Source organism: Streptomyces axinellae (genome assembly GCF_039532135.1).
Lineage (GTDB): Bacteria > Actinomycetota > Actinomycetes > Streptomycetales > Streptomycetaceae > Streptomyces > Streptomyces axinellae.
The window spans coordinates 1-115,343 of record NZ_BAAARJ010000004.1 but is presented as its reverse complement, the minus strand read 5'-3'; the positions used below and the strand labels follow the sequence as shown (position 1 = coordinate 115,343).

Annotated in this window: 92 protein-coding genes; 36 read left to right on the top strand and 56 right to left on the bottom strand. The window is 71.3% G+C overall.

The annotated features are described in order from the left end of the window. Positions 1-120: 120 nt before the first annotated feature. Positions 121-2,325: an ATP-dependent DNA helicase UvrD2 gene (locus ABD339_RS06975; protein ID WP_344563286.1), complete on the bottom strand. Its 2,205-nt coding sequence runs from the start codon at positions 2,323-2,325 to the stop codon at positions 121-123. Positions 2,326-2,530: 205 nt separating this feature from the next. Here ABD339_RS06975 and ABD339_RS06970 point away from each other — a divergent pair, with 205 nt between their 5' ends. Continuing rightward, positions 2,531-2,773, top strand: a complete 243-nt coding sequence (locus ABD339_RS06970; protein WP_344563284.1) for a mycoredoxin — start codon at positions 2,531-2,533, stop codon at positions 2,771-2,773. 190 nt (positions 2,774-2,963) lie between these two features. Here the strand turns inward: ABD339_RS06970 and nudC are convergent, their stop codons facing one another. The 5 genes from nudC to ABD339_RS06945 form a co-directional block, all read right to left on the bottom strand. Then, positions 2,964-3,926, bottom strand: coding sequence for an NAD(+) diphosphatase (gene nudC / locus ABD339_RS06965; RefSeq protein ID WP_344563282.1), 963 nt, complete (start codon positions 3,924-3,926; stop codon positions 2,964-2,966). A 185-nt stretch (positions 3,927-4,111) separates the two neighbouring features. Beyond that, a complete protein-coding gene (locus tag ABD339_RS06960) occupies positions 4,112-5,521 on the bottom strand; it encodes a dipeptidase (RefSeq protein ID WP_344563280.1) in 1,410 nt (469 codons plus the stop codon). A 52-nt stretch (positions 5,522-5,573) separates the two neighbouring features. Beyond that, positions 5,574-8,972, bottom strand: coding sequence for an ATP-dependent helicase (locus ABD339_RS06955; RefSeq protein WP_344563278.1), 3,399 nt, complete (start codon positions 8,970-8,972; stop codon positions 5,574-5,576). A gap of 162 nt (positions 8,973-9,134) precedes the next feature. Next, complete coding sequence (locus ABD339_RS06950; protein WP_425575929.1) at positions 9,135-12,797, bottom strand: ATP-dependent helicase; 3,663 nt, start codon at positions 12,795-12,797, stop codon at positions 9,135-9,137. Positions 12,798-12,952: 155 nt separating this feature from the next. Beyond that, the gene (locus tag ABD339_RS06945) at positions 12,953-13,360 is read right to left on the bottom strand and encodes an MGMT family protein (RefSeq protein ID WP_425575928.1); all 408 of its coding nucleotides are present in this window, start codon (positions 13,358-13,360) and stop codon (positions 12,953-12,955) included. A gap of 182 nt (positions 13,361-13,542) precedes the next feature. Here ABD339_RS06945 and ABD339_RS06940 point away from each other — a divergent pair, with 182 nt between their 5' ends. After that, on the top strand, positions 13,543-16,482 hold the full coding sequence (locus ABD339_RS06940; protein WP_344563274.1) for a flippase-like domain-containing protein: 2,940 nt from the start codon (positions 13,543-13,545) through the stop codon (positions 16,480-16,482). A gap of 215 nt (positions 16,483-16,697) precedes the next feature. After that, positions 16,698-18,443: an alpha/beta hydrolase gene (locus ABD339_RS06935; protein WP_344563272.1), complete on the top strand. Its 1,746-nt coding sequence runs from the start codon at positions 16,698-16,700 to the stop codon at positions 18,441-18,443. 93 nt (positions 18,444-18,536) lie between these two features. On the opposite strand, the gene moeZ is transcribed toward ABD339_RS06935, so the two are convergent. From moeZ to ABD339_RS06905, 6 genes are all read right to left on the bottom strand, one after another. Then, positions 18,537-19,715 (bottom strand): adenylyltransferase/sulfurtransferase MoeZ, encoded by a 1,179-nt coding sequence (gene moeZ / locus ABD339_RS06930; protein ID WP_344563270.1) that lies wholly within the window; start codon positions 19,713-19,715, stop codon positions 18,537-18,539. A 644-nt stretch (positions 19,716-20,359) separates the two neighbouring features. Beyond that, the gene (locus tag ABD339_RS06925) at positions 20,360-21,472 is read right to left on the bottom strand and encodes an SDR family oxidoreductase (RefSeq protein ID WP_344563269.1); all 1,113 of its coding nucleotides are present in this window, start codon (positions 21,470-21,472) and stop codon (positions 20,360-20,362) included. A gap of 175 nt (positions 21,473-21,647) precedes the next feature. Beyond that, positions 21,648-23,075, bottom strand: coding sequence for a hypothetical protein (locus ABD339_RS06920; RefSeq protein WP_344563775.1), 1,428 nt, complete (start codon positions 23,073-23,075; stop codon positions 21,648-21,650). Between the two features lie 38 nt (positions 23,076-23,113). Next, entirely contained in the window at positions 23,114-25,312 is a 2,199-nt protein-coding gene (locus tag ABD339_RS06915) for a DUF3492 domain-containing protein (protein ID WP_344563268.1), read from the bottom strand. A 297-nt stretch (positions 25,313-25,609) separates the two neighbouring features. Then, the gene (locus ABD339_RS06910; RefSeq protein ID WP_344563267.1) at positions 25,610-26,578 is read right to left on the bottom strand and encodes a DUF3152 domain-containing protein; all 969 of its coding nucleotides are present in this window, start codon (positions 26,576-26,578) and stop codon (positions 25,610-25,612) included. 698 nt (positions 26,579-27,276) lie between these two features. Continuing rightward, the gene (locus ABD339_RS06905) at positions 27,277-28,350 is read right to left on the bottom strand and encodes an alpha/beta fold hydrolase (protein WP_344563265.1); all 1,074 of its coding nucleotides are present in this window, start codon (positions 28,348-28,350) and stop codon (positions 27,277-27,279) included. A gap of 206 nt (positions 28,351-28,556) precedes the next feature. On the opposite strand from ABD339_RS06905, the gene ABD339_RS06900 reads away from it, so the two are divergent. The 4 genes from ABD339_RS06900 (at position 28,557) to ABD339_RS06885 (ending at position 30,436) form a co-directional block, all read left to right on the top strand. Further along, positions 28,557-28,805 (top strand): hypothetical protein, encoded by a 249-nt coding sequence (locus ABD339_RS06900; protein WP_344563264.1) that lies wholly within the window; start codon positions 28,557-28,559, stop codon positions 28,803-28,805. 118 nt (positions 28,806-28,923) lie between these two features. Continuing rightward, positions 28,924-29,547: a TetR/AcrR family transcriptional regulator gene (locus ABD339_RS06895; protein WP_344563262.1), complete on the top strand. Its 624-nt coding sequence runs from the start codon at positions 28,924-28,926 to the stop codon at positions 29,545-29,547. A gap of 169 nt (positions 29,548-29,716) precedes the next feature. Continuing rightward, positions 29,717-29,944, top strand: coding sequence for a DUF3107 domain-containing protein (locus ABD339_RS06890; RefSeq protein WP_344563260.1), 228 nt, complete (start codon positions 29,717-29,719; stop codon positions 29,942-29,944). 135 nt (positions 29,945-30,079) lie between these two features. Continuing rightward, positions 30,080-30,436 (top strand): hypothetical protein, encoded by a 357-nt coding sequence (locus tag ABD339_RS06885; RefSeq protein WP_344563259.1) that lies wholly within the window; start codon positions 30,080-30,082, stop codon positions 30,434-30,436. On the opposite strand, the gene ABD339_RS06880 is transcribed toward ABD339_RS06885, so the two are convergent. After that, a complete protein-coding gene (locus ABD339_RS06880; RefSeq protein WP_344563258.1) occupies positions 30,387-31,157 on the bottom strand; it encodes a ferritin-like fold-containing protein in 771 nt (256 codons plus the stop codon). The two genes, ABD339_RS06885 and ABD339_RS06880, sit on opposite strands and share 50 nt — an antisense overlap. A 525-nt stretch (positions 31,158-31,682) precedes the next feature. Between ABD339_RS06880 and ABD339_RS06875 the strand changes: the two genes are divergently transcribed. Then, positions 31,683-33,404, top strand: a complete 1,722-nt coding sequence (locus ABD339_RS06875; protein ID WP_344563256.1) for a DEAD/DEAH box helicase — start codon at positions 31,683-31,685, stop codon at positions 33,402-33,404. Positions 33,405-33,557: 153 nt separating this feature from the next. Then, a complete protein-coding gene (locus ABD339_RS06870) occupies positions 33,558-34,607 on the top strand; it encodes an alpha/beta fold hydrolase (RefSeq protein ID WP_344563254.1) in 1,050 nt (349 codons plus the stop codon). Between the two features lie 26 nt (positions 34,608-34,633). On the opposite strand, the gene ABD339_RS06865 is transcribed toward ABD339_RS06870, so the two are convergent. Further along, positions 34,634-35,479 carry a PHP domain-containing protein gene (locus tag ABD339_RS06865; RefSeq protein ID WP_344563252.1) on the bottom strand — a complete coding sequence of 282 codons (846 nt, stop codon included), beginning with the start codon at positions 35,477-35,479 and terminating at the stop codon, positions 34,634-34,636. Between the two features lie 384 nt (positions 35,480-35,863). Next, complete coding sequence (locus tag ABD339_RS06860) at positions 35,864-36,502, bottom strand: DUF6758 family protein (protein ID WP_344563251.1); 639 nt, start codon at positions 36,500-36,502, stop codon at positions 35,864-35,866. Positions 36,503-36,697: 195 nt separating this feature from the next. Here ABD339_RS06860 and ABD339_RS06855 point away from each other — a divergent pair, with 195 nt between their 5' ends. Continuing rightward, positions 36,698-37,984: an MFS transporter gene (locus tag ABD339_RS06855; protein ID WP_344563250.1), complete on the top strand. Its 1,287-nt coding sequence runs from the start codon at positions 36,698-36,700 to the stop codon at positions 37,982-37,984. A 149-nt stretch (positions 37,985-38,133) separates the two neighbouring features. Here the strand turns inward: ABD339_RS06855 and ABD339_RS06850 are convergent, their stop codons facing one another. Continuing rightward, positions 38,134-38,751, bottom strand: coding sequence for a suppressor of fused domain protein (locus ABD339_RS06850; protein ID WP_344563247.1), 618 nt, complete (start codon positions 38,749-38,751; stop codon positions 38,134-38,136). Between the two features lie 464 nt (positions 38,752-39,215). On the opposite strand from ABD339_RS06850, the gene ABD339_RS06845 reads away from it, so the two are divergent. Together ABD339_RS06845 and ABD339_RS06840 are read left to right on the top strand one after the other, a co-directional pair. Next, the gene (locus ABD339_RS06845) at positions 39,216-40,346 is read left to right on the top strand and encodes a magnesium and cobalt transport protein CorA (RefSeq protein WP_344563245.1); all 1,131 of its coding nucleotides are present in this window, start codon (positions 39,216-39,218) and stop codon (positions 40,344-40,346) included. Between the two features lie 9 nt (positions 40,347-40,355). Further along, positions 40,356-40,901, top strand: coding sequence for a hypothetical protein (locus ABD339_RS06840; RefSeq protein WP_344563243.1), 546 nt, complete (start codon positions 40,356-40,358; stop codon positions 40,899-40,901). Between the two features lie 86 nt (positions 40,902-40,987). On the opposite strand, the gene ABD339_RS06835 is transcribed toward ABD339_RS06840, so the two are convergent. Next, positions 40,988-41,752 carry a hypothetical protein gene (locus ABD339_RS06835; RefSeq protein ID WP_344563242.1) on the bottom strand — a complete coding sequence of 255 codons (765 nt, stop codon included), beginning with the start codon at positions 41,750-41,752 and terminating at the stop codon, positions 40,988-40,990. A gap of 214 nt (positions 41,753-41,966) precedes the next feature. Between ABD339_RS06835 and ABD339_RS06830 the strand changes: the two genes are divergently transcribed. From ABD339_RS06830 to ABD339_RS06820, 3 genes are all read left to right on the top strand, one after another. Further along, positions 41,967-43,328 carry a magnesium transporter MgtE N-terminal domain-containing protein gene (locus tag ABD339_RS06830; RefSeq protein ID WP_344563241.1) on the top strand — a complete coding sequence of 454 codons (1,362 nt, stop codon included), beginning with the start codon at positions 41,967-41,969 and terminating at the stop codon, positions 43,326-43,328. Continuing rightward, on the top strand, positions 43,321-43,857 hold the full coding sequence (locus ABD339_RS06825) for a DUF1003 domain-containing protein (RefSeq protein WP_344563239.1): 537 nt from the start codon (positions 43,321-43,323) through the stop codon (positions 43,855-43,857). Before ABD339_RS06830 ends, ABD339_RS06825 begins: the two co-directional genes overlap by 8 nt. Before the next feature lie 283 nt (positions 43,858-44,140). Further along, positions 44,141-45,298 (top strand): Mrp/NBP35 family ATP-binding protein, encoded by a 1,158-nt coding sequence (locus ABD339_RS06820; protein ID WP_344563237.1) that lies wholly within the window; start codon positions 44,141-44,143, stop codon positions 45,296-45,298. A gap of 192 nt (positions 45,299-45,490) precedes the next feature. Here the strand turns inward: ABD339_RS06820 and ABD339_RS06815 are convergent, their stop codons facing one another. The 5 genes from ABD339_RS06815 to sigE form a co-directional block, all read right to left on the bottom strand. Then, positions 45,491-46,168: a hypothetical protein gene (locus tag ABD339_RS06815; RefSeq protein ID WP_344563235.1), complete on the bottom strand. Its 678-nt coding sequence runs from the start codon at positions 46,166-46,168 to the stop codon at positions 45,491-45,493. A 210-nt stretch (positions 46,169-46,378) separates the two neighbouring features. After that, positions 46,379-46,978, bottom strand: a complete 600-nt coding sequence (locus ABD339_RS06810) for a sec-independent translocase (RefSeq protein WP_344563233.1) — start codon at positions 46,976-46,978, stop codon at positions 46,379-46,381. A gap of 229 nt (positions 46,979-47,207) precedes the next feature. Continuing rightward, complete coding sequence (locus tag ABD339_RS06805; protein WP_344563231.1) at positions 47,208-49,019, bottom strand: trypsin-like peptidase domain-containing protein; 1,812 nt, start codon at positions 49,017-49,019, stop codon at positions 47,208-47,210. 380 nt (positions 49,020-49,399) lie between these two features. Then, positions 49,400-50,488, bottom strand: coding sequence for an anti-sigma factor family protein (locus ABD339_RS06800; RefSeq protein WP_344563230.1), 1,089 nt, complete (start codon positions 50,486-50,488; stop codon positions 49,400-49,402). Continuing rightward, on the bottom strand, positions 50,485-51,258 hold the full coding sequence (gene sigE, locus ABD339_RS06795) for an RNA polymerase sigma factor SigE (protein WP_344563773.1): 774 nt from the start codon (positions 51,256-51,258) through the stop codon (positions 50,485-50,487). The genes ABD339_RS06800 and sigE overlap by 4 nt, the downstream gene beginning before the upstream one ends. Positions 51,259-51,442: 184 nt before the next feature. Here sigE and ABD339_RS06790 point away from each other — a divergent pair, with 184 nt between their 5' ends. Continuing rightward, positions 51,443-52,129, top strand: a complete 687-nt coding sequence (locus ABD339_RS06790) for an O-methyltransferase (RefSeq protein WP_344563228.1) — start codon at positions 51,443-51,445, stop codon at positions 52,127-52,129. A 180-nt stretch (positions 52,130-52,309) separates the two neighbouring features. Here the strand turns inward: ABD339_RS06790 and ABD339_RS06785 are convergent, their stop codons facing one another. Next, positions 52,310-52,477 (bottom strand): DUF3117 domain-containing protein, encoded by a 168-nt coding sequence (locus tag ABD339_RS06785; RefSeq protein ID WP_016469583.1) that lies wholly within the window; start codon positions 52,475-52,477, stop codon positions 52,310-52,312. Positions 52,478-52,788: 311 nt separating this feature from the next. On the opposite strand from ABD339_RS06785, the gene ABD339_RS06780 reads away from it, so the two are divergent. Then, the gene (locus tag ABD339_RS06780; RefSeq protein WP_344563226.1) at positions 52,789-53,577 is read left to right on the top strand and encodes an enoyl-CoA hydratase/isomerase family protein; all 789 of its coding nucleotides are present in this window, start codon (positions 52,789-52,791) and stop codon (positions 53,575-53,577) included. Positions 53,578-53,645: 68 nt separating this feature from the next. Here the strand turns inward: ABD339_RS06780 and ABD339_RS06775 are convergent, their stop codons facing one another. Both ABD339_RS06775 and ABD339_RS06770 read right to left on the bottom strand, forming a co-directional pair. After that, positions 53,646-54,302, bottom strand: coding sequence for a DNA-3-methyladenine glycosylase I (locus ABD339_RS06775; protein ID WP_344563224.1), 657 nt, complete (start codon positions 54,300-54,302; stop codon positions 53,646-53,648). After that, complete coding sequence (locus tag ABD339_RS06770) at positions 54,299-54,730, bottom strand: DivIVA domain-containing protein (RefSeq protein ID WP_344563222.1); 432 nt, start codon at positions 54,728-54,730, stop codon at positions 54,299-54,301. Before ABD339_RS06770 ends, ABD339_RS06775 begins: the two co-directional genes overlap by 4 nt. A gap of 141 nt (positions 54,731-54,871) precedes the next feature. Here ABD339_RS06770 and folP point away from each other — a divergent pair, with 141 nt between their 5' ends. Then, on the top strand, positions 54,872-55,789 hold the full coding sequence (gene folP, locus ABD339_RS06765) for a dihydropteroate synthase (RefSeq protein ID WP_344563221.1): 918 nt from the start codon (positions 54,872-54,874) through the stop codon (positions 55,787-55,789). A 159-nt stretch (positions 55,790-55,948) separates the two neighbouring features. On the opposite strand, the gene ABD339_RS06760 is transcribed toward folP, so the two are convergent. Together ABD339_RS06760 and dapE are read right to left on the bottom strand one after the other, a co-directional pair. Then, positions 55,949-56,713, bottom strand: a complete 765-nt coding sequence (locus ABD339_RS06760; protein ID WP_344563219.1) for an LOG family protein — start codon at positions 56,711-56,713, stop codon at positions 55,949-55,951. An 89-nt stretch (positions 56,714-56,802) separates the two neighbouring features. Next, positions 56,803-57,882, bottom strand: coding sequence for a succinyl-diaminopimelate desuccinylase (gene dapE, locus ABD339_RS06755; RefSeq protein WP_344563217.1), 1,080 nt, complete (start codon positions 57,880-57,882; stop codon positions 56,803-56,805). Positions 57,883-58,070: 188 nt separating this feature from the next. Between dapE and ABD339_RS06750 the strand changes: the two genes are divergently transcribed. Together ABD339_RS06750 and ABD339_RS06745 are read left to right on the top strand one after the other, a co-directional pair. After that, positions 58,071-58,862: a hypothetical protein gene (locus tag ABD339_RS06750; RefSeq protein ID WP_344563771.1), complete on the top strand. Its 792-nt coding sequence runs from the start codon at positions 58,071-58,073 to the stop codon at positions 58,860-58,862. Between the two features lie 349 nt (positions 58,863-59,211). Next, entirely contained in the window at positions 59,212-59,607 is a 396-nt protein-coding gene (locus ABD339_RS06745) for an ATP-binding protein (RefSeq protein ID WP_344563215.1), read from the top strand. Positions 59,608-59,770: 163 nt separating this feature from the next. Here ABD339_RS06745 and dapC read toward each other — a convergent pair whose 3' ends face one another. Both dapC and fdxA read right to left on the bottom strand, forming a co-directional pair. Further along, complete coding sequence (dapC, locus tag ABD339_RS06740; RefSeq protein ID WP_425575927.1) at positions 59,771-60,868, bottom strand: succinyldiaminopimelate transaminase; 1,098 nt, start codon at positions 60,866-60,868, stop codon at positions 59,771-59,773. A 454-nt stretch (positions 60,869-61,322) separates the two neighbouring features. Beyond that, the gene (fdxA, locus tag ABD339_RS06735) at positions 61,323-61,649 is read right to left on the bottom strand and encodes a ferredoxin (RefSeq protein ID WP_209265805.1); all 327 of its coding nucleotides are present in this window, start codon (positions 61,647-61,649) and stop codon (positions 61,323-61,325) included. Positions 61,650-61,801: 152 nt separating this feature from the next. On the opposite strand from fdxA, the gene ABD339_RS06730 reads away from it, so the two are divergent. Further along, on the top strand, positions 61,802-62,818 hold the full coding sequence (locus tag ABD339_RS06730; protein ID WP_344563210.1) for a GNAT family N-acetyltransferase: 1,017 nt from the start codon (positions 61,802-61,804) through the stop codon (positions 62,816-62,818). A 1-nt stretch (position 62,819) separates the two neighbouring features. Continuing rightward, complete coding sequence (locus ABD339_RS06725) at positions 62,820-63,899, top strand: transglutaminase-like and tetratricopeptide repeat-containing protein (RefSeq protein WP_425575911.1); 1,080 nt, start codon at positions 62,820-62,822, stop codon at positions 63,897-63,899. 150 nt (positions 63,900-64,049) lie between these two features. On the opposite strand, the gene ABD339_RS06720 is transcribed toward ABD339_RS06725, so the two are convergent. The 8 genes from ABD339_RS06720 to ABD339_RS06685 form a co-directional block, all read right to left on the bottom strand. After that, positions 64,050-64,655, bottom strand: a complete 606-nt coding sequence (locus ABD339_RS06720) for a response regulator transcription factor (protein WP_344563208.1) — start codon at positions 64,653-64,655, stop codon at positions 64,050-64,052. A gap of 4 nt (positions 64,656-64,659) precedes the next feature. Further along, positions 64,660-66,054 (bottom strand): sensor histidine kinase, encoded by a 1,395-nt coding sequence (locus ABD339_RS06715; protein ID WP_344563206.1) that lies wholly within the window; start codon positions 66,052-66,054, stop codon positions 64,660-64,662. Positions 66,055-66,089: 35 nt separating this feature from the next. Beyond that, positions 66,090-66,827 (bottom strand): ABC transporter permease, encoded by a 738-nt coding sequence (locus ABD339_RS06710; protein ID WP_344563204.1) that lies wholly within the window; start codon positions 66,825-66,827, stop codon positions 66,090-66,092. Next, positions 66,824-67,840, bottom strand: a complete 1,017-nt coding sequence (locus ABD339_RS06705; protein ID WP_344563203.1) for an ABC transporter ATP-binding protein — start codon at positions 67,838-67,840, stop codon at positions 66,824-66,826. The genes ABD339_RS06710 and ABD339_RS06705 overlap by 4 nt, the downstream gene beginning before the upstream one ends. Before the next feature lie 236 nt (positions 67,841-68,076). Further along, the gene (locus ABD339_RS06700; RefSeq protein ID WP_344563201.1) at positions 68,077-70,530 is read right to left on the bottom strand and encodes a hypothetical protein; all 2,454 of its coding nucleotides are present in this window, start codon (positions 70,528-70,530) and stop codon (positions 68,077-68,079) included. 127 nt (positions 70,531-70,657) lie between these two features. Further along, positions 70,658-71,053, bottom strand: a complete 396-nt coding sequence (locus tag ABD339_RS06695; protein ID WP_344563769.1) for a DUF6113 family protein — start codon at positions 71,051-71,053, stop codon at positions 70,658-70,660. A gap of 101 nt (positions 71,054-71,154) precedes the next feature. Then, positions 71,155-72,141: an N-acetyl-1-D-myo-inositol-2-amino-2-deoxy-alpha-D-glucopyranoside deacetylase gene (gene mshB / locus ABD339_RS06690; protein ID WP_344563199.1), complete on the bottom strand. Its 987-nt coding sequence runs from the start codon at positions 72,139-72,141 to the stop codon at positions 71,155-71,157. 42 nt (positions 72,142-72,183) lie between these two features. Further along, complete coding sequence (locus tag ABD339_RS06685; RefSeq protein WP_344563197.1) at positions 72,184-72,378, bottom strand: hypothetical protein; 195 nt, start codon at positions 72,376-72,378, stop codon at positions 72,184-72,186. 276 nt (positions 72,379-72,654) lie between these two features. On the opposite strand from ABD339_RS06685, the gene ABD339_RS06680 reads away from it, so the two are divergent. Beyond that, entirely contained in the window at positions 72,655-74,898 is a 2,244-nt protein-coding gene (locus ABD339_RS06680; protein WP_344563195.1) for a S9 family peptidase, read from the top strand. 89 nt (positions 74,899-74,987) lie between these two features. Here the strand turns inward: ABD339_RS06680 and ABD339_RS06675 are convergent, their stop codons facing one another. The 5 genes from ABD339_RS06675 to ABD339_RS06655 all read right to left on the bottom strand — a co-directional run bounded on the left by ABD339_RS06675 (position 74,988) and on the right by ABD339_RS06655 (position 81,476). Then, positions 74,988-76,235, bottom strand: a complete 1,248-nt coding sequence (locus ABD339_RS06675) for an ABC transporter ATP-binding protein (RefSeq protein WP_344563193.1) — start codon at positions 76,233-76,235, stop codon at positions 74,988-74,990. Between the two features lie 45 nt (positions 76,236-76,280). Beyond that, a complete protein-coding gene (locus ABD339_RS06670; RefSeq protein WP_344563191.1) occupies positions 76,281-77,354 on the bottom strand; it encodes an ABC transporter ATP-binding protein in 1,074 nt (357 codons plus the stop codon). Between the two features lie 13 nt (positions 77,355-77,367). Then, the gene (locus ABD339_RS06665; RefSeq protein ID WP_344563189.1) at positions 77,368-78,345 is read right to left on the bottom strand and encodes an ABC transporter permease; all 978 of its coding nucleotides are present in this window, start codon (positions 78,343-78,345) and stop codon (positions 77,368-77,370) included. Positions 78,346-78,552: 207 nt separating this feature from the next. Beyond that, entirely contained in the window at positions 78,553-80,346 is a 1,794-nt protein-coding gene (locus ABD339_RS06660) for an ABC transporter substrate-binding protein (RefSeq protein ID WP_344563187.1), read from the bottom strand. A gap of 95 nt (positions 80,347-80,441) precedes the next feature. Beyond that, entirely contained in the window at positions 80,442-81,476 is a 1,035-nt protein-coding gene (locus tag ABD339_RS06655; protein ID WP_344563186.1) for an ABC transporter permease, read from the bottom strand. 528 nt (positions 81,477-82,004) lie between these two features. Here ABD339_RS06655 and ABD339_RS06650 point away from each other — a divergent pair. Continuing rightward, positions 82,005-83,018, top strand: a complete 1,014-nt coding sequence (locus tag ABD339_RS06650; RefSeq protein WP_344563184.1) for a hypothetical protein — start codon at positions 82,005-82,007, stop codon at positions 83,016-83,018. Positions 83,019-83,142: 124 nt separating this feature from the next. Here the strand turns inward: ABD339_RS06650 and ABD339_RS06645 are convergent, their stop codons facing one another. The 12 genes from ABD339_RS06645 to ABD339_RS06590 all read right to left on the bottom strand — a co-directional run bounded on the left by ABD339_RS06645 (position 83,143) and on the right by ABD339_RS06590 (position 100,624). Beyond that, on the bottom strand, positions 83,143-84,282 hold the full coding sequence (locus ABD339_RS06645; RefSeq protein ID WP_344563182.1) for an ABC transporter ATP-binding protein: 1,140 nt from the start codon (positions 84,280-84,282) through the stop codon (positions 83,143-83,145). Then, on the bottom strand, positions 84,272-85,252 hold the full coding sequence (locus tag ABD339_RS06640; protein WP_344563180.1) for an ABC transporter ATP-binding protein: 981 nt from the start codon (positions 85,250-85,252) through the stop codon (positions 84,272-84,274). The genes ABD339_RS06645 and ABD339_RS06640 overlap by 11 nt, the downstream gene beginning before the upstream one ends. Before the next feature lie 4 nt (positions 85,253-85,256). Further along, positions 85,257-86,171 carry an ABC transporter permease gene (locus ABD339_RS06635; protein ID WP_344563767.1) on the bottom strand — a complete coding sequence of 305 codons (915 nt, stop codon included), beginning with the start codon at positions 86,169-86,171 and terminating at the stop codon, positions 85,257-85,259. A gap of 159 nt (positions 86,172-86,330) precedes the next feature. After that, positions 86,331-87,254, bottom strand: coding sequence for an ABC transporter permease (locus tag ABD339_RS06630; RefSeq protein ID WP_344563179.1), 924 nt, complete (start codon positions 87,252-87,254; stop codon positions 86,331-86,333). 6 nt (positions 87,255-87,260) lie between these two features. Next, positions 87,261-88,907, bottom strand: a complete 1,647-nt coding sequence (locus ABD339_RS06625; RefSeq protein ID WP_344563178.1) for a peptide ABC transporter substrate-binding protein — start codon at positions 88,905-88,907, stop codon at positions 87,261-87,263. Between the two features lie 609 nt (positions 88,908-89,516). After that, positions 89,517-90,554, bottom strand: a complete 1,038-nt coding sequence (locus tag ABD339_RS06620; protein WP_344563176.1) for an ABC transporter ATP-binding protein — start codon at positions 90,552-90,554, stop codon at positions 89,517-89,519. Next, positions 90,538-91,524 (bottom strand): ABC transporter ATP-binding protein, encoded by a 987-nt coding sequence (locus ABD339_RS06615; RefSeq protein ID WP_344563175.1) that lies wholly within the window; start codon positions 91,522-91,524, stop codon positions 90,538-90,540. Before ABD339_RS06615 ends, ABD339_RS06620 begins: the two co-directional genes overlap by 17 nt. A 14-nt stretch (positions 91,525-91,538) precedes the next feature. Then, on the bottom strand, positions 91,539-92,477 hold the full coding sequence (locus ABD339_RS06610) for an ABC transporter permease (RefSeq protein WP_344563173.1): 939 nt from the start codon (positions 92,475-92,477) through the stop codon (positions 91,539-91,541). After that, the gene (locus ABD339_RS06605; RefSeq protein WP_344563171.1) at positions 92,470-93,399 is read right to left on the bottom strand and encodes an ABC transporter permease; all 930 of its coding nucleotides are present in this window, start codon (positions 93,397-93,399) and stop codon (positions 92,470-92,472) included. Before ABD339_RS06605 ends, ABD339_RS06610 begins: the two co-directional genes overlap by 8 nt. Before the next feature lie 91 nt (positions 93,400-93,490). Further along, on the bottom strand, positions 93,491-95,101 hold the full coding sequence (locus ABD339_RS06600; RefSeq protein WP_344563169.1) for a peptide ABC transporter substrate-binding protein: 1,611 nt from the start codon (positions 95,099-95,101) through the stop codon (positions 93,491-93,493). A gap of 977 nt (positions 95,102-96,078) precedes the next feature. Further along, positions 96,079-97,950, bottom strand: coding sequence for a translational GTPase TypA (gene typA / locus ABD339_RS06595; protein ID WP_344563167.1), 1,872 nt, complete (start codon positions 97,948-97,950; stop codon positions 96,079-96,081). 250 nt (positions 97,951-98,200) lie between these two features. Further along, positions 98,201-100,624, bottom strand: coding sequence for an ABC transporter family substrate-binding protein (locus tag ABD339_RS06590; protein WP_344563165.1), 2,424 nt, complete (start codon positions 100,622-100,624; stop codon positions 98,201-98,203). An 824-nt stretch (positions 100,625-101,448) separates the two neighbouring features. On the opposite strand from ABD339_RS06590, the gene ABD339_RS06585 reads away from it, so the two are divergent. The 9 genes from ABD339_RS06585 to ABD339_RS06545 all read left to right on the top strand — a co-directional run bounded on the left by ABD339_RS06585 (position 101,449) and on the right by ABD339_RS06545 (position 110,392). Continuing rightward, complete coding sequence (locus ABD339_RS06585; RefSeq protein WP_344563163.1) at positions 101,449-102,747, top strand: urea ABC transporter substrate-binding protein; 1,299 nt, start codon at positions 101,449-101,451, stop codon at positions 102,745-102,747. After that, complete coding sequence (locus ABD339_RS06580) at positions 102,744-103,589, top strand: bestrophin-like domain (RefSeq protein WP_344563161.1); 846 nt, start codon at positions 102,744-102,746, stop codon at positions 103,587-103,589. Before ABD339_RS06585 ends, ABD339_RS06580 begins: the two co-directional genes overlap by 4 nt. A gap of 162 nt (positions 103,590-103,751) precedes the next feature. Then, entirely contained in the window at positions 103,752-104,489 is a 738-nt protein-coding gene (locus ABD339_RS06575) for an EF-hand domain-containing protein (RefSeq protein WP_344563160.1), read from the top strand. 158 nt (positions 104,490-104,647) lie between these two features. After that, entirely contained in the window at positions 104,648-104,935 is a 288-nt protein-coding gene (locus ABD339_RS06570; protein WP_344563159.1) for a hypothetical protein, read from the top strand. Positions 104,936-104,987: 52 nt separating this feature from the next. Beyond that, on the top strand, positions 104,988-105,821 hold the full coding sequence (locus tag ABD339_RS06565) for a hypothetical protein (protein ID WP_344563157.1): 834 nt from the start codon (positions 104,988-104,990) through the stop codon (positions 105,819-105,821). Positions 105,822-105,890: 69 nt separating this feature from the next. Beyond that, the gene (locus ABD339_RS06560) at positions 105,891-107,903 is read left to right on the top strand and encodes a fumarate reductase/succinate dehydrogenase flavoprotein subunit (protein ID WP_344563155.1); all 2,013 of its coding nucleotides are present in this window, start codon (positions 105,891-105,893) and stop codon (positions 107,901-107,903) included. Continuing rightward, positions 107,900-108,688, top strand: coding sequence for a succinate dehydrogenase/fumarate reductase iron-sulfur subunit (locus ABD339_RS06555; protein WP_344563151.1), 789 nt, complete (start codon positions 107,900-107,902; stop codon positions 108,686-108,688). The genes ABD339_RS06560 and ABD339_RS06555 overlap by 4 nt, the downstream gene beginning before the upstream one ends. 719 nt (positions 108,689-109,407) lie before the next feature. After that, on the top strand, positions 109,408-110,013 hold the full coding sequence (locus tag ABD339_RS06550) for a hypothetical protein (RefSeq protein ID WP_344563149.1): 606 nt from the start codon (positions 109,408-109,410) through the stop codon (positions 110,011-110,013). Between the two features lie 82 nt (positions 110,014-110,095). Beyond that, positions 110,096-110,392, top strand: a complete 297-nt coding sequence (locus tag ABD339_RS06545; RefSeq protein WP_344563147.1) for a hypothetical protein — start codon at positions 110,096-110,098, stop codon at positions 110,390-110,392. Positions 110,393-112,187: 1,795 nt separating this feature from the next. Here ABD339_RS06545 and ABD339_RS06540 read toward each other — a convergent pair. Beyond that, positions 112,188-112,640 carry an ATP-binding protein gene (locus tag ABD339_RS06540; protein ID WP_344563145.1) on the bottom strand — a complete coding sequence of 151 codons (453 nt, stop codon included), beginning with the start codon at positions 112,638-112,640 and terminating at the stop codon, positions 112,188-112,190. A gap of 157 nt (positions 112,641-112,797) precedes the next feature. On the opposite strand from ABD339_RS06540, the gene ABD339_RS06535 reads away from it, so the two are divergent. From ABD339_RS06535 to ABD339_RS06525, 3 genes are read left to right on the top strand one after another with little or no spacing between them, the layout of a single operon-like run. Further along, a complete protein-coding gene (locus ABD339_RS06535; RefSeq protein ID WP_344563143.1) occupies positions 112,798-113,640 on the top strand; it encodes a helix-turn-helix domain-containing protein in 843 nt (280 codons plus the stop codon). After that, a complete protein-coding gene (locus ABD339_RS06530; protein ID WP_344563141.1) occupies positions 113,637-113,840 on the top strand; it encodes a DUF397 domain-containing protein in 204 nt (67 codons plus the stop codon). Before ABD339_RS06535 ends, ABD339_RS06530 begins: the two co-directional genes overlap by 4 nt. An 11-nt stretch (positions 113,841-113,851) precedes the next feature. After that, on the top strand, positions 113,852-114,031 hold the full coding sequence (locus ABD339_RS06525) for a DUF397 domain-containing protein (RefSeq protein WP_344563139.1): 180 nt from the start codon (positions 113,852-113,854) through the stop codon (positions 114,029-114,031). 99 nt (positions 114,032-114,130) lie between these two features. Here ABD339_RS06525 and ABD339_RS06520 read toward each other — a convergent pair whose 3' ends face one another. After that, positions 114,131-115,222, bottom strand: coding sequence for a hypothetical protein (locus ABD339_RS06520; RefSeq protein WP_344563137.1), 1,092 nt, complete (start codon positions 115,220-115,222; stop codon positions 114,131-114,133). Positions 115,223-115,343 lie beyond the last annotated feature (121 nt).

The following is a 115,343-nucleotide window of genomic DNA, read 5'->3' as shown; positions in this document are numbered from 1 at the left end:
TCCATGCCCGGAAGGCTATGAGGCCCTGGACGGCCCGCGCAAACTATTTTCCGGGGCTTTCTGTCACAGCTTCTGTGACAGAGGCGAATGAGCCCCGTGGTACTGACAGACCCGAGGGGTCTAGGCGTCACCTTGGGGTGGTTCGTCCAGTTTCTCCCCGGCGCACAGGGCGAGGACGTCCGCACCGAACTGCTGGAGCTTGCGGCTTCTGACGCCCGAGATCCGGGAGAGTGCGGCCTCGTTGTCGGGGACGGCCTCGGCGATGGCGAGGAGCGTCTTGTCGGTGAAGACGCAGTAGTCCGGCTGGCCGATCAACTTGGCCTGTTCCGAGCGCCACTGATGAAGGCGCTCGTACAGCACCTCGTCCAGCTCCGAGGGGCAGTCCTCGCACCGCATGAGCTTCACCTCGCCGGGGGCGGTGAGTGAGCGTCCGCAGACCCTGCACCGGGCCGGGGCTCGCGGTACGCGTGTGCGGCCGGGCCCGCTGCCGCGCTCGACGCCGCCTCCGACGGTCACACTGCCGCTGCCGCCGGCTCTTCCATACGGGGCCGGGCCCGAAGAGCCGGGGCGCAGGCCCTTCAGGAAGCGGCTCGGCTGCCGGTTCGCACGGCCGCCCGGGGAGCGGGCCAGCGCCCAGGAGAGGGTCAGGGAGCGGCGGGCCCGGGTGATGCCGACATACAGCAGTCTGCGCTCCTCCTCTATCTGCTCGTCGGTCTTCGCGTAGGTGATGGGCAGCATTCCGTCGGTGAGGCCCACCAGGAAGACCGCGTCCCACTCCAGGCCCTTGGCGGCGTGCAGGGAGGCGAGGGTGACGCCCTCGACCGTGGGGGCGTGCTGGGCCTTGGCCCGTTCGTCCAGCTCCCCCACCAGGTCCGAGAGCGTCGCCTCGGGGTGGGCCGCGGAGAAGTCCACCGCCAGCCGCACAAGCGCGGCCAGCGACTCCCAGCGGTCGCGGGCGGCGCCGGAGCCGGCCGGGGCCTCGGGGTTCCAGCCCTTGGTGCCCAGCACGGCGCGTACCTGGGAGGGGAGGTCCACGGCGTCGTCGAGCATGGCGTCGTTGCCGCCGGCGCGGGCGGCGCCACGCAGGGCGACTCCGGCCTCGCGCACCTCGGGGCGCTCGAAGAAGCGCTCGGCCCCGCGGAGTTGGTAGGGCACTCCCGCGTCGGCGAGCGCCTGTTCGTAGATCTCCGACTGGGCGTTGATGCGGAACAGGACAGCGATCTCGCTGGCCGGGACGCCGGCACCGATGAGGTCACGGACCCGCCTGGCCGTGCCTTCCGCTTCGGCGGGCTCGTCGCCGAACTCGGCGTAGACCGGCTCGGGGCCGGCCGGACGCTGGGAGATCAGCTCCAGCCGGTGCTCGGCGGCACGGCCGCTGGCCTGGGCGAGCAATCCATTGGCGAGGTGGACCACCTGGGGGGTCGAGCGGTAGTCGCGGACCAGCTTGACGACGGTCGCGGTGGGGTGGCGGGAGCGGAAGTCGAGGAGGTGGTCGGGGGTGGCGCCGGTGAAGGAGTAGATCGTCTGGCTGGCGTCACCGACCACGCACAGGCTCTCTCGTTCGCCGACCCACAACTCCAGGAGGCGCTGCTGGAGGGGGCTCACGTCCTGGTATTCGTCCACCACGAAGTGCTGGTACTGGCCGCGCACGGTCTCGGCGATGTCGGGGCGGTCCTGGAGGACTCCTACGGTCAGCAGCAGGACATCCTCGAAGTCGATCACCGAGCGCTCGCGCTTGAGCTGCTCGTACAGGGCGTAGATGCGGCTGATCTCGGCGGGATCGCGGGGGGATTGCCGGGCGTACTTGGCGGCGGCTGCCGGATAGTCCTCGGGTACGGTCTGGGTGACCTTGGACCATTCGATCTCGCTCGTCACATCCCGCAGCTCGTTCCGGTCCAGCCTCAGACGGCAGCGAGTGGCGGCCTCGGCGACGAGCTGGGCCTTGCGCTCCACCAGGTGCGGCAGCTCTCCGCCGACGGCGCGCGGCCAGAAGAACTGGAGCTGGCGCAGCGCGGCGGAGTGGAAGGTGCGGGCCTGTACTCCGGTGACGCCCAGCTGGCGGAGCCGGCCGCGCATCTCTCCGGCGGCGCGGTTGGTGAAGGTGACGGCGAGCACGCCGGCCGGAGGCAGGATCCCGGCGCGGACTCCGTAGGCGATCCGGTGGGTGATCGCTCTCGTCTTGCCGGTGCCGGCGCCCGCCAGGACGCACACCGGACCGTGCAGGGCCGTCGCCACCTCGCGCTGCTCGGGGTCGAGCCCTTCGAGCACGGCGTCCGGGGAGTCGGGGGCCTGCGGGAAGAGAGTGGAGTCCGTTGCTGCTGTCACCCCGCTATGCTGCCAGGTCGCTCAAGGGCCCCGAGTGGCTTGTCCACAGCCGGATCGGTTTGTCGTACGAGTGGCCCCGGGGCAGGGCCTGGCCCGCCTGGGCCTGGGACCGGAGCGGGGCCCGGGGCCGGTCCCAGGCCGGGAATGGCTGGGCACCCTCGCGCGTTGTCCCATCGCACTGCCGAGACGAAGGAGCACTGGATTGATGGCGGGCACTGTGACGATGTACAGCACCACCTGGTGCGGCTACTGCCGTCGGCTGAAGGGCCAGATGGACCGCGCGGGGATCGCGTACACCGAGATCAACATCGAGCACGACCCCGAGTCGGCGGACTTCGTGGAGAAGGCGAACGGCGGCAACCAGACCGTGCCGACCGTGCTGTTCCCCGATGGTTCGACGCTGACCAACCCCTCGTTGGCGCAGGTCAAGGAGAAGGTCGGAGCCTGACCGCCGGGCCACTGTCCGGCTGTCGGTTCTCCGCGTGCTCAGCGCGGCGCCCGGCCCACCCTGAAGGGGCCCCGAGGGTCCCTGCGAAGGGCGGCCGGGCGCCGCGCTCGTTCGTTGTGAGGGGCAGTCGCGCCCTCGCGCACGTGGTGCCGCCTCGCCGTTGAGGTGGTGCTCCGGCGGGCCGGGGCCGTCAGGCCGCTCCGCGGCCGGGCTGCGGGAGCGGCCGGCCGTACCAGCGCTCCACCAGGCGTGCCGCGATGGAGATCCCCGCCGGGGGGAGCACCTCTCCGGTTTCGATCGCGGTCCGCAGGTCGTCGCGGGAGAACCAGCGGGCGTCTTCGATCTCGTCGCCGTCGACCTGGATCTCGGGCGAGGTGGCGCGTGCCATGAAGCCCAGCATCAGGCTGGAGGGGAAGGGCCAGGGCTGGCTGGCCACGTACTCGACGGTGCCGACCGCGACGCCCGCCTCCTCGGCGACCTCGCGGCGAACGGCGGCCTCGATGGACTCTCCCGGCTCGACGAAGCCCGCCAGCGTCGAGAAGCGGCCCTCGGGCCAGTGCACCTGGCGGCCCAGCAGGGCCCGGTCCTGCTCGTCGGTGACCAGCATGATCACTGCCGGGTCGGTGCGCGGATAGTGCTCGGCACCGCAGGCGGAGCAGCGGCGGATGTGCCCGGCCGCCGCGATGGCGGTGCGCTCACCGCAGCGGGAGCAGAACCGGTGGGTGCGCTGCCAGTTCTCCAGGCCGATGGCGTGCACCATCAGCTCGCTGTCGCGGTCGGACAGCAGGACGCCCGCCTCGCGCAGCCCGGCCGGGCGGGCGATCTCGTCCATCCTCCCGGGCAGGGAGTCCTTCTGGAGCGCGAAATAGCGCACGCCGTCCTTGTCGATGCCCAGGAAGTAGCGGTGGGCCTCGGTGAAGGGGGCGTCGAAGGACGGCATCATGACCAGCTCGGTCGTGCCGTCCTCCTTGTCCTCGATCAGTGCCTGGCCGCCCGAGACCACGAAGACACGCGTGGTCGGGTGGCTCCACGCCGCCGCCAGCCAAGCCTCGTCCATCCGGTGGTGCGACGCACGGTCGATGCCTCCCGTGCTGGTCAGGCTGACGGGGCGGTCTGCGGCGGTGAGGGCGGTTCGGTCGGTCGAGGTGGTCACTTCGGCTTCTACTCCCCCTGATGTAGGGCTTCCCTGCCCGGTGTCGGCCGGCCCGTGGGGCGGGTGACGGTGGCAGGTGACGGAATCTGTTTCGCGGTAGCGGGTGCGGGTCGGCGGTGGGCGACGGGGATCGCGGGCGGATGCGGGGCGCGAGGTGCGGGGGCGTACGGGGAGGGCGTGCGGGTTCAGTCCGCGCTCCAGTGTGCCGCGAGGTCGCCCCACAGGTAGGCGGTCGTCTCGACCCCCTTGAACAGGAGGTCGAGTTCGACTTTCTCGTTGGGCGCATGCCATCCGTCCGAGGGGATGGAGATGCCGAGGAAGAGCACCGGGACGTCGAGCAGGTCCTGGAGGTCGGCCGCCGGACCCGAGCCGCCCTCTCTCGTGAAGCGCACAGAGGTGCCGAAGGCACGCCCCATGGCCCGGGTGACCGACTGGAGTGCCGGGTGGCCGAGCGGGGCGAGGCAGGGGCGGGTGGCGCCCCAGAAGATGATCTCGTGCCGGATGCCCGCGGGAAGCCGTTCGGCGACCCAGGTGCGAACGGTCTGCTGGATCTTGTCAGCGTCCTGGCCGGCGACGGTGCGGAAGGACAGCTTCAGCTGGGCCTGGGCGGGGACGATGGTCTTGCCGCCGGGGCCCTGATAGCCGCCGCCGATGCCGTTCACCTCGGCCGTCGGGCGGGCCCATACGCGCTCCAGCGTGGTGTAGCCCTCCTCGCCGAGCGGAGCGTGCGAGTGGGCCGTGCGCAGCCAGGCGTCCTCGTCGAAGGGCAGCTCGGCGAAGAGTGCCCGCTCCTCGTCCGTCAGCTCGATGACGCCGTCGTAGAAGCCGGGGAGCGTGACCTTGTGGTCCTCGTCGTGCAGCGCGGCGGCGAGCCGGGCGGCCTCGGTGGCCGGATTGGGCACGGCGCCTCCGAAGGAGCCGGAATGCACATCCTGGTCGGGGCCGTACAGGTCGATCTGGCAGTCGGTGAGCCCTCGCATGCCGGTGCACACCGTCGGCGTCTCGCGGTCCCACATGCCGGTGTCGGAGACGAGGGCGACGTCGCAGGCGAGGCGCTCGGCATGCGCACCCACCAGCGCGGGGAAGTGCGGCGAACCGGATTCCTCCTCGCCCTCGATCAGCAGCTTGAGGTTGACGGCGGGGGCGGTGCGGCCGGTGGCGGCCAGGTGTGCGCGCACGCCCAGGGTGTGGAAGAAGACCTGCCCCTTGTCGTCCGCGGCGCCGCGCGCGTAGAGGCGGCCATCCCGCTCGACGGGCTCGAAGGGCTCGCTGTGCCAGCCGTCGCCGAGTGCGGCGGGCTGGACGTCGTGGTGACCGTAGACCAGCACGGTCGGGGCCCCGGGGTCGCCCGAGGGCCACTCGGCGAAGACGGCGGGCGCCCCTGGGGTCTCCCAGATCTCGACGGCGGGAAAGCCGGTCTCGCGCAGCTTGCCTGCGAGCCATTCGGCGCTGCGCCGCACCTCGCCCGCGCGCCCCGGGTCTGCGGAGACGGAGGGGATGCGCAGCCATGCGGCCAAGTCGGCGAGGAAGGCGGAACGGTGGTTCTGGATGAAGGTCCGGACTGCGCTGTCCGGGGGAGCCGGGGTGGTGCTCATATCTGCGAGCCTATCGGGCCGGACACTTTCGGCCTTCATCCGGATGGCCGCCTCACGGGCTGTCCGGATGGCCGTCCGCAAGCAGCCGCTCCAGTGCGGCGCGGTCCGGGAGGCTGTCGGGCCGCACCACATCGCCGCTGCGTACGTACAAGAAGGCCGCGCTGACGCGGGAGAGCGGCACTCCGGCCTGCTCGGCCCAGGCGAGCCGGTAGACGGCGAGCTGGAGGGGGTCGGCGTCCTGGTCCCGGCCGGTCTTCCAGTCGACGATGTCGAACGTCACACCACCATCCGGTGCGCTGTCGCGGTAGACGGCGTCGATACGGCCCCTGATGACGCGGCCGGCGAGCGCGAGCTGGAAGGGCGCCTCGACGCGGTGCGGGGTCCGGTGCGCGTACGGGGTGCGCTCGAACGCCTCCTTGAGGGCTGCCAGGTCGCGCTCGTCGGAGATACGCGGCGGTTCGCTGCCGTCGGGGCCCTCGCCGTCGGAGCCGGGCAGCTCGTCGGGGCCGAGCATGGGCAAGGTCAGCTCTTCGAAGCGGGATTCCACCCAGGCGTGGAACCGGGTGCCTCTGCGGGCCGCGGGCTGGGGCGGGCGCGGCATGGGGCGGGCCAGCTCACGGGCGAAGCCCTCGGGGTCGGCGGCGACGCGCAGCAGCTGGGAGGCGCTCAGTGTCCTGGGGAGCGGGACTTCGCGCACTGTCGCGCGAGAGCGCCGCAGCTCGCCGGTGAGGGCTTCCAGATCGCGGTCCCAGGTATCGGCGAGCCGGGCCTCTTCGGGGGTCAGCTCGCCGGGCTCGTGGGCGGCCGTCCCGTCCGGAGGTCCCGGCGAGGACCCCTCCGAGGGCCCTGCCGGGGGGTCGTCCGGGTGCCCGTCCAGTGGCTCCTCCCGGTGTCCGGCCTCGTCGTGCCCGCTCTGGTGGCCGTCCATACGGCCATTCCTGTGGCCGTCCGCGGGTGACGTCCCGTCGAGGTGGGCCAGTACGCGGTCGGCGGCGGCGCGGCGCATCGCGAAAGCGCCTTCATCCAGGGGGAGGGGCCAGACGCTGTCTTGTGACGCGGCATCCAGTGCGGGGTTTTCCGCGCCCTCCTCCGGCGCCGGCTCCCAGTGCTCGACCTCGCCGTGCGCCGGGTCGTCCTCGCAGTGGGCGCGCAGCGCCTCCAGGAAGGCGGAGGGTCCGCGCGGACGCTTCTGGGAGGGCCCCCACCAGTGGCCCGAGCCGAGCAGCAGGCCGCGTGGGCGGGTGAAGGTCACATAGCCCAGGCGCAGTTCCTCGGTGGCCTGGTGGGCGCGCAGCGCGCTCTCGTGGTCCTTGATGCCCTTGGCGCTCCATTCGGGCTCCCCGGGGAGGGTTTCCGCGTCACCGCGCAGCGCGTACGGGAGCACCTTGGGCTGGGTCAGCCAGGAGTCGCGGGCCTGCTCGCTGGGGAACTGCTTGGCGACCAGGCCGGGCACCGCGACCACGTCCCACTCCAGACCCTTGGACTTGTGCGCGGTCAGCACCTTGACCGTGTTCTCGCCGCCCGGCAGCGAGCTGTCCAGGCCCTTCTCGTACTGCACAGCGGTGCGCAGGAAGCCGAGGAAGGCCAGCAGCGTGGCCTCGCCGTCCAGAGAGGCGAAGCCCGCGGCGATGTCCAGGAACTGGCCGAGGGTCTCGCGCCGCCGGGCTGCCACCGCGTGCGGGGAGGCGGCCAGTTCGATTTCGAGGCCGGTCACGGCCAGTACGCGGTGCAGTACGTCCATGAGCGGGTCGGACAGCGAGCGGCGCAGGTCGCGGATCTCGGCGGCGAGCCGCGCGAAGCGCACCCTGGCCTCGGCCGAGAAGGGCAGCTCGTCCTCGTACCCCTGGGCCTCCAGGAAGGTGTCCAGCGCGTCGGCGAGCGACCGCAGCTCGGCCGGGTCGGCGCCCTCGACGGCCGCGGCGAGCCGCTGGTCGGGGTCGTCGTCGGGCCGGCCGCGCTGGTGCTGTACGAGCAGCGCGGCGCGCCGCCCGAGCAGGGCAAGGTCGCGGTGGCCGATGCGCCAGCGCGGCCCGGTCAGCAATCGGATGAGGGACGCGTTGGCGGTCGGGTCCTGGAGGACTTCGCAGACGGCGACCAGGTCGGCGACCTCCGGCAGGTGCAGCAGCCCGGACAGCCCGACGACCTCCACGGGCACGTCCCGCTCCACCAGTGCGCCCTGGATCTCGGCGAAGTCTCCGGCGCCACGGCACAGGACGGCGATCTCACCGGGCGGGGTGCCGGTCCGTACGAGGTGGGCGAGGGAGTCGGCCAGCCAGGCGAGCTCCTCGCGCTGGGTCTCCACCAGCGCGACCCTGACGCGTCCCTCGTGCTCGGCGCCGGGTGCGGGGCGCAGCGCCTCGACGCCCTCGTGACGCTCGCGCAGCGGGGCGGCGAGGCCGTTGGCCAGGTCGAGCAGCCTGCCGCCGCTGCGCCGGTTCTCGCTGAGGGACTGGCGGGCGGCCGGGGTGCCGTCCGCGTGCGGGAAGTGGCGCGGGAAGTCGTCGAGGTTGGCGACGGAGGCCCCGCGCCAGCCGTAGATGGCCTGGCAGGGGTCGCCGACGGCGGTGACGGCGTGGCCCGTGCCCCCGCCGAAGAGCGCGGCGAGCATCACCCGCTGGGCCACGGAGGTGTCCTGGTACTCGTCCAGCAGCACGACCGGGAACTGTTCGCGCAGGGCGCGGCCGACCTCGGGTATCCGGCCGAGCTGTGCGGCGAGCGCGATCTGGTCGCCGAAGTCGATGCGCTCGTGCGCACGCTTGCGCGAGCGGTACTCCTCGACCAGGCCGAGCAGCTCGTCGCGGGCGAGCGCGGCCCTGGGGACCTTGCGCAGCTTGTCGTTGGTGAGACGCACGCCCTCCAGCCGGTCCAGCAGCCCGGCGTTGTGCGCGCGGAGGCCGGCGGGGGTGACCAGGTGCTCCGACAGCTCGGCGTCCAGGGCCAGAAGGTCCTCGACCAGCGCGGTCACGGACTTGGTGAGGGCGTCGAAGGGGCCGGTGGCGGCCCGCAGCACGTTCGCCGCGAGCTGGAACCGGGTGGCGTCGGCCAGCAGCCGCACTGTGGGCTCGATGCCGAGCCGCAGCCCGTGATCGCTCAGCAGCCGCCCGGCGAAGGCGTGGTACGTGGAGATCTGGGGCTCGCCGGGCGCCTCGTCGGGGTCGGCCGGGTCGGGGTCGGTGACCCCGGCGCGGATGAGCGCTTTGCGGACGCGTTCGGCCAGCTCTCCCGCCGCCTTGTTGGTGAAGGTCAGCCCGAGGACCCGCTCGGGCGCGACCTGCCCGGTGCCGACCAGCCAGACCACCCGCGCGGCCATGACGGTGGTCTTGCCGGACCCCGCACCGGCCACGATCGCCTGCGGCGCGGGCGGCGCGGTGATGCAGGCCGTCTGCTCCGGGGTGAACGGGATACCGAGCAGCTCTTTGAGCTGTCCGGGGTCGCTGAGCTGTGCTGGCACTCCAGAGACGCTAGCGGTCGTGGCTGACAGCGCGTCCCGGGGTCGGACAAAGCGGCTGCTGAGGAGGCGGACGGCGGGCGGACGCGGTGCGGTGAGGTGCCGTGCGGTGGGGCGGGCGGGCCCCGGCGGGGCGGCTGGAGCCGGGGGCGGGGGCCCGTGGGCCTACTCGACTATCTGGCGGCCCTCCGGGCGCGCGGAGCAGGCGGAGCGGAAGGCGCAGTGCTGGCAGTGCTGGCCGGGGCTGGGGGTGAAGCGCTCGTCCAGGACCCGGCCGGCGGCGGTGGCCAGCAGCTCGCCCACCCAGTCCCCGCCTGGCTCCGGGGCGGCTCCCCCGCCGCCGGGTTCCGCCGTACCGGATGCCGGGTCATCCGGGCTCTCCCGGCCCGTACCGGATGCCGGGTCGTCCGCCGCGGCCGTCAGCGGCTCCTGCCGCTGCACCACGGGCAACGAGTCGCCGCCGTCCCGCTGGGCGGCGCCGAGCCGCAGGTGCACCAGCTCCGCGCCCCCCGGCTCGGGACGCTCGCCGTCGAACAGGGAGTCGGCCGCGCCTTCCCGCACGGCGAGCTGGTAGACGGCGAGCTGCGGGTGGCGTTCCACTTCGGGGCCCGTGGGGCGGGCCCGGCCGGTCTTGAAATCGACCACGTAGGCCCGACCCTGGCCGTCGCGCTCCACGCGGTCCATGCTTCCCCTGACCCGGACGGTGTGCTCGCCCGCCTGGAGGGTCACCTCGAAACCGTGTTCACTGCCCGCCGGCTCGCGCCCCTCACCGCGCTCCATGACGTGCCAGCGCAAGAAGCGCTCCAGCGCCGCCCGCGCGCTCTCCTTCTCCTGACGGGACTTCCACGGGGCGTCGAAGGCCAGCCCGTCCCAGACCGCGTCCAGGCGTTCCATGAGCACCGAGAGGTCGGCCGGGGTGCTGCCGGATGCCACCTCGTCGGCCAGTACGTGCACCACGTTGCCGAAGCCCTGGGCGGCCGTCGCCGGTTCCTCTGCCTTGACCTCCCGGCCGAGGAACCACTGCAACGAGCAGGTACGCGCGAGCTGTTCCAGCGCGCTCCCGGAGAGGGCGACCGGCTCGTCCCGGTCGCGGAGCGGCACCTGGGAACGGGTGGGCTCGGCCAGTCCCCACCAGCGCTGCGGGTGCGCTGCGGGCACCAGGGGATAGCCTTCCTCGTCCCGCTCGGCGGCGAGCCTGGCCAGCCTGCGGGCCGCCGCCTCCCGGAGCGCGGGCGAGGCGTGCGGATCGACTGTGGTGGCGCGCAGCTCGGCGACCAGCGCGGGCACGGACAGCGGGCGGCGCGGACGGCTGCCGACCGGCTTGGGTTCGACCCCCAGCTCCGTCAGGAAGCGGGAGGGCTGGTCCCCGTCCTCGGCCTGGGCCCGGACGGCCGTCACCACCAGGCGCTCTCCGGCGCGGGTGACGGCGACGTAGAAGAGCCGTCGCTCCTCGGCCAGCAGCGCGCCGGCGGAGAGCGGTTCGGCGATGCCGTCGCGGCCGATGCGGTCGGCCTCCAGGAGCGAGCCGCGCCGTCGCAGGTCCGGCCACAGCCCTTCCTGGACCCCGGCGACGACCACCACCCGCCACTCCAGGCCCTTGGAGCGGTGCGCGGTCATCAGCCGGACGGCATCCGGTCGCACGGCGCGCGGCGCGAGGGTGTCGGCGGCGATGTCCTGAGCCTCCAGCTCCTCCAGGAAGTTGAGCGCGCCCCGGCCGCCGGTGCGTTCCTCCGCGCGGGCCGCGGCGGCGAACAGGGAGCAGACGGCATCCAGATCGCGGTCCGCGTTGCGCCCGCCGGGGCCGCCTCTGCGCGCGGCATTCTCCAGCCGCGCGGGCCAGGAGGTGCCCTCCCAGAGGGCCCACAGCGCCTCCTCCGCCGTGCCGCCGCCGGCGAGCAGCTCACGGGTCTTGCGCAGGAGCAGCCCGAGCCACTGTGCGCCCTGCCCCTGGGAACTCGCACCGGATGGTGCGAACGAGCCGGACGGGCCCGGGGCCGGGGTATGGGCGACCAGCCGTTCCGGTTCGGCCAGCGCCTCGGCGAGCAGCACGTCCGAGGGGCGCGGCACCCGGGCGCCCGCGGACCGCTCCTCCTCGCGCAGGGCCCGCCCCAGACGGCGCAGGTCGGCCGCGTCCATACCGCCGAGGGGGGAGGTGAGCAAGGTGAGCGCGGTCTCGGTGTCGAGTACCGCCCGCGGCCCGCCCCCCGGGCCGCTCCGGGCCCCCTCGGCGCCCTCCGGATACTCCTGCGCCGCCTCCCCGCCGTCCCGGTGACCGGCCGCCTCGGCACTCTCCGGACGGTCCTGCGCCGCCCCGGCGCCGTCCGGATGCTCCCCGGTCGCCCCGGCACATTCCGGCTGACCCTCCGGACGGTCTTCCCTCGCCGTCGCGGCATCCGGACGGTCCTCCGGCGCGGCCCCGCTCTCGGCGAGCGCTCCGCGCGCGGCCACCCGGAGCGCGGTCAGCAGCGGGGCGACGGCGGGCTCGTGGCGCAGGGGCACGTCGTCGCCGTCCACGTCCACGGGGACCCCAGCCGCTGTGAGGACGCGCCGTACGACGGGCAGGGAGCGCCCTCCCGCCCGCACCAGGACGGCCATCTCGCTCCAGGGGACGCCGTCTTCGAGGTGGGCCCGGCGCAGGATGTCGGCGATGTTGTCCAGCTCGGCGCCGGCCGTCGGATAGGTGAAGGCTTCCACCCGGCCGCCGGGCCGCACGGGGGTGAGCGCGCGGTGGGCGCGTACGGCGGCGGCGGGGAGCCGGGTGAGCGGCATCCGGGCCGTGAGTTCCCTGGAGGCGGCCAGCAGCCGTTCGCGAGAACGGCGGTGGACGCGCAGCACGCGGACGGGCGCGGGGGCGCCGCTCGACTGCCGGAAGCTGTCGGGAAAGCCGAGGATGCCGTTCACATCCGCACCACGGAAGGCGTAGATGGACTGGTCGGGGTCGCCGAAGGCCACCAGGGTCTTGGCGCCGCCGCCGGCGAGGGCGCGCAGCAGCCGCACCTGGGAGGGGTCGGTGTCCTGGTATTCGTCCACGTAGACGGCGTCGTAGGCGTCGGCCAGGCCGGCGGCGGCCTCTTCGCGTTCGGCGAGCAGTACGGCCCGGTGGACGAGTTCGGCGTAGTCGAGCACGCCTTGGCCGTCCAGCACGTCCAGGTACTCGGCGAGGAAGCCCGCCGCCGCGCTCCAGTCGGGCCGTTCCGCACGGCGGGCGAAGGCGTCCAGGGACTCGGGGCCCAGCCCCAGCTCCCTGCTCCGGGCGAGCACCGCGCGGACCTCGTCGGCGAAGCCCCTGGTCGTCAGGCAGGCGCGCAGTTCGTCGGGCCAGCGCACCGAGGCGCGCCCCCGCCGCTCCAGTGCGAGCTGGCCCGCCAGCAGTTCGCGGATGCGGAGGTCTTGTTCCGGCCCGGTCAGCAGCCGGACCGGCTCGGCGAACAGGTCGGCGTCCTGGTGCGCGCGCACCAGTGCGTAGCAGTACGAGTGGAAGGTCGTCGCCTGCGGGGCGCCTGTCGGTGTCTCCGGGGAGAGCCGGGCGGCCATCCGGTCGCGCAGGTCCACGGCGGCTTTGCGGCTGAAGGTCAGTACCAGGATGCGTTCGGGGTCGGTACCTTCCCGTACCCGTGCGGCGACGGACTCGACGAGGGTGCTCGTCTTGCCCGTGCCAGGGCCCGCGAGGACCAGGAGGGGCCCTCCCGTGTGGTCAACCACGGCGCGCTGGGCCGCGTCAGAGGCAGGGAATCCGACCGGGTCCCCGAGGGCGCGCACCAGCCGGTACGCGCCGGGCTCGCGGGACCGGGGCCGCGTGTCGGCAGAGGGGGAGGGACTCACGTGGATCGCCTAGGTGAGGGGCTGTGCGGGGTGATGCAGACGCTACGCCTGTGGGCACGCGAGTCGCAGCGCATCGCTCCTGTACTCCGTACGGACTGTTCAGTGCATGGGGCCGTTGCGCATGACGGAGGCTGGGGACTGTGAGCTGCCGCCGCGCGGGGTCATCCGCCGCTTCCGTCCCACCGTGCCCGGCGTATGTCGATGCGGGGGACGCGGGAGATGTGGCTGCGGGCCCGGGAGGACGGGGCGGCCTCGCGCAGTGGGGTGCCCTCCGCGTGGTAGTGGTCGAGGGCCTGCCGCTCCTTGCCCGGCAGCGGCACCCCGTCGGAGCGCACCACGCGCCACCACGGCACCGCTCCCCCGTAGAGCGACATGACTCTGCCGACCTGCCGCGGCCCGCCCTCCTCAAGCCACTCGGCGATATCGCCGTAGGTCATGACCCGGCCCGGAGGGATCAGGTCGGCGACGTCCAGTACGCGCTCCGCGTAATCGGGCAACCCGGGCAGGGCGTCCTCGCCGGACGCGTCGTGGGCGGAGGCCGGCTTCTCTTCTCCAGGCATGTCCGCCATCGTGCCCCACAGCACCGACAGCGGTGGGAAGTTGTCCACAGGCTGCGCCTGCCGCACGCCACTCGCCTTCCCCCGCGCGCCCCGGCGTCCGCTCTGGAACACATGTCCCGCACGTCCCGTGAACGCCCCCTCGTGCCACGGGCGCCCGTCCCCTCGTGCCACCATCTTCCGGGCGGTGACGAGTGATACGGGACCAGGACGAGACGGCATCCGGACAGCGGCAGGGTGACGAGCACCTCAATGGGGGCTCACCTGCCGCCGCTGGTGATGCCCGCCCCGACCGCCCCGAGGGCCCGTCCGCCGGCGGCGCCTCACCCGAGGACTCGTCCCCCGGGGGCACATCCCCGGACAGCGGCGATCCGGACAGTGCCGATCCGGACAGCACCCCTCCAGGAGACACAAAGGACACCGAGGCACTGAAGGACGCGAACGCCACGAAAGGCACGAAGGCCACCGAAAGCCGGAGGTCCGAAGAGGACGCGTCTCACAGCCTCGCGCCCGGCGAGCGGCTGGAGACGGTGGCGAGTGCCGACCGCATCGAGATCGAGAGCGACGAGCCGCTCCTGTCCGCCCGGGTGCACCGCCCCTCGGACCTCCTCCGGATGGTGCTGGGCCTGCTGGGCATCGGCCTGGTGCTGGTCATCGCCAACTTCGCGCACGGCACCACCGCCGGACTCGAACAGGACATCGACAAGGGCACCAGCGAAGCGCCCGACCTGCTGATCAGCCTTACGGGGCTGGCATCGAGCATCGCCGTACTGCTCGTTCCGGTGGCGTTCGCCATCGAACGGCTGATCAAACGGGACGGGCTGCGGATCGCGGACGGCGTGCTGGCGGCCGTCCTGGCACACGGCGCCTCGCTCGCCGTGGACCTGTGGGTCGCGCAGGCGGCACCCGACTCCATCCGGGACGCGCTCACCAAGGCCATCACGCCCAGTGACGCCACCACTCCGGTGCACAGCTATCTGGCCCCCGTCATCGCCTATATGACGGCCGTGGGCATGGCCCGCCGCCCGCGCTGGCGGGTGGTGCTGTGGGCGGTGCTGCTGCTGAACGCGTTCGCGGTGCTGGTGCCCGGATACACCACGGCGTTCTCGATCGTGATCACCGTCCTCATCGGCTGGACGATCGCCTACGGGACGCTCTACGCGGTCGGCACGCCCAATGTCAGGCCGACGGGGCAGACGCTGCTCGCGGGCCTGCGCAGAGTCGGCTTCAAGCCCGTGAGCGCGCTGCGCGTGGAAGACCCCAGCGAGGCCGACCGGCGCGACCACAACGACAGGGGCCGCCGCTACCGCGTCACCCTGGAGGACGGGCCGCCGCTGGACGTCACCGTGGTGGACCGCGAGCAGCAGGCGCAGGGCTTCTTCTACCGCGTATGGCGCAGGCTGGCGCTGCGCGGGATCACCCAGCGCCGCAGCCTCCAGTCGCTGCGCCAGGCGCTGGAGCAAGAAGCGCTGCTCGCCTACGCGGCCATCTCGGCCGGCGCCAACGCACCGCGCCTGATCGCCACCTCCGAGCTGGGGCCGGACGCGGTGATGCTCGTCTATGAGCACATCGGCGGACGGAGCCTGGACGCGCTGCCGGATGAAGCGATCACCGACGCTCTGATGCGCACCGCCTGGCGCCAGGTCAAGGCCCTTCAGTCGCGGCGGATCGCGCACCGGAGGCTGGTGGGGGACGCGCTCTTGGTGGACCGTTCCGGCGCGGTCTACCTGACGGACCTGCGAGGCGGCGAGATCGCGGCCGGGGACCTGATCCTCCGGATGGACGTCGCGCAGCTGCTGACGACCCTCGGGCTGCGCGTAGGCGCCGAGCGGTCGGTCGCCGCCGCCGTGGAGGTGCTGGGCCCCGACGCGGTCGCCGACAGCCTGCCCCTGCTCCAGCCGATCGCGCTCAGCCGCAGCACCCGCACCACCTTGCGGCGACTCGCCAAGGAGCGTGCCCAGCGCGAGCGCGAGGCCGTCATCGAGGCGTCCCGGGCGGGCAAGGAGACGAAGGCCAAGGAGGCAAGGGCACAGGAGGCGGCCGAAGGCGGCGGAAAGCGGGCGCACCGCAAGTCGCTGCGCGCCGAGAAGCACGCGGAGAAGAAGGCCATAGACGAAGCCCTGGAAGGAGCGCGCGAGGAGGACCTGCTCGCCCAGATCCGGCACCAGGTGCTGCTGGTCAGGCCGCAGGCCCCCATAGAGCCCGCGCGGCTGGAGCGGATCAGGCCGCGCACCCTGGTCAGCTTCATCGCGGGCGCCCTCGGCGCGTACTTCCTGCTCACGCAGCTCAGCCAGGTGCCGCTCGACCGGGTGCTCGACGCCAACTGGGCCTGGGTCGGCGGGGCGCTCCTCTTCTCCTGTACGACCTACCTCTTCGCCGCGATGTCGCTGCTCGGCTTCGTACCGGAGAAGGTCTCGTTCCTGCGGACCGTGCAGGCGCAGGTGGCGGGCTCCTTCGTGAAGCTGGTCGCCCCGGCGGCCGTCGGCGGTGTGGCCCTGAACGCGCGCTTCCTCCAGCGCTCGGGCGTGCGCCCCGGCCACGCGGTGGCCAGCGTGGGCGCCTCCCAGCTGTTCGGGCTCGGCAGCCACGTCACCTTGCTGCTGCTGTTCGGATACATCACCGGAACGGAGCACACCCCCACGCTCTCGCCCTCGCGCGCGGTCATCGCCGGCCTGCTGACGGCCGCCGTGCTGGTGCTGATCGTCACGGCGGTACCGGCGCTGCGCCGCTTCGTCTCCAACCGGGTGCGCTCGCTGTTCGCCGGAGTGGTGCCCCGGATGCTGGATGTGGTGCAGCGCCCGCAGAAGCTGCTCACCGGAGTCCTGGGCATGCTGCTGCTGACCCTGGCGTTCGTGATGTGCCTGGACGCGTGCGTGCGCGCCTTCGGGCACGAGACGAGCTACGCGAATCTCGCGGTCGTCTTCCTGACGGCGAACGCGCTCGGCTCGGCCGCGCCCACCCCCGGCGGCCTCGGCGCGGTGGAGGCCGCCTTGATCGCGGCGCTGATCGCGTTCGGGGTGCCCAAGGAGGTGGCGACCCCGGCCGTACTGCTGTTCCGTCTGCTGACGCTCTGGCTGCCGGTGCTGCCCGGCTGGCTGACCTTCACCCAGCTGACCCGCAAGGGAGGGCTCTGACCCGTCGGACCGCTGGACCGCTCTGGTCTCTCGGACCTCTCTGCCCAAGAGGCTCCGGCCCGGAGCGGCGCACGCGGGCGCGGCGGTATCCGGACCGGCTCCCCCGCAGCCCCGCCACCCGCCGCCGGCCACCACCCGTACGGATCACACAGCGCGCCCCGGAACGTGCCCCGTACCCACGATGAACGTCCCACCACCTGTCGGGAGGACGTTCCATGCGCAGTCCCCGTTCCGCACGGCAGCCCCGGCACGGGCGCGCACCGCGCCCTCTGGGGCTCCCGCGCTCCGTACCTCCCGGGGCCGCGCTCGCGGCGGTGCTCGTGCTGGCCGCCGTTTCGGTGAGCGGCTGTGGTGACGACAGCTCGGGCGACAGCGGACAGCCGGGCAACCGGGAGGGCACGCAGAAGTCGTCGGAGCCGGCCTCCCGCAGCGCGTCGAGGTCCTCGTCCCCGTCCCGCACCCAGCACTCCTCCAAGGGCTCCACACGGCGCTCTCCCGCCCTCCCGGCCTCGCTGACCAAGCAGCACCCCCGCTGGTCCCGCTGCCCCGCTCCGAACGCCGCACAGGGTGAGGACGCGGGCTCGCCTCAGCCGCTGCCGGGCGGGGCACGCTGGGAGTGCGCCACGCTCAAGGCCCCCGTGGACTACGGCAAGCCCAAGGGCAAGACCATCGGCATCGAGATGATCCGCGCGAAGAAGCGCAAGGGGGGCGGCAAGCGCATCGGCTCGCTCGTGTTCAACTTCGGCGGCCCCGGCGGCTCCGGAGTGGCCACCTTGCCGTCCTTCGCCAAGGACTACGAGAAGCTGCGCGGCCGGTACGACCTGGTCAGCTTCGATCCGCGCGGAGTGGGCCGCAGCGCCGGTGTCAACTGCATGAGCGCGAAGAAGCTCGACGCGTACTTCGCCGCCGACTGGACGCCCGACAACAACGCCGAGGAAAAGCAGCTCTTCTCCCGCCAGAACTCCTTCGCCAACGGCTGCGAGAAGAGGGCCGGCTCGCTCCTGCCGCACCTGACCACCAAGAACACCGCACGCGACATGGACCTCATGCGCCACGTCCTCGGCGACCGCAAGCTGCACTACTTCGGCATCTCCTACGGCACCGAACTCGGCGGCGTCTACGCCCACCTGTATCCGAAGAAGGTCGGCCGCGCCGTACTGGACTCCGTCGTGGACCCCTCCGCCACCCCGGAAAAGGGGGCGCTCAGCCAGACCAGCGGCTTCCGACTCGCCCTGGACAACTACCTGCGGGCCTGCGTGGCCAAGGGCGAGGACTGTCCTGTCGGCAAGGATCCGGAGGAAGGCAAGCAGAAGATCACCGATCTGCTCGCCGACCTGGACGCCGAACCGATGCCGACCGACAGCGGGCGCAAGCTGACCGAGTCGCTGGCCGAGGGCGGCATCGCCCAGGCGCTGTACTCCCAGGAGATGTGGGACATGCTCTCCCAGGGGCTGGAGGAAGCGTTCGTGGACAGCAACGGGACGACGCTGCTGCTGCTCGCCGACGCGCTGAACGGACGCAACCAGGACGGCTCCTACAGCACCCTCCAGTCCTCGCTGGCCGCCATCAGCTGCGCGGACGCCGAGCAGCGCTACACGGCCGGTGACATCGAGTCCAAGCTGCCCGACTTCACCCACGCCTCCCCCGTCTTCGGCCCGATGTCCGCCTGGGGCCTGGCGCAGTGCCACGGCTGGCCGGTCAAGGGCCAGTGGAGGTCACCGGAGGTCAGCGCACGGGGTTCGGCCCCCATCCTCCTGATCGGCACCACCGGCGACCCGGCGACCCCGTACGGGGGCACGCGCCGGATGAAGCAGAAATTGGGCGACCACGTCGCGGTGGAGGTGACCTACCGGGGCGAGGGACACGGCGCCTACGACAGCAGGAACAAGTGCGTACGCGCGAAGGTCAACGACTATCTGGTGCACGGAAAGGTCCCGCCGGACGGCACCACCTGCCGCTGACATGCCGGAAGGCGGCACGGTCTGCCCACGGGGGCCGTGCCGCCCTCCGGAAAGAGCCTCGCTGTCGCCCGTCGGCGGGGGCGACGGCAGACGTCAGTAGACGGGCTTGTCGGGCTCGATCTGGTTGATCCAGCCGATGACGCCGCCGCCGACGTGGACGGCGTCGGCGAACCCGGCGTTCTTCAGCACCGCCAGGACCTCCGCCGAGCGGACGCCCGTCTTGCAGTGCAGAACGATCTTCTTGTCCTGCGGGAGATCCTGGAGCGCGGTGCCCATAAGGAACTCGTTCTTCGGGACGAGCCGGGCGCCCGGGATCGAGACGATCTCGTACTCGTTCTGCTCGCGGACGTCGATGACGTCGATGCTCTCGCCCTCGTCCATCCACTCCTTGAGCTGCCTGGGAGTGATGGTGGACCCGGCGGCGGCCTCCTGGGCCTCGTCGGAGACGACACCGCAGAACGCCTCGTAGTCGATCAGCTCGGTAACCGTCGCGTTGGGGCCGCACACCGCGCAGTCGGGGTCCTTGCGCACCTTGACCTGGCGGTAGGTCATCTCCAGCGCGTCATAGATCATCAGACGGCCCACGAGTGGCTCACCGATGCCGGCCAGCAGCTTGATGGCCTCGTTGACCTGGATGGAGCCGATGGAGGCGCACAGCACGCCCAGGACGCCGCCCTCGGCGCAGCTGGGCACCATGCCGGGCGGCGGGGGCTCGGGGTACAGGCACCGGTAGCAGGGGCCGTGCTCGCTCCAGAAGACGCTGGCCTGGCCGTCGAAACGGTAGATGGAACCCCACACGTACGGCTTGTTGAGCAGCACACACGCGTCGTTGACCAGGTAGCGGGTGGCGAAGTTGTCCGTGCCGTCCACGATCAGGTCGTACTGCTCGAAGATCTCCATCACGTTCGAGGAGTCGAGGCGCTCCTCGTGGATGTTGACCTGCGTGTACGGGTTGATGCCCAGCACGGTGTCCTTGGCCGACTCGGCCTTGGGGCGGCCGATGTCCGACTGGCTGTGGATGATCTGCCGTTGCAGGTTCGACTCGTCCACCTCGTCGAACTCCACGATGCCGAGCGTCCCGACACCGGCCGCCGCGAGGTACATCAAAGCGGGCGAGCCCAGACCGCCCGCTCCCACGCAGAGCACCTTCGCGTTCTTCAGCCGCTTCTGCCCGTCCATCCCGACGTCCGGGATGATCAGGTGACGTGAGTACCTGCGGACTTCGTCGACAGTGAGCTCGTCAGCTGGCTCGACCAGGGGTGGCAGTGACACGGGGACTCCGTTGGTCGGTGGGGCGTACGGGAAGTCACCTGCGCGAACGCGGGTTTTCCTTCGGTAACACTGCCACGCCCTATCTCATTCCGAGACACCAGGTCCAACGCGCGAGACAAGCCCGTCCCAGTAGCCGGGCATCCCTCCCAGGAACCCTTTCTCCCGGTCACGCGAGGCACCTACGAGTTCGAGCAGGCGCGCCGTCACCACGGGACGCGCAGGTGGCTGCCGCCCCGCCGGGACATGAGTACGGCCGAGCACTGTGTCCGCACACCGAACGCCCGCGTCCGCCCGCCGTCTCGCATCGCGAGACAGCGATGTGCGGCGCCCCTGCGGCCCCTGCACCCGGTGCGACTGCCCGCGCCTCCCCATAGTCCGGCGAGACCCACCCCGACGAAAGGGGGTGGGCCCCGGCCGCCCCGGCTGCCGGGGCTCTCCAGCCGCAGGTCCGGCTGTTTTCCCCCAGCATCCGGAGCGCGCCGCGAAACGGCATCATCCGCAGCGCCGACCGGAACCGTGCGGGATGCCGCACGAGGCACACTCGTCGCGAAGGCCCGGATACCGGCCCGGAAGCCGGCTCCAGAGCCGGTCCGAATGCCGGTCCGTGCCGCGGCCGGCCGTGGGACGGACGTCCTCGGGCGCGGTCAGATGCGGCACGCCGCCTCCATCCAGATGTCGGCCAGCGACTCCTCAAGGCCGATGCGTGGGCGCCAGCCGAGCCGGTCGCGCGCTGTCCGCACATCCGCCTGCTGCCACACCCCACAGCCGTCCGGATACGGCGAAGCGGCTGGGCCGGGCTGCTGGAGGCCGTGTACCGGCGAGCTGTGCGCCTGCGACGGGATCACCGTAGCGTTCCCGCCGAGGCCGCCGCCCGGGCCGCCTCCGGGCCCGCCCTGGACGCTGCCGTGGAGACCGGCTCCCGGCCCGCTGAGCCCGCCGTGTACGCCGCCCATCGCCACGGCGCCCACCGGGCCGCCCGCGAGGGTGTCGGCGGGGGTCTGGCCGGGGCCGTGGTCGTGTACGGCTCCCGTGTACCCGGCGACGCGCGCCAGCAGCGAGGCGGCGTCGCGCAGGCGGACGGCGCGGCCGGTACCGATGTTGACGACGCCCTGCGCCGCCGAGAGCGAGGCGGCGTGCACGGCGCGGGCGATGTCGCGTACGTCCACGAAGTCGCGCTGTACACCCAGCCCGCCCAGCTTCAGTTCGCTGTCGCCCTGCTGCATCGTGCGGCGCATCGCCTCGGCCAGCCGTCCGAGGGGCGAACCGGCGGGCGTGCCGGGGCCGATGGGCGAGAAGACCCGCAGGACGACGGCATCCAGCCCGGAGGCGAGGACCAGTTCGGTGCCCGCCAGCTTGCTGACACCGTACGGGCCCCCGGGCCGGGGCACGGCGTCCTCGCCCGTGGAGGAGCCGGACTGCGAGGGTCCGTACTCGGCGGCACAGCCCACATGCACCAGGCGCGCGCCGCAGCCGCTGCGGCGCAGGGACTCGCACACGGTCGCCGTCGCCACGACGTTGTGCCGGATCAGCTCGCGCCCGCCGCCTCTGGTGGCACCGGCGCAGTTGATGACGACGCCCGGATGCACGGCGTCCAGGAAACGGGTGAGCGCGCCGGGACTGCCGGTCGACAGGTCGAAGCGCACATCCGATTCGTCGTTCCTGCCGAGCGCGGTGAGCTGTACAGCGGGGTCGGCCAGCAGCCGGTCGGCGACGAATCGACCCAGGTATCCGGTGGCTCCGAGCAGCAGCACCCTCATCGTGCGCCTCCCTGGTTCACGGCCGGGTTCTGATGCCGTGCCGCCCGGCCGGCCCGCGGTCGGGCGGATCGGTGTGCCAACTGCGCCTTCGTCATGCGGTCTTGCTCCTTGTCGTGTCGCACGGGATGTGTACGTAAGCCCGTGCCGGGACGGTGGACGGGGTGCGGACCCGCTCTCATGCGGGAGCCGCTCCCCGGTGGTGTGCGGAGGCTCCGGTCAGTGCCCTGGCGGCATATCCGAGGAGGGCGAGCGCCGCTGCCCCGCAGGCCGCGAGCTGCACCGCGGGGGTGCCCTGGAGCGCTACTGCGGTCTCCAGCGGGCGGGCCGCCGCCGCGAGCCCGGGCAGCCGGGCGGCCAGAACGGTGAGGAGCGTCAGCGCCTCGGTCGCACATGCCGCCGCGAGGCCCCCGCAGGCCGCCGCGCGGAATCCGTGCGCGGCCAGCAGCAGCGCGGTGAAGAGCAGCACCCCCAACGAGGTGGCGCCGAGGAGCGCCGTCAGTCCAGGGCCCGGGAGCGCGCCCGGCTCTTCCGGGGCACCGGATGGCGGAAGATATCCGTCGGCGGCGGCGTGCGCGGCCCACTGGAGTGCGAGGAAGCATCCGGTGAACAGGACGAGCGCGGTGGCGAACAGCGGACGTACTCCGGCGGCGAACTCCTCCAGGCTGCGGCTGCCGTCGAGCCTGCGCCGGGCCCCCCGCGCGAAGCCCCGCGCACACCACACGGCGGGTGCGAGCCCCAGCGCCAGTCCGCACGCCGCCCCCGGCGCGGGGGCGCCGGGGAAGGCCGAGGGGAATTCGGGCCCCCCGCCGAGCAGTTCGGCCACCAGCCAGTCGCCGTAGAGCGCGAACACGGTGAGCCAGCAGACCCAGAGGGCGAGTTGCCCGGGGACACCGAAGCCCGTCCGCGGCTCCCCTCGGCGGACGTCCGCGCGTGCGCTCGCGGCGGCACCGGCACCCGGAGCGCGCTGGGCGGCGCCCGGGCCGGACCGTGCGTTCCAGGGCCCGCCCCCGGCGCCCCGACCGGGCCGCGCGGCTTCCGCCGGGGGTACGCGGGCCGCTGGGACGCGCTGCCCGAGGAGTGCGGTACGCACCGCGGGGACGGCGCCCGCCACGACGGCCACCGCGCCGAGCACCGATACTCCGGTACGCACGGAAAACGGCTGCCCTTGGAGCGGGGCGCGGCACACATAGGTGGCGGCACACAGCAGGCCGGGCAGCAGCGGGAGCGCCATCGACACGGGCCGCGCGGCCGGATACCGCTCCCCCGCGCTCTTCGCCTCCTTCGGACCCCTCGGATCAGCCGGGCCCGTGGCACCCCGCGCGCCCCGCGCACCGGAGGGTGCGTGAAAACCGCCCGCACCGGAGGGTGCGTGAAAACCGCCCGGGCCCGCCGGCCCACCCGCTGTCCGACCGAGTGGGTCGGCGTCCCCGTGGGCACCCGTCCCGGGCCGGGGGATACGCGCGTACAGCTCCTCCGCCAGCGAGAAGACATCACGATGCCGGAAGCGGGCCGCCGTACGGTCGGTGACCCCCCGGGCCTCAAGCCCTGCGGCGATCTCCAGGGGATCGATGGCGCGCTCGCACAGCTCGCGGTACTGGTACATCAACTCGCGCACCGGATCGCCGGATCCCGGGGACGTGTTCACGGGGCCTTTGCCTCCCCCGCGTCCGCACCCACCGCGACAGGCGCGCCGGCCCCACCACCCGCACCGGTCCCTCCCGCACCGCCCGGCGTACGCCCACCGCGCTCATCCCGCCCGGCAACGGCGCCCTGCGGCCTCGCCCAGCTCGGAACGTGTGGCTCGTCCTCGTCCGGGGAGCGGCCCTCGACGGGGCGATCGGGGCGGCGGCCGGGGGCGGCTGTCCGGCGACCGCCCGCCGAGGCTGCCCGCCGGGCAGCGCTCGCCCACCGTCCCGGCACATGGGACTCCGCGGGCCGCGCGAACAGCCGTGCGCCGTCCGCCGGTTCGGTGCGCCGCTTGCCGCCGTCGGCGCCGTCCTGCCTGTTGGCGGGGCAGCGGGACATCAGCTCCAGGTAGATGCCGCGGAACGCCTCGACGTTCTGCCGCACCGTGAACAGCTCCAGCGCCCGCGCGCGTGCCGCGGCGCCCAGCCGGGCAGCGCGCGCCGGGTCGCGCAACAGCGCGGCGCAGGCATCACCGAGCGCGCGCGGATTGCGGGGCGGAACGATCAGTCCGGTGCCGCCGATCACCTCGCACACCGCCCCCACATCGGTGGAAACCGTGGCCCGGCCGCAGAACATCGCCTCCACCAGCGAGACGGGGAAGCCCTCGACCACGCTCGACAGCGCCACGACGTCACCCGCGGCGTAGGCGTCGGCGAGTGTCGGTACCGCCGGGCTGCCCAGTTCCTCGAAGGAGACCGGACTCGTGCCCTCGGACTCGTCGTCCGGCGCCTCATCGGGGAAGAGCCGCGCGGCCAGGGCTCGGCAGTGCGCCGAATAGCCGTCTCCCGCGCCCCCTTCGCCCCGGCCCGCGCGGGCGGGACGCGGGCCTGCCGCCCCGGTATCGACGAGCCGCAGCCGCGCGCCGGGGACGAGTTCTCGGACGCGTGCGAAGGCGTGCAGGAGAGCGATCAGGTCCTTGGCGGGGTCGCTCCTGCCGACCCACACCACTGTCGGCGCGACCGCACGCCCCGGCCCGCCAGAAGGCGGCAGGTCGGGCGGCGGCAGTCGGGTGGCCTGTTCGCCGACCGTCTCGAAAGGGGTGGCGTCCATTCCGGGGTAGACGGTGCGCAGCCGCTCCGGGCGCGCGCCGCACCGCTCCTGCCAGCGCCGCGCGTGTGCGTTCCCGGGGGTGATCAACTCGGCCTGTGTGTACGCCTCCTTGACCAGCCGGCCCTGGAAGGAGGCGAGCAGCGCGCGCACCGGGGCGCCCGCCACCGCAGGTGCGACGGCGCCCGCCGCGCTCGCCAGGTAGTGCTCGCGCAGCCGTACGCCGTACTCGGTGATCAGTAGCGGAACGCCGTAGAAGCGCTTGGCCAGCAGCCCGGGAAGCGCGGCGGGACCGCCACCGACGGCATGGCACAGGTCGGCAGCCGAGAGCCCCGGCTCACCGCCGTCCCGCGCGTCGTACCAGTCCAGGGAGAGGGGCCGCAGCGCGCGCTCCAGGCGTTCGGTGACGGCGAGCAGGTCGGAGACCTGCGCGGACTGCGCGGCGCGCAGCGCGCCCGGCGCACGGCAGGCGGACTCCAGGATCCGTACGGCGTGTTCGGAGCGGAGCGCCGAGGCCAGTCCGCCGCGCTCACCGCCCAGTTCGGCCAGCCCGTACAGACCTGCGGCGAAACGGTCCGCCTGCTCGGCTGCGGACCGACCAGGGGAGGTGCGAGCGCTGGGGGCTGAGGCGCGACCGCCCTCGACCCCGGCGGGAACGCCCGAACCGGAGCCGGTGGCACCGGAATCGGACTCGGCATCCGTGACGCCGGAAGCGGCATCGCCAGCGCGGGCGGCGGAGATGGCGGAGGGGCGCGCGGTCCCGGCCCGCACCCCCATGTCGTCTGTTTCGGCCATGCAGATGGCCTCGGCAAGGGCGGAGAAGTGTTCGCGGAAGCGCCGGCGTTCGCGCCGCCCGTAGGAGCTCTCGCGTACTACCCCGCGCGCCCCCGCCCGGGCCTGGCCGGTTCCCCACAGGGGCGCCGTGCGCACACGGGTGACGTTGCCGGGCAGCTCGCGCCAGCCCGCGTCCTCCTGACGGGCGCTGCGGCTGAGGGCGTAGACCTCGAACTCGTGGTTTTCCAGGCCGCGCAGCAGGCGGTCGCACCACAGCGCGGACTCACCCCGCGCGTAAGGGTAACCACCCTCCGTAAGCAGTGCGATGCGCACGTGCGCACCCCCGATCGCTCTCGTGGCGTGCCACCGGCCGACTCTCGGCTCAGCGGCGGGATGCGGAAGACGCTATGTGCGCGCCACGGTGGCGTGCTGGACGGTTGTCCATCACGCCACCAGAAGGGGTGAACCCCCGTGACTTTCCCCGCGTTCGCGCGTTGGCGCACGCCCCCGGTCCGTCACCTCGGAATCCGGGGGCCGCCCCGAAGGGCCGGAAGTTCCGGCACGGCGCGAACCCACCGAGCCCTGTGGCCTCGGAACGCGACACCTCAGAGCCGCGCGGCCGAGGCGCCGTCAGCCGCGCGGGTGCGGCCAGGCGTTGGGCTTGCAGGTCGCACCGTCCGTCGAAAGGAACTTCGTCTGCTGCATCATCACCGGAGCGAGCGCGCCGTCCTTGGGGCAGCCGACATGGCCGTGGCCGAGCCGGTGGCCCACCTCGTGGTTGATGAGCATCTGCCGGTAGACATGCATCTGTCCGGGGCCGAACGTCGATGCTCCGCGTGCCCAGCGGTAGGCGTTGATCATGACGCGCTCGGTCGTCGCCGAGTCGCAGGAGACCTTCTCCTGGCTGGTGTCCAGGCCCGACTTGGCGCACCACACATCCGTCGTGTGTGGGCTCGCCAGGGTGATGACGAAATCGGCCCTGCCGCTGGAGACCCGCTCGAAGCTGCGGTCACCGCCGTGCGCCCAACTGCGCTTGTCATTGAGCGTCTTGTGGACAGCCTGCGCGAACAACTCGCTCTCCAGCGGGAGTCCCTGCTCGATATCGACACGGTAGCGGACCACGCGGCCCTTGCCCGGACCCTTCTCGTGGCCGGCGACGGTCGAGAAGTGCCCCGAGCCCTTGAAGTCGTCGGACAGCGGATAGCGCTTGGCCATCTTGGCGTTGTAGGAGAGGGGTTGGGGCCGCGCCTTGTCCGAGGTGGTGCGGTCCGCGCGATCGGCCCGCTTCTCGTCGGCGGCATGGTCGGCGTCGGCGGAGCGCTCGCCGGTGTTCACGCCCTGTCCGGAGCCGTCCTGCCCGTGGTGGCCGCCGGTGACCTGCGCGGCGACGGTGAAGGCCAGGACCGTGGTGACAGCCGCGGCGGCGATACCGGTGAACGTACGGCCCTTTCCGCCCCTCTCCTCCGGAGGCGAGGCGGGCGCGAGCGGTGCCGAGGGGTCCTCGTCCGGCGGCTCGCCGGAACCGCGCCGCGCTGGAGGAATTCCCGCTCCGGAGGGAATTCCCGCTTCATCCGGTGCGCCGTGACGAGGGCCGGGCACTCCGGTGCGCGGATACGCCGCGCCACCATCCGCCCGGGGTTCCTCTCGGTATCCGGCAGGCGGCGCCCCTGCAGGGGCCTGACGCTGGCCGGGCACGTGACCGGGCGCTCCGGAGGGCGCGGACACCGGGTTCCGCGCCGCCGCAGCCCGTGCACCCGGGCCCCTGCCCTGACCGGCGCCGGGCACGTCCGCAGTGAATGCGTCGCTCTCGAAGGCGTCCAGGTACTCCTGGCGCGGCCCCCGGCCCCGCCGGCGGCCGGAAGCGGGGCGCTGCCCGCCGCTCGGAGCCCGGGCGCCGCTGTCGGCGCCGTATCCGCCGTACCCCGGGCGCGACGCTGGATGGCCGCCGCCCTCGGGCTGTTGCGGGTGTCCGCCGCGCGCTTGGTCTCCGGGCTCCATGAGGCCATGCGGAGGCGGGCCGTCCGCAGGCGTGCCGTGCTCGGGCGCACCCGAGTGCCAGGCGTGCGCGCCTGGCACGGGAGCCCCGGCGGACCCGACGGGCGCCGCGTGCGGCGCGGCCTTCGGCGCAGCGCCGTACGCGCTCTCGGCACCCCGGGGCGCGCTGCCCCGGCTGCGGGAAGCCGCCGCCGGGCCGCTGCCCCCGGGCGCTGACGGGTTTCCTGTGGACACGGCCGGTATCCCGGAGGTGTCTTCGGCGGTCGGGGTGTCGGCCTTGCCTCTTCGGCTATGGCGTCCCACTAGTCACCTTTCGGGGTTGCCGGGGCCTGTGCGGGGACGGCTCCTCGGCCGTCGAATCGCCGCACGGACCTGGCCGTCTCATCGATCAGTCCACGGAACGCGTCCGCGACGATCTCGGGGTATTCCATCATCGCTACATGACCGGCCTCGGGCAGTACCAGCAGCCGGGAGTCGCGGAAGGCGGCGGAGGCGCGGCGCGCCACCCGGAAGGCCACCAACTGGTCGCGCCCGCCGTAGATCAGGAGCGTGGGGGCCAGGACTCGTTCGGCCTGCCGCCACAGCGCGTGCTGGCCGCCCAGCGTGTACGCGTTCACGATGCCGCGCGTCGAGCGCACCATCGCGTCCCAGAAGTAGGGCAGCCCGAGCCTGCGTTCGTACTCTTCGGCCGCCGCGGCGAGGTCCTCGGGCGAGACCCGCCCGGGGTCGCCGTAGCACAGGCCGAGCACGCCACCGGCGCGGCGCTCGGCCGGCCAGTCGCGGGTGAGCCTGCCGAACAGCCCGGCGATGCCCGGCACCGCGAGCATCGCCGTGGGCCAGGCCGTGCGCTGCGGGGGGATCTCCGGCAGCGCGGGCGAGACGAGCGTCAGTGTCCGCACGAGGTCGGGCCGCACGGCGGCGACCCGGGTGACCACGGCGCCGCCCAGGGAGTTGCCCAGCAGATGCACGGGACCGTGCCCGCTGGAGTCGAGGTACCGGATGACGGCACGTGCGTGCCCGGTGACGGAGTAGTCACCATTGTCCGGCGGCGGGGAGTCCCCGAAGCCGGGCAGATCGAGTGCCTCGCCCTCCACATCTGTGGCGAGCTGGAGCATCAGCGTGGACCAGTTGAGCGAGGAGCCGCCCAGCCCGTGCACGTACAGCGCACGCGGACGCGCACCCGGCTCCGTACCGCTCCCTCCCGCGTCGCCCCCTTCCGGGGCGTCCTCGCGCAGTCCTCGCACGGCGAGTGTGAGACCGGGCAGGGAGACCATCCGGAGCGACTCCCGCTCACCGACCCGGGATCCGGGCGGCGCGGGGGAGGTGGCAGATCGGGGTGTGGAGGTATGAGTTCCCGGCCACTCGGTGGACGACATGGAGGCAATGTTACGAGACGATCACATGTGGCCTCACGTGTTCACCATCACAGGCGGAAGCACACTGTCTCACGCGCATCGCACAGGGAACTCGCAAGGTGTTCAACACCAGCGGGTGCACCGGGCGTGCGCCCCTGGTGACGCACTCCTAGTCTTGAAAGAAGGGCCCCGCACAAGGGGTTCTCGCATGGAAAGGGGGAGCCGGCATGACGGTCGACCCGACCCGTCCGGAATCCACTGACGACGCCTACGACGCCTACGAGTCCCACGAGGAAGAGCCCGAAAGGGCCGAAAGCGACCCCGAGGCCCCGGAAGCGGACGCGGCCGAGCAACAAACGGAATTGCTACGGCAGCGCGATGAACCGCTCACCGACCGTGAACTCGACGAGGTCGATCCGGCCGATGCCATGGAACAGGCGCGCGTGGTGGAGATAAACGAGGACGAGTACCGATAAAGCCCCCGCGCCCACGGGCCGCCAGGGAAATTCTCCGCCCGCGAACCCCACACTCCTGTTACCGAAAAGTACGATGGCGGCCCAGCGCACTTCGCGCGCGAATATTCAGGGAGGCGGCGTGACAGCCATCGAGCAGACCGAGGCGCGCCCGCGTGGCACGCGTCTGCCCCGCCGGGCCCGACGCAACCAACTGCTGGGCGCAGCTCAGGAAGTCTTCGTCGCCCAGGGTTACCACGCGGCGGCGATGGACGACATCGCCGACCGCGCGGGGGTCAGCAAGCCCGTGCTCTACCAGCACTTCCCGGGCAAGCTCGACCTGTATCTCGCCCTTCTCGACCAGCACTGCGACGCGCTGCTCCAGGCCGTGCGCGCGGCGTTGGCGTCCACCTCGGACAACAAGCAGCGGGTGGCGGCCACCATGGACGCCTATTTCGGGTTCGTCGAGGACGAAGGCGGCGCCTTCCGGCTGGTGTTCGAGTCGGACCTGACGAACGAGCCCGCGGTGCGCGAGCGGGTCGACAAGGTGAGCCTGGATTGCGCCGAGGCCGTCAGCGAGGTCATCTCGGACGACACCAAGCTGCCCAGGGAGCAGGCGATGCTGCTGGCCGTCGGCCTGTGCGGCATGGCCCAGATCACGGCGCGCTACTGGCTGGGCGCCGGTCAGAAGATCCCCCGGGACGCGGCGGCGAAGCTGATCTCCTCCCTGTCCTGGCGCGGCATCGCGGGATTCCCGATCCAGTGACCCGGGCGTCCGCCCGGATCGAGGGGGCGTGGTTGTTCGCTGCGGGCGTGCGACCGCGCCCCCTCGCCGTCCGCGCTCCGGGCTAGTGTTGCTCCGTACGGCGCGGCTGACCGCGCACCACACCCCGGGCTCTGCCAGGGGAAACCCAGATCGTCGGAGGGACATAGCCGTGGAGGTCAAGATCGGCGTGCAGCAGGCGCCTCGCGAGATCGTCATCGAGAGCAAGCAGTCTCCTGACGAGGTCGAGAGCGCGGTTTCGGCGGCACTTGAGGACGGCTCCAAGCTGCTCAGCCTCGCGGACGAGCACGGCCGCAAGATCCTGGTCCCGTCGGAGCGCATCGCCTACGTCGAGATCGGCGAGGCATCAGGGCGCAAGGTCGGCTTCGGCACGATCTGAACCGTCACACGCCATACGGCAGCGGCCCCGGGATTTCCCCCGGGGCCGCTGTTTCATCTCCGCCCTCCACGGGGAGTACCGGAACGACCGTTTCGCACCACGGTTCCGCACCGGACAGACCCCGAGGAGGTCCTCATGATCTGGGAGGCACTCGGCTCCACCGCCATCGGCCTCGTTCTCGCCCACGGCGCGACCAGGCGGTATCCCGGGCGGCTCCCCGACCGCCGGCTCGTGCTCTCCACCGGCCCGGTCGCCGCCCTGCTCGGCGGGCTGATCAGCGGCATCGTCCTGGGCCCCGGCCACACCCTGGTGGCGCTGGCCTGCGCATTGGGCGTCAGCGCCGCGTTGCTGTCGCTGCTGCTGCGGGACGAGGCCCCGGCGCGCAGGCAGTGGCGCCGGGATCCGCTGCGCACCACCCCGGCGCCCCGTGGCCCCGCCGGTCTTACGCGGCAAGGCCGAGCGCGGCCATCCGCTTCGTATGGGCCTCGGTGATCCGCGAGAACATCTTGCCGACCTCGGCGAGGTCGAAGCCGTCGGCCACCCCGCCCACGAGCATGGTGGAGAGCGCGTCGCGGTCGGCGACCACCCGCTGCGCCTGCGAGAGCGCCTCTCCCATCAGCCGCCGGGCCCACAGCGCCAGCCGTCCGCCCACACGCGGCTCGGCCTCGATGGCGGCGCGCACCTTCTCCACGGCGAAGCTGGAGTGGCCTGTGTCATCCAGCACACTCAGCACCAGAGCGCGGGTGTCCGAGTCGAGACGGGCAGCGACCTCGCGGTAGAAGTCGGAAGCGATCGAGTCTCCGACGTACGCCTTGATCAGGCCCTCCAGCCAGTCGGACGGCGCGGTCTGCCGGTGGAACTCGTCCAGGGGCCTGGCGAAGGGCTCCATGGCGGCGGTGGGATCCGCGTCGATCCGCGCCAGCCGCTCGCGCAGCTTCTCGAAGTGGTGGAACTCGGCCGACGCCATGGAGGCCAGCTCCGCCTTGTCCGCGAGGGAGGGCGCCAGCTTGGCGTCCTCGGCCAGCCGCTCGAAGGCCGCCAGTTCGCCGTAGGCCAGCGCGCCCAGCAGGTCGATGACCGCGGCGCGGTAGGTGGGCTCGGCGGCTGCCTGCTCCCAGTCCTGGGTGGCGATCCCGGTGGGTCCTTCTTCCGTGGCGGCCGGTGCCCCGTTCCGGGCGGCTTCTGCGGGGGCGGTCTTGTCAGGCGTCTGCATACCTCGCACGATAGCCCTCGGCATCAAGCCCGGAAGCCCCCTGTCAGGTGCACGGGCGCAGCACAGGGCCACCGAAGACTCGTACACAACAATCGTCCCGGTACACATGCACGGATCCGGGGTACAGTGATATTGGGTCCACTGGATGCGGTGGGCTCGTCGCACGAAGTTGCATGAATGCGGATGCCCGGTCGGTGGCACGATCGGCTCCGACCAGACAGCCCTCCGTCCGCCTCGCGCTCCCCGGCGCGGGTCGCACTGAGAGGGACCGCTCGCGCGAGTAGGGCGCTTGAGCGAGAGCCAGTGGTCCCGCACCGCCAGGCTGGCCGACACTTCGGCCGCCAAGAGTGCGGTACGACCCTCTCCTCGCTCTCCGCCGGGCTGCAGGCGCCGTCGCCCGCACTCGCGCGTCACACAGAAGAGGCAAACATCCTGTCCACCACGTTCCGAGATCTCGGGATTCTCTCCGAGACAGCCGAGGCCCTTGAGGCCGTCGGCATCACGTCCCCCTTTCCGATCCAGGAGATGACGCTTCCGGTCGCCCTCGCGGGCGCCGATGTCATCGGCCAGGCGAAGACCGGCACCGGCAAGACGCTGGGCTTCGGGCTGCCCCTCCTGGAGTCGGTCACCGTCCCCGCCGACGTCGAGCTGGGGCGCGCGAAGCCGGAAGAGCTGACCGACGCTCCCCAGGCCCTCGTCGTCGTGCCCACTCGGGAGCTGTGCCAGCAGGTCACCAACGATCTGCTCACCGCGGGCAAGGTCCGCAATGTGCGGGTTCTGCCGATCTATGGCGGCCGTGCCTACGAGCCGCAGGTCGAAGCCCTGAGGAAGGGCGTCGATGTGATCGTCGGCACCCCCGGCCGACTGCTCGACCTGGCGGGGCAGAAGAAGCTGCGGCTGTCCGAGATCCGCACACTCGTGCTGGACGAGGCCGACGAAATGCTCGACCTGGGCTTCCTGCCCGATGTCGAGAAGATCATCGAGATGCTGCCCACGCGTCGGCAGACGATGCTCTTCTCGGCGACGATGCCGGGCCAGGTCATCTCGCTCGCCCGCCGCTACATGAGCCAGCCCACGCACATCCGGGCCACCGCGCCGGATGACGAGGGCCAGACCGTGGCCAACACCAAGCAGCACGTCTTCCGTGCGCACAACATGGACAAGCCGGAGATGGTCTCCCGGATCCTGCAGGCCGAGGGCCGCGGGCTGGTGATGGTCTTCTGCCGTACGAAGCGCACGGCGGCCGACGTCGCCGAGCAGCTCTCGCGGCGCGGCTTCGCCTCGGGCGCCGTCCACGGCGACCTCGGTCAGGGGGCGCGCGAGCAGGCGCTGCGTGCCTTCCGCAACGGCAAGGTCGATGTGCTGGTCTGCACCGATGTGGCGGCACGCGGCATCGACGTGGACAACGTCACACACGTGATCAACTACCAGACGCCCGAGGACGAGAAGACCTACCTGCACCGCATCGGCCGCACCGGCCGCGCGGGCGCGTCCGGTATCGCGGTCACGCTGGTCGACTGGGACGACATCCCCCGTTGGCAGCTGATCAACAAGGCGCTGGGCCTGGATCTCAGCGATCCGGAGGAGACCTACTCCACCTCGCCGCACTTCTACGAGGCACTGGGCATCCCCGAGGGCGCCAAGGGCATCCTGCCCCGGGCCGAGCGCACCCGCGCCGGGCTCGCGGCCGAGGAGATCGAGGACCTGGGCGAGACCGGCGCCAAGCCCCGCGGCAAGTCCGCTCCGTCCGCCGAGCGTGAGCGCCCGGCGCGCCCCCGACGTCCGCGTCAGCGCACCCGTGGTGCGCTGCGCTCCGAGGGCGGCGGCGAGGACGCGAACGGCGCACCGGCCAAGGACACCCGCGCCAAGGCTTCCGCTTCCGGTTCTGCCGCTGCTTCCTCCACCGCCGCCAAGGCAGAGGGTGCCGTCGCGACGGCCGAGGGCGGCCAGGGCGAGGGTGACGCCACCAGCGCGCGCAAGCCGCGTCGGCGCCGTCGCACGCGCTCGGGCGCCGCGTCGTCCGCCGGTGCGTCATCCGCCGCTGCGTCCGCCGGCACCGACAGCGTCGCGGCACAGAGCGGGCAGGCGAACGGTGCCGCACCCGCCGAGGCCGGGGCGTCCGCGTCCGAGCCGGCCGCCCCGGGTGAGGCGCGCAAGCCGCGCCGCCGTAGCAGGACCCGGTCCGGTGGCGCGAGCCGTACGGGCGCCGCGAGCGAGGCTCCGGCCGCGCAGGCGGCCGAGGGCTGAATGGCTTTACGGATGAGGGCCGAAAGGTGTCATCCGACGGCCGAAGGGCGACCGTTGATGACGGGCGGCTGATCGTTCACGGCCGAGAACGGCCCGGTACCCCGAGCGAGGGGTGCCGGGCCGTTCGCCGTGTGCTGCCGGTAGCGTCCTGGCATGAGCAAGCCCCCCTTCCTGGCGCTGCCTTCCGGTGTGCACGCGTACCGTCTGGCCACCGAGCGCGGCGAGTTCGCGGTCCACGACACCGCCCCCGCCGGGGGCCGGGGCGTCGCCACCGTGCTCCTGCTGCCGGGATTCACCGGCAGCAAAGAGGACTTCATCGGGCTGCTGGAACCCTTGGCCCGGGACGGGCTGCGCGCGGTGGCCGTGGACGGACGCGGGCAGTTCGAGACGGGCGGTCCGCACGAGGAGAGCGCCTACGCCCAGCCCGAACTGGCCCGGGATGTGCTCGCCGTCGCCCGCGCCCTGCGGCGGGACGGGGTGGGAGGGGATCGGCCCGTCCATCTGATGGGCCACTCGCTGGGCGGGCTGGTCGCGCGTGCGGCGGTACTGCTGGAGCCTGCCGCCTTCGCCTCGCTGACGCTGATGAGCAGCGGGCCGGCCGCGGTCGCGCCCTCGCAGCGGCAGCGCATCGACCTGCTGCTGGACGCCCTGCCCACGCACGGTCTGGAGGCCATCTGGCAGGTCATGCGGCAGCTGGATCAGTCGGTGGGCTCGGTGGGAGAGGCACCGTACTCGCCCGCCGAGGCCGAGGAGACCACGGCCGCGATGGACGCGTTCTTGCGCCGCCGCTGGCTGAGCAACATTCCCGCACAACTGATGGCCACCGGACGGCAGTTGCAGACTGAGCCGGACCGGGTCGGCGAACTGGCCGCAATGGCCGCACCGGCCGAGCGGGCCGAGCGGGCCGAGCGGGCCGAGCGGGCCGAGCGGGCCGAGCCGACGGAAAAATCTGCACCGGTTGAACCAGCTGAACCGGCCGAACCAGCAACGGGCGGCCCGTCCTTCCACGTCGTCTCCGGCGCGGTGGACGATGCCTGGCCCGTGCCGCTGCTGGACGAGATGGCCCTGCGGCTGGGCGCACGGCGCACGGTCGTCCCCGGCACCGGCCACTCTCCGAACGCGGAGCGACCGGAGGAAACGGCCCGCGCCCTGGCCGGCTTCTGGCTGGCCCGCACCGAACGCGGCCCGCTGCCGCACGGCTGACGGGGGCCGAACCGCCCCGGCCGGGGTCAGCCCGTGACGGGGGGCGTGCCCGAGGCGCGGGCGACGATCTCGGCGTAGACGTCGGGGTCCGTCGTCAGCTCCCCGAGCCGGATGTTCTTGCGGCTGCCGTGGTAGTCGCTGGATCCGGTGGCCAGGATCCCCAGGTCGTCGGCGAGGGCGTGCAGCCGGTCGCGGGTGGCGGGTTCGTGGTCGGCGTGGTCGGCTTCGACGCCGTCGAGTCCGGCTTCGGCGAGTTCGGCTATCGCGCTCTCGGGAACGATGTGTCCCCGCTTGGCCGCCAGCGGGTGAGCGAAGACGGCGACCCCGCCCGCGCCCTTGATCAGCCGCAGTGCGTCGAAGGGGTCCAGCTCGTGCTTGCCCACGTGGGCGCGGCCGTCGTTGGCGATCCACTGCTCGGTGAAGGCGTCGGAGACGGTCTCGATGGCGCCCGCCTCGACCATCGCGGCGGCGATGTGCGGGCGGCCCACGGTGCCGTCACCCGCGATCCGGGCGACCTGTTCCCAGGTGACGGGCACCCCCAGCTCCGCCAGCTTGGCGACGATCGCCTGGGCGCGCGGCACCCGGTCGTCGCGCACCAGCTCACGCTCGCGCGCCAGTTCGGGCTCGGCGGGGTCGAAGAGATAGGCGAGCATGTGCAGGCTGACCCCGTCCAGACGGCAGGACAGCTCGGCGCCCCGGACGAGAGTCAGACCGGCGGGCAGGGCCGCCACGGCCTCGGGGTGCCCCGCGACGGTGTCGTGGTCGGTCAGCGCGACCACGTCGAGGCCCTCGGCGGCGGCGTTGCGTACCAGCTGGGCCGGGGTGTCGGTGCCGTCCGAGGCGGTCGAGTGGGTGTGCAGGTCGATACGCACGAACGGGCTCCCCCTCCACGGGATCCGCGGGGCCCGCCCGGGCCCGGCAGATCTCCGGTCTGCGTTGGTGTGTGGCGTGCGGTGCGTGACATGGGCGTGTGACGTGCGGTGTGCGACGTGCGGTGTGCGGTGTGCGGCTGGACTCCGCGCGACCTCCGCGTACGGACCGGTCCGCGGTGACCGGCTGCGCAGCGGACGACGGCGGACGGTGCGCCGTCGTCCGGCGCGGCCGTGAGCCGGCGCGTACCGGCCGCCGTGCCGGGTTCAGGGTAGCGGCCCCGTCGGACGACCTGCCCGCCAGGAGAGCGACCCCGCCCGCCGGAGAGACAGCCGGACAGCGCGGCCCGCCAGGACCCGGCCCAGCAGGAAGAAGCCCACCCGCCGTCAGGAGATCAGGCGTGGGGAGAGTGCGCCGCAGGGCAGCAGATCGACTTCGGCGCCCGCGTCGCGCAAGTCGGTGAGCACGAGTTCGTCGTAGAGCATCAGCCCGGTTTGTTCGGGCCACACGATGGCCCACAGCCACAGCCCGCGCGCCTCACCGGCGAAGACGGCGCGGTCGGGGGGAGAGTCGTGTACGAGCCAGAGTGGCGTGGGCCGCCCGGCGGCCAGCACCTTGGCGTGCGGGGGTTTGCCGGTGCAGATGGCGGGGCCGGGGTCGGGGCCCTCGATTCCGGCGTAGCGCGCGCCGAGGCCGACGCCCAGTTCCTCGGCCACCAGGAGGAGTTCGCCGGGGCCGCCGAGCGGGCCAGGTCCCGAGCAGGCGACGGCGGTCGCGCGCCCGCCGCTGCGGTCGTCGCCCGCGCCCGCGACTCCGGTGAACAGCCAGCCCACGGGCAGCGGCCAGGGCATCCAGACGGGAACCTGGGTACGTCCCACGACGACGGCGAGGGCCTCGACGCTGGGCGGGACGACCGGCTGGAGCGGGTGCACGGCGCCGTGGATCGCGCACTGCCAGGTATCGGCGAAGAGGCCGGGTGCCCTGACCCGGCTACCGCATTTCGGGCAACTGGGTTCGCCCCTCATGGGCCTTAACGGTCCTACCGGGTCGCGCTCGCGTCAAGGACGATCACTCACCTGGTCCCGGCACGCGGCGCCGTCGCAGGTGGGGCGAGGGGCACCCTGAAGACATAGATGTAATTTGCACTAGTTAGCTTGCCTAACTTATTGTGTGCATACGTCAACTGACTTTCCCAAGCTCGCAGCTAAGGAGCGGCAGGCATGAGTGGTGATCCGTTCGACGAAGGCGGGGGAAGCCTCCTCCGCCAGCCGAAGGCCGTGTGGGCCACGGCAGGCGCTTCCGTCGTCGCCTTCATGGGCATCGGCCTGGTCGACCCGATCCTCCCTTCGATCGCCAAGGGGCTGGAGGCCACCCCGAGCCAGGTCTCGCTCCTGTTCACCTCGTACTTCCTCATCACCGCGGTCGCGATGCTGGTCACCGGCTTCGTCTCCAGCCGGATCGGGGGCCGCAAGACGCTACTGCTCGGCCTGGCGCTCGTGGTGGTCTTCGCAGCGCTCTCCGGCACCTCGGACACGGTCGGCCAGCTGGTCGGATTCCGCGCGGGCTGGGGCCTGGGCAACGCCTTGTTCGTCTCGACCTCGCTGGCCGTGATCGTCGGGGCAGCGGCCGGGGGCAGCGCGGCGGCGATCTTGCTCTACGAGTCGGCACTCGGACTCGGCATGGCCTGCGGCCCGCTGCTGGGCGCGGTACTCGGCGACGCGAGCTGGCGCTTCCCCTTCTTCGGCACGGCCGTCTTGATGGCCATCGGCTTCCTCGCCATCACCGCGTTCTTGAAGGAGCAGCCCAGGCCCGCGCGCAAGACCTCGCTGCTCGACCCCCTCAAGGCACTCGGCCACGGCGGGCTGGCCTCGGCGGCGGTCTCGGCGTTCTTCTACAACTACGCGTTCTTCACGGTGCTGGCCTTCACACCGTTCGTGCTGAACATGTCGCCCTACCGCTCCGGCGCCGTCTTCTTCGCCTGGGGCGTGCTGCTGGCCGTCTTCTCGGTGCTGGTCGCACCCCGGCTCCAGGAGCGCTTCGGCTCGCTCAAGGTGCTGGGCACCTCCCTCGTACTGATGGCCCTCGACCTGGTGGTGCTCGGATACGGCAACCACACCGCGGCCATCGTCGGCACGATCGTCTCCGGCGCGTTCATCGGCCTCAACAACACCGTCTACACGGAGTTGGCCCTCGGCGTCTCCGACGCCCCCCGCCCGGTGGCGAGCGCGGGCTACAACTTCGTGCGCTGGTTCGCCGCGGCTGCGGCGCCCTTCCTGGCGCCGAAGATCGAGGAGTGGGCGAACATCCACATCCCGTTCGTGGTCGCGGCCCTGGCCGCCGCCGTCGGCGCGGTGATCGTCGGCGTGCGACGCAAGTCCCTGACGATGGAGGCCGAGGAACTGCTGCCCGAGCACGAGGCCGAGGACGCGGAGGCCGCCCGGGGCGGAGCCGGGGCTGAGAGCCCGGATCAGGGCCCGGGAGCGGTCCAGCCCGCCCGCGCGAGCTGAGCGGGCTCTCGCCGGAGACCTCGGAAGGCGCCCGGGGGACGGGGGCGCATCGTGATCGCCGCGGCTGCGTCCGGGCCGCTCGTGCGGTTCCCCGCGCCCCTTCGGGGCATCCCTCGGGCAAGAGGGGCCAAGAGGGACCGGGACCGGGCTCAGTCTCCCAGGGGGACCGGGCCGCGTGCCGGGTCGCGCAGGTCCGTGCCGTGCCGCAGCCAGCGCTCCTGAAGCGCGTCCGCACCGTGGACGCGCTTCCAGGCGCCCTCGGTCGGGGTCATCGGCAGCAGCGGCAGGAAGCGGACCGGCTCGGGCCGCGCTCCCCCAGCGCCACCGGGGGGCGCCTCCAGGTCCAGGTCGGCCACCACTCCCCCGGGCTCGGCGACCAGGACGGAGGTGAACGGCGCCCCCGGCCACAGTGGTTCACCCGTGTCCAGGGAGGCACCCGGGGCGACCACCACGCCCTCGACCTGGGGTGAGGCCGCCAGCACGGCCAGCGGGCGCAGCACCTTGTCGGTGTCGGCGACGCCGGCTCGTACGGTCAGCAGCAGTTCGGCACGCGGCCCCCGGTCGGGGTCGGCGAGCATCTCGGCGGGGTCGGCCATGGGCGCCGCGGACATTCCGAGGGTGGCGTACCGCACAGTTCCGGCGTCGGCGTCCACGAACCGGAGCACCTCGATGCGCTCGGTCCCCAGGAAGGTCACAGAGGCCCGAGCAGCGGGTTCGCCCAGAGTTTCGCGCAGCCGGGAGTCCACGAGAGTCCGTACGTCAGCCATCCGGCGAGCATAGAGCGCGTAAGGACGCGGCAAAGGGGCACCCGCTCCCCGGAGACGGGGCACGGGGGAGGTGGTTGCAGTGCTACCGTTGACCGCCGGTCAAGGCGTGTACACATCGTCCCCCACGGGGGCCCGGCCGGAGGAGGTGGGACTGACATGGATCCGAGTCGACCGTGCAGTACCGGCCGTTCTTCCCACCCGGCAGCGTCCCCGCTCCTGATGAGGTCCTGACTCTCCCCAGTGGCACCCCGGCGAAACCTCCTGTGAGGGCTTTCCCCGGTTCAGGGTTCGCACGGCGGAAGAGCGCCCGCGTTTCGCAAAGTTCCGTCTGTCAGCGAATGCCGTCGCCAGAGTCGGCGCGTGGTGCCCGCTTTGCGGACCTCCGGTTCCCGTAGGTCCTCGTTCCGGGCAGTAGAGCGCCTTCATCCGTACCGGCGGCATGGAACGGCACCGTGGAGGGCCCCATGTCGATGATCCGAGAGCTGCGCGCCGCCGTGCGCCCGGCACTGCGCAAGGACACCCGTTCCGGATACGGGTACGAAGGCTTCGAAGGCGTCGGCTGCGCGTCGAGCAGCGCCGTCGTGGACTGCGCCGTCTACCGCGAGGGGCGGCGCGACACCGAACACCTGGGCCCCGCCCAGGCGCTGCGCAAGGTGCGCTCAGCGGACGGGAACAATCGCCAGGGTTTCGTCTGGATCGGCCTGCACGAGCCGACCGAGGAGGAGTTCGCGGGCATCGCCCAGGAGTACGGGCTCCACCCGCTGGCCGTCGAGGACGCGGTGCACGCACACCAGCGCCCCAAGCTGGAGCGCTACGACGAGAGCCTGTTCACCGTCTTCAAGACGATCCACTACGTCGAGCACGCCGAACTGACCGCCACCAGCGAGGTGGTGGAGACCGGCGAGGTCATGTGCTTCACCGGCAGGGACTACATCATCACCGTCCGGCACGGCGGCCAGGGCTCGCTGCGTGCCCTGCGGCACCGGCTGGAGGAGGACCCCGAGCTACTGGGCAAGGGCCCCTCGGCGGTGCTGCACGCGATCGCCGACCAGACCGTGGACGGGTACCTCGCGGTGGCCGACGCCGTGCAGGACGACATCGACGAGGTGGAGATCGAGGTCTTCTCCGACCGCTCGGCCAACGGTCGGCGCGGCGGTGACGCGAGCCGGATCTACCAGCTCAAGCGCGAGGTCCTGGAGTTCAAGCGGGCCGTCTCCCCGCTGATGCGCCCGCTCCAGATGCTCAGCGAGCGGCCCGTACGGCTGATCGACCCGGACATCCAGAAGTACTTCCGCGACGTGGCCGACCACCTGACCCGCGTCAACGAGCAGGTGCTGGGCTTCGACGACCTGCTCAACTCCATCCTCCAGGCCAACCTCGCGCAGGCCACGGTCGCGCAGAACGAGGACATGCGGAAGATCACCGCATGGGCCGCCATCTTCGCCGTGCCCACGATGATCGCGGGGATCTACGGCATGAACTTCGACTACATGCCCGAGACCGAGTGGACGTACGGATATCCGGCGGTGCTGCTGCTCATCCTCACGATCTGCTACGGCATGCACCGGGGTTTCAAGCGCAACGGGTGGCTGTAGCCTGCCGCCATGACGGTGACGCCCCAGCTGCCCGCGAGCCCTCTCGACCGCGCGCTGATCGAGGAGACCGCCAAGAAGTCCGGCCTCGTATGGGTGCGCGGGCCCGAGGGACGGTCCCGCGGGCTGTGGCACGTGTGGCACGAGGGCGCCGTTTGCCTGGTGGGCGGCCCGGAGGAGCAGCCGCTGGACGGGCTCGGTCTGCGGGACGGCGGCAGCGCGACGGTGTCCGTACGCGGCAAGGACAAGGGTGCCCGGCTGATCGCGTGGCCGGCGCGAGTGAGCGAACTGGCACCGGACAGCGAGGCGTGGCAGGCGGCCGTCGCCGAGCTGAAGGCCAAGCGGCTGAACGCGCCCGACGCCGACACGATCGCCCAGCGCTGGGCACGCGAGTGCCGGGTCCTGCGGCTGGAGCCCGCGGGCGAACCCCTGGAGCGGCCCGGCGCCATGCCGGACGGCTCGCACGCCGCCACCCCGCAGCCGACCTCCGCCACCACCCGCCGGCCGGCCCCGGCGGGCCTGCCCCGGCTGCTCTTCAGGCGCCGGCGCAAGGGGTGACGCAGCGCGCCTTCACTGCCGGTGGAGGGGCGTCGGGCGCGTGACGTCGAGCGCGAGCCTGCCGCGCCCGGGGGGCCGGGCCGTGTTCAGTGCCGGCCGGGTGAGATGTTCTTCCCGTAGTCGACGGTCTCGCTCTTGTCCGGCGCCTTGAGGGAGAACTCGCTGTTCCAGTTGGCGAGTTGGACCGTGCCCGCGCCGCCGCCGCGCTGGAGGCGCAGCGGATAGGGAGAGCCTTCCAAGGAGACGTCAACGGTGCCGCCGTGTCCCTTGCCCGCTGTGACGCGGACCGTCCTGACGCCGCCCACCTCGCCCCGCTCGCCGGTCTCCCGCTTGCCGTCCATCGCCAGCAGCCCGTCCAGCAGCGTGCTCATGTCGGTGAAGACGCTCAACTGCTCGTACGCGGGGTCGCCTTGGGGGACCTTGACGTACTTGCCGCTCAGCTTCCCGGCCGCCGCCACATCGGACTTGGCCGGTTCCTTGCCACCCTTCTCCTGCTTGGCCCAGAACTCGGCGCCCGCCTTGAGATAGAGGTCCTTGCGCACCCGCAGCAGTTCGAAGGCCGACCCGCCCTTGGCGGAGACCTCGCCGGCGCCCCCGCCGTGCTTGAGGCGCATCTTGAGGCGGTAGGTCTGGCCCTTGCTGACCACATTGCCCGAGACCCGTACGGCCTTGGCGCTCTCGGCGGCCTTTCTGGCCTTCGCCTCGATCTTCGCGGGCGACAGCTTGCCCACCCCGTTGGTGCCCTTGTCCGGGTCGTCCTCGCCGCCGCACGCGCTGAGCGCGGCGACCGCTCCGGCGCAGACGACCGCGAGAAGCGCTGCACTCCGGTGTGCGCGGGCACGTCCAGTCACGGGGGAATCCTCCTGGGGTCGGCGGGCAGGACCGCACCCTACCCGGGCCCGGCACCCCCGCCGGAAGGCAGCCGTCCGGACCACGCCACTGCGCAGGTGTGGCGCCGGTCACGCTAGCCTGAACCCGGCATATGCAGAGAAGAGCCCCGATAAGGGGCCAAAGCTCCACGGAGTCGTACGGTCGGGCGGCACGGCCGAGGAGGGCAGGCAGCCGATGGCAGCGAGCGCGCCCCGGGTCTTCGTCTCCCACCTGGCGGGCACCGCCGTCTTCGACCCCAACGGGGACCAGGTCGGCCGCGTCCGCGACGTGGTCGCCCTGCTGGGCCGCCGGCGGCTGCCCAGCGTGCTGGGGCTCGTGGTCGAGGTCGTCAGCAGGCGCCGCGTCTTCTTGCCCATGACCCGGGTGACCGGTATGGAGTCGGGCCAGATCATCACCACCGGCGTGCTCAACATCCGCCGCTTCGAACAGCGCCCCAACGAACACCTCGTCCTGGGCGAACTCCTCGACCGCCGCGTCACCCTCCAGGAGACCGACGAGCAGGTGACGGTGCTCGACGTCGGCATGCACCGGCTGCCGGCCCGCCGCGAATGGGAGATCGACCGGCTGTTCGTCCGCAAGCCCCGCCGGGGCGGCGGCCTGCGCGGGCGGCGCGGCGAGACGCTGACCGTCGAATGGGACGCGGTCACCGGCTTCGCCCTGGTAGAGCCCGAACAGGGCACCGCCAACCTGCTGGCCACCTTCGAACAGCTGCGCCCCGCCGACCTGGCCAACGTGCTGCACCACCTCTCCGAGAAGCGCCGGGCCGAGGTCGCCGCCGCGCTGCACGACGACCGGCTGGCCGACGTGCTGGAGGAGCTGCCCGAGGACGACCAGGTGGAGATCATCGGCAAGCTCAAGGACGAGCGCGCCGCCGTCGTACTGGAGGCCATGGACCCCGACGACGCCGCCGACCTGCTCGGCGAACTGCCCGAGGACGAGCGGGACCACCTCCTGGGCCTGATGCAGCCCCAGGAGGCGGCCCCGGTGCGGCGGCTGCTGGCCTACGAGGAGGGCACCGCGGGCAGCCTGATGACGACCGACCCCATCGTGCTGCGCCCCGACGCGACCGTCGCCGAGGCGCTGGCCCGGGTACGGGATGAGGACCTGCCCGCGCCGCTGGCCTCCCAGGTCTACGTATGCCGCCCGCCCGACGAGACCCCCACCGGCCGCTACCTGGGCGTCGTCCACTTCCAACGGCTGCTGCGCGAGGCGCCGTTCGTCCTGGTCGGCGGCATCGTGGACACCGGCTTGAACCCGCTGCCCCCCAGCACCTCACTGCCGGCCCTGACCAGCTACCTGGCCGCCTACAACATCGTCTCGGCCCCCGTGGTGGACGAGGGCCGGCACCTGCTGGGCGCCGTGACCGTCGATGACGTCCTCGACCACCTGCTGCCCGACGACTGGCGCGAGGCAGTGGCCATGGGGACACCACTCGACGGAGCCGGGGCTGCTGGAGGAGGGCGTGCGGGGGCTGCCGGTAGCGGCGGGGGCGTGCTGCCGGGGCCGGCGCCGGAGGGCGGGCGACAGGATGGCTGAGCGCGAGGGACCACGGCTGGACGTACCGCGCGCCCCGCGCCGGAACCTGCTGCCCGAGTACGACCCCGACGCCTTCGGGCGGACCTCCGAGCGGATCGCGCGCTTCCTGGGAACCGGGCGGTTCCTCGTCTGGATGACGGTCGTGATCATCGCCTGGGTGGGCTGGAACGTCCTCGCACCGGATGCCTGGCGATTCGACCGCTACCCCTTCATCTTCCTGACCCTGGTCCTCTCCCTCCAGGCCTCCTACGCGGCCCCGCTCATCCTGCTCGCGCAAAACCGGCAGGACGACCGCGACCGGGTCAACCTGGAGCAGGACCGCAAGCGCAACGAGCGCAGCATCGCCGACACCGAGTTCCTGACCCGCGAGATCGCCTCCCTGCGCATGGGCCTGGGCGAGGTCGCCACCCGCGACTGGATCCGCTCGGAACTGGCCGAACTGGTCAAGGACCTGGAATCCTCCGCTTCCTGGGCGGAGCGACCGGACGAGGAGCGGGCCGGACGGCACCCCTCCCCCGAAAGCGAGTAACGCGAACGGGGCCCGGCCCTTGTCCGGCGCGCTGCATGCGGCCTTATCCCCCACCCGTCGCCCTACCCCCGCCCCTCATCCGACGCGCTCCGCGCGGCCGTACTCCCCACACCGTCACCCCACCACCGCCCCTCATCCGACGCGCTCCGCGCGGCCGTACTCCCCACACCGTCACCCCACCACCGCCCCTTATCCGACGCGCTCCGCGCGGCCGTACTCCCCACACCGTCACCCCACCACCGCCCCTTATCCGACGCGCTCCGCGCGGCCGTACTATCTATGTATGCCTACCGAGAGCCCCGCCTCACTGCCCACCGAAGACGCGGTGCGTGCCGCGCTCGCGACGGTGAACGACCCGGAGATCCACCGGCCGATCACCGATCTGGGGATGGTCAAATCCATCGGCATCGCGCCCGACGGGGCGGTGGACGTCGGCGTTTATCTGACGGTCTCGGGCTGTCCGCTGCGCGAGACCATCACCACGAACGTGACCGAGGCCGTGCGGGGCGTGCCCGGGGTGACCGGAGTCAGCGTCGAGCTGGACGTCATGAGCGATGAGCAGCGGCGCGAGCTGGCCGCCTCGCTGCGCGGGGGCAAGGCCGAGCGGGAGATTCCGTTCGCCCAGCCCGGCTCCCTGACGCGGGTCTACTGCGTGGCCTCCGGCAAGGGCGGCGTCGGCAAGTCCTCGGTGACCGTCAACCTCGCCGCCTCCATGGCGGCCGAGGGGCTGAAGGTCGGGGTCGTGGACGCGGACATCTACGGCCACTCCGTGCCCCGGATGCTGGGCACCGAGGGCCGGCCCACCCAGGTCGAGGACATGATCATGCCGCCCTCGGCGCACGGTGTGAAGGTCATCTCGATCGGGATGTTCACCCCCGGCAACGCCCCCGTGGTCTGGCGGGGCCCCATGCTGCACCGGGCGCTCCAGCAGTTCCTGGCCGATGTCTACTGGGGCGACCTGGACGTCCTGCTGCTCGATCTGCCGCCCGGCACGGGTGACATCGCCATCTCCGTGGCCCAGCTGGTGCCCAACGCGGAGATCCTGGTGGTGACGACCCCGCAGCAGGCGGCTGCCGAGGTCGCCGAGCGTGCGGGCTCCATCGCCGTACAGACCCACCAGAAGATCGTGGGCGTGGTCGAGAACATGTCGGGCATGCCCTGCCCGCACTGCGACGAGCTGATCGACGTGTTCGGCACCGGCGGCGGCAAGCAGGTCGCCGAGGGGCTGACCAGGACGACCGGCGCCGAGGTGCCGGTCCTGGGCGGCATCCCGATCGACCTGCGGATGCGCGAGGGCGGCGACGAGGGCAAGCCCGTGGTGCTCAGCGACCCCGACTCCCCCGCCGGCTCCGCGCTGCGCGAGGTCGCGGGCAAGCTGAGCGGGCGCCAGCGGGGCCTGTCGGGGATGTCGCTGGGGCTGACCCCGAGCAACAAGTTCTGAGGCGGCGGCCCAGCCGCCGGGAACCCGCCGGGAAACCGCAGCGCCCCGTACGGATGTTCTCCGTACGGGGCCCGACGTCCATGCGTGCGGCGCATTCAGCGCTCGCCCGCCCGGGAGATCCGTGGGGCGCCGACGGCGCGCGGGCGCCGTGCCGTCGACGAACGTGCGCCGTGCGGCGCTCCGCGTGCGCCCTCAGCGGCTCTCGTGCGCCGTCGCCTCCTTCTCGTAGAGGGCGACGTCCTTGACGACGGCGAAGCCCAGTCCGTACGCGCTCATGCCGCGCCCGTAGGCGCCCAGGTGCACCCCCTCCTGGGCCGATCCGGCCAGGACCCAGCCGTACTCGGACTCGCGGTAGTGGAAGTCGGCCGGCACCCCGTCCACCGGCAGGGACAGGGTGCTCCAGCCCGGTCCGTCCAGGTCGTCGGCCAGTTCCCAGGCCACGCCGGTCTGCTGGTCGAGCCAGTCCTGGCGCAGTGAGTGCTCCATCTCGATGGGGAAGGTCCGCGAGAGCAGGCCGGAGCCCGCCAGCCAGGCGGCGGTGGAGACGGACGTGGCCTCCAGCACCCCCGTCCCGTCCGCGCTGTGCCGCACCGGGCGGCTGGCGACCGTCACCACGACGGCGAAGCTCTGGTCCTCCGGGTTGGTCTCCACCCGGAGCGACGGCTCTTCCCCGTGCCCCGTCGAGCAGTGCTCGACCGTGCCGTCGGCCGCCGCGCCGACCTGCATCAGCCAGCGCGGGCCGGCGAAGGCCGCATCGAGGCCGTACCACGGAAAGGCGGCCATCAGAAAGCCGTCCACCGCCCGCCGCGCGCCGGGGACCCCCTGCGCGGCGGGCCCGGTTTCACCGGCTAGCCGACTCGTCGTCTCCATCTGTGCGACGCCTCCTCATTGCCCTGTGCCATGGGCAGCCAGCTCCCTCGGTCGGCGACCCCGGACACTTGGAGGATAGCCACATGGATCCGCCGTGTCGGGCATGCCTGGGGGTTCGCGGTCCGGTAGGGGGGCGAGATGGATGGCAAACGCCGTAGATGTCCCAGGTGGCAGGGGGGCGCGGAACCGCACCCCGGACCTGACACGCCGTCAGGTCGCGTCTGCGTCGAATGGCGGGGGGTCGCTCTTGCGGAGCGCGGCGGATGAGGACCCGGCGGCGGACGCCGCTCCCCGGGTGCCGGACCCCTCTCGCGGGGCTCCGGGGCCGGACTTCTTGACCATGTCGGCCTTCTCGGCCGGGTCGGCCCTCTTGGCGGTATCGACCTTCTTGGTCATGTCCGCCGCCTTGCCGGAGGAGCCGCCGGAGCCGTTCTTGCTGAGGCTCGGCCTGGCCTCGGCCGCCTCCCCCGAGCCGCTGTCGCTCTCCTTGCCGTTGACCGCGTCGGTGATCTCCGCCAGATCCTTACGCAGGTCGAAGCTGCTGCTCAGCTCCTTGATGCCCAGGTCGTCGTTGTCCATCAGGTGCTTGCGGGCGAAGTTCTTGGGATTCAGGTCCTCGAACTCGAAGTCCTTGAACTCCGGGCCCAGTTCGGACCTGATGTCCTCCTTGGCGCTGTCGGAGAACTGCCGCACCTTCCGGATGAACGAGGCGACGTCCTGGATCACCTTGGGCAGCTTGTCCGGGCCGAAGACGAGTACGGCGAGGACGATGAGCGCGACCAGCTCCAGTGGTCCTATATCGAAGAACACCGTGCAGCTCCCTCACTCCGTCCACGGCCCATACGGCCAGATGTCACGGTACCCGCCTTCCTCCCGTGTGGGGGACCCCGCCCATCCTCTCCGCTTCGCACCCTCCCCGTCTTCCCTTCGACCGCGCCGGGCGAACGGGCCCGCCGGGCGGACAGGCCCGGCAGCCGGACGGGCGGCCCGGGTGAGAACGCGGCGGGCCCCAGCGGCCGGACGGGCCCGGCGGCCGGGCTCAGCCGGTGGCCGAGCCGAGTGTGACGCTCACCGGGCGCTCCTCCCCGTCGTGCCGCACGGTCAGGCCGAGCTTGTCGCCGGGGCGGTGGCTGCGGATGCGGACGATCAGCTCCTCGCCACTGTGCACCGCCTTGCCGCCCGCGCGGGTGATGACGTCGCCCTCCTGGAGACCCGCCTTGTCCGCCGGGCCCCTGGGAGTGACCGCCCGGCCCGCGCCGCCCGGGTTGCCGATGCGGGCGCCTTCGCCGCCGTACTCCATGTCCAGGGTGATGCCGATCACGGGGTGGGTGGCCCGGCCCTCGTTGATCAGCTCCTCCGCGACCCGCCTGGCCTGGTTGACCGGGATGGCGAAGCCCAGTCCGATGCTGCCGCCGCTCTCGCCCTCGGGCAGCCCCGAGCCGTTGCCCGCGCCCTTGATGGCGCTGTTGATGCCGATGACCCGGCCCCGCGTATCGACCAGCGGGCCACCGGAGTTGCCGGGGTTGATGGGGGCATCGGTCTGGAGCGCGTCCACGTAGCTCATCTCACTGCCCGCCTCCTCACCGCCCGCCGTGATGGGCCGCTGCTTGGCGCTGATGATGCCGGTGGTGACCGTGCCGTCCAGGTCGAAGGGGGCACCGATCGCGACGACCGGATCGCCCACGCGCACCGAGTCGGAGTTGCCCAGCGGCAGCGGCTTGAGGCCCGAGACACCGGACACCTTGACGACGGCCAGGTCGTAGCCGCTGTCCTTGCCGACGACCTCGCCCTCGGCCGTCTCGCCGCTGTTGAAGGTGACCTGGAGGGAGTCGCTGCCGCGCGCCGATTCGACCACATGGTTGTTGGTCAGGATGTGGCCCCGACTGTCCAGCACGAAGCCGGTGCCCGTCGCCTCGGCGCCACCGCCTCGGGCATGCAAGGTGACGACGCCGGGCAGCGTCCGGCCGGCGATACCCGCGATGCTGTCCTTCGGCCTGTTCCCGCCGTCCCCCGCACGCTCGGCCGGCGCCTGCGGCAGCTCCACGTCGCCGACGCTGCCGTTCCGCTCGACGTAGGCCCCGATCAGCCCGCCCACGCCCCCCGCGACCAGCGCCAGCACGACCCCGCCGACCACCGCCCGCGACCTGCCCGCCCGCTTCCGCCCGGCGGCGGCCGGCCCGGGAGCCGTGAGGGGGTGGGGGTGAGGGGCGGCCGGTGCGGGGGCCGGGGACGGTGCGGGTACGGGAGGAGCGGCGGGCGCCGCCGCCGACGCGGGTACGGGCGCGACGGGGGTGGTCGGTGTGGGCACCAGCGGGGTGGTGGGCCCGGTGTGCTGTGCGCTCTGTTGCCCCGGTGAGCCCTGCTGTCCCGGTACGGCGGGCTGTGGGGGCGCGGCCTGCTGCCCCGCGTCGCGCGCCCACGGGTCGGCACCGGGCCCCGTTTCCACCCCGTACGGAGGCGTGGAGCCGACCGGCGGCATGTGCACACCCTGCGGCGGCGTCGAACCGGGCAACTGCACGGGCGGCGCCGGCGCCCACGGACCGGGCCCGCCGTAGGGAGGAGTCCGGTACGGGTCCTCCGCGTGCAGCGGCTGGGGCGGAGCGCCCGGCGACCGCCCGGCGACGGCCTTCGCCTCCTTCGGCTCTCCGACGAGATCCGGAGCTTCGACGGGGCCCGGACTTTCGACAGGGCCCGGCCCGGAGTGGGGGGCGGCATCGGAGGGGGGACCGGCGGCCGGGCCGGGATCGGCGGCCGGGTCGGCGGCGGGCGACGGGACCTCGGCGGAGCGCTCGGCCGGACTGTGGGACGCCGTCACGGTGGCGGCCCGGCCCGCGTCTTCAACGTCACTCATCCGTGCGGCCCGCACGTCACCCCTACCCGCAGCCTCCCCGTCCCCCTGCCCACTGACGGCTGCCCCGGTGTCGGGGACGGCCACGTCGGCCGCTTCGGAAAGGGGTGGTCCAGGACGCCGCGCGGGGGCCGGCTCCGACTGGTCCGGGAGCCGTGCGGGCGCTGTCGGCTCAGCGTCCGCCTGCTCCCGCGTGGTCTGGCGGCCCAGCGCTCTGCGTGGGCGGCTCCACCACTTCGGCGCCGAGCCGGTGGCCTTCCCCTCGTCCATGCTCTCCCCAACTGTTCACCCGCGCCTGCTCACCCGCGCCGGGCGGCAGGTCGCAGGGAAGGATTCAACCAGGTGCGGGGAGCCTCGCACACCGGCTTGCGATCCGCCGGGCCCTACCGGCCGGGCGTCGGGGACGGCGTCAGCGGGGCCCTCCCGGGAAAGGCGCGCAGCGAGGACGGGTCGTAGGACGGTGCGGCCGGCCGCACCCCGGCCATCAGAGGCGCGGCCCCCCGCGAGGTGAGGGAGGGGGGCGAGGTCAGAGAGGTGAAGGTCCCGCTGCCGCTGCCCTGGCCGTCGGAGCTGTACGAGCCGCTCGGACCGTACGAGCCGGAGACGCCGGTGGCGGGCGAGAGCCGGGGGGATGGGCCCAGCGGGGCGGCGAGCGCGGCGATCAGCGAGGGGGCCGCAGCCGCTGTGCCGCCGCGGGCGCTGGAGGCCACCCCTGAGCCGCGGGCGGCACCCGCGGCGAAGGTGGCGGCCGTCTGGGCCGCTGCGGCGCTGGCGCTGAGCACACCACCACGGAGTTCGCCGGGCGTCCGTCGCCTGCTGTCGCGGGAAGTGGTTCCGGAGCCCGCGGGCGCGGTGCGCACCGGACTGGCCGAGGCACCGCCCCCGTCGCCCTTGGCCACGGGGGCACCGCCGGTGGAGCCGGAGGCCAGCGAGCCGCCGAGGGCGAGCGCCGCCAGCGAGAAGGCCCCGGCCGCCGCGAAGGCGAAGCGGCGTCCGCGCGAGGCGGAGCGCTCGGCGCGCTCGACCCGGACTTCATGTATGCGAAAGCCGCGCTGAGGGGTCAGGGGGCCGCGTCCGGCGCCCGTTCCCCGGCCGACCGGCAGATAGTCGAATGCCCACGGGGAGCGCTGGGGTCCGCCGGGCAGGCCGGCCATCGGCGGGGCGCCCTCCTCATTCGCGGAGGGCGCCCCGGGGCCGGGGCCGTCGGCGCCACGGTCGCTGCCGCCGGTTCTTCCCGCGCACGCGTCACCTCCGGCGGGCAGCCCTTGGAGGCGGGCCAGCAGCCCGTCCGAGGGCGGGGGCGGCGCGGTGTCGGCGAAGACGTTCTTGAGGCGGCGCTGGGCGTCGGCCTCGGCCTTGCAGCTGCGGCAGGTCGCCAGGTGCGAGAGGACGCGCTCGCGCGCGTCATGCCCCAGCTCCCCATCGACGAGCGCGGCCAGACGGTCTCCGAGGTGGTGCTCGGCGGGCGTCACTCAGCCCCCACCTCCCCGACCCGGGCCGCAGGCACCACCGCGCTCAGCGCGCGCTGCTGCTCTGCCCGGGCGGCGGGCGAGCGGTGCTGGAGCGCCTTGCGCAGGTGCGAGCGGCCACGGTGGATCCGGCTGCGGACCGTCCCCAGCTTGACGCCGAGGGTCGCGGCGATCTCCTCGTAGGACAGGCCCTCGATGTCGCAGAGCACGACGGCGGCGCGGAATTCGGGGGCGAGCGTGTCCAGAGCCTGCTGCACGTCGGCGTCGAAGTGCGTGTCGTTGAAGTGCTGCTGCGGGGTGGGCTCGCGGCTGGGCAGCCGTTCGGCGGCGTCGTCGGCGAGCGCGTCGAAACGGATGCGCTGCTTGCGCCGGACCGTGTCCAGGAACAGGTTCGTCGTGATCCTGTGCAGCCAGCCCTCGAAGGTGCCGGGCGTGTAGGTGGACAGCGACCTGAAGACGCGGACGAAGACTTCCTGAGTGAGGTCCTCGGCGTCGTGCTGGTTACCCGTGAGGCGGTAGGCGAGGCGGTAGACCCTCGCGCTGTGCGTGCTGACGATCTCCTCCCAGGAAGGAGGGGTCCACGCCTGTGCGTCCGCATCGGTGTCGAAAGTCGCCGTAGTCGCGGAATCGGCGGTGCGGGCCTGGTCAGCGGTGTTGGTCACGGATTTCGGCTGTACCGTCGGCCGCCGGAATCTTGTGAAGACTCCGCGGGCCCGGGGCGCAGCCGCACCTCCCCTGTCGGCTCTGGTGGTGTCCAGTGGAGCCCCTACCATAGCCACATCTCCCGTTAGCTCCGGATAAGCATCTTTGCCCAGCTTTCGCGGACGCCCCATGCCCTTTCACGAGGCACTTCCGGCGACCGCCGCCACTCGGCTTCCGCTCGTTCCCTCTTCGCGGTCCCTCCTCTCAACGCCCGGTCCCATCAGCAGGTTCCCGGGCCAACGGATACAGTCACGATTGCGTGAAGGACGGGGACAGGAGAGGGTCATTACCGGCAACCGGCAGACGAGCTGGGCGTTCGCCGACGCTTACGGCGCCGAGTTGGTCGAGAACGCCGAGAGCGAAGCACTCCGCTGGGCCCGCGACCGGGCCCAGGACGCGGGGCTGCGCTCGGTGTCTCCCGGCACCGGCTCCGCGCTGCGGCTGCTGGCGGCGACCGCGGAGGCCAAGGCGGTCGCCGAGATCGGCACCGGAACCGGCGTCTCGGGCATCCACCTCCTGCACGGCATGCGTTCCGACGGCGTGCTGACGACCGTCGATATCGAGCCGGAGCGCCAGCAGTTCGCACGCGAGGCGTTCCGCGCCGCCGGATTCGCGGGCAACAGGGCGCGGTTCATCCCCGGCCGGGCCCTGGATGTGCTGCCGCGCCTGGCGGACGGCGGGTACGACCTGGTCTTCTGCGACGGCGACCGGATGGAGTGCCTGGACTATCTCGGCGAATCGTTGCGCCTGCTGCGCACTGGCGGATTGATCTGCTTCGCGGGTGTCTTCGCGGAGGGCCGCACCGTCGATTCGGCGGCGCAGCCCGCCGAAGTCCTCAAGCTGCGCGAGCTGTTGCGCACCGTACGCGAGAGCACAGTGCTGGTGCCCTCACTGCTGCCGGTCGGCGACGGGCTGCTGTGCGCGGTCAAACGCGGTGAGTGACCGGGTATTTCCGCAGCGCCTGCCCGGACCAAGCCACCCGTGGGCGATACATCCGAAGAGCGGCGATACGTCCGGAGACCGGGCAATACGCTTGGAGACGAAGCCGCCCCGGGGTGTACGCACTGATGCGTACACCCCGGGGCAGCGCAAGTCGGTGGAGCCGCTTGCCCGGCTCTCTGCTCAGCCGCAGACCTTCTTCAGTTCCTCACCGAGTGCCGTCGCCTCGTCCGGTGTCAGCTCGACGACGAGTCGCCCACCGCCTTCGAGCGGAACGCGCATGACGATGCCCCGCCCCTCCTTGGTCACCTCGAGCGGGCCATCACCCGTCCGCGGCTTCATGGCCGCCATGCTCGTTCCCCTTCCTGAAACCAGCCGATCGCAGCCGGCGGTCCCATAAGCGGGCACAGTCTCACCGGCATCGAACACATTGCTTCCCGGTCATTATCCCGCATGGCAGGACCCAATGACCAACATCAGTCCGCATCTCTTCTCCTCCACCCCTCCACAAAACGCCCCAATGCGGCGATCGGGCTGCGATACTCCCCAGGTTCTTCTGTCGAACAGGGCCGCGGGCGGTTTGACGCAGCTCACACCGCGAAGCGGAGCGAAGGCCGCCGCGCGCTCTGTGCGGGTCCGGTGATCTGGGCCATGCTGAGCCCATGTCCGACACCGTGCGCTACGAAGTGAACGAGGGCCTCGCGACGGTCACCCTCAACCGCCCCGACGCGATGAACGCCCTCGACGAAGAGACCAAGGTCGCCCTGCGTGACACTCTCCGGCGGGCCGCCGCCGACGAAGAGGTGCGAGCCGTGCTGCTGACCGGCAGTGGGCGGGCCTTTTGCGTGGGCCAGGACCTCAAGGAGCACACGGACGCGCTCCAGCGGGCCGGGGGCGCCGCGCTGAACACCGTCGAGGAGCACTACAACCCGATCACACTGGCCCTGGCGGGCATGCCCAAGCCGGTGGTGGCGGGGGTGAACGGCGTCGCGGCGGGCGCGGGTGCGGGCTTCGCGTTCGCGTGCGACTACCGCGTGATGGCCGATACGGCGGCCTTCAACACCTCCTTCGCCGGCGTCGCGCTGACGGCCGACTCCGGTGTCTCCTGGACGCTGCCGCGCCTGGTCGGCCCCGGCAAGGCCGCCGACCTCCTGCTCTTCCCGCGCAGCGTGAAGGCCCCCGAGGCGCTGGAGCTGGGACTGGCCACCCGTGTGGTCCCGGCGGACGAACTGGCGACGGTGGCGGCCTCCGTCGCCCGGCAGCTCGCCGAGGGCCCCACGGCCGCCTATGCGGCGCTCAAGGAATCACTCGCCTACGGGGCCTCGCACTCGCTGGCCGAGACCCTCGCGAAGGAGTCCGAACTCCAGCTGCGGGCCGGTGCCTCAACGGATCACCGGATCGCGGTGGACGCCTTCGTCAAGAAGGAGCACCCCCGCTTCACCGGCCGCTGACGCTCCGGGCATCCGGCGCCGCCTCTCGCCTCCGGGCATCCGGCGCCGCCTCTCCCCTGCCCGTCTGATCAGTCCTCCGCCGCGCGGCGCCAGCAGTCGGCCAGGTGGTCGTTGACCAGGCCGCACGCCTGTATGAGGGCGTAGGCCGTAGTGGGACCCACGAAGCGGAAGCCGCGCTTCTTGAGGTCCTTGGACAGCGCGGTGGACTCAGGTGTGGTCGCGGGCAGCTCGTGCACCGTGCGGGGCACGGGTCGCTCGGTGTGGTCGGGGGCGTAGGACCACACCAGGCGGTCCAGCTCGCCCGGCTCCCATTCGGCGGCCACCCGGGCGTTGTTGAGCACCGCGCCGATCTTGAGACGGTTGCGGACGATACCGCTGTCGGCGAGCAGGCGGCGCTCGTCGGCCTCGGTGAACTTCGCGACGTCGGGGATGTGGAATCCGGCGAAGGCGGCGCGGAACGCCTCGCGCTTGCGCAGGATGGTCAGCCAGGACAGACCCGACTGAAAGCCCTCCAGGCACAGCCGCTCGAAGAGCGCGTCGTCGCCGTGCACCGCCCGGCCCCACTCGGTGTCGTGGTAGGCGGCGTAGTCCTCGGCCGTGGTGCCCCAGGGGCAGCGCAGGCGCCCGTCGGGGCCCGGCCGGGCGCCGCCCTCGGGCAGCGGCTTGTCCGGCGCCGTGGCCGGGCTCCGGCCCGGCTCGCGCTGCCCGGTCTCCCCCGGGCTCATCGCGCGCCCTCCGACGGCTGGCCGCCGCCTTCCGGACCCCGGTCCCGGGGCTCGGGGCGGGGGGAGTCCTGACGAGGGGAATCACCGCGAGGGGAGTCGTGATGGCCCATGGCGAGCGCCTGGGCGCCGGCGAGCGCCGATTCCAGCTCGGCGATCCGCGCGTCCCGTTCGGCCAGCTCGGCGCCGAGCCGGTCGAGGACGTCGTCCACCTGCCGCATGCGGTATCCGCGCACCCCGACCGCCAGGCGCAGGCCGGCCACATCCGCGTGGCTGACGGGCCGGTCCGGCGGCAGCGGCTCTTCGAGCAGGTCGGGAGGCACGTCGGTGAGCCCTCCGGTGGCCCCGCGCCCCGACTGGCCGCTCCCGACGACGGCGAGCGTGACCGCCGCGACGACCACGACGAGCGAGATCAGCAGGAACACGAACACGGACCACTCCCGAGTTGCTGGATGTGCGCGGACCCCGATCGTGCCATGGCCCACTGACAGTTATGGTCAGCGGCAGGAGCGTGCAGGGGCCACACGGTACGCGCGGCGTCCGGTGCCCCGCCGAGAGGGAGAGGATTGCTGATGCTGCGCCTGGGCACGCGTGAGTTCGGCGAGAACGAGCCGGTGGTCATGGCGATCGTGAACCGCACGCCGGATTCCTTCTACGACCAGGGCGCCACCTTCCGGGACGAGCCGGCGCTCGACCGGGTCGAGCAGGCGGTCTCGGAGGGGGCCGCGATCATCGACATCGGCGGCGTGAAGGCGGGCCCCGGGGACGAGGTGACCGCCGAGGAGGAGGTGCGGCGCACCGTCGGGTTCGTCGCGGCGGTACGGCGCCGCTGGCCGGATGTGGTGATCAGCGTGGACACCTGGCGCCATGAGGTCGGCGAGGCCGTGTGCGCGGCGGGCGCGGATCTGCTCAACGACGCCTGGGGCGGGGTGGATCCGCTGCTGGCCGAGGTCGCGGCCCGGCACGGCGCCGGGCTGGTGTGCACCCATGCGGGCGGCGCCGAGCCTCGCACCCGCCCCCACCGGGTCACCTACGGCGGCCACGACGCCCACGCCCCCGGCAAGGGCAGCGGCACCGCCCCCGGCAACCGCAGCGGCGTCGTCGAGGACATCTTGCGGGTGACGCTGGAGCTGGCGGAGCGGGCGGTGGCGCTGGGCGTACGCCGGGACGGCATCATGATCGACCCGGGGCACGACTTCGGGAAGTCCACCCGTCACTCCCTGGAGGCCACCCGGGAGCTGGGCCGGATGACGGAGACGGGCTGGCCGGTGCTGGTATCGCTGTCCAACAAGGACTTCGTGGGCGAGACCCTCGACAAGCCCGTCAAGGAGCGGCTCACCGGCACCCTGGCCACCACGGCCGTGTCGGCCTGGCTGGGCGCCCAGGTCTACCGCGTGCACGAGGTGGCCGAGACGAAGCAGGTGCTCGACATGGTGGCCTCGATCGCGGGCCACCGTCCTCCCGCGGTGGCCCGCCGGGGACTGGCGTAGCCCGCCGGATGCGGGGCGCCCCTCCGGACGCGGCGCGCGCCCTCCGGGAGCGGGGCCCGGACCGGGCCTGGCGCCGTGACCGGCGATGTTCGCCCGTCGAAGAGCGTCGTCCGGTGCGTGCCGGACGGCGCGACAGGGCAGAGCCTGCCGGGAGGGGCACTAGACCCCGGTCTCCTGGGTGACCAGCTTGATCGCTTCGTCGATGTCGTCGGTGACGTGGAACAGCTCCATGTCCCGCTCGGATGCCTTGCCTTCGGCGACGACGGAGCCGCGCACCCAGTCGATGAGCCCCTTCCAGTAGTCCGTGCCGTACAGCACGATCGGGAAGCGGGTGACCTTCTGGGTCTGGACGAGGGTCAGCGCCTCGAACAGCTCGTCCAGGGTGCCCAGCCCACCGGGCAGGACCACGAAGCCCCTCGCGTACTTCACGAACATCGTCTTGCGCACGAAGAAATAGCGGAAGTTCACGCCGATGTCCACGTACCGGTTCATGCCCTGTTCGAAGGGCAGCTCGATGCCGAGTCCGACCGAGGTGCCGCCCGCTTCCAGCGCGCCCTTGTTGGCGGCTTCCATCGCGCCGGGACCGCCGCCGGTGATCACCGCGAAGCCCGCCTCGGCCAGCGCCCGGCCGATGCGGACGCCCTTCTCGTACTCGGGTGCGTCCACGGAGGTGCGCGCTGAGCCGAAGACGCTGACGGCCGGGCCGAGTTCGGCCAGCGCGCCGAAGCCCTCCACGAACTCCGACTGGATGCGCATGACGCGCCAGGGGTCCTGGTGAATGAAGTCGGACGGCCCCGCGGTGTCCAGCAGCCGCTGGTCCGTGGTGCCCGGTTGCACCTTGTCCCGGCGGCGCAGCACCGGTCCCAGCCGCTGCTCCTGGGGCTCCTCGGATTCCCTCGGCTCCTCGCCGGACTTGTCGGTCATATACAGCACTCCCTCCACCTGCGATCTTTCCGCTTCAGGGTACGCAGACGCCCTGGGGCGAGGTGGGGGAATTCATCCTGCGTAGACCCTCAGGACGTCAGCCAGCGGCGCAGTCGTTCCTCACAGTGCAGAATCAGTTCGGTTTCGACCCTTTCGTCCCGCTTGTGGGCGAGATTGGGATCACCCGGACCGTAGTTGACAGCCGGTACGCCGAGGGCGCTGAACCGGGACACATCGGTCCAGCCGAACTTGGGCCGCGGCTCCCCGCCGACCGCTTCCAGGAAGGCGCGGGCCGCCGGGTGCGCCAGGCCGGGCAGCGCGCCCGGCGAGCTGTCGTCCACCACCAGCTCCGCCACCCCGCACCCCTCGAAGACCTCGCGCACATGGGCGAGCGCCTCCTCCTCGCTGCGGTCGGGCGCGTAGCGGAAGTTGACGGTCACGGTGCACGCGTCGGGGATGACGTTGCCCGCGACGCCGCCCTCGATCCGTACGGCGTTGAGCCCCTCGCGGTACTCCAGCCCGTCGATCACCGGGCGCCGGGGCTCATAGGCGGCCAGCCGCGCCAGGAGGGGCCCGGCCGCGTGGATGGCGTTGGCGCCCATCCAGCCGCGCGCCGAGTGCGCGCGCACGCCCTCGGTGCGCAGGTGCACCCGCAGCGTGCCCTGGCAGCCGCCCTCGACCTGGCCCTGTGAGGGCTCCAGGAGGACGGCGAAGTCGCCGGCCAGCCAGTCGGGGTGGGCCTCGGCGAGGTGGCCGAGGCCGTTGAGGTGGGCGGCGACCTCCTCGTTGTCGTAGAAGACGAACGTGAGGTCCCGGTTGGGCTCGGGCACGGTGGCCGCGATGCGCAACTGCACGGCGACGCCCGACTTCATGTCGCTGGTGCCGCAGCCCCACAGCACGCCGTGCTCGTCCAGCCGGGAGGGCACGTTGCCGGCGATCGGCACGGTGTCGATGTGCCCCGCGAGGATGACGCGTTCGGAACGGCCCAGGCCGGTGCGGGCCACCACGTTGTTGCCGTACCGCGTGACGCTGAGGTGGGGCAGCTCGCGCAGGGCCTCCTCCACGGCGTCGGCGAGCGCCTTCTCGGTTCCGCTCTCGGAGGGGAAGTCCACCAGCCGGGCGGTGAGCCGCGCGGCATCCTGTCGCAGGTCGAGTGCGCTGTCGGGCATACCGACACCCTACGGCCCGGTGCCGGGCGCCCACGGACCGGTGCCGCGGCGCCTGCGGACCGGGGCAGTAGCGCCCACGGGCCGGTGTCGTGGCATCGCGCGCTCCGAGTGGCCCTGGCCGGCCGCGCGCAGCCACTACCTTGGGGCGCGTGCTCCGCTCCGGACCCGCCCGCGCTCCCCGTACCGGCATCCGGCCGAAACGCCGCGGCATCCTGTTCAGGGGCGCCGTGGCGTGCCTCGCGCTGCTCGCCGTCACCGGCTATGCCGCCGTACGGATACTGACGGGCCAGGGGGGCGCGGGCTGTACCGTGCGCGCCACCGGCCCGTCGGCGGGCGCCGGAGGCGCGGCGAACGCGCTGGGCGGCGCGCCGGACGGCGCCCGCGCGGCGGGGGACGGGCGAGGCTACGAGCTGAAACCGGCCCAGGCGGCCAACGCCGCGACGATCGCCGCCGTCGCCGCCCGGCGCGGCCTGCCCGAGCGGGCCGTGACCATAGCCCTGGCCACCGCGATGCAGGAGTCCAAGCTGAGCAACATCGGCCACGGCGACCGGGATTCGGCCGGGCTCTTCCAGCAGCGCCCCTCGCAGGGCTGGGGCACGGTGCGGCAGATCCAGGACCCGGCGTACTCGGCGGCGCGGTTCTACGACCACCTGGTGAAGATCCCCGGCTATTCCCGGCTGCCGCTGACCGTCGCGGCGCAGCGCGTGCAGCACAGCGGCTTCCCGCAGGCGTACGCCAAGCACGAGGCCGACGCCGTGCTGCTCACCTCGGCCCTCACCGGCCGCCGGACCGCGGCGCTCACCTGTACGACGGCGGACGGCCGGAAGAGCCAGGTACCGGGCGACCCGGCGCGGGTGCGCGGGCAGCTCGTGCGGGAGTTCGGCAGGGACGTACTCGCCGGCGGCCCCCGGGACCGGGCTCAGGGCAGTCCCGGCGCGGGGCACCGAGGGGGCCTGGGCGGGGAAGGGCGCGCAGGGTAGCGCGGGGCGGGGCGCCCGCGGCGGGGCCGCGCCGCGGAGCACCCCCGGACGTCAGTGCGGGCACTCACGCGCGGGGGGCCGCTGTACACCGGAGTGGACGCCCGTCGCCCGCCCGGCGGTCACCCATGCGGGGTGGAGGAGTTGCCTGGAAACGGCCCCGAAGGCTTCTCCGGTACAGGTCAACTCGCCGCGAAGAATGCCCAGTTTGAGCACCGCGACCCAAACCCGCATTGCGAATCCTTTACCTGGATTCCCCGCAACCTGACAGCGGTCCGGGGCGATAGGCACTGCGTCCGACCGGGCGACCCGGGCAGGACACTCCACACCCCTTCTCCGTCAAAGGAGCACCATGTCCCTCCCCCTCCCCCGCCGGATCGCTCGGACCGCCCTGCTGGCCGCAGCGGGTGCCGCCTCCGTCGTCGGCGCCGCGGGTTCCGCGAGCGCCGTTGACCTGTCCGCGAGCCCCGTGGGCGGTGTGAGCAACCTGGACGGCAAGGCCGTCGGCAACACGCTGGACAAGGCATCGACGGAAACCTCCGCGCTGGCCGGCAAGACCGGCGGCCACGCCGTCGAGACGGCCGTGCCGGCCGCGGGCAAGGCCGTCGGCAAGACCGGCAAGACCGCGACCCCCGCGGCCCAGAAGCTGGCCGGCAGCGCGGCGAGCGACGCGGGCGGCCTGGTCGGCGAGGCCGCCTCCGCCACCGGCAACGGCCTGCCCACCCTCGGCGGCCTGCCGATCGGCTGAACCCCAGCGGCGCGGCCACCCGCCCCGGCCGGCCGCGCGACAGCGGCGAGGGCCGCCCCGACCACTACGGCCGGGGCGGCCCTCTCGCGCGTACAGGCCCGTACGCACGGTCCCGCGTGTACGGACCCGCGCGTACGGGCCTCCGGCTTCTCTACTCCCGGCCCTACTCCCCCAACCGCCGTACGGCGGCGCTGATGCGCTCGTCGGTGGCCGTGAGGGCGACGCGGACGAACCGCTCGCCCGCCGGGCCGTAGAAGTCGCCCGGCGCGACCAGGATGCCGCGCTTGGACAGGTCGGAGACGGTCTCCCAGCACGACTCGTCCCGCGTCGCCCACAGGTAGAGCGACGCCTCGCTGTGCTCGATACGGAATCCCGCGCTCTCCAGCGCGCCGCGCAGTGCCGTGCGCCGCGCGGTGTAGCGCGCGCGCTGCTCGGCCACGTGCGCGTCGTCGCCCAGCGCGGCGACGGTGGCCGCCTGGACGGGCGCCGGGGACATCATGCCGCCGTGCTTGCGGATGTGGAGCAGCTCGCCCAGGATCCCGGCGTCCCCCGCGATGAAGGCGGCGCGGTATCCGGCGAGGTTGGAGCGCTTGGAGAGCGAGTGGACGGCCACCACACCCGCGCAGGAGTCGCCGCACACCCGCGGGTCCAGCACGGAGACGGGCTCGGTCTCCCAGCCCAGCTCCAGGTAGCACTCGTCGCTGAAGACCAGAACGTCGTGCTCGCGCGCCCAGGCGACCACGCGCCGCAGTTCCTCCGCGCCCAGCACCTTGCCCGTCGGGTTGGACGGCGAGTTGAGCCACAGCAGCTTCAGGCCCTCGGGGTCCAGCTCCGTGGGGTCGTCGTAGGCCACAGGCTCGGCGCCGGCGAGCCGGGCCCCCACCTCGTAGGTCGGGTAGGCGAGCCGGGGGAAGGCCACCCGGTCGCCCGCGCCCAGGCCGAGCTGGGTCGGCAGCCAGGCCACCAGTTCCTTGGAGCCGACGACCGGCAACACGTTGCGGTGCCCGATGCCGCGCGCCCCCAGGCGGCGCTCGCACCATCCGGTGATCGCGTCCCGCAGCTCCCCGGTGCCCCACACCGTGGGGTAACCGGGGCTGTCGGCCGCGTCGGTGAGGGCGCGCCGGACGAGGGCGGGAACGGGGTCCACGGGGGTGCCGACGGACAGGTCCACGATGCCGTCGGGGTGTGCGGCGGCGGCGGTCTTGTACGGCTCTAGCCGGTCCCAGGGGAAGGCGGGGAGCCGGTCGGAGACGGAGGGCACGATGGGGCTCACTTTCTTGTGCTGCGCACACTCTTGTGCTGCGCGCACCCTTTCGCTGCGCGGCCGACGGCGGACGTGCCGCCGCGCCGGATGACTCGGAATGCGCCGGATGACTCGGAAAGCGGCGGCCCGCCGCCCGGCGAGCGGCAGGCCGCCCGGGACCCTCCCGGAAAAGACAGCAGTCCCGTGCGGCGGACACATCGACCGCCGCACGGGACTGCGTACTGGCTCCGCCGGTCCGGTGCGGGTGAACTGCCGCCCGGCCCGGACGCTGCCACCCGCCTATGGCATGTCCGGCGGATCTGCGCTGCCCTCTTTTCTGGCGCCGGGCACGCACATCCCGGACAGGCACTAGTGCCGTGACCGGCAATGTTTGCCCGTCGAGGAGCGTCGTCCGGTGCGTGGGCGGCGCGACGGGGCAAAGCTTGCCGGGAGGGGCACTAGTGGCGCGGAATCACTCGTCGTGTTCCTGCGGCGGGAGGGCGGCGATGATCGGGTGGTCCTTCTCGATCAGGCCCAGTTTGCTGGCACCACCGGGCGAACCGAGGTCGTCGAAGAACTCGACGTTCGCCTTGTAGTAATCCTTCCACTCCTCGGGAGTGTCATCCTCGTAGAAGATGGCCTCGACCGGGCAGACCGGCTCGCAGGCCCCGCAGTCGACGCATTCATCCGGGTGGATGTACAAGGACCGCTGGCCCTCGTAGATGCAGTCGACGGGGCACTCCTCGATGCAGGCCTTGTCCTTCAGGTCGACACAAGGCTCCGCGATGACGTAAGTCACGCTGTCGTTCCTCCTCGGTAGGGCTGGCGGGCCGGTGTCCGACACCACCACTGGGCGCGCGGGAGCGCTGCTTCGCTTCGGACGGCGGCCGATGCCCGCATCTAGTATCTCCGTTCCCGGCCACAAGACGAACAGGAGGGGCGGATACAGCTGTGGAATTCACCACGGGCGGACGCCTGGAGGTCCGCATCACCGCTTCCGACGTGGGAGAACGCGTCTCGGTGCGCTCATTGACGGCCGCTGGAGAGCGGCTGGGACAGTTCACGGACACGGTCGGCATTCTCACATCGTGGACCGGTGGCGTGCTCGGAATCACCCGGCGCGATGGTGAGCACGTCCAGATCGAGGAGGCATCGATGGTCGCTGGAAAAGTCGTGCCCCGTACCCCGGCACGCAGGCGGGGAATCCCCTCCGCGAGCGTGCGGGAGCTGAGGACGGCAGGGGCCCGGGGGTGGCCCGCGGTGGAGACGGAACGGCTGGGCGAATGGACGCTGCGCGCCTCCGGAGGCTTCACCGCGCGGGCGAACTCCGTGCTTCCGCTGGGCGATCCCGGCAGACCGCTCGGCGAGGCGGCGGCCGAGGCGGTGCGCTGGTACGGCGAGCGCGGGCTGACGCCGCGAATACAGCTCGTACCGGAGGAGCACGCGCTGCTCGAACGGGAGTTGGCCGATCTCGGCTGGACGGCGGAGCGCCACGCGGTGGTACGGGTCGGCGGGCTCGCGCCGCTGGCGGACCGCGCACCGGATGGACGGGTCGCACTCGGCCGCGCACCGGATGAGGCGTGGCTGGCGCGGTACCACCGTGCCGGGGGCGGCGGTTCGCTGCCGGATGCCGCCTGGCGGGTGCTCTCGGGCGGACCCTCGGTGTGGTTCGCGACCGTGGCGGGCGAACCGGACGGTACCGGTCCCGCCCGGCCCGCGGCGATCGGCCGGTGTGTGGTGGACGGCCGGTGGGCCGGGTTCGCCGCCATAGAGGTCGCACCGGAGCGGCGTGGGGAGGGCCTCGCGTCGGCGGTGATGGCCGAACTCTCCCGCCGGGCACTGGAGGAAGGGGCCTCGGCGGCCTACCTCCAGGTCGAGCGCGACAACGCCCCGGCACGCGCGCTCTACGACAAGCTCGGCTTCGCCGACCACCACGCGTACCACTACCTCCGCGCCCCGCAGGACTGACGTGGGCGGCGCTGACGAGAACGACGGGACGGACGAGAACCGGAATCCCCAGGACCGCGACCCCGCGGCCCAGGACCGAGGCCCCGCGCGTGAGGGCCAAGGCTCCGCGGAGCCGACGGACTCCGCCAGGCGGCGCTTCGCCGAGGCGGCCCGCGAGGAGCACCCCGACCTCGCGCTGCTGTGCCTGCTCATCGGCGCGGAGGCCGAGGCGGCGGCAGCGCGCGAACGGCGCGGGCACAGCGGACGCCGTGGACACAGCGGCCGGGAGACGGCGGAGGCGGGGTCGGAGGCGAAGGCCCAGGACACGACGGACACTCACGGCACGGCGGGCGCCCAGGACGCGGCGGACGCTACGGACGCCCTCGTGGACGGCGCGCAGGCCGAACTGGACCGGCTGGCCGGGCAGTTGCCGTACCAGCGGGGCCGCTCCCCCGAGCAGTGGGTGCGGGCGCTGGAGCGGCTGCTGGGTGAGGAGCACGGTTTCGCCGGAACTCCGGCCGACTACCAGCGGGTGGACTCCTCCTTGCTGCACGCCGTCCTGCGCAGACGGCGCGGGCTGCCCATCTTGTTGTCGGTGGTGTGGCTGGAGGTGGCCAGGCGGGCGGGCGCGCCGGTGTACGGGGTGGCGCTGCCGGGGCACTTCGTCGTCGGCTTCGGCGATCCGTCCGGCGCCTTCGCACTGGCCGACCCCTTCAACGGCGGCAAGCCGCTGACTCCGGAGGAGACGGAGGTGCTCGTCGCCGGAGCGACCGGCGGGCGCGCGCACGTCTCGGACGCGGCACTCCAGCCGGCCGGACCGCTGGAGACGGTGCTGCGTGTCCTGAACAACATCAGAGCCTGGTCCAGCGACCGCCCCGAGCAGTCGGGGGTACGCCTGTGGGCCGTCGAGCTGTCGCTGCTGCTGCCCCACCATCCGGGCCGACTGCGCCTGGAGCGGGCCCAACTGCTGGTGGAGCGCGGCGATTTCATCGCCGGAGCGCGGGAGATGGAGGAGTACGCGGATGTGGTGGCCGCGATGGAGCCCAATGCCGCGGAGAACATCCGCAGAGGGGCCCGCGCGGCCCGCGCACGGCTGAACTGAGGCGGGGCCCAGGGAGCCCCGGGAGTCCCGGGAGTCCCGGGGAGCCCCGGGGAGCGGGCCGGTGCTGGGCGGCCCCAGGGAGCGGACGGTCTCTTGGAGGGCGGGGCCCGCCCGCCTTGCACGCCGCCGCCCCTCCCACCCGCTCGCCGGCTACAGCCAGCCCTTGTCGCGGGCGATGCGGACCGCCTCGGCCCGGTTGCGCGCTCCGGTCTTCTGGATGGCCGCCGACAGGTAGTTGCGTACGGTGCCGTGGGACAGATGGACGGCCGAGGCGATCTCGGCGTTGCCCGCACCCCGGGAGGCGAGGCTCAGGACGTCGCGCTCCCGGTCGGTCAGCGGGCTGGCTCCCTCGGCGAGCGCGGCGGCGGCCAGCGCCGGGTCGATCACGCGCTCGCCCGCCAGGACCCGGCGTACCGCGTCGGCGAGTTGGGCGGCGGGCGAGTCCTTGACGAGGAAGGCGTCGGCGCCCGACTCCATGGCCCTGCGCAGGTAGCCGGGCCGGCCGAAGGTGGTGAGGATGACGACCTTCAAGCCGGGGTACGCGCCGCGCAGCCGGGCCAGCGCGTCCAGTCCGGAGAGACCCGGCATCTCGATGTCGAGGAGCGCCACGTCCGGCTGGTGCGCCGCGACCGCGTCGAGGACTTCGTCACCCCTGCCGACCTGGGCGGCCACTTCCATGTCGGGTTCGAGGTCCAGCAGGGCGGCGAGGGCTTCGCGGACCATGGCCTGGTCCTCGGCGAGCAGCAGTCGGGTCACGGCATCAGGCTACTGAGGGCACGGTGGCCCGCAGGGTGAAGCCCCGGCGCTCGCCCGCCGAGGTCTCCAGCGTGCCGTCGGCGAGGGCCAGCCGCTCCCGCAGCCCGCTGAGGCCGTTGCCCTCGCCCTCGCCCGAGGGGCCGTGGCCGTTGTCGGCGACCGAGAGACAGACGGTGTGCCCGGCGCAACCGGACGCGTCGGCCGGACCGGAGGGCCCGGATGCGCCGGACGATGCGGATGCGCTGGATGATGCGGATGCGCCGGACGATGCGGATGCGCTGGACGAGTCCGGCGGGGTGACCGGCCCGGCCGCCTCGCGCGTGCTCAGCGTCACCACACAGCGCGTCGCGCCGCTGTGCCGTACGACGTTGGTGACGGCCTCGCGCAGTGCCCAGGCCAGCGCCGCCTCCTGTTCGGGCGCGAGGCCCAGGGGCCGGCGCGGGGGCGGTGCGTCGGTGGTCTCGTCGCGCCGCTCGCCGGGGCCGGGGGGCAGTGGTGGGTCGAACTGCGGGACCTCGGCGGCGATTCCGGCTGTCTGGAGGGCCATGCGCGCTCCGGCGAGTTCGACGGCCAGGGTGGGGCGCCGGTATCCGCCGACCGCCTCGCGTACGTCCACGAGGGCCTGCCTGCTGACCCGTTCGATGTCGGCCACCTGCTCGGCCGCCCGGGTCGGGTGTTCGGGCAGCATCCGCCCGGCCAACTCGCTCTTGAGGGTGATCAGCGAGAGGGAGTGGCCGAGCAGGTCGTGCAGATCGCGGGCGAGGCGCAGCCGCTCCTCGCTGGCCGCCAGCCGCGCCACGGTGGCCCTGGCCGCGCGCAGTTCGCGCAGTGTGCGGACGGTCTGGCGGGCCGACATCAGGGCGAAGCCGCCGAGCAGGGTGGGGATGACGAACGAGGTCCACCCGCCCCACCAGGGGCGGGCGCCGAAGTCGGTGCCCAGCAGCGCGAGGGAGACCACGGCCGCCGCCATCGCCAGGCCGGCCCGCCGAGCCGGCAGCACGGCGCAGGAGGCGACCGTGAAGTACACGAACAGCACCAGCCAGCTGTTGCCGAAGGCGAAGGAGAGCAGCGCGGCGAGCAGGTAGAGCACCACCAGTACGGCCTGGACGGTGCGGCTCGGCAGCGGCGAGCGGGTGTGGCGGAAGACGAGTCCGACGTAGGTGGCGACGAAGGCGGCGAGCCCGAGAGCCGCGCAGGCGACGAGCGGCGCCGGGCGCCCGCCGGACCACAGGTCGCCCAGGGGGGCGCCGAGGAAGACCAGCCAGACGGTGATCATGACGGCCTTGGAGATCTTCTGCCGGGTGGTCTGCGGGCCCTCCCCGATGACGGGTACGTCCTCGGGACCGGCCGGCCACCGAGGGGCGGACGCCGGTGCATCCTCCCTCCGGGTGTCTGCCATGGCTTGGCTCCTCATGTCCTGCGCGCGCGTGCGCCTCATGCCTTGCGGGTGTCCTTGCGGTAGAGCCAGGCGGCGGCGCCCGCGAAGAGCAGAAGGTAGCCCAACAGCAGCCCGGCGTCCTCGAGATGGGGTGCGTCGCCCGCCTCGACGGCCTGGCCGAGCGCGGTGTAGGCGTGTGTGGGCAGCCACTCGCCGATGTCCTGGACCCACCCGGGCAGGCTCGACATCGGCAGCCACAGCCCGCCCACGAATGCCAGACCGAAGTAGACCAGCATGGTGATCGGCCGTACGGCGTCGCCTGTCGCAAGGTATCCGATGGCCACGCCCAGCGCGGCGAACACGAAGCTGCCTGCCCAGGAGCTCAGCGCGATGGCCGCCCACTGCCACGCGTCCAGGCGTACGCCCATCACGAGGGCGCCGGTGAGCAGCACCAGCAGGATGGAGGGGAGGCTGATGGTCGCGGCCGAGGCGATCTTCGCGGTGACGTAGCCCCGGCCGGGCAGCGCGGTCAGCCGCAGCTGGCGCACCCAGCCTTGCTCGCGCTCCTTGGCGATGCGTTCGCTGTTGCCCATCAGGACGGCGGTCATGGCGCCGAAAGCGGCCATGGCCACCATGTAGTAGAGCGCCAGGCCGATGGGGAGGCCCGGCATGTTGCCGTCGTCGCCCCGGCCCGCGATGAGCAGGTAGAGGACGGGCGGGTAGATCACCGAGAAGAACATGAACTTCCGGTTGCGCAGGGACCGGAAAATCTCCAGCTTGATCAAGGTCTTCACTTCGTCGTCGCCTTCTGGTGGGAGGGGTGGGCGGGGGCTTCCGGGGCGCCGCTGGCGCCGTGCGCGGCACCGGCGGCGCCGTGCTGCTCGGCGCGGTGGGTGAGGGTGAGGAACGCCTGTTCAAGGCCGAGCCCGGTGACCTCCAAGTCCCTGGGATAGAGGCCGAGTTGGTAGAGGGCGTGCACTGTGGCGTCGGCGTCGGCCGAGCGCATCCGTACGGCGCTGCCCGCCAGTTCGACGCCGCTCACGCCGGGCAGCCCGCGCAGCGCGGCCTCCAGCCGTCCGTCGGGCACCGCGCCCAGGGAGAAGCCGATCCGGCGCGCGCCGGCCATGGCCTTGATGTCGGCCGCGCTGCCGTCGGCCAGCAGCCGCCCCCGGTGCAGCACCAGCACGCGGTCGGCGGCCTCGTCGGCCTCTTCCAGGTAGTGCGTGGCGAACAGCACGGTGCGGCCCTGCGCCGCCTGGGCCCGCATGGCCGTCCAGAAGTCCCGGCGGGCCGAGACGTCCATGCCGGTGGTGGGCTCGTCCAGCACGATCAGGTCGCCCGCGCCCGCGATGGCCAGGGCGAAGCGGACCCGCTGCTCCTGTCCACCGGACAGTTTGCCCACCATCCGGTCGGCGATGTCTGTGAGGCCCGCCTCCTCCAGCACCTGGCCGACGGGGTGGCCGCGCGGGTGCAGATCGCAGGCGAGGGCGACCAGTTCGCGTACCCGTACCCCGTCCATCAGCCCGCCGGACTGGAGCATGGCGCCTACCCGGCCCTCGGTGACCGCCTGACGCGGCGAGGTGCCGAAGAGCCGTACGGTGCCGCCCGGGTCGGGGTTGCGCAGCCCGAGGAGCAGGTCGAGCGTGGTGGACTTGCCGGCTCCGTTGGGGCCGAGCAGGGCGACGGTCTCGCCCGGGTGGAGGGTGACGCTGAGACCGGAGAGCGCCTTGACGGTGCCGTAGGTCTTTCCGGCGTCCGCGAACTCCACGGCCGGGGCTGTGGCTGCGGTGGTGTGGCTCGATGTCATGCCTCAAGCTTCACCGCGCGGGGGGCCTCGGCGGCAGTGTCGCGGGTCGTGACCTGCGGCTGACAGATGTCATACGGAACGGATGACAGTCCGGCCCGGCCCCGGCCCGCCCCCTGGGGCCCGGGGCCACGTCAGCCACGGCCCGAGGGTCCCCGACAGCACGAGGGCGCCCCCGCCGTGCGTGACGGGGGCGCCCCGAGTGGTGCGGCCCGCGCTGTACGGGCGGGAGCTCCGGGTCAGCGCGAGTGGGAACCGGGGACCTGGGCGAGGCGTTCGGCCGGCCTCGGGGGTGCTTTCTTGCGGAGGGCCTGGATCATCGCGGCTGCCGCGTGCTGCGGGGTCATCCTGACCTGCCCCGCACCGCCCTGGACCACGACACCGTCGAACGCCGACCCGTAGGTCTTCTTCAGCTCGACGGGGTCGATGACCGGCTGGAGGGTGCTGCCACCCGCGCGCATGGTCAGGAACTTGCCCAGGGTCTGCTGGCTGAACGGCACCTTCACATCGCCCGCCTCCAGCCACACCCAGCCGGACATCGCGGTGCGGCCGAAACCATTCACCGCCTTCTTCAGCTCGGCCTCGCCGATCTTGGGCTGCTGGAGGGTGACGGGCAGCGTCACGGGCTCGTTCTCGCCCGAGACGGCACGCCGCTTGTACGCCTTCTCCAGCACCGAGGAGGACTTGGCCACATCGACGGCCTTGTGCGGCTTGCCCTTGACCGCGACGGCCTTGCCGTTCACGAACTTGACCATGCCGTCCTGGGCGCTGCCGCCCCCGCTCCCCGCCGCCGCGGTGACGCGGGTGAGCGCCGACTCCATCTTCGCCTGGTCCACCTTCACCGCGGGGTCGGCCTTGCGGCCCTGGCCGAAGAGCGAGCCGAGGACGGAGACGGGGTTGTAGTCCCGTCCCGCGGCGTTGCGGACGGTGAGCTCGGTATCGAACGTCAGCCCGGCCACGCTCGGCTTCAGCTCGGCCTTCTCGTCCGCCGCGACGATCTTGAAGGGCTCGGTCGTGCGGCGCCCGAGGCTGTCATCCAGCTTCTTGATGGCCTCGTGCTTGGTCAGCCCGCCGATATCGACGCCGAGGACGGTGGTGTTCTTGGGCACGTCGGCGTGATCGAGCAGCAGCCCGGTGCCGTACGCGATGCCGAACAGGCCGACGACGGCGACCCCGGCCAGGACCAGCTTGGACCGCCCGCCCTTCTTGGCCTTGGCCTTGCCTTTTCCTTTGGCCCCGTCCGCCTTCGCCTTCGCCTGCTCGCCCTTGCCGCTCCTGGGCGCCGCGGGGGCCGGTCCGGACGCCTTACGCGGGACGCCGCCGGCGTGGGGCGCGCCCGGCGCCGGGCTCCGGGCGGGATCCGCCTCCGGGCCCGCGCTGCCGTACATCGCGGTGCCGACGCCGTCCGGCGCGAAGGGAGCGGGGCCGGTGCCGAGGCCGAGCGTGGAGTGTGCGGGCGGCTCACCGCCGGGAGCGCCGGGAGCACTGGGGACAACGGGCGTGCCGGAGGCGGGAGTTCCGCTGGGCCCGGCCATCGGCCCGGCCCCCGGTCCCGCCGCCGGGTCCTGTCCCGCCGTCGGGTCCTGTCCCGCCCTGCCACCGGGCACACCGGGGGCGGGCGGCATCGTCATATCGCCGCTCGCGGGGCCCGTCGTCGGCCCGTTGGGTCCCGCACCGGGCGGGCCGCCGCCCAGCCCCACCGAGGGGTCGAGCAACGGAAGGCCCTCGGCGGGCGTGTCCGTGGGGCCGCTCCCGCCGGGGAACGGCATCTCGCCTGTCGCTCCCGGACCGGACGAATCCGGCCCGAACGCCGCCCCCGGTCCGGAAGGGGCGTCGGGCTCGCGGCGCTCGTCCACGCCGTCCGGACCCGAGCGCGGACGCTGCTCGGTGAAGTACGGCAGGTCACCCCGCCCGCTCCCGGAGCCTGCCGCGCCACCGCCCGGCACGCCCGCGCCACCGGAGGGCGCGGGAGGCGGGGTGGCACCGCCGGAGGTGCCGGATCCGCTCTTGGGGGGCTTGCGCGGCGCGAACCAGTCGCTGGTCTCCTGGGTGAACTCGCCTGTTCTGGACGGGTCTTCCGCGCCCGCGCCGCTTCCGGCACCCGACGCCGTGGCCCCGGTGGGCCCTGCCCCGGAAGCACCGGCCGGACCGGCCGAAGCCGCTGGACCGGCCGGACCGGCTGACAACGGCCCGCCGCCCGGCCCCGTGGACGACGGCACCATGGGACCGCCCACGCGGGGACGGCTCTCCCCCGCGGACGGGCCCGGGGGCACCGCACCCGGCAGCTCTCCCGTGTCGGCGTCGCCCGCTGGGGCGAACGGCGACTGCGAGGACACGGGGGACGGCGGAGGCGAGGGGGTCGGCGGAGACTGCGGAGACGCAGCTGCCGAGGGGGGTGTGGCGGTGGACGAAGAAGCGGAGGCCGAAGCGGCGGCTGCGTCGTCGTCGCCCACCGGGGTCCGCATCACGACAGGCGGAATGGGCCGCGAGCCGGGGATGTTGATGCGGATGCGGGTGGTGAGCGTCGTCTCGGTCTTCGGCTCGTCCGCCTTCGCTCCTGCCGCCGGATCGGCTCCCTGGCCGGCCGGATCCGCGCCGGCGCCCGAGGTGCCGTACGGCTCGGTCCCCGACGGGTACGACGAACCGCCGCGCCTCTTGGGCCCGGAGGACGAACTGTCAGTTTCACGACTCAAAGCAGGTACTCCCGGATGGATTCGCCGTCTTCATGATGGCCCGAAGGCGGCTCGCCGGCGCGCACCACAATACTGGGGGCACGGGACACCGACTCCGCGACCACCGAATCGCCCGGTAACAGCCCTCTCAGCGGTATTTGTTCGCCTGCACAGGGGGCGCCGACGGTGCCAGCGTGGTACACATCACAGCCGCGAGCAGTCCGCCGAACAGGTAGATATAGGAGGGAATCCCGGCGCCGAAGAGGAAATCGCCCTCCGGGCGCGAGGTGGTCATCAGCATCACGGCGACCGCCCATCCCGCCCCCGGCGCCGCCGCTCCCACCTTCGTACGGCACAGTTTGGCGCCGCCCCGGAAGAGGCCGACGGCGGCCGCGAGCGCGATCAGCAGCCCGAGCGGGAACCACGCGGCCTGCACCAGGACACCGGCCGCGCCGGTCAGCAGGCCGAGCACGGCCAGCCCGGCGTAGACGGCGGCGCGCGCACCCGCGGCCCCGGGAAAGGCACCCCATCCGGGGCTGTTCACACCGTTCCCAGCGCTCCCGCCGTTTTCGCCCGTCCCCCCGCCGTTTCCGCCCGCGCCGCCGCCCGTCGCACCCCGGCCCGTGGCGGTCTTGCCCGTCGCGCTCACGCGCTCACTCCCAGGAAGAGGTCGTCGGCGGCGTCCACGGCTCCGACACCGGCCGAGCCCGCCGCCCGGTCGGCGCGCTGGAAGAACTCCAGGCCGGTCAGCGGCTGGCCCAGTCCGTTGGACAGCGCGAAGAAGTCGCCCCGCGAGGTCTCCCGCACCGAAATCTGGGTCACGTGTGCCGCCATCGCCGCCGTCTTCGCCTTCTCGTATTTCCGGGCGTCCACGGTGACATCCACCTCGGCCGCGCTCTCCACCACCCCCGGCACGTCGTCGGGTACGGCGAAGCCCGTCTCGCCGGTGAAGCCCGGGAAGGGGAAGACCTCCCCCGCCCGCGCGGCGGCCCGCAGCCCGGCGAAGCCCTCGTCGAGCACGGGGCGCGGGACGACGTTCCAGTAGACGCGCTCGACGTGGTGCGGGGCGGCGGGGGCGCCGTCCGCCGCGCGCCCCTCGCGGCCGGCGAGTTCCACGGCGCGAGTGGCGACGCGGTGGGTCTGGATGTGGTCGGGGTGGCCGTAGCCGCCGTCGGGTCGGTAGGTGACGAGCACCTGGGGGCGCACCTCGCGGATCACCTCGGCGAGCAGTTCGCCCGCCTCGTCCACGTCGGCCTGCCAGAAGCAGCCGGGGCGCTCGTTCTGCGGGGCGCCGATCATGCCCGAGTCGCGGTAGCGCCCCGGCCCGCCCAGGAAGCGGTGGTCGCGCACGCCCAGCGCACGCATGGCGGCGGCCAGTTCGCCGGCGCGGTACGGGCCGAGTGTGTCGTCCCGGTCGGGCGCCAGCTGGGCCAGCGCCGCCGGGATCACCTCGCCCTCCTCGCCCTGGGTGCAGGTGACGAGGGTGACGTGGGCGCCCTCTGCGGCGTACTTGGCCATGGTGGCGCCCGTGGTGATGGACTCGTCGTCCGGGTGGGCGTGCACCAGCAGCAGACGGCGCCCGGGGGCGGCCGGTGAGCCGGGGGCCGTGCCCCGGGGAAACGCAGCGCTCATGCCCCTGAGCCTACGATGCGGGCCCGCGCGCGGGCCCGCAGGTCAGAACTTGAGGCCGCCGATCATTCCGGCGACGTTCCTCGTCAGGTCGTTGATCGTGGGCGCGATGGACGAGCTGGCCAGGTAGAAGCCCAACAACATGCAGACCACCGCGTGTCCGCCCTTCAGCCCGGATTTCTTCACGAGCAGGAAGACGATGACAGCCAGCAGCACCACCGCCGAAATCGAGAGTGCCACGGCGGTTCACCTCCAATTACGCGCGGTCGGTACGGGATCTGTTCGGTCACACGAGACTGCCGGCTCGCTCCGGCATGGATGAGCCACCGGCTTCATACCCAGCACCCACCATGCGCAACGGATCATAATTATCCGCGCGACCGCACGGGTCGGTGCACAGGTGCAGAGGAGGGGCGCATATTCAGTTCCAGCCAACTGCACACGACCTGACCATCGGCCCGCACCCGGGTCCCGAACCGGTCCCAAGCGGACTCGGGGACAAGTACGGTCGGCCGCATGGCTACGACTTTCCCCCAGCAGCACGCGCGTACCCACCGATTCACACTTGGGGCTCCGAGGGCCTTCACTGTCGCCCCAGACGGCACTCGCGTCGCCTTTTTGCGCTCGCGTGACGGCGCTGACCTGGCACATCTCCTCTGGGTGCGGGATGTGGGCGAGGGCACGGAGCGCATCGCGGCCGACCCCCGCGCGCTCCTGGGCGGCGCCGAGGAGGAGCTGTCGCCCGAGGAGCGCGCGCGGCGCGAACGCAGCCGGGAGGGCACCGCCGGAGTGGTCGGATATGCCACCGACACTTCCGTGGAGATGGCCGCTTTCGCTCTTTCGGGGCGGCTGTTCACCGCTGGGCTGCGCGCGGGGACGGCGCGCGAGCTGCCGACGCCGACCCCGGTGGTGGACCCGCGGCCCGCCCCGGACGGGCGGCACATCGCCTATGTGTCGGGCGGCGCCCTGCGGGTGATCGCCGCCGACGAGGACGGTTCGGGCGGCAGCGACCGGGTGCTGGCCGAATCCGGGGCCGAGACGGTGACGTGGGGGCTCGCGGAGTTCATCGCCGCCGAGGAGATGTCCAGAACCCGGGGGTTCTGGTGGTCGCCCGACTCGGACCGGCTGCTGGTCGCGCGGGTGGACGACGCGCCCGTCGGGCGCTGGTGGATCGCCGACCCGACCCACCCCGACCGTGAGCCCGCGCGGGTGCCCTACCCGGCGGCCGGGACCGCGAACGCCGAGGTCACACTGCATCTGGTCGGCCTCGACGGGTCCCGTACCGAGGTCTCCTGGGACCGCGAGCGCTACCCGTATCTGGCCCGGGTGCACTGGTCGTCCTACGGCCCGCCGCTGCTGCTGGCGCAGAGCCGGGACCAGCGGGAGGCCGTGTATCTGAGCGTGGACACGGACAGCGGAGCGACGTCCGTCACACTCTCGGAGAAAGATCCAATCTGGCTAGAACTCTTCGCCGGTGTGCCTGCCTGGGCGCCGGACGGAAGCCTCGTCCGGATCTCGGACGAACCCGGAGAAGACGGGGAGAGCGCCCCGGACGGTAAGGGCGCACGGGTGCTCTTCGCGGGCGCACGGCAGCTGACCTCTTCCGGCCTGCATGTGCGGTCCGTTGTCGACATCGGCGAGGAAGACATCCTCGTTTCCGCCTCCGAGGGCGAGACCGCCGGCCGTATCGCGCCCGGCGAGGTGGGCGTCTACCGGGTGCCGCTGGCCGGTGGCGAGCCCATGCGCCTCGCGACGGAGAAGGGCCCGCACGTGGCCTCGGCGGTGCGGGGCGGCGGCACACTCGTGCTGACCTCGGCGGCTCCGGACCGGCCCGGCTCGCGCGCGACGGTACTGCGGCGGGACGGAGAAGGGGATGCGGGGAGCGAAGGGGCCGAAGGGACTGAAGGGGCCGACGAGAGCACGGAGTTCGCGGCGGCCGGGGTGATCGCCTCCGGTGCCGAGACGCCCGTGCTCACGACCGCGCCCCGGCTGCTGCACACCGGGGCGCGCCGGATCCCGGCCGCCGTGGTGCTGCCCAGCGGATACCAGGAGGGGGATGGTCCGCTTCCGGTGCTGATGGACCCCTACGGCGGGCCGCACGGGCAGCGGGTCGTGGCCTCGCACAACGCGCATCTGACGGCCCAGTGGTTCGCCGACCAGGGCTTCGCCGTCATCGCCGCCGACGGACGGGGCACGCCCGGATACTCGCCGGGCTGGGAGAAGGCCGTCCACCACGATCTGGCCCGGGTCACCCTGGACGACCAGGTCGAGGCCCTGCACTCGCTCGCCGACAGCTTTCCGCTGGATCTGACCCGGGTGGGCATCAGGGGCTGGTCCTACGGCGGTTACCTCGCGGCGCTGGCGGTGCTGCGCCGTCCCGATGTCTTCCACGCGGCGGTCGCGGGCGCCCCGGTGACGGACTGGCGGCTGTACGACACGCACTACACCGAGCGGTACTGCGGCACCCCGCAGGACGATCCGGCCGTGTACGCGCGCTCGTCGCTGATCACCGACGAGGGACTCTCCGAGGTGACCGAGGACGACCCGCACCGGCCGTTGATGATCATTCATGGGCTGGCCGACGACAACGTCGTGGTCGCGCACGCGCTGCGGCTGTCCTCCGCGCTGCTGGCGGCCGGGCGCGGCCACGAGGTGCTGCCGCTCTCGGGGGTCACCCACATGGCGAGCGGGCCGCAGGTCGCGGAGAACCTGCTCCTGCTCCAAGTCGGCTTCCTGAAGCGGTCGCTGGGCGTGGACTGACGCGGACCGGGCGGACCGGAGGGGCCGCCGCGAGGGCCTGCGAGGGCCTGCGACAGCGGGGCACCCTCGCGGCCGGCCGCGGGCGGGCCTCAGCTCGTCTTCACCGTCTCCTCCGGCGCTTCCTCCATGGCGCGCAGCGCGGTGTCCAGGACGATGTCCTCGCTGCGGGCCGCCGCGGCCGTCGTGGGCTCCTCCGGGAAGTGGCAGGCCGTCAGGTGCCCGGCGGTGTTCCCGGGGATCTGCACCAGCGGCGGCTCTTGGGTGGCGCACTTGTCCCGCGCCTTCCAGCAGCGGGTGCGGAAGCGGCATCCGGAGGGCGGGTTGATCGGTGAGGGCACGTCACCGGCGAGCCGGATACGCTCCTTGGCGCCGGCGGACGCAGGATCCCGGGCCCCGGCTACCCCGTCAGCCCCCGCTGCTTCCGCTGCTTCCGCCGCTTCCGCTGCTTCCGCTGCTGCCTCATCATCGTCGGCCAGCAGCACCGCCTCCGGTACGGCCGACAGCAGTGCGTGGGTGTAGGGGTGGCGGGGGCGGGCGTAGATGGCCTCGCGTTCGCCGACCTCCACGATCTTGCCGAGGTACATCACCGCGACCCGCTCCGAGAAGTGCCGCACGATGGCCAGGTCGTGCGCGATGAAGACGAAGGCGATGCCCATCTCGCGCTGGACCTCCTGGAGGAGGTTGACGACCTGCGCCTGGATGGAGACGTCCAGTGCGGAGACCGGCTCGTCGGCCACGATCAGCTTCGGCTCCAGCGCGAGGGCGCGGGCCACGCCGATGCGCTGGCGCTGGCCGCCGGAGAACTCGTGCGGGAAGCGGTTGTAGTGCTCGGGGTTGAGACCGACGGTCTCCAGCAGCTCCCGGATGCGCTTCTCGCGTCCGCCGGGCGGGTTGATGCCGTTGACCTCCATGGGGCTGCCGATGATGGAGCCGACGGTCTGCCGCGGGTTCAGCGACGAGTACGGGTCCTGGAAGATCATCTGGATCTCGGAGCGGATCGGCGCCATCTGTTTGCGGTTGGCGTGGGTGATGTCCTGCCCCGCGTAGGTGATCTTTCCGCCGGTGGGCTCCAGCAGCCGCGTCAGCAGCCGGCCGGTGGTGGACTTGCCGCAGCCGGACTCGCCCACCAGCCCGAAGCTTTCCCCCGCATGGACGCTCAGGTCGATGCCGGAGACGGCCTGGACCTCGCCCACCTTCCGCTTGAAGGGGAAGCCCCCCATGATCGGAAAGTGTTTGGCCAGGTCCTCAGCGCGCAGCAGGGGTTCCCCCGGATGCCCGGCCGGAACGCGGTCCGCCGGCTCGTCGCCCGGCTTGGTCAGGGTGAGGTCATCGCTCATGGGTCTGTTTCTCTCTCCCTCTGCCTGTCCTCTTGACGACAGGGCCTAGCTCAGCCTGGGCTTGATCTGCTCGACGAAGAACGTGCGCTTCTGCTCCGCCGTCAGGTGGCAGGCGGCCCCGCGGCCTTCGGGCAGCGGCGGCCGGTCGCTGTCGCAGGAGAGGCCGCCGGTCACCTCGTCCACGAAGGTGCAGCGGGGGTGGAAGGGGCAGCCGGGCGGGGGCGCGAGCAGGCTGGGCGGGGTGCCGTGGATCGGGGAGAGCGCCTCGTTGACGTCGCCGGACAGCCGGGGCATCGAGGTGAGCAGGCCCCAGGTGTAGGGGTGCTGGGGCCTGCGCAGCACCTCGCCGACGCTGCCGCGCTCGACGGCCCGGCCGCCGTACATCACCAGGATGTCGTCGGCGACGTTGGCGATCACGCCGAGGTCGTGGGTGATGAAGATGATCGCGGAGCCGAACTCCTGCTGGAGGTCCTTGAGCAGGTCGAGGATCTGGGCCTGCACGGTGACGTCCAGGGCGGTGGTCGGCTCGTCCGCGATCAGGAGGTCCGGGTTGCACACCAGCGCCATGGCGATCATGGCGCGCTGGCGCATGCCGCCGCTGAACTGGTGCGGGTAGTCGTTGACCCGGGTCTTCGGGTTGGGGATGCCGACCTTGTCCAGCATCTCGATCGCGCGCAGGTGCGCCTCCCGCTTGGAGACGCCCATGTGCTTGCGGTAGGGCTCGGCGATCTGCCGGCCGATGGTGTAGTAGGGCGAGAGCGCGGTCAGCGCGTCCTGGAAGATCATCGCCATCTTGTTGCCGCGCAGCGATTCCAGGGTCTTCTCGCGGGCTCCGGTCAGCTCCTGCCCGTCGAGCAGGATCTCGCCGGACACCTCGGTCGAGCTGGGGTTGTGCAGCCCGAGGATCGAGAGGTTGGTGACCGACTTGCCGGAGCCGGACTCGCCGACGATGCCGAGGGTCGAGCCGCGCTCCAGGTCGAAGGAGAGCCCGTCCACGGCCTTGACGGTGCCGTCCTCGGTGGCGAAGTGCACATACAGGTCGCGCACCGAGAGGAAGGCGTCCCCCTCGCCCGAGCCGCGCGGAGCAGGTATGTCCGCTTCCTTGGTCAGGGTGGTCATGGTGCCGGATCTCCTAGGACAGCCGCACGCGCGGGTCGATGAACGCGTAGGCGGCGTCCACGATGATGTTGAAGAGGATGATGAAGGTGGCCGCGAAGAGCATCACGCCCATCACCATGGGCAGGTCGGTGTTCTGCACCGACTTGACCGCCAGCGTGCCCAGCCCCGGCAGCGAGAACGTCCACTCGGTGATCATCGCGCCGCCGAACAGGGAGCCCAGGTCCACGCCGAAGATGGTGATGATGGGGATGAGCGAGCCGCGCCAGGCGTAGCGGAAGAAGACGAACTTCGACGACATACCCTTGGCCCGCGCCGTTCTGACGTGTTCCTCCTGGAGCTGTTCGATCATCGAGGAGCGCGACAGACGGGTGTAGTTCGCGGTGAAGATGATCTGAACCACCAGCCACGGGATCAGCAGCCCCAGGAACCAGCCGGCCGGATCCTCCGTGATCGGCACGTACTTGGGCTGGTCCAGCAGTTCCATCTTGTAGACCACGAGCGCCAGCACGAGCGGACCGATGAAGTAGATCTGCATGGAGCTGAGCACCAGCGAGGCGGAGCTGAAGACCTTGTCGACGATCGTGCCGCGCTTCCAGGCGGCGATCATGCCGGAGCCCAGTCCGATGGCGAGGAAGACGACGGCGCCGCCGATCGTCAGCGAGACCGTGGTGGGGAAGCGGTCGACGATGGTCTGCCAGACCGGGTCCTGGTTGGCGAAGGAGTAGCCGAAGCAGGGTGCGGGGCAGGCGCCCTGGGCGAAGGTCCGCCCGGCGAAGATGCCGACCATGAAGTGCCAGTACTGGACCGGGACGGGCTCGTCGATGCCCATGTTCCGGCGGATGACCTCCAGCGCGTCCGGCGTGCAGTTCTTGCCGCAGGCCAGCATCGCCGGGTCCCGGGGGACGGCGTAGAAGAGGAAGAAGGTGACGGCGCTGATGATCAGCAGGATCACCACGGCGCCGAGTGACCGGCGGAGGAGAAATCGCAGCATGACGGAACGCAGCTCTCGGTGCGACAGCGGAATCGAGACGGTCGGGACGGCTGAGAAGGCGGGTGTGCCGGGGGCCGCGAGGCGCCGGACCGCGCCCGGGAGTTCCGGCCCGCGCCGTCCGCCCGGCTGAGCGGGCGGACGGCGGCGGTCACGGCCTGGACCTCAGATGCCGGGGCTCAGGTGCCGGGGCTCAGGTGCCGGGGCGCGCTACTTCTTCTTGACGTAGAGCGACGTCGGGTTGATGTCGTGCAGGGACTCGTCGAAATAGACTCCGCCGATGTTCGATCCGTAGAGCTGGATCGCCTTGTAGTACTGGAGCGGAACCGCCGGGACGTCCTCCTTGAGGATCTTGTCCGCGAGCTTCTGCCACTCCTCGGCCGCCTTGTTCGGGTCGGACATGGCCCGGATGCGGTCCATCTCCTTCTCGAACTTCGGGTTCTTGTGGTGCGAGTAGTTCGCCGCGCCGTCCTGGACCTGGCGGCCGTCGAACAGGTTGGGCACCACGGTCGAGGCGCTCGGCCAGTCGGCGCCCCAGGAGTTGTGGTAAATGTCGTAGTCGTTCTTGATCTTGCCGACCTGGTCGTAGTACGTGTCGGCGATGATGTCCTTCTTCTGGACGTTGAAGCCGGCCTTCTTCAGGTTGTCGGTGGCGGCGACGGAGAACTTCTGCCACTCGGGAGCGTTCTGGAAGGCGAAGGTGAGCTTCATGCCCGTCTTGCCGGACTCCTTCAGCAGCTTCTTCGCCTTCGTGACATCGCCCTGCGGCTTCTTCAGCTTGCCGAACGGGTCGGTGGGCTTCTGCCCCACCAGCGTCGGGCTGATGTAGTTGCCCGCGAGCTGGGCGCCGCCGGAGCCGCCGAAGGCGGAGACGATGGACTGCGAGGGCATCGCGTAGGCGATGGCCTGGCGGACCTTCTTGTCCTTGATCCGGTCGTTGTTGATGTTCATGTAGCCGACGTAGGACTGGAAGCCGGAGACCGAGCGCTTCTTGATGTCGGCGCTGGTACGCACCTCCTGCATGCTGGAGGCGTCGACCTGGTTCGTAAAGCTCGTGGCGGTCTTGTTCTCGCCCGAGTCCGACATCAGCCGCTTGGTGGAGTCCTCGAAGGAGACACCGAACTGGATGTCGAAAGCGTCCGGGTACTGGTGGCGTCCCGGGTCCGTGTTCGGGCTCCACTCCTTGTTCTTGACCAGCTTCATGCTCTTGCCGGACTTGAACGAGGCGATCTTGTACGGACCCGAGGAGAGCGGCTTCTTGTCGTACTTCTCCTTGGTGTCCTTCTCCTTGGAGACCACGCCGTAGCCCGCCATGGCCAGCGCGTAGGGCAGCTCGGCCTGCGGCTTCTTGAAGTGGAAGATGACCGTCTGGTCATCCGGCGTCTCCAGCATGCTGTCCGGCAGGTGCTTGCCCTTGTACGGGCCGTCCTTGAGTACCTTGCGGTACTCGGTGCCGCCGGTGTCGGCCAGCCACTGCTGGATGAAGGTCGGGCCCTCCGTGATGAACGGCGCGAAGGTCCGCTCGATCGTGTGGCGGACGTCCTTCGAGGTGATGGCCGAGCCGTCCTCGAACTTGATGCCGTCCTTGAGCTTGTACGTCCAGGTCTTGCCGCCGTCGGACTTCTGGCCGCTGTCGGTGGCCAGGTCGCCGACGACCGAGTACTTGCCGTCGCTGTCCTTCTTGTAGCTGGTCAGCCCACGATGGATCAGGGTGGCGAGCGCGCCTTCGTCACTGACGTAGATCTGGGCGGGGTCCAGGTGCGCGAAGCTGTCGCGCTGGAGCACCTTGATGGTGCCGCCCGACTTGGCGCCCTTGATCTCGGGGGCCGGCCCCTTGGAGCCGGCGGCGTCGGCGAAGGTGTAGGCGATGTCCTTGCCCTGCTTCTTGGCCTTGGCGTCCCCGCCGTCGTCCCCGCCCCCGCCGCTGCTACAGCCGGTGAGGAACAGCGCCCCGGCGGCGAGCGCCGCGAGGGGGGCGCGGGCCGTGCGTATGGTCACTCTCATGGTGGTCTCTGCACCTGCCTGTCGGTTGTCCGTCGCTGCCTGACTGTTGGCGCACGGGGTGGCAGCGCCCCCCACCACTCGGTCGCGTCCTGCTCTCATCGGCCCGACTTCGGGTCGAACGCGTCCCTGACCGAGTCTCCGAGCAGGTTGAATGCGAGGATGAAGATCACCATCGCGCCGCCCGGGAAGAACATGTAGGTGATGTCGCTCTGATAGACGTCGGCTCCTGTCGCGAACATCCGGCCCCAGTCGGGTGTGGGTTCGAGCATGCCGACGCCGAGGAACGACAGACCCGCGATGGCGGTGACATTGTTCGGCAGCATGTAGGTGGACTGCACCAGGATCGGCGTCACCAGGTTGGGCAGCAGTTCCTTGCGGATGATCCGGCTGGGCGGGGTGCCCGCCACCTTCGCCGCCTCGACGAACTCCCGTTCCCGCAGCGAGAGGGTCTGGCCGCGCAGCAGCCGGGCCAGCGTCATCCAGCCGAGCAGCCACATGACGTAGATGAGCACGCAGGCACGCATCCAGGTAGGCATCTCGTCTCGCGGGTCCACGAACAGCGCGGTGATCACCGGGGTGAAGGCGATGAAGAACAGCTGGTTGGGAAACGACATCATCAAGTCGGTCAACCGGCCGAGGAGATAGTCGGTCCGACCGCCGATGTAGCCGCCCGCGACGCCGATCACGATGGCGGTGATCACGGAGAGCAGGGTGATGGCGATCGCGAGCGAGAGCGAGGTGCGGATGCCGTAGACGAGTTGCATGAACACATCGCGGCCGAGGTCGGGCTCGAGGCCGAACCAGTACTCGGAGCTGATGCCGCCGTTGGGCTTGACCGGGTAGCCGTTGTCGTTCAACAGCCCCGGGATCGTCTGCCCGTAGCGGGTGTACGCGTCCTTGCCGTACAGCTTGGAGATCAGCGGCGCGAGCAACGCGACCGCGAAGAACGCAAGCACGATCAGGGCGGATATGACCCCGGTGCGATCGCGCTTGAAACGTATCCACATGAGCTGCCCCGGGGAGCGGCCCACAAGCTCACTCTTGTTTTCAACTCGCGTAGAACTGGGACCCGCGCCATCAGGGCCAGGGCTGTCGGCCCCGGCTGCCACAGCCTGGGAAGGACTCGTCATCGCGTTGTGCTCCCGCGCTCAATTCTCGCCGGAACCCGGATCGTTGACCGTGATGCGGGCTGGGTTGAGCGGACTTTCGCAACTCGATTAACCCCGAGTCAAGAGGTGTTGGACCCTCCGGCAGCTGTCACGCGCTTTCTTGAGCGAACATTGCGCAGATCGAGGTCGCCACGTGCTTGACACCGAGAACTTCGAGGCGACATAGCGATATAAGTCAGCAGCAAACGCCTTAACGGCTCCGCAACTCGGCCGATGTCTGCCCGATATGCGAATTCGCCACCCTGAAGTGCGTACGTCGGACGGGCGCCGGAGCCCTCGCGCCGGGCCCTCCGCGGTGCGGATGTCGTGCACCTCCCGTGTCCATCGCGTAAGCCGTGTGCATCGTGCACGCCGTAAAGGCTGTGAAGGCCGTGAGAACATGGGCCGATCGGTCGCATGTTCGTCACTCCCGCGTCTGAACGCTCGGGCCGGCGGCGATCACAAGGACATCTGAGGCATGCGACACGCACCCACGGGGAGCCGAGGGACATGGGCCATCACCGCACACTCGCCCGCGGCGCGCGCATATTCGGCGCGCTGCTGACAGCCGCGCTCGCGCTCCTCAGCCTGGGCTGGATAATCCGCGACTTCGTCAAGGCCGACGAGGTCACCGACGTCTGGTGGAACTGGACGGGTCTGCTGGCCCGCTCCGAGGACGGGGTCTGGGTCGCCTCGTCCACCGAGCCGATGCTGCTGCTGGTCTACGCCGTCGCCGCCGCCACCGCCGTGCGCTCCTCCTCGGCCGGCGCGATACTCGCCGGCACGGGCGCGCTCACCGTGGTGCTGCGCCTCCCGGGCCTGTGGAACCTCAACGCCGACTGGATACAGGGCATCTCGGACGGCCTGATCAGCAAGGTGCTCTTCAGCACCATCGCGGCGGTGGCGCTCGGCGCCGTGCTGGTCATCACCGCCGTCGCGGGCCGCCGCCCAGCCCAGCCGCCCGCCTCCGGCGCCGGGGACGGCTCCCCGCCCTCCGATCCCGCCGAGGAACTCCCCGCCCGGCCCACCCGGGGCGGCGCGGTCGCCGCCTTCCTCCTGCTGGGCGCGGGCGCCGCCGTGCTGGCGGTGTGGGAGATCCACACCGCGGAAGAGGCCGGCTGGGACCGCTACGAGCGGCTGCTGACCGGCGAGCGCACGATCGTACGGCTCCTGGACGTACCGCCCGCCTGGACGGCCTGGACCATTGTCCTGATGGCGCTGGTCGCGGCCGTCGGCGCGCTGGCCGGGGCTCCCTTCTCCCGCCCCCTCGGCCTGATCGTCGCCGCCCCCGTGCTGGCATCCGGAGCCTTCACCACCGCGTACGCCGTCAGGACGGAGCAGTTCGGGCACTTCGGCGACGCGAGCATCGAGCAGCAACTGCACCTGCTCACCAGCGCGTTCGAGGTCGTGGTCGGCATCGCGGTGCTGCTGGTCCTCTCCCGGGGGGAGCGGCAGGACCCGCACACCGTCTCCGCCTACCAGGGCCGCCCCGTCTCCCTCGGAGTGCCGTCGAAGAGCGCATAGCGCGCGGCCCCGCCCGGGGCGTCATATCCGGCCAGGCGGTACGTCCGGCCAGGCGGTCCGTCCGCCGTCCGGCCTGCGGTACGTCCGGCCGGTCGCGGGCCGCCGCACGCCGGGGAGCGCGCGTTCAGTCCGTCGAGCGGGGGAGGACGGCCGTGCGTTCGGCCGCGAAGTGGCAGGCCGAAGGGTGGTGCACCGCCTCCTGGGGCGTGGACCGGGCGAAGTTCTCGGGGACGATCAGCAGCGGCTCCTCGACGACGCAGCGATGCTGCGCCTTCCAGCACCGGGTGCGGAAGTGACAGCCCGAGGGCGGGTTGGCCGGGGAGGGCACATCGCCCTCCAGTACGATCCGCTCGCGCACCGCCTCCGCCTCGGGGTCGGGGACCGGGACGGCCGAGAGCAGCGCCTGGGTGTAGGGGTGCGTGGGATGCTCGTAGATCTCCTCCTCCGTACCGATCTCCACGATCTTGCCGAGGTACATCACCCCCACCCGGTCGGAGATGTGGCGCACCACGGACAGGTCGTGCGCGATGAAGATGTAGGAGAGGCCGAATTCGTCCTGAAGCCGTGACATCAGGTTGATGACCTGCGCCTGGACGGAGACGTCGAGCGCGGAGACGGGCTCGTCGGCGACGATGATCTCCGGGCGCAGCGCCAGCCCCCTCGCGATACCGATCCGCTGCCGCTGGCCGCCGCTGAACTGGTGCGGGTAACGGTTGATGTACTCGGGGTTCAGCCCGACCACATCGAGCAGCTCCCGCACCTTGCCCCGCCGGTCGCCCTTCGGAGCCACCTCCGGATGGATGTCGAACGGCTCCCCGATGATGTCGCCGACCGTCATCCGCGGATTCAGCGACGTGTACGGGTCCTGGAAGACCATCTGGATATTGCGGCGTACGGCCTTGAGCGCGCGGCCCGAGAGCTTGGTGATGTCCTCGCCCTTGTAGCGGATGGTGCCCGAGGTGGGCTCTTCGAGATGGGTCACCAGCTTGGCGACGGTGGACTTGCCGCAGCCGGACTCCCCCACGATGCCCAGCGTCTCGCCCTGGCGCAGGTCGAAGGAGACGCCGTCCACGGCCTTGACCGCGCCGACCTGCCGCTTGAAGACGATGCCCTGGGTCAGCGGGAAGTGCTTGACCAGGTCCCGCACCTCCAAGATGGCCTCGCCCGCCGCGTAGGCGCTCCCGGCGTGCGACCTGGCCAGCAGGCGGCGCGCCGCGCTGCCCTCTTCCTTGGCCTGTTTGCGCCCCGAGCGGTCAGGGGACATCGGGCATCTCCTTCCAGAAGTGGCATGCGCTGGCCCGGTCCTCGGAGACCTCGTACAGCGGTGGCTCGTCCGTGCGGCACACCGGGCGCGCCATGGGGCAGCGCGGGTTGAAGGCGCAGGCGGGCGGGATCTCCAGCAGGCTGGGCGGCATCCCCTTGATGGCGCTGAGCTGGTGTCCCTTCTGGTCGAGGCGGGGGATGGAGTCCAGCAGACCGCGCGTGTACGGGTGCGCGGGCGCCCGGTACAGCTCCTTGACCGGCGCCGTCTCCACAATGCGGCCCGCGTACATCACCGCGATCTTGTCCGCCACATCCGCGACCACCCCCAGATCATGAGTGATCAGAATCAGCCCCATGTTGAACTCCCGCTGCAACTCAGCGAGCAGCTCCATCACCTGCGCCTGAACCGTCACATCCAGCGCCGTCGTCGGCTCGTCCGCGATGATCAGATCCGGCTCCAGCGCCAACGCCATCGCGATCATGATCCGCTGCCGCATACCCCCACTGAACTGATGCGGATAATCCCCCACCCGCTCCCGCGCGGCCGGAATACGGACGCGCTCCATCAGCTCCACGGCTCTTTCTCGCGCCTCTTTGCGCGAGGCCCCCTGGTGCACCCGGAACATCTCACCCAACTGGTAGCCCACCGTCAGCACCGGATTGAGCGAGGAGAGCGCGTCCTGGAAGATCATCGCCATCTTGGAGCCGCGGATCTTGCGCCGTTCCGCCTCCGGGAGCTTGAGCAGATCCCGCCCCTGGAAGACGATTTCACCGGCGGCGATCCGGCCGGGCGGAATGTCGAGGATGCCCATGACCGCCTGCGCCGTCACCGACTTGCCCGAGCCGGACTCCCCCAGCACCGCCAGGGTCTCCCCGGAATCCACCTCGTAGCTGACGCCGTTGACGGCCTTGGCGACGCCGTCGCGGGTGTGGAACTCGACATGGAGATCGCGCACTTCGAGCAGGCTCACTGCCTCACCTCAGCTTCGGGTCGAGGGCGTCGCGCACCGCGTCGCCGAGCATGATGAACGCCAGTACGGTGACGCTCAGCGCGGCGGCCGGATAGACGAGGATGTGCGGCGCGTTGCGGAACTGCATGCCTTCGGAGGCGGCGGAGATGTCGGCGCCCCAGGAGACGGTGGGCGGCTGGAGGCCGACGCCCAGGTAGCTGAGGGTCGCCTCCAGGGCGATGTAGGTGCCCAGGGCGATGGTCGCGGTCACGATCACGGGCGCGACGGCGTTGGGCAGGATGTGCCGCACCATCATCCGGGCGTTGCCGGCGCCCAGGGCCCGGGCCGCCAGGACATAGTCGTTCTGCTTGGCCGTGATGACCGAGCCGCGCGCGATACGGGCGACCTGCGGCCAGCCGAGCAGCACGATGAAGGAGACGACGGTCCACACGGAGCGGCTGCCGGTCATGGAGAGGAAGACCAGGCCGCCCAGCACGATCGGGATGCCGAAGAAGATGTCGGTCACCCGCGAGAGGATCGCGTCCCAGCCGCCGCCGAAGAACCCGGCCAGCCCGCCGAGCAGGCTGCCCACGAGCGCGACCCCGAGCGTGGAGCAGACGCCGACCGTGACGGAGGTGCGGGCACCGTAGACGACGCGGGTGTAGACGTCGCAGCCCTGGGCGTCGTATCCGAACCAGTGTCCGGCCGAGGCTTCGTCCAGGGAGCGGCCCAGGTCGCAGGAGAGCGGGTCGCGGGCGGCGATCAGCTGGGGCCACAGGGAGATGAGGACCAGGAACGCGATGAGCAGGCCCGCGATGATGAACACCGGGTTCCGGATCAGGTCGTGCCAGGCGTCCGACCACAGGCTGCGCCCCTTCCGCCGGGGCCCCCGCCCGTCACCCCCCTCCAGCCCGGCCCCTTCGCTCTCCGCCAGCTCCATGGCCCCGCCGGGCCCCCCGACGGCGGGCCTCCCCTTCACGAGGGGCCTCCCGCGAGCACTCTCCCGGTGCGGGCGGCGCGGGGTACGGCGGGCGGGCGCGGGGACGGCGGACCGTCCAGGCGGGGACAGCTCGGGCAGCGGCCTGGGGGAGAGGACGGGTCACGCATAGCGGATCCTCGGGTCGAGCACGGCGTAGAGGAGATCGACGAGCAGATTCGCGAGCAGGAAGACGATGACGAGGATCGTCACGAAGCCGACGACGGTGGGCGAGTTCTGGCGGACCACGCCCTGCCACAGCTGGAACCCGACGCCCTGGATGTTGAAGATCCGCTCGGTCACCAGTGCGCCCGCCATCAGGTTGCCGACGTCCGTGCCGAGGAAGGTGACGACCGGGATCAGCGAGTTGCGCAGCAGGTGCCGCACGGTCACCCGGCTGCGGGGCAGCCCCTTGGCGATGGCCGTGCGCACATAGTCGGCGCGGGCGTTCTCGGCGATGGACGTGCGGGTCAGCCGCGTGACGTAGGCGAGCGAGACCAGCGCGAGCACCAGCCCCGGCAGCAGCAGTTCGTTGACGGGTGCCGCGGGGGAGACGGCCGGCCGGATCCAGCCCCACTTCACGCCGAAGAGATACTGCGCCAGGGTGCCGGTCACAAAGGTCGGCACGGAGATGACGACGAGGGTCAGCATCAGCACCGAGGTATCGACGGGCCGCCCCCGGCGCAGTCCGGTGAGCACGCCGAGGACGATGCCGATGATGATTTCGAAGACGATCGCGATGATCGCCAGCCGGATGGTGATCGGGAAGGCGTTCCCGATCAGTTCCGTCACCGGCTGGCCGGTAAAGGCGTTGCCGAAATCGCCGGTGAAGATCTTTCCCATGTAGAGCACGTACTGCTGCCACAGGGGTTTGTCGAGGTTGAACTCCGAGCGCAGTTGGGCCGCAGTGGCGGGGTCGGGGGCCCGGTCGCCGAACATCGCGTTGACCGGGTCCCCGACTGCGTACACCATCACGAAGATGAGAAAGGTGGTCCCGATGAAGACCGGGATCATCTGGAGCAGTCGCCTGATGACGTAGCGCCCCACCTCGGGTCACTTGACCTTGATGTCAGTGAAGACCGGCACGGAGAAGGGATTGAGCTTGACACCACTGACCCGGTCGGAATAACCGGCGTTGCCGTTCTGATACCACAGCGGAATGGCAGGAAGCTGCTTGAGAATAAGCTTCTCGGCCTGCTGGAAGTTTTTGATCGCAGTCTTCTTGTCGGGCGACGAATTCGCCTTGTCCATCAGCTTGTCGGCGGCCGGGTCGGAGAAGTGCGAGTCGTTGGACGAGGCATCCGTGTAGAAGATCGGCTGGATGAAGTTCTGGATGAGCGGGTAGTCCATCTGCCACCCCGTCCTGAACATCCCCGTCATCTTCTTCTGCGAGATGTTGTTGCGGAACTCGGCGAACGTCGGCACGGGATCCACGGCGCAGGCGTCGTTCTTGCCGAGCGAGTCGTTGATGCTGTTGCAGACCGCTTCCATCCACTGCCGATGGGACCCGGTGTCCACATTGGAGGTGAGCTTGATCCTTCCCCCGGGCAGCCCGCCCCCTTGCTCGACCAACTGCTTCGCCCGCTTCGGGTTGTACGTACAGGTATCCCCGCACAGTCCCGCCTTGTACCCGCCGGCGGCCTTCAGCACGGGAGACGTCAGATCGGTCGCCGGCTCGCGGGTGCCGTGGTAGATCTTCTCCGTCACCTTCTTGCGGTCAATCGCCATGGAAAGCCCCCGCCGCACCAGCACCGCCTTCTTGCCCTGCCACCTCTTGTCGTACATCGGGAAGGAAACGGTCTGCGTGATCCCGGCGGGCTGATTGATGTAGCGACCGCCCAGATCCCGCTTGGCATTCTTCAACTGCCCCGCCGGAAGCTCGTCCACCACATCGAGATTCCCAGCCTGAAGATCGGTGTAGCCCGTATTCTGGTCCGTATAGACCTTCAGCTCGACACCCTTATTCTTAGGCTTGTCAGGACCGGCGTAATGCGGGTTCCTGGACAGCTTCATCGACTGCCCTTTGGTGTACGAATCCACCCGGTACGGGCCGTCCCCGACGGGCTTCTTCAGCCACCCCTCATGGTCGGTGAAGAATCTCTTGGGCAGCGGCGCATAGGCGCTGTACCCCAGCGTGTCGGGCCAGAGCGAGAATTTCTGGTTGAGCTTCACGGTGAAGGTGTGGTTGTCCTTCACCTTGAGCCCCGACATGGTTTTCGCCTTGGGCTTCCCCTTTTCGGGGTGCACATCGCCGTAACCGTCGATGTACTGGAAGAAGTACGAGTTCACCTGCTTGTTGGTGACCAGCGCGCCGTAGTTCCACGCGTCCACGAACGACTTGGCGGTGACCGGCGTACCGTCGGAGAACTTCCACCCCTTCTTGATCTTGACGGTGAAATTCCGCTGATCGCTGCTGTCGATCGACTGCGCGACCGCGTTCTCCGCCTTCCCGCTGACGGGGTTGTACTTCTTGAGCCCCCGGAAGGCCATGTCGAGGACCTTGCCGCCCTGCACCTCGTTGGTGTTCGCGGGCTCGACCGGATGCTGCGGGTCGGTCCAGAACGCGCGGACGACCCCCGATGCGGAACCGCCCCCGCCGCCTCCTCCCCCGCCGCCGCCGCAGCCGGTGGCAGTGAGGACAACCACCACGGCAGCGGCGAGCGACCTGCCGGTCCAGGTGACGCGGGTGGCTCCACGCATGGGTGCCTCCTAGGTGCGCTGTGGGTTCACATCCGACTCGGACCCACATAACACTGTTTGTCCCACTAATCCGCGTTGACCTGCCCGCCCCTGGGTGCGGGGCACCCATATGGACCCCTGTGACCCGGCTGCTTTGTGGGGCGCGGCCCTTCAGACCCTCGCCCCTTCGGTTTCGCACCAAGGTGCGGCGCCGTTGTTGGGGGCGCTGCCCCCAACCCCCTTGGCCTCTCCCCCAACCTCCGGCCGGGGGTACCCCCGTACGCGTGCCCTCCCCGTAGGTTTTCGGTCCTTTGAGCCCTCTTGCTCGATGACCAGGCATCCAAGGGTTCAGATGTGGCGTCCACGGAACATGGGGGCGCGCAAAGGTAGAGAGACGGGGGCTTCCAGGGGGGGCGGAGCCCCCGTAGCGGGAGGCAGTTGGGGGGCGGAGCCGCCCCCCAACGCCCGGCCGGCGAGGCCATCGAGGAAAGGGGCGAAGCCCCATATAAAGCAGGAACCCGGGGCGAAGTCCCAAAAGCAACGACGGGTCACCGGGGCGCAGCCCCGGATACGGGCTGAGGCGGAGGGGGAAACGACAGCACCCCCACAGCCAAGCCCGCCCGGCCAGGGCTACGCTGCGACAACCGCCCCCCGCACCTCCGCGAAGTGGCACGCGGACGCGTGCTCCGCCCCGGACCCCTCCCCCTCGAACACCTTCGGCACAGCCAGCAGCGGTACCTCTTCCGCACACCGCGCCTCCGCCTTCCAGCACCGGGTGCGGAACCGGCACCCGGAGGGCGGGTTGGCCGGGGAGGGCACGTCGCCCTCCAGTACGATCCGCTCGCGGCGGTCCCCCGCCGAGGGGTCCGGCACGGGGACGGCGGAGAGCAGGGCCTGAGTGTAGGGGTGGGTGGGGTGCTCGTAGATCTCCTCGTCGGTGCCGATCTCGGCCATCTTGCCGAGGTACATCACGCCGACCCGGTCGGAGATGTGGCGGACGATGGACAGGTCGTGCGCGATGAACATGTAGGAGAGGCCGAATTCGTCCTGGAGCTTCTCCATGAGGTTGACGACCTGCGCCTGGACGGAGACGTCGAGCGCGGAGACGGGCTCGTCGGCGACGATGATCTCCGGGCGCAGCGCCAGCCCCCTCGCGATACCGATCCGCTGCCGCTGGCCCCCGCTGAACTGGTGCGGGTAACGGTTGATGTACTCGGGGTTCAGGCCCACCACATCGAGCAGCTCCCGCACCTTGCGTCGGCGGTCTCCCTTGGGGGCCACCTCCGGGTGGATGTCGTAGGGCTCGCCGATGATGTCGCCGACCGTCATCCGCGGATTCAGCGAGGTGTACGGGTCCTGGAAGACCATCTGGATGTTGCGCCGCACCTCGCGCAGGGCCCGCCCGGACAGCCGGGTGATGTCCTCGCCCTTGTACAGGATGGTGCCCGAGGTCGGCTTCTCCAGGTTCATCAGCAGCTTGGCGACGGTGGACTTGCCGCAGCCGGACTCCCCGACGATGCCCAGCGTCTCGCCGGGGTAGAGGTCGAAGGAGATGCCGTCCACGGCCTTGACCGCGCCGACCTGCCGCTTGAGCAGGATGCCCTGGGTCAGCGGAAAGTGCTTGACCAGGTCCCGCACCTGGAGGATCGGTTCACGCTGCTCGCTCATCGAGCGTCTCCTTCCAGAAGTGGCAGGCGCTGCCTCGCCCGTCGCCGACGTCGGCGAGGGCGGGCTGTTCGGTACGGCAGATGTCCTGGGCGACGGGGCAGCGCGGGTGGAACGCGCAGCCCTGGGGCACCTTGGCCATGTTGGGCGGCAGGCCCTGGATCGCGTACAGCTCCTGGCCCTTCTGGTCGAGGCGGGGGATGGAGTCCAGCAGACCGCGCGTGTACGGGTGCGCGGGCGCCCGGTACAGCTCCTTGACCGGCGCCGTCTCCACGATGCGGCCCGCGTACATCACCGCGATCTTGTCCGCCACATCCGCGACCACCCCCAGATCATGAGTGATCAGAATCAGCCCCATGTTGAACTCCCGCTGCAACTCAGCGAGCAGCTCCATCACCTGCGCCTGAACCGTCACATCCAGCGCCGTCGTCGGCTCGTCCGCGATGATCAGATCCGGCTCCAGCGCCAACGCCATCGCGATCATGATCCGCTGCCGCATACCCCCACTGAACTGATGCGGGTAGTCGTTGACGCGGTCCTTGGCGGCGGGGATCTTCACGCGGTCCATCAGTTCGACGGCCTTGGCCTTGGCGGCCTTGCGGCTCATGCCCTGGTGCACCCGGAACATCTCACCAAGCTGGTAGCCCACCGTCAGCACCGGATTGAGCGAGGAGAGCGCGTCCTGGAAGATCATGGCGATCTTCGCGCCGCGGATCTTGCGGCGCTCCTCCTTGGACATGGTGAGCATGTCCTTGCCGTGGAAGAGGATCTCGCCCTTGGGGATGCGGCCCGGGGGCATGTCCAGGATGCCCATGACGGCCTGTGCCGTCACCGACTTGCCGGAGCCGGACTCGCCCAGGACGGCCAGGGTCTCCCCGGCGTCCACGCTGTAGTTGACGCCGTTGACGGCCTTGACGACACCGTCCCGGGTGTGGAAATCGACGTGCAGGTCGCGCACTTCGAGCAGGCTCATTTTCCGCGCCTCCCTCAACGGCTCTTGGGATCGAGGGCGTTGCGGACCGCATCGCCGAGCATGATGAACGCCAGCACGGTGAGGGACACCATGATGGCCGGGGATATCAGGACGTGCGGCGCCGTGCGCAGGGCGTCCTTGCCCGCGGAGACGTCGATGCCCCAGGAGACCGTCGGGTCGGCGAGGCCGATGCCGAGGTAGGAGAGCGTGGCCTCGGCGCCGATGTAGCCGCCCAGCGCGGTGGTGGCGACGACGATGACCGGAGCCAGCGCGTTGGGCACGATGTGCCGGAACATGATCCGGGAGGTGCTCGCACCCAGCGAGCGTGCCGCGTGCACGTAGTCGCTCTGCTTGACGGTGATGACCGCGCCGCGCGCGACGCGGGCGATCTGGGTCCAGCCGAGGAAGACCAGCGCGGCGGTGACGACCCACACCTTGCGCTCGGCGAACGAGGTCAGCACGACCATGGCGCCGAGCAGGAAGGGGATGCCCTGGAAGATGTCGGTGACCCGGGACAGCACGCTGTCCAGCCAGCCGCCGAAGTAGCCGGCGATCAGGCCGACGATGCCGCCCAGAACGGTGACGATGAGGGTCACCATGACGCCGACGGTCACCGAGGCGCGGGCCCCGTAGACCATGCGGGCCCACACCGAGCGGCCCTGGCCGTCGTAGCCGAACCAGTCGGGGGCGAAGAAGTGCCCGTAGTTGGGCTCGCCCTGGAAGTGCTTGGTCAGATCGGCGTCCGTGGGCGAGGCCGAGGTGAACAGGCCGGGGAAGCAGACCATCGTCAGCAGCAGCACGATCAGCACGGCCGAGATGACGAAGAGCGGCTTGCGGCGCAGGTCGCGCCAGGCGTCCGACCAGAGGCTGCGGCCCTTGGGCGCCTTGCCCGGGGCGGCGCCCTGGGAGTTGTCCTGGGCGGGGGGCGCGGGTGCGGTGGCGGTCTCAGGCATAACGGATCCTCGGGTCCAGGACCGCGTAGAGCAGGTCGACGATGAGGCTGGCGACGAGGTAGACGATCACGATCAGCGTGACGATGCCGACGACCGTGGAGCCCTCGCGGCGGTTCAGGGCTTCGAAGATCGCGTTTCCGATGCCCTGGACGTTGAAGATGCCCTCCGTGACGACCGCGCCGGCCATCAGCGAGCCGACGTCGGTACCGAGGAAGGTCACCACGGGTATGAGCGAGTTGCGCAGCAGGTGCACACCCACCACCCGGCGGCGCGGCAGCCCCTTGGCGATCGCGGTGCGTATGTAGTCGGCGCGGAGGTTCTCCGCGACGGAGGTGCGGGTGAGGCGGGTGACGTAGGCGAGCGAGAGCCCGGCGAGCACGATCGCGGGGAGCAGCAACTGCCCCCATGCCTCGGAGTCCTGGACGGTCGGGGTCACCCAGCCCAGCTGGAAGGCGAAGATGTACTGGAAGAGGAAGCCCAGCACGAAGCTCGGGACCGAGATCAGCAGCAGGGTGAAGACCAGCACCACGCGGTCGAGCAGCTTGTCGGCGCGGAGCCCGGCGACGAGGCCGAGGAGGATGCCGGCGACGACGGTGAAGACGAAGGCGAAGAGCGTGAGCCGGATGGTCACCGGGAACGCCTGCGCGATGACGTCGGCGACCGGGCGCTGGGTGGCGATCTGGGTGCCGAAGTCGCCCTGGAGCAGACCGGTCAGGTAGTTCCAGTACTGGTGCCACAGCGGCAGGTCCAGTCCCAGCTGGTGCTTGAGTGCCGCGATCTGCGCCGGGTCGGCCGACTGCTCGCCCCACAGGGCGCGCACGGGGTCGCCGGGCAGGACGTACATCATGCAGAAGATCAAGAGCGTTGACCCGATGAAGACCGGGATCATCTGGAGCAGTCGCCGCGCGACATAGCGCCCCATGGTGCCTCCGTGAGTGGGTGGGGGTGACGGCGAGCGCCCAGGCCGCCGCCCGGGTGGGGGCAGCGGTCCCGGGCGCTCACTGCGCGCGGACTTACTTGACGGTGACGTCCGTCATGACGACGTCGCCGCGGTAGTTGATCTTGACGTTGTCGACACCGTCGGTGTGCACGACGTTGGCGGCGTAGTCCCACAGCGGGATGGCCGGCATCTTCTTGGCCAGCTCGCGCTCGGCGCCCTGGTACTCCTTGACGGTCTCGTCGAGGCTGGCGGCCTTGTCGCCCTTGCGGAACATGGCATCGACCTGGGGGTCGTTGAACTTGCCGTAGTTGGCCTGCGCCTTGCTGTCGAACAGTTCCTTGAGGAAGTTCACGTTCAGCGGGTAGTCGGCCACCCAGCCACCGCGGTAGAAGGACTTGACCTGCTTGGCGTCACGCGCGTCCAGGTCGGTCTGGAAGTCCGGCTTCGAGTCGCCCACGCACTCGATGCCGGTGGCCTTGCGGATGGACGCGCACACGGCGGTCACCCACTCCTTGTGGCCGCCGTCGGCGTTGAACTGGATCGAGACCTTGTTGCCCGGAACGCCGCCGCCTTCCTTGATGAGCTTCTTCGCCTTGGCGGGGTTGTAGTCGAAGATGTCGGTGTCGAGCTTCTGGTAGCCCTTGACCATCTCCGGCATGAACCCGGTGGCCGGGACGCGGCTGCCCTGGAGCACGGTCTTGGTGATCGACTTGCGGTCGATCGCCATCGACAGGCCCTGGAGGACCTTCGGGTCGATGTCCTTGAAGGTCTTGGAGTAGAAGGCCGGGGTGATCTGCTGCGTCGCGGCGTAGGGCTGGTCGATCGCGCGGTCACCGAAGTCGGACTTGCGCTTGGCGAGGTCCTTCGGCGCGACCTGGGGGCTGATGTCCAGGTTCTTGGAGAGGACGTCCTGGTAGGACGCCTCGTAGCCGGAGTAGGTCTTGAACTGGAGGCCCTTGTTCTTGGCCTTGTTGTCGCCCTTGTAGCCCTTCCACGCCTTGACCTGGATGAGCTTCTTGTGGGTCCACTTCTCGAACTTGTAGGGGCCGTTGCCGACAGGCTTCTGGCCGTAGCCCTTGGGGTCCTTGAAGAAGCCCTTGGGCAGCGGGGTCCAGGTGTAGTAGCCCAGCTTCTCCTTGAAGTAGGAGACGGGGTGGGTCAGCTCGATGGTGAAGGTGTGGTCATCGACCTTCTTCAGGCCGGACATCTTGTCCTTCTTGGCCTTGCCCTTCTCGGGGTGAACGTCGTCGTAGCCCTTGATGTCGCTGAACCAGTAGCTGTTCTGCTGGTTGTTGGCGATGTTGGCGTACCAGTTCCAGGCGTTGATGTAGGAGTCGGAGGTGACGTCCTCGCCGTTGTGGAACTTCCACCCCTTCTTCAGCTTGACCGTCCAGGTCTTGGAGTCCTTGGAGGTGACGGACTCCGCGTTCGCGTTCTCCAGCTTGCCCTCGGGGCTGTACTTCACCAGCCCGGTGAACAGTGCTTCGATGGAGTAGGCGCCCTGGGACTCGTTCGTGTTGCCCGGAACGAGGGGCTTCTGAGGCTCGTTCACGTTGATCGACACATAGCCGGCGGGCTTGCCCGCGGCCGAGCCGCCCTCACTGCCCGAGCCCCCGCAGGCCGTGGCCGCCAGGGCCACGGCCGCCGCCAGAGCGGACCACTTCACAGTCTTCGCACCACGCATGGAGCGTCCTCCTCAGAGTCATTCACCAAGGGAGAGGGGGCGGTGCGGAGTCCGGCCACCATGCCGGAACCATGCACACGCCCCCCTGCTCGCGGAGTCTTCGCTCTATACGATGCGTACGGTGCGTGACCCATTAACCCGAGCTTTACGCACCCACTATCCGCCCTTTCGCCCCCCGCGAACCAGAGATTCTGGATCTCGTTTTGGTTACACCTACACTTAAATGTTCGCTGAACGGGCAAACGGGATCCTCCAAACGCCACAATCCGGACTCTTTGGCAAGCTGACGCCCCGTTATCCGGACGCCCCCGGCTCACGCGAAGAGGCCGCACCCGAAGGCACGGCCCCTTGCCGTCACTCTGGCTCCACATCACGGAGAGCTACTCTCCGCGCGTAGCTGTCCCGCAAGACCACCCCGAAGGGGGCCGCCCCAAAAGGGGCGCGGGGAACCGCGCGACCAGCCACAACACCCCGTCAGCAAACCACCGGCCCCAAGGGGGCACCCCGACAGGGGCGCAGGGAACCGCGCGACCAGCCACAACACCCCGTCAGCAAACCACCGGCCCCAAGGGGGCACCCCGACAGAGGCGCGGAGAACCGCGCGACCAGCCACGACACCTCGTCAGCAAACCACCGGCCCCAAGGGGGCACCCCGACAGGGGCGCAGGGAACTACGCGACCAGCCACAACACCCCGTCAGCAAACCACCGGCCCCAAGGGGGCACCCCGACAGGGGCGCGGGGAACTGCGCGACCAGCCACGACGGCCCGTCAGAAATTCACCGGTCCCAAGGGGCACCGCCCAGGAAGGCACCAGCCAAAGAAGTCACCAGCCACACAGGGCGCCAGCCACACAGGGCGCCGGCCGAAGAAGTCACCAGCCACACAGGGCGCCGGCCAAAGAAGGCGCCGGCCAAAGAAGGCGCCGGCCAAAGAAGGCACCCCCACAGAGGAACCCCCAAGGCACAGCGCCCAGCGTCACCGCTTGGCGCGGGCCGCCGCCCGTGCGCGCTCCTTCATGTCCAGGTTCACCTTGCGGATGCGCACGGTCTCCGGGGTGACCTCAAGGCACTCGTCCTCGCGGCAGAACTCCAGCGACTGCTCCAGCGAGAGCTTGCGCGGCGGCACCAGGTTCTCCGTGGTGTCGGCCGAGGCCGCGCGCATGTTGGTCATCTTCTTTTCCTTGGTGATGTTGACGTCCATGTCGTCGGCGCGGGAGTTCTCGCCGACGAGCATGCCCTCGTACACCTCGGTGCCCGGCTCGATGAAGATCGTGCCGCGCTCCTGAAGATTCATCATGGCGAACGGCGTGGCCTTGCCCGCCCGGTCGGCGACCAGCGAACCGCTGTGCCGGGTACGCAGCTCGCCGAACCACGGCTCGTGGCCTTCGAAGAGGGAGTGCGCGATGCCGGTGCCGCGGGTCTCGGTCAGGAACTCCGTACGGAAGCCGATCAGGCCGCGCGCGGGCACGATCCACTCCATGCGCACCCAGCCGGAGCCGTGGTTGGTCATGGTCTCCATGCGGCCCTTGCGGGTGGCCATGAGCTGGGTGATCGCGCCGAGGTGCTCCTCGGGGGCGTCGATGGTCATCCGCTCGACGGGCTCGTGCAGCTTGCCGTCGATCTCGCGGGTGACGACCTCGGGCTTGCCGACGGTCAGCTCGAAGCCCTCGCGGCGCATCGTCTCGACCAGGATCGCCAGCGCCAGCTCACCGCGGCCCTGCACCTCCCAGGTGTCGGGGCGCTCGGTGGGCAGCACCCGCAGCGAGACGTTGCCGATCAGCTCGCGGTCCAGCCGGTCCTTCACCAGGCGCGCGGTGACCTTGTGGCCCTTGCCGCCCTTGCCGACCAGCGGCGAGTTGTTCGTACCGATGGTCATGGAGATCGCGGGCTCGTCGACCGTGATCAGCGGCAGCGCGATCGGGTTCTCCGGGTCGGCGAGCGTCTCGCCGATCATGATCTCCGGGATGCCGGCCACCGCGCAGATGTCGCCGGGGCCCGCCTTCTCCGCGGGCTTGCGGGTCAGGGCCTCGGTCATCATCAGCTCGGTGATGCGCACGTTCTGGACCGAGCCGTCGCGCTTCATCCAGGCCACGGTCTGGCCCTTCTTCAGCTCGCCCGCCTCGACGCGCAGCAGTGCGATACGGCCGAGGAAGTTGTCCGCGTCCAGGTTGGTGACGTGGGCCTGGAGCGGCGCGTCCGCCTCGTACACGGGCGCGGGCACCGTCTCCAGCAGCGTGGTGAAGAACGGCTCGACGGTGGTGCTGTCGGAGGGCACCTCGCCGTCGGCGGGCTGCGTCAGGGAGGCGACACCGTCGCGGGCGCAGGCGTAGACGATGGGGAACTCGATCTGCTCCTCATCCGCGTCCAGGTCCAGGAACAGGTCGTAGGTCTCGTCCACGACCTCGGAGATCCGGGCGTCCGGGCGGTCCGTCTTGTTGATGCACAGAATGACGGGGAGGCGGGCCTCCAGCGCCTTGCGCAGCACGAAGCGGGTCTGCGGAAGCGGACCCTCCGAGGCGTCCACCAGCAGCACGACCGCGTCCACCATCGAGAGCCCGCGCTCGACCTCGCCACCGAAGTCGGCGTGGCCGGGGGTGTCGATGATGTTGATGGTGACCGGGTCACCGCCGTCCTTGGGGTGGTACTTGATGGCGGTGTTCTTCGCGAGAATGGTGATCCCCTTCTCGCGCTCAAGATCGTTGGAGTCCATCATCCGGTCGTCCACGGACTCCAGCTGATGGGCCGCGAAGGCCCCCGCCTGCTTGAGCATGGCGTCGACCAGAGTTGTCTTGCCGTGGTCCACGTGAGCGACGATGGCGACGTTACGGATGTCGTGGCGGGTGGGCATGCTGGGGCGGGTCTCCCGGGTTGCTGGATGGGGCCGCGCTCTCCGCGCTGCGGTACCTGCGCGCCCTCTTCGCCGGGCACCTCTCGCCACGGCCTCATCAACCATGGTACGGGGCCGCGCGCCAAGCGCCGGACGGGGCCGGTGCACGGCGCCGCCCGGCGCTGGTCGCCGCCGGTACTCGCTGGTCGGGGTGCCGGGGCCCCGCCGGGGGGCGAGGTGCTCCGGCTGGAGGTGGCCGGCCCGGACCGGGTCAGCCCTTGTGGTAGCCGATGTCCTGGTAGCGGGGGGTCGCGAAGCCGAAGGCTCCGGCGTTGGCCAGTCCGCGCTTGGCCGCCACCAGCTGCGGACGCTGGTAGAGCGGCACGGAGCCTGCCACCGCCCAGATGCGGGCGTCGGCCTTCCCCATCAGGTCGCGGCGGCGGCCGTCGTCCAGCTCCCCGGTCGCCTGCTCGAAGAGCTGGTCGATCTGGTCGGTGCCGACCCGCGCGTAGTTCTGTTCGACCAGCAGCGAGCCGTCGGCCGCGGGCTGCGGCTTGGAGAAGATCGGCTTGGTCTCGGTCGCCGGGTAGGCGGAGGCGGGCCAGGTGAAGAGCGCCAGGTCGTACTCGCCCGCCGCGATGTGGTCCTTGAAGTAGCTCTCGTCGGGGACTTCCTTGATCTGGGTGCGGATCCCGACGCCGTTGAGCATGTCCGCGATGCGCCGCCCGGTGGCCCGCAGCGACGCGGAGCCCGCTCCGCCGGGCAGGACGAAGCGCAGCGCGAGCGGCTTGCCGTTCTTGGTCCGTACGGCCATGGACGTGCCGCCGGTCAGCAGCCGCAGTTCGCCGCCCGTCGCACGCACCTTCTCCGCGGTGGCCAGTGCGGCACGGGCCCGGCTCAGTTTGCGCGGGGAGTCCCCGAGCCGGGCCTGCGCCAGTTCGAGGTGCGCGGCCTGCGCGAGGAGGGCGCCGCGCTGGCCGGTGGCCGAGGCGACGAGGCTGAGCGGCTTGCCGGTGACCCGGGCCATCTGGGCGTGGGTGAGGCGGACGACGGACGCCTCGGCCTCGGCCCGGTAGGGCGCGGAGGCCCCGGCGTCGGGTGAGGACGCCTCGTCGGGCGGCTCACCCGGACCGCCGGCCGGCTTCTTGCCGTGCTCGCCGTGTGTGCCGTGCGCCCCACGCTCGGGGGGGTGGGCCTTCTTGCCGCCCGGCTTGTCCGCGCCCGCGGCCTTGCCCTGGAGGATCGAGCCACCGGTCTTCCAGCCCGCGTCGGCCAGCAGCGACTGCGCGGAGTCGATGTCCATGCCGCCGGCCGCGTCGCTGTTGTCCCGGTAGCCGTCCTGGTTGGCCATCCGCAGGTGGTTGCCGAGCGGGTGGTCGGGGAGGCCGACGCCGCCGAGCGCCTTGTGGGCCAGCGCACCCCGGTCCAGGGCGCGGACGACGGCGCGGCGTACGCGCTCGTCGGCCAGGGGGCCGCCGGAGCCGTTGAGGGAGAGCTGGGTGTAGGCCGAGTCGAGGGCCTTGCGCACCTCGTACTTGCGCAGCGCCTTGCCGAGACCCTTCGGGAGGGCGGCGTGCCGCCGGCCCGGGTGCGCGTGCCGGTGTGCGGCGTCGTGCCCGCGTTCGGCGTGCTGGTCCTGGTGCTGTGGGGCGTGGTCTGCCTGGCGGGCCGCCTGCTCGTCCTTGTGGTCCGGCTTGTCCCCGTGCCGGACGTGCGGGCGCCTGGGCCCGCCGAGCTGGTGCGCGGCGCCGATCTTCCTGGCCGACGCCTCGTCCACGTCGGCGAGGTCCAGCTTCCCCTGTGCCAGAGCCTTGGCCCGCTTGTCGCGGGGTACGGCCGTCAGTTCGATACGGCTCAGCTTCGCGGGCTCGCCCCACCAGTGCGGGTTGCGCTCCAGGACCGTGGTGGCGTTCTTGGCCTTGCCCCCCTTGGCGTGCACGCCGTGCTTGGCGTTCTTGGCGGCCTTGCTCTTGCCGCCACCGCCCTGGGCGGCGCCCACGACGCGGAAGGGCCCGGCCGAGGCGGGCAGCGCGATGCGGGTCCTGTCGTTGAACGCCTTCGGGCCGTGCATGGCCTGGCGCGGGTAGAGCGGGGTGAACAGGGAGCGCCAGTCCGCGTAGGGCTTGGCGAAGACGACCTTGACCTCGCGGGGCCCGTCCCCGCGGGTGACCTTGCGGATGCGGTCGTAGCCGGCGTTCCTCGCCGTCCAGTACGCGTCGCTCTTGCCGCTGAGCGCCTTCCACTGGGCCCGGAAGTCGGCGGCGCCCATGGCGCGGCCGTCGCTCCAGCGTGCCTTGGGGCTGAGCTTGTAGACCACGGTCTGGCGCGGCTCGGTCCGGGTGACCTCCGCCGAGCGCAGATAGTCCTCGTTGGCCTTCGGGGAGCCCTGCTCGTCGAGGGTGAAGAGGGCGGGGAGGGTGGCGCCGGTGACCTTGGCCGTGGCCTCGCCCGCGTCTGGCTGGAAGGCGTTGAAGGTGGCGGGCGCCGCATCGACCGCCCAGCGCACGGTGCCGCCCGAGGAGACCTGCTGCCGGTCGGTCGTACGGATGTCGCCCGTCGCGTCGTGGAGGGCGCCCGCCTCGGCCCCGGTGGCCGATCCCGCCCCGGCGAACGGGAGCGGCAGCAGCGCCCCCGCGACGATCGCGGCACCCGTCCGGCGGACGGCTCGCGTCTTGCGGACGGCTCTCGCTGACACGGCCGGGCTCACTGGCCCGTCTGATTCGGCTGGGACGGCTCGCATCTGAATCCTCCAGGGCTTGCCGCACGCCCGCGTACGTCCACCCTCAGCGGTTTTGGCGGCTCATCACATCTTTCGCCCCACTGAAGGCGCTCCCGCGCGGGAGACCCCGCAGACACGGCGCACGGCCCCCGCACGCCACCCATGCGGAGCACGCGGCACTCCGGCAACGCGGGGCCTGCCCATCCGAGCCGCGCGGCTCGCCGCTCCCCCCGCGCCGCCCGGTCAGCACCCGCGGAGGCCGGGTCCCCGCGGAGGCGGGGCGCGCCGCCTCCTCTCAGCTCCCCCTCACACCTTCGGCAAGCCCCCGGGAAGGCAGGTCGCCGCCTCACCCGGTCGGCCGGTGCGCGCACACGCGCGCGGCGGCAGCGGCCGGTGCACGGCGGGGGCGGCCGGCTGAGGGTGCCGCGCACCCGTGCGAGGGCAGCGGGGCGGGTGTGCACCGCTGGGGTGGGGGAATCCGAAATCCCTTGCCCGCGCATGGTTTTGAGAAAAGAGGAAGCGGCCATTGCGGCGAACTCCGGGAACAGCGACGCCATTTCACTCATTCGAGCCGCAACGTGAGAATCCGTGGACTGCGGGCCCATTGTGCGTGGATGCTTCACGGTGCGTGGACGATTCACGGCAGGTCGGCAGGTCAAGAAGGGCGCCGCACAAGGCGAGGAGGAAGTGATGCGGGGGGCTGGCGAGGTGAACGGGATGAGCGGGACATTCCTCGGCCGGACCCGGCGGTACGGGAATTGCCAGCGGTCGCGATGAGGCCGACCGCGCGGGAGCGCGGGATGGTCGTGCTGATGACGGTGGCGGTCCTCGCCTACTCCCTGCTCGTCTCGGCCGTCACACCGGCAGGGCCGCATCCCAGGCCCCCGCTGCGGGTGGGGATCCTGCACTCGCACACCGGCCGGCTCGCCCCGGCGGAGAAGCCGCTCAACGACGCGACGGTGATGGCGATCGACGAGATCAACGCCCAAGGAGGGCTGCTGGGGCGGAAGGTGGTGCCGGTTCTCACGGATGGGCGCTCCAGCGGAACGGTCTTCGCGAAGGCGGCGGAGAGGCTGCTGACCAGGGGCGGAGTTCAAGTGATCTTCGGTGGCTACGAGTCGGCCGCGCGCCGCAGCATGATTCCGGTGGTGGAGCGGCACGGCGGGCTCCTCTTCTATCCGGCGGTCTACGAGGGCGGCGAATCCTCCCGCCACGTGGTCTATACCGGAGCGACCCCGAACCAGTACATCACCCCGGCCATCCAGTGGTTCCTGGACAACGGGGCCCGCACCTTCTTCCTCGTCGGATCCGATTACATCTATCCCCGCGTCTCCCTCGCCCTCGTCCATTCCCAACTGGTCTCCGCAGGCGGCCGGGTGCTCGGAGAGGAGTATCTGCTGCCCCGTTCACGAAACGTCGCGGACACTGTCCGGAGAATCCACAAGGCCGAGCCCGATGTCGTCGTATCGGCGCTCGCCGGCGATACCAACGGTCCTTTTTTCAGCGCGCTCAGAAGTGGGGGCGCCGACGCGCAGCGTATTCCCGCGCTCCATCTCGTGGCGGACGAATGGGAGTTGCGTTCGCTGGAGGCCCGCAGGAAATCCGGGGCCTTCGTCGCGGGCGACTACGTGGCGGCCAACTATTTCGAGTCCCTGCCGGACCGCGCCAACCAGCTGTTCGTACGGCAGTTCAAGCGGCGCTACGGCCTCCCGCATGTCTCCGACACCATCGCGGCGGCCTACGCCGGGGTCCAGCTGTGGGCGCGCGCGGTGCGGGCCGCCGGGGACACCTCGCCGGAGGCGGTGCTGCGCGCGGTGCGCGGCCTGTCCGTGAAGGCGCCGGGCGGCACCGTCTACGCCGACCGGCAAAACCGCCACCTGTGGAAGCGGGCCCGCGTGGGGCGCATCCGGCTCGACGGCAGGATCGAGCCGGTCTGGTCCTCCGAGGCCGTCATCCGCCCGGCCCCCTACAGCCCGTACCGCAGCAAGCAGGAGTGGGACAGCCTCGTCAGCTACCTGTACCGGGGGTGGGGGCACCGGTGGGAGCGCAGGCCGGGCGGTCCCAGGCTCCCCCTGGAGTCCCGGCCCGGGGCCCCGTGAAGCACCACCGGCTGTGGCTGTCCTGGCTCCTGCTGCTGGGCTCCGGCGCGGGGCTGGTCGCGGTCCGGCTCGCGGACCTGCCCGCCGCGGTGACGTGCCTGCTGCTGGTCGCCACCGCCGTGGTCCTGGTCAACGCGGGGCTGCCGCTGGCCCGGTACGGGGTGCGGCATGTGGTGGCCGAGCAGAACGTGGCGGTGCAGGCGGCGGTGTTCGCGATCGTCGGCTCGCTGTACGCGACCCTCGTCCACTTCTCCGTCGTCGTCGTGTGGGACGGCTACTCGCGGGCCGACAGCGCCGCCGCGCAGGAGGCCAACGCGCTGGCCGATCTGGAGCGGATGTCCAAGGGCTTCTCGGGGCCCGTGCACCGGCAGGTCCGCGCGGCTTCGCTGACCTACACGGGCCTGGTCATCGACGACGAGTGGCACGTGATGACCCGGCGCGGCTCGGACCCGCAGACCCAGGCGGCGCTGGCCGAGCTGTGGACGATCTACACCAGCATGGGCCCGGAGGACCGCGAGAACGCCCTGTACGCGCCCTCCATCGAGCGCCTCAACCAGCTCGACGACAACCGCAGGCTGCGGCTGCGCGCGGGGATACGGGACGTTCCGGCCGTGGTCTGGCTGATGTTCTACTGCGGCGGGGTACTGGCGGTCGTCACCGTGTTCCTCTTCGGGGTCCGCCGCGGCTGGCTCCAGCGGGTCATCGTCTCCGTGCTGGCCGGCATCGTGGCGCTCACCGTCTTCCTGGTCACCTCCTTCGAGAAGCCCTTCGAGGGCGACGCGGCCCTGCGGCCCGACGCGTTCCAGACCGTCCAGGACCATCTGCGCTCCCAGGAGAGATGAGCCGCCGTGTGCCCCTGCCCCGCTCCGTGGCCGCCGCCGTGGCCGTGGCCGTTCCACCGACGGATCCCCCGGCACGCGCGCGCGGGCCCGCCGGAGCCGGGTGCCGCGCCGGGTGCGCCGGGTGCCGCGCGTGGTGAGCCGGTCGTCCCGGGCGCGCGGGGAATGCCCGGGGCGCCCGCCGCGGCGCTGGATCCGCTGCTGCGGTGGAAGGCGCACCGCTGGTACGACTGCCTGCTCGACACCGGCCCGGGCCCGGGTTCCGGTCCCCGTTGGGATTCCGGTTCCGGGCCCGCCTTGGGCTCCGCCCCCTCCACCCTCCCCGCTCCCGGCTCCCTTCCCCGCCCTGAATCCGACTCCGGCTCCGGCTCCGGCTCCGGCTCCGGGTTCCGGTCCCGGCCCGGCCGACGGCTGACGTTCCGCGACTACGAGCTGGCGGCCGAGCGCCTCACCCGGTCCTTCCGGCGGCGCCCCGGGTGCCGGGAGCACCGCCGGCTGCTCGGGTGTTTCCGCAGGCTGTGGCGGCTGCACGACCGCGCGGGTGCCGGTGTCCAGGACCTGGAGGCGTTCACCGCGGGGCTCGCCCTGGCGCTCGCCGGGCGGCGCCGGGCGCTGGTGGCGGCCGTCAACTCGCTGTGCTGCGCCATGGTGGATCTCGCGGACGCGGACGGCGACGGCGTGCTGTCCGAACGCGAGTACCGGGTGCTGCTGGCGGCGGGCTTCGGGCTCCGCGGGGAGGACGAGCTGCGCACCGCCTACAGCACCCTGGACCGCGACGGCAGCGGCATGCTGGAACACAACGAGGTCCACGAGGCGTTCGTGGAGTTCTTCACCAGCGCCGACCCGCACGCGCAGGGCAACTGGCTCCTGGGCGCCCCTCGTACGGGTGACACCGGTCCGTAGCCCCGAGGGGCCTCGCGGCCCGTGCTGCGGGGGTCTGGGCGCTGGTCCGTCCGGGCGGAAAGGTGTGACGCACCCTTCACAAGCGGGAGTGTGACGCGCAACACTCGCCAACGCGCATGGACCACGCCAGCCGCCACCACCGCGGAGGTGGGCAACTCATGTCTCTGCAAGACGAACTGACGGCCGCTCAGCGCTGTCTCGACGATCTCGCCCGCGCTGTCGGCCGCTTGGAGGAGCGAGTAGGCACGGGATTGGAGATCCGCCGGGTGCGGAGCGACACCGAACATCTGAAGGAGTCGCTCTCCCTCCTGAGAGCCGCTGCCCCCCGGCCGCCGGCCGAGCCGCGCGTCGAGATGGTGACGATCCCCGAGCAGCCCTACGACACGGGCCTGTGGACGGACGTCGACGACGAGGGGCTGGGAGCGCGGGACCGGCACGCGCCCTGAGGCGGCAGCTCCGTACTGCCCTGACCCCCCGTCGTCACACCCGGAGAAACCGTTGGCCACTGGCACCGAACCCCAACTGAACACGGGCCCGCAGCCCGGCGGCGTGCGTGGCGGCACGCGCGCCGCCATCGCCGAGCCCCACCTGCGCAAGGACCGCTGGTGGCTCGCCCCGGCCGTCACCGCGTTCGGGCTGCTCGCGTTCGTCGTCTATTCGACCTGGCGCGCCTTCGCGAACACCGACTACTACGCGGCGCCCTACGTGTCGCCGTTCTACTCGCCCTGTCTGGCGGACAACTGCCACACCATGAAGGGCGGCCCCAACTTCGGCCTGCTCGGGGACTGGTGGGGGCTGTCACCCGCGCTGATCATCCTGATCTTCCCGCTGGGCTTCCGGCTCACCTGCTACTACTACCGCAAGGCGTACTACCGGGGCTTCTGGGCCTCGCCCCCGGCCTGCGCCGTGGCCGAGCCGCACAAGAAGTACACCGGCGAGACCCGCTTCCCGCTGATCCTCCAGAACATCCACCGCTACTTCTTCTACGCGGCGGTGCTGGTCGCGCTGATCCTCACCTGGGACACCCTGCTCGGCTTCCGCGACGAGCACTACGAGTGGGGCCACATGGGCCTGGGCACCGTGGTCTTCCTCGTCAACATCGTGCTGATCTGGGCCTACACCCTCTCCTGCCACTCGTGCCGCCACATCGTCGGCGGCCGGCTGAAGCACTTCTCCAAGCACCCCGTGCGCTACCGCATGTGGGGCTGGGTCGGAAAGCTCAACGCGCGCCATATGCAGCTCGCCTGGGCCTCGCTGATCAGCGTCGCCCTCGCGGACTTCTACGTCTACCTGGTGGCGACCGGCGCCTTCACCGACCCGCGCTTCTTCTGAGCGGCGGCTTCCGTTGAGCGGCCGGCTCCTTCGGCGCGGCGGCTTCTTTCCGAGAGGGATGTACGAGACATGACGCAAGTGGAACGCCAGCAGTGGGACGTGGTGATCATCGGGGCCGGTGGCGCCGGGCTGCGGGCCGCGATCGAGGCGCGGGAGCGGGGCCTGCGCACCGCCGTCATCTGCAAGTCGCTGTTCGGCAAGGCCCATACGGTGATGGCCGAGGGCGGCATCGCGGCCAGCATGGGCAACGTCAACGAGGGCGACAACTGGCAGGTGCACTTCCGCGACACGATGCGCGGCGGCAAGTTCCTCAACCAGTGGCGGATGGCCGAACTGCACGCGCGCGAGGCCCCGGACCGGGTGTGGGAGCTGGAGACCTGGGGCGCGCTGTTCGACCGTACGGCGGACGGCCGGATCTCGCAGCGCAACTTCGGCGGCCACGAGTACCCGCGCCTCGCCCACGTGGGCGACCGCACCGGCCTGGAGCTGATCCGCACCCTCCAGCAGAAGGTCGTGGCGCTCCAGCAGGAGGACTTCAAGGAGTCGGGCGACTACGAGGCCCGGATCAAGGTCTTCCAGGAGTGCACGGTCACCCAGATCTTGAAGGAACGCGGCCTCAAGGGCGGGGAGTCGGTGTCCGGCGCGTTCTGCTACGAGCGCGAGTCGGGCCGGTTCTTCGTGCTGGAGGCCCCGGCCGTCGTCCTGGCGACCGGCGGCATCGGCAAGTCGTTCAAGGTGACGTCCAACTCCTGGGAGTACACCGGCGACGGGCACGCGCTGGCGCTGCTGGCCGGGGCCTCGCTCATCAACATGGAGTTCGTGCAGTTCCACCCGACCGGCATGGTCTGGCCGCCCTCGGTGAAGGGGATCCTGGTCACCGAGTCGGTGCGCGGCGACGGCGGGGTGCTGCGCAACTCCGAGGGCAAGCGCTTCATGTTCGACTACGTGCCGGACGTCTTCAAGGAGAAGTACGCCGAGTCCGAGGAGGAGGCCGACGGCTGGTACGAGGACCCGGACAACAACCGCCGCCCGCCCGAACTGCTGCCCCGCGACGAGGTGGCCCGCGCCATCAACTCCGAGGTCAAGGCGGGGCGCGGTACCCCGCACGGCGGCGTCTACCTCGATGTCTCGACCCGGATGTCGGCCGAGGTGATCAAGCGGCGGCTGCCGTCCATGCACCACCAGTTCCTGGAGCTGGCCGATGTGGACATCACCGCCGAGCCCATGGAGGTCGGGCCCACCTGCCACTACGTGATGGGCGGCGTGGACGTGGACTCGGAGACGGCGGCGGCCCGTGGCGTGCCCGGCCTCTTCGCCGCCGGTGAGGTCGCCGGCGGTATGCACGGCTCCAACCGGCTGGGCGGCAACTCCCTGTCCGACCTGCTGGTCTTCGGCCGACGGGCCGGACTGCACGCGGCCGAGTACGCGCGCGAGCACGGCGCCGCGCGGCCCGCCGTGAGCGAGGAGCAGATCGCGGCGGCGGCCGACGAGGCGCTGCGCCCCTTCGGTGTGGCCGAGGCTCCCACGTCGAAGACCGGCACGGCCTCGCCCCCGGAGAACCCGTACACCGTCCATCAAGAGCTTCAGCAGGCGATGAACGACCTGGTCGGCATCATCCGCCGCGAGGAGGAGATGACCCAGGCCCTGGCGAAGCTGGCAGAGCTGCGCGGGCGGGCCAGGCGGGCCGGGGTCGAGGGCCACCGGCAGTTCAATCCCGGCTGGCACCTGGCGCTGGACCTGCGCAACATGCTGCTGGTCAGCGAGTGCGTGGCCCGTGCGGCGCGCAACCGCACCGAGTCGCGCGGCGGCCACACCCGCGACGACTACCCCGGGATGGACCGCGAGTGGCGCCGCGCCAACCTCGTCTGCACGCTGGCCGGCGCGACGGCCCCGCCGGAGGCCCGGACCGCGACGGACGGGCCCGGGGGCTCCGGCGAGGCCGGTGCCACCCGGAGCGAGAGCGGCGGGCGCATCGCCATCCGCCGCCGCGAGATGCCCCCGATCCGCGGTGACCTCCTCGATCTGTTCGAGAAGGACGAACTGATCAAGTACCTGACCGACGAGGAGCTGACGACCGAGTGACTACCGCTGCGGACACGACGAGCTACGACGCGCACTTCAAGGTCTGGCGCGGCGATGTGGACGGCGGCGGCCTGGAGGACTTCACCGTCGAGGTGAACGAGGGCGAGGTCGTCCTCGACATCATCCACCGCCTCCAGGCCACCCAGGCCCCGGACCTCGCGGTGCGCTGGAACTGCAAGGCGGGCAAGTGCGGTTCGTGCAGCGCCGAGATCAACGGGCGGCCCCGGCTGCTGTGCATGACGCGGATGTCCGTCTTCGCGCGCACGGACGTCATCACCGTCACGCCGCTGCGGGCCTTTCCCGTGGTGCGCGACCTGGTGACGGACGTCGGCTTCAACTACACCAAGGCCCGCGAGGTCCCCGCCTTCGTACCGCCCCAGGACCTGGGCCCCGGCGAGTACCGGATGCGGCAGGAGGACGTGGGGCGCTCGCAGGAGTTCCGCAAGTGCATCGAGTGCTTCCTGTGCCAGGACACGTGTCACGTGGTCCGCGACCACGAGGAGAACAAGCAGGCGTTCGCGGGCCCGCGCTTCTTGATGCGCGTCGCCGAACTGGACATGCACCCGCTGGACGCGGCCGAGGACGAGGGCCTGGACCGCAAGACCACGGCGCAGGACGAACACGGCCTGGGCTACTGCAACATCACCAAGTGCTGCACGGAAGTCTGCCCCGAGGGCATCAAGATCACCGACAACGCGCTGATCCCGCTCAAGGAGCGGGCAGCGGATCGAAAGTACGATCCGCTGGTGTGGCTGGGGAATGTGATCCGGCGGCGCAGCACGTAGGGGTCCTTACGCGCTGATGTCCGCGCCCTGACCGCCGATATGCGATGCTCCCGACCGCGCGCTGCGGCCGGGAGCATCGCATATCAGCCCCTGCACCGGCAGCGGGCCCCTCGGCGGTGAACCGTTCAAAAACAGGACGCGTATCCCACTCAGGATGGACAGCAGTGAGGATTCGCACCACTGGAGGATCTGTGCCAGGCAAGGGTTCCCGACAGCACGTGCAAGGCGGCAATTCCCATGCACACAGGCAACGGGTTGAGCAGGCAGCGAGTGCATTTTGGGATGATCCTGCCAACTACGGCAAACTACCCAACCGTAAATACCCGCTCCTGGGCGAATACTTCCACAGCGCCCGATACACCAAAAACGCCAACTTGTCGGAGGCGATGCGGGGCATCCTCACGGAGAAGGCTGGGCTGGGCGACAGGTTGAAACTAAACGAAGCAGGCCGGTGGCAACTGAAACCTGACAGGCCAGAGGAGAACAGTCGGCCGGCCCCAACCGTGAGAGACGGGGTGTACATAGGCGAAGACAGCAGGGCGCAAGGCATCGTGATACCGGCAGACGATCCCCAACCCAGCATCCCCGACGCCGCCGGTTCCGCCCAACGTCCCTGGGCGAAGGCGCAATACGACGACCTCGATGCCGGGCTCCGGCAGAACCGCTGGGCACCCCAAGCGGCCTGGGAGACGCGGGCAAGCCAGGGGCCGCAGGGTCCGATGAGCGGTGCGCCGGTCACGGTGGATCAGCTGGCCACGCAGTTGCAGGAGTACCTGGCACAAGGCGACACCGAGCAGTCCCTTTACTTGCGCGACGAGTTGGTCAACAGGCTGGACGCCCGTGCGGGAGCCGCGCCGGAGGCCATGCCGGAGCCGTACCAGCAAGCAGCCAGCGACTACGTGATATCCGATCAGACGGAGTACGCGGCAGCCGATGCCCCGCACTGGGCGACGGCCTCCTACCCGGCAGCACCCTTTCAGCCGACGGCCTTCCAGCCAGGCCCCTACGAGGGGGCGGCCTTCCCACCGGACCCCTACCAGTCGGCGACCTTCCAGCCTGCCCCTCACCAGACGACGTCCTTCCAGCCACACTCCTTTCAGGCACCGCCCCTCCGGACTCAGGCAGCTCCTGCCTACCCGGCCCTCCCCGGCGTCGGTGCGAACGCCTCGCTCGGACAGGCCGTTCGCGGGAATCTTCCGCCGGGCGGGCAACCGACCGGCAGGGCTCCCGACGCCGCCTCGTATACGGGCGTAGCGGGTGCGCTCCCTCGCCAGCGGGCTCAGGCGGCAGGCAAACAGGCCAAGGGCGGCGGCCTGGCGAGGTAGTACCGGCCGCCGCCCAGCGCGCCTCGGGGAGCCGCGGGGCCGGGGCCGCGAGATCGACGGCGGCGACGTAGGGGTACGGCGGATGCGGCGCGCCCACCGGAAGCCGCGCCGGGCCGCCGAAGCGGGCGCCGACCACGTCGCCCTTCCCCTCGGACAGCACGGCGCACAACCGCACCATGCCGATCCACCGGTCCACCTCTTCGTCCGGGATTTCCAGGTCAACTGCCGCCTCGCGGACGCTGATGAGTCGTTCGCGCAGTTCTTCGACGGTCACCCGGACAACCTAGAGCCCGGCACCGACAACCGGCGGCGGCGGACGATGACGGCGGTCGGCACCGGCAACCGGCAAGGGGCGGGACCTCAACCGGACCTCGATTGAACCCTCTACGGGGCAGAGCCGTTGCCCGTCCGGAAGCGGATGACCGGCTTCCTTACCCGTGGAGAACGGTGAGACCGTGCCTTCCGTACCACCATCAGCAGAGGTGAAAGGAGCCGAGCAGATGGCAGATCAAGGTTCTTCCGGTCGCCCGAACCGGAGGTTGGTGGCTCAGATCGGCAGGTTGGAGACAGACGAGCTGGTCGATCTCTACAGGATGAATGTGGAAGAAACGGGCGCGCGCCACGCGGAGATGGCCGAATACCTGGGCGACGAGTTGCGCCGCAGGCAGCAGGCCCCTGCGGCGGCCGGACCGACGGTCATGTCAGAGCGGCACGGGCCGACAGCGCGCGACGTGGTCGGGTACCACCAGTCAGCAGCGCCCCACCAAGCGGCCCCCTCGGAGGCTCCCTCCCGGGGATTGCCCTCCCAGGGAGTGCCCTTCCGCGTAGAGGCGCTCCAGGCAACGCCCCACCAGACAGCACCCTCCGAGATCGCCTTCCGGGCAACGCCCGCCCGTGCAGCGTCTCTCCGCCCGCTCGCCCCCGCCACCCCCGAAAGCCGCGCGGCGTCGACGACTCCCGGTGCCGGTGCGGCGGGCACACCACCAATCGGCCGGGCCGCTCGGGAGAATCTCCCCAGGGGCGAGCGGCCCGCCCCCGGGGGCCATTCCGCAACCGACAAGAGGGTCATCGACCGGGTTCTCCATCAGCAGAAACTCCGGCCCCGCAGCGGCCCGACGATGTAGCGCCGCTCTCGCGCGACAGCACGAGTTGCTTCGGCGTCGTCGTCGGCATCGTCAACGCCCCGCGTCGCGTCGCGGGAACCGCCGATCGTCGCGGCGCACATCGGCGCATCCCACGCGGATGGCCGCACAACGCGAGGATGAAGGCGCACGCCGAATCATGGCGGTTCACCGCGGCCCGACCAGCATTGATCGCGCGGGGACGCACGGCCGTGGTCCGCGTCGCGTCACGGGGGGGGCGCAACTGCCCTCCGACTGAACCCTTTAGGGCGCGGAGCCGTTTCCCCTCAGGAGCACATTCCTACTCATCATCAGCGGAGAAGAGGGAGCGGAACAGATGGCAGATCAGGGTCCCTACGGTGGACAGGACGGGCAGCAGCCGGGGTTGCAGGGCGGTGGGCGACTAGGTCAACTGGCCCAGGATCTAATGAATGCAGCGCAAGCAGGTAACGCGGGTCAAGTTCAGAAACTTGGCGAGAAATTCACCAGCCCGCCGTCTAAGCCCGTAGGTGAACTGGCCCAGGGTCTGATGAATGCAGCGCAAGCAGGTGACGCGCGTCAAGTTCAGCAATTCCGCAATGCGTTGCTCGATACGTTGCCGCCCCTCAGTGACAGGCAGGCTGCTGCGGCACCCGCCCACGAGACCAGTTCCGCTGTCGGTACCAACACGACAGTTGGACCGGCCGCTCGCGGGAATCTCCCGCCGGGAGGGCGGCCGAGCACGCCTCCGCCCCTTAACGCGGAGAACGAACGGGTCGTACAACGAGAGATCGCCCGACAGATAGCGCGAACCCAAGGCTCGAACTCCAAAGGACCCAGGAGGTAGTACCGACCACCCGGACCCGCCACGGAGGCGGGCGACGGCGGTCGTCAGTCTGCTCGCCGACCACGCGCCCGGGCCTCCGGCGCCCTCAGCCGCGCCGCCCCCGATTAGCGCCGGACGGCGTTTTCACAGGAGGCCCGGCTCGGTTGGGGGCTGAAAAGTCAGATCCGGGCCTGGTCCTTCGTCAGGTCCGAGGGCGACCAGGCCCGGCTCGGTTGGGGGCTGAAAAGTCAGATCCGGGCCTGGTCCTTCGTCAGGTCCGAGGACGACTTCCCGCTCCCGATCTCGACCTCCGCCCAGACCGTCTTCCGTGGGTACGGCCCAGGCGACACCCCCCACCGCGACGCCAGCGCGGCGACGAGCAGCAGCCCGCGCCCCGACTCGGCGTCGTCCGCCGGGTCGGGCGGCTCGGCGGGCGGGTGCGCGTCCCCCCTTGTGTCGGTCACCTCCACGCGCAGCGTGCAGTCGCCGCTCAGGCACAGTTCCAGCCGGAAGTTACGGCCCGGCACGCGGCCGTGTGTCGCCGCATTGGCGGCCAGCTCCGCGACGACGAGCGCCGCGTCGGAGGTCTCCTCCGACGGCACACCCCAGGCGCACAGTTGAGCCACGGCGATCAGCCGGGCGAGGCGTGCGCCGCGCCGGGTGGAGGACAGCAGCACGCTGAAGTGGGTTTCTTCGTTCACATCACCCAGCGTGGTCACTCGTACATAGGCTGAAAAGCGCTGGCGGCCGAACTGGCCCCGGTGGGCCGGGTGTTGTACGGGTCTGTACGGCTCGTACGCCGTGCCCCCGCGCGGTGTGCCCGTGTTGGGCACAGACAGTCGAAGAAAGCAGGCGCGTATGACGGACGAGGACAACGGGTCGGACCTGGGTCTGGAAGAAGACGACTCCCTGGCGGTCATGCGGGCCGTCGGCCGCATGGTCAAAGTATGGCGCGAGGGCGCGGGGCTGACCCAGACCGGGTTGGGCACGCAAATCGGCTACTGCGAGGAGATGGTCTCGGCGGTGGAGCGCGGCAAACGCGTACCGCAGCCGGAGTTCCTGGACAACACGGATGTGGCGCTGGGCGCGAACGGCAAGATCTCCGCGATGAAGAAGGATGTAGCCGGCGCCCGTGTCCCGAAGAAGGTACGGGATCTCGCCAAGCTGGAGTCCGAAGCTGTCGAACTGGGTGCGTACGGCAACCACAACATGCATGGCCTCCTACAGACCGAGGAATATGCGAGGGCGCTGTTCAGCATGCGCCGACCCGCGTACAGCGAAGATGAAATCGACCAGCAGGTTGCTGCTCGGATGGCTCGGTGCCAGATCTTCGAGCGACGCCCCGCCCCCACGCTCACCTTTGTCCAGGAAGAGGTAACGCTGCGACGGCCATTGGGCGGCAGAATGGTGCTACGCCGACAGCTCGAACACCTGCTGGAGCTTGGGCAGATGAGGCACGTCGGAATCCAGGTGATGCCGACTAGCTGCGAGGAGCACACAGGTATGGGGGGCCAGCTCCAAGTCCTCAAGCTCAAGAACGGTTCGACGGTGGGGCACTGGGAGGCTCAGCTCGCCAACCGCCTGGTCTCCGATCCCAAGGAGGTGCGGATCCTGGAAATGCGGTATGGAATGATCCGGTCGCAGGCGCTCGCCCCTCGGGAGTCGCTGGCCTTCATCGAGAGAATTCTGGGAGAGACATGACACACAAGCGCCGGGCCGTAGTTGCTGCCTCACCGAGGTGGGTCAAGAGCAGTTACAGCAGCAACGACGGCCCAGAATGCGTCGAGGTGGCAACAACCCGCAACACCGTCCACGTCCGGGACAGCAAAGACACCACCGTCCCCCACCTCACCATCTCCCCCACCGCATGGGCGGACTTCCTCACCCACACCACCCACTGAGGCGGCGGCCCATGAGGTGGGTCAAGAGCAGCTACAGCAGCAACGACGGCCCTCAGTGCGTCGAGGTGGCAACCACCCCCGGCACCATCCACATCCGGGACAGCAAAGACACCACCATCCCCCACCTCACCATCTCCCCCACCGCCTGGGCGGACTTCGTTCGCACTCGTCGCGCGGGCCGACCGGCCTGATGAGGTCCGCGCCCGGCGCGGCGATCGGCGGCGTCGGCGTGCTGGCGTCGCCGACCACGCCCCTCCGGCGACAAGTGCCCTCCCCGTGGGCACACCGCGTCAGGAGGGGGCCGGCCCCTTGCCCTTGCCCGTGACCTGGCCCTGAGGCTGGGACTGGAGCCAGGCCACCCCGGACCGTGCGTACACCTGCGGCGGGCCCGGCTGCTGAACCTGCTGGGCCTGCCAGTTCGGCGTGGGTCCCAAAGCCTGCCGGGACGATTGGGCGTGCGTCGCGACGGGGTTCATGTACGCCGTGGCCCCGGAGCCGGGAACCAGGGCCAGGCCATCGTCCACGGCAGGGTCACCCATGACCAACCGGCCACTCATGCCGTCCGGGGCCCACGTCCACTCCTCGGCCATGGACACGTCCCCGACCGACGGCGGTACAGCTCCAGCCTCAAATGTCCCCGGGGCATACACGACATCGCTTTCCGCACCGTCGCCCGGACCCCTGTACGGCTGACTCCATTCCTGCATGAACATCTGCAATGCGTACGACTGGTCCCGTCCCTGCGATGCGTCCGGGGCCTGGTGCTGCGGCGGAAACTGCTGATCCTGCGACGCGTTCAGCGGCAGACCAGAACTCGCCACGGACGCGGGCTCACCGAAGTAGTAAATACGGGGCTTTTTACCGTCCAGCACTTCCGCGTCAATCCTGAAGCGGCCAGTCTTCATCTGGATCAGCGGGAGGCCCGCGTCCCGCTCCAACGCCCGCCCTTCCTCATGCCCCGCCGTACACTCTCCACTCATTAGTACCAATTGCTTCAGGCGCCGGCCCGTGCTCGTTGCCCAGTTCGGGAGGGTTCCGTACGGCTGTCCACCCGGGGCATAAAGCGCGCGAACATTCGCAGCATGCTTCAGGTCGGTTTCGTTCGACTTTTCGGTCGGGGCGATCTTTACGCTGCTGCTGATTTTCAGTCGGTCAACCCTACCCTTTGCCAGCGCAACATCATATTCCTTCAGCACCTTCTCCTCTTCGAGGTTCACCGCCGCCTTGTTCTTGGGATTACGCAAATTCGACGCCCGCACCCCAATTTTCACGTCTCCTTCAACCACATCCCGGGCAGGCACTTTTCCACGCGACTGTGGATTATTCTCGTAATAGGCGCGGAATGCTTCCGCATAATCCTCACCACTGAGAAGATTCGGCATAAGGTCCTCCCGGATATATCGCGAAAAGAAAGCACTTCACACGTCAACGTGCCACAGAAGATCACCGGTTCGACTCCGAACGTAGACCCGTGAACTCCTCGACACGACCCAGCGGTACACC

Coding starts and splice junctions, on each gene's coding strand:
- ABD339_RS06715 (WP_344563206.1), bottom strand. CDS start 66,054: ATGGCAGACACCCGGAGGGAGGATGCACCGGCGTCCGCCCCTCGGTGG.
- ABD339_RS06610 (WP_344563173.1), bottom strand. CDS start 92,477: ATGCCTGAGACCGCCACCGCACCCGCGCCCCCCGCCCAGGACAACTCC.
- ABD339_RS06905 (WP_344563265.1), bottom strand. CDS start 28,350: ATGTCGTCCACCGAGTGGCCGGGAACTCATACCTCCACACCCCGATCT.
- ABD339_RS06615 (WP_344563175.1), bottom strand. CDS start 91,524: ATGAGCCTGCTCGAAGTGCGCGACCTGCACGTCGATTTCCACACCCGG.
- ABD339_RS06870 (WP_344563254.1), top strand. CDS start 33,558: ATGAGCAAGCCCCCCTTCCTGGCGCTGCCTTCCGGTGTGCACGCGTAC.
- ABD339_RS06560 (WP_344563155.1), top strand. CDS start 105,891: ATGACGCAAGTGGAACGCCAGCAGTGGGACGTGGTGATCATCGGGGCC.
- ABD339_RS06675 (WP_344563193.1), bottom strand. CDS start 76,235: ATGAGCGATGACCTCACCCTGACCAAGCCGGGCGACGAGCCGGCGGAC.
- ABD339_RS06525 (WP_344563139.1), top strand. CDS start 113,852: ATGAGGTGGGTCAAGAGCAGCTACAGCAGCAACGACGGCCCTCAGTGC.
- ABD339_RS06645 (WP_344563182.1), bottom strand. CDS start 84,282: ATGTCCCCTGACCGCTCGGGGCGCAAACAGGCCAAGGAAGAGGGCAGC.
- ABD339_RS06635 (WP_344563767.1), bottom strand. CDS start 86,171: ATGGAGCTGGCGGAGAGCGAAGGGGCCGGGCTGGAGGGGGGTGACGGG.
- mshB (WP_344563199.1), bottom strand. CDS start 72,141: ATGAGCGCTGCGTTTCCCCGGGGCACGGCCCCCGGCTCACCGGCCGCC.
- ABD339_RS06900 (WP_344563264.1), top strand. CDS start 28,557: ATGACGGTCGACCCGACCCGTCCGGAATCCACTGACGACGCCTACGAC.
- ABD339_RS06920 (WP_344563775.1), bottom strand. CDS start 23,075: ATGTACCAGTACCGCGAGCTGTGCGAGCGCGCCATCGATCCCCTGGAG.
- ABD339_RS06530 (WP_344563141.1), top strand. CDS start 113,637: ATGACACACAAGCGCCGGGCCGTAGTTGCTGCCTCACCGAGGTGGGTC.
- ABD339_RS06545 (WP_344563147.1), top strand. CDS start 110,096: ATGCGGCGCGCCCACCGGAAGCCGCGCCGGGCCGCCGAAGCGGGCGCC.
- ABD339_RS06660 (WP_344563187.1), bottom strand. CDS start 80,346: ATGAGAGTGACCATACGCACGGCCCGCGCCCCCCTCGCGGCGCTCGCC.
- ABD339_RS06650 (WP_344563184.1), top strand. CDS start 82,005: ATGGGCCATCACCGCACACTCGCCCGCGGCGCGCGCATATTCGGCGCG.
- ABD339_RS06885 (WP_344563259.1), top strand. CDS start 30,080: ATGATCTGGGAGGCACTCGGCTCCACCGCCATCGGCCTCGTTCTCGCC.
- dapE (WP_344563217.1), bottom strand. CDS start 57,882: ATGCCCGACAGCGCACTCGACCTGCGACAGGATGCCGCGCGGCTCACC.
- ABD339_RS06775 (WP_344563224.1), bottom strand. CDS start 54,302: ATGAGCCCGGGGGAGACCGGGCAGCGCGAGCCGGGCCGGAGCCCGGCC.
- ABD339_RS06670 (WP_344563191.1), bottom strand. CDS start 77,354: ATGACCACCCTGACCAAGGAAGCGGACATACCTGCTCCGCGCGGCTCG.
- ABD339_RS06705 (WP_344563203.1), bottom strand. CDS start 67,840: ATGACATCGAGCCACACCACCGCAGCCACAGCCCCGGCCGTGGAGTTC.
- ABD339_RS06520 (WP_344563137.1), bottom strand. CDS start 115,222: ATGCCGAATCTTCTCAGTGGTGAGGATTATGCGGAAGCATTCCGCGCC.
- ABD339_RS06745 (WP_344563215.1), top strand. CDS start 59,212: ATGTCCCTCCCCCTCCCCCGCCGGATCGCTCGGACCGCCCTGCTGGCC.
- ABD339_RS06830 (WP_344563241.1), top strand. CDS start 41,967: ATGGCAGCGAGCGCGCCCCGGGTCTTCGTCTCCCACCTGGCGGGCACC.
- ABD339_RS06945 (WP_425575928.1), bottom strand. CDS start 13,360: ATGGCGGACATGCCTGGAGAAGAGAAGCCGGCCTCCGCCCACGACGCG.
- ABD339_RS06825 (WP_344563239.1), top strand. CDS start 43,321: ATGGCTGAGCGCGAGGGACCACGGCTGGACGTACCGCGCGCCCCGCGC.
- ABD339_RS06840 (WP_344563243.1), top strand. CDS start 40,356: ATGACGGTGACGCCCCAGCTGCCCGCGAGCCCTCTCGACCGCGCGCTG.
- ABD339_RS06605 (WP_344563171.1), bottom strand. CDS start 93,399: ATGGGGCGCTATGTCGCGCGGCGACTGCTCCAGATGATCCCGGTCTTC.
- ABD339_RS06625 (WP_344563178.1), bottom strand. CDS start 88,907: ATGCGTGGAGCCACCCGCGTCACCTGGACCGGCAGGTCGCTCGCCGCT.
- ABD339_RS06805 (WP_344563231.1), bottom strand. CDS start 49,019: ATGAGTGACGTTGAAGACGCGGGCCGGGCCGCCACCGTGACGGCGTCC.
- ABD339_RS06585 (WP_344563163.1), top strand. CDS start 101,449: ATGGTCGTGCTGATGACGGTGGCGGTCCTCGCCTACTCCCTGCTCGTC.
- ABD339_RS06570 (WP_344563159.1), top strand. CDS start 104,648: ATGTCTCTGCAAGACGAACTGACGGCCGCTCAGCGCTGTCTCGACGAT.
- ABD339_RS06665 (WP_344563189.1), bottom strand. CDS start 78,345: ATGCTGCGATTTCTCCTCCGCCGGTCACTCGGCGCCGTGGTGATCCTG.
- ABD339_RS06815 (WP_344563235.1), bottom strand. CDS start 46,168: ATGGAGACGACGAGTCGGCTAGCCGGTGAAACCGGGCCCGCCGCGCAG.
- ABD339_RS06535 (WP_344563143.1), top strand. CDS start 112,798: ATGACGGACGAGGACAACGGGTCGGACCTGGGTCTGGAAGAAGACGAC.
- ABD339_RS06960 (WP_344563280.1), bottom strand. CDS start 5,521: ATGAGCACCACCCCGGCTCCCCCGGACAGCGCAGTCCGGACCTTCATC.
- ABD339_RS06780 (WP_344563226.1), top strand. CDS start 52,789: ATGTCCGACACCGTGCGCTACGAAGTGAACGAGGGCCTCGCGACGGTC.
- ABD339_RS06935 (WP_344563272.1), top strand. CDS start 16,698: ATGCGCAGTCCCCGTTCCGCACGGCAGCCCCGGCACGGGCGCGCACCG.
- ABD339_RS06925 (WP_344563269.1), bottom strand. CDS start 21,472: ATGAGGGTGCTGCTGCTCGGAGCCACCGGATACCTGGGTCGATTCGTC.
- ABD339_RS06860 (WP_344563251.1), bottom strand. CDS start 36,502: ATGAGGGGCGAACCCAGTTGCCCGAAATGCGGTAGCCGGGTCAGGGCA.
- ABD339_RS06620 (WP_344563176.1), bottom strand. CDS start 90,554: ATGAGCGAGCAGCGTGAACCGATCCTCCAGGTGCGGGACCTGGTCAAG.
- ABD339_RS06880 (WP_344563258.1), bottom strand. CDS start 31,157: ATGCAGACGCCTGACAAGACCGCCCCCGCAGAAGCCGCCCGGAACGGG.
- folP (WP_344563221.1), top strand. CDS start 54,872: ATGCTGCGCCTGGGCACGCGTGAGTTCGGCGAGAACGAGCCGGTGGTC.
- ABD339_RS06970 (WP_344563284.1), top strand. CDS start 2,531: ATGGCGGGCACTGTGACGATGTACAGCACCACCTGGTGCGGCTACTGC.
- ABD339_RS06760 (WP_344563219.1), bottom strand. CDS start 56,713: ATGACCGACAAGTCCGGCGAGGAGCCGAGGGAATCCGAGGAGCCCCAG.
- ABD339_RS06850 (WP_344563247.1), bottom strand. CDS start 38,751: ATGGCTGACGTACGGACTCTCGTGGACTCCCGGCTGCGCGAAACTCTG.
- ABD339_RS06875 (WP_344563256.1), top strand. CDS start 31,683: ATGACGCTTCCGGTCGCCCTCGCGGGCGCCGATGTCATCGGCCAGGCG.
- sigE (WP_344563773.1), bottom strand. CDS start 51,258: ATGGTAGGGGCTCCACTGGACACCACCAGAGCCGACAGGGGAGGTGCG.
- ABD339_RS06785 (WP_016469583.1), bottom strand. CDS start 52,477: ATGGCGGCCATGAAGCCGCGGACGGGTGATGGCCCGCTCGAGGTGACC.
- ABD339_RS06575 (WP_344563160.1), top strand. CDS start 103,752: ATGCCCGGGGCGCCCGCCGCGGCGCTGGATCCGCTGCTGCGGTGGAAG.
- ABD339_RS06600 (WP_344563169.1), bottom strand. CDS start 95,101: ATGCGTGGTGCGAAGACTGTGAAGTGGTCCGCTCTGGCGGCGGCCGTG.
- ABD339_RS06855 (WP_344563250.1), top strand. CDS start 36,698: ATGAGTGGTGATCCGTTCGACGAAGGCGGGGGAAGCCTCCTCCGCCAG.
- ABD339_RS06845 (WP_344563245.1), top strand. CDS start 39,216: ATGTCGATGATCCGAGAGCTGCGCGCCGCCGTGCGCCCGGCACTGCGC.
- typA (WP_344563167.1), bottom strand. CDS start 97,950: ATGCCCACCCGCCACGACATCCGTAACGTCGCCATCGTCGCTCACGTG.
- ABD339_RS06680 (WP_344563195.1), top strand. CDS start 72,655: ATGGCTACGACTTTCCCCCAGCAGCACGCGCGTACCCACCGATTCACA.
- ABD339_RS06550 (WP_344563149.1), top strand. CDS start 109,408: ATGAGCGGTGCGCCGGTCACGGTGGATCAGCTGGCCACGCAGTTGCAG.
- ABD339_RS06655 (WP_344563186.1), bottom strand. CDS start 81,476: ATGACGAGTCCTTCCCAGGCTGTGGCAGCCGGGGCCGACAGCCCTGGC.
- ABD339_RS06820 (WP_344563237.1), top strand. CDS start 44,141: ATGCCTACCGAGAGCCCCGCCTCACTGCCCACCGAAGACGCGGTGCGT.